Genomic DNA, 115,343 nt, shown 5'->3' on the forward strand with positions numbered 1-115,343 from the left:
CCAGGAACAGCACGTACGCCATCGACGCCGCCACGGCCAGCGACATCGGGAAGTTGGCGTGGAAGTACACCGCACCCGGAATGAGCAGCACGAGCGCGAGGACCGCCAGCGTACGGGCCGGCGCACCGTCGCGCCCGGAGCCGGGCCCGGCGACCCCCTGCCCCTCCTCGGCGGGCAGCGCCTGCGACAGCGCCCACCACGCCAGGAGCACCAGCGACAGGGTGGCCAGCTCGGTCACCACGAAGCCGGCCCCGTCCAGGCTCAGCCCCGTCACCCGACGCAGCAGCGCCACCAGCCCGCTGTACAGCGGGAACCAGCCGGCGTTGCCGCACCACGAGTCCGCACCGTAGTTCGCCGCCAGCCGCGCGTTCACCCCGCAGCTGAACATCTCGTACCCCCGGTCGGCGATCCCCAGGTACTGGACCGAGTCGAACCGGGTGTGCACCGAGGCGTCCAGGTAGTGGTAGCCGCCCCGCGCGGCCGCCACCGCGTACATCAGGTTGCTGGCCAGGAACGCGACGAGCGGTGGGCCCCACCGCCACAGCAGGCGGCGGCCGGTCGGTCGGGGCGCGTCCGGCGGGCCCGCCTCCGGTGCCGGCGCCCGCACCGCTGTCCGCGTCGAATCCTCCACGACCACCCTCTCCTGGCAGAAAGACGCCCGCCCGAGGCCCTGGGCGGGCACCGGACGGCTTGGCGCAGACTACTCTCGACGGCAGGGGCGAGCGGATCGAAGGTGGCGGTGTGAGCGTACGACGGATCATGGGCACCGAGGTCGAGTACGGCATCTCCGTGCCCGGCCAGGCCGGAGCCAACCCGATGGTCACCTCCTCCCAGGTGGTCAACGCCTACGGGGCGCGGCCCGAACTCAACCGGGGCGGACGCGCCCGCTGGGACTACGAGGAGGAGTCGCCACTGCGCGACGCCCGCGGCTTCACCTACTCCGGGGCGGCGTACGACCCGGCCGAGGCGCTCGCCGACGAGGACCTGGGGCTCGCCAACGTCATACTCACCAACGGCGCCCGGCTCTACGTCGACCACGCGCACCCCGAATACTCCACGCCCGAGGTGACCAACCCCCTCGACATCGTGCGCTGGGACAAGGCGGGGGAGCGGGTGATGGCCGAGGCGGCCCGGCGCGCCGCCACGATCCCCGGCACCCACCCGATCCACCTGTACAAGAACAACACCGACAACAAGGGCGCCAGCTACGGCGCCCACGAGAACTACCTGATGCGGCGGCAGACGCCGTTCGCCGACATCGTGGCGTACCTGACGCCGTTCTTCGTCACCCGGCAGATCGTCTGCGGCGCCGGCCGGGTCGGCATCGGCCAGGACGGCGGCCAGAGCGGCTTCCAGATCTCCCAGCGTGCCGACTTCTTCGAGGTCGAGGTGGGGCTGGAGACCACCCTCAAGCGGCCCATCATCAACACCCGCGACGAGCCGCACGCCGACGCCGACAAGTACCGCCGGCTGCACGTCATCATCGGCGACGCGAACCTGTCGGAGATCTCCACCTACCTGAAGGTCGGCACCACCGCGCTGATCCTCACCATGATCGAGGAGAAGGCGCTCGGCGCCGACCTGGGCATCGCCGACCCGGTCAGCGAGCTGCGCGCGGTCAGCCACGACCCGTCGCTCAAGCACCTGATGCGGCTGCGCGACGGCCGGCGGCTGACCGCCCTGGACGTCCAGTGGGCCTACCTGGAGCGGGTGCGGTCCTTCGTGGACGACCGCTACGGCAGCGACGTCGACGCGCAGACCGCCGACGTGCTGAACCGTTGGGAGAGCGTGCTGGACCGGCTCGGCCGCGACGCGTTCGAGTGCGCCGACGAGCTGGACTGGGTGGCCAAGCTGCGGCTGCTGGAGGGCTACCGGGAGCGGGAGAAGCTCGGCTGGGGCTCGCACAAGCTCCAACTGGTCGACCTGCAGTACTCCGATGTCCGGCCGGAGAAGGGCCTGTATCACCGGCTGGTGTCGCGCGGCTCGATGAAGACCCTGCTGACCGACGAGCAGACCCGCACCGCGATGACCGAGCCGCCGGAGGACACCCGCGCCTACTTCCGCGGTCGCTGCCTCGCCCAGTACGCCTCCGAGGTGGTCGCCGCGAGCTGGGACTCCGTCATTTTCGACGTGGGCCGGGAATCGCTGGTCCGGGTGCCGATGATGGAGCCGGAGCGGGGCACCCGGGCGCACGTCGGCGCGCTCTTCGACCGGTGCGTCAGCGCCAAGGACCTGCTGGAGACCCTGACCGGCGGCTGACCCCTGCCATACGCGGGCCCGTCGCGCGCCGGAACCCGGCGCGCGACGGGCTTTTCGTCGCTCCCGCGAGGTAAGTTCATCGCAGGCGATCGTGGAGGAGGCACCGAGATGGCGACGCAAGAAGGCGGCCAGACCCAGTCCGGCAAGTCGACCCAGGGCGAGGAGATCGAGGACGTCACCGCGCAGGCCAACCCCGAGGTTGCCGAGCGGCACGCGGAGATCACCGAGGACGTCGACGACCTCCTCGACGAGATCGACTCCGTCCTCGAGGAGAACGCCGAGGAATTCGTGAGGGGCTATGTGCAGAAAGGGGGCCAATAGGGCATAGTCAGGCAAACCGGACATGCCCAGAGCGTTAGATGATCGAGACGGACATCGTCGTTGCCGAGACTGCGATGAGTGGAAGCCGCTCGATGAGTTCTGTGCGAACACCCGTCGGCCGGATGGTCGCGGCAGCTATTGCAAGCCTTGCTTCAACGTGCGCTCCAAGGCGAGCTACGCCAAGCGTCTGAAGGAGAAGCAGGGTCGGGAGGTTCGCGAGCTGCCGGTGGTTCCGGATGGTCACCGCCGCTGCCCGACATGTGGTGAGACGAAAGCGCTCGATGACTTTCCCCGTAACCGGTCGGGGAGAGGTGGCTACGGCCGATACTGCAAGCCTTGCCACAACGAGAAGGGCAAGGAGAGCAAGATCCGGTTGCACGGCGGGTCTCGGGAATACCATCTGCGCCGCCGCTACGGGGTGGGGGAGAAGGAGTTCCAGGAGCTCCTCGCCGAGCAGGGCGGCGTGTGCGCGATCTGCGGCGGTGAAGATCCGCAACATCTGGACCACGATCATCGCACCGGCTGGGTGCGCGGGATACTCTGCTTCAACTGCAACGGTGGTCTTGGCCAGTTCCGTGACAGTCCCGCGAGGCTGGCCAGGGCGATCACGTACCTGAGAGGAACCACGTGGCAGCGGGTTTTGATCCATCCGGGCGTCTTCCAGATGTGTTCACCAACGCGGGGACGTCCTCCTTCACAGCGTTCCTGAGCAAGGCGGCCCCCGAGATGCTGCCCGGCCGACGGCCGCTGCCGCCCGGCATGGCCGCCGACCTGGCGCCGCACGCGACCACCATCGTGGCCATCTCGGCCGCCGGTGGCGTGGTGATGGCCGGCGACCGGCGGGCCACGATGGGCAACCTGATCGCCCAGCGCGACATCGAGAAGGTGCACCCCGCCGACGCGTACTCGCTGGTGGGCATCGCGGGCACCGCCGGCATCGGCATCGAGCTGATGCGACTGTTCCAGGTGGAGCTGGAGCACTACGAGAAGATCGAGGGCGCGATGCTCTCCCTCGACGGCAAGGCCAACCGGCTGGCCTCGATGATCCGGGGCAACCTGGGCGCGGCGATGCAGGGCCTCGCGGTGATCCCGCTCTTCGCCGGGTTCGACCTGGCCGCGAGCGACCCGGCGCGGGCCGGTCGGATCTTCAGCTTCGACGTCACCGGCGGCCCCTACGAGGAGACCGGCTACGACGCGATCGGCTCCGGCTCGCTGTTCGCGAAGTCGGCGCTGAAGAAGCGGTTCCGGACCGGCCTGTCGATCGACGACGCGGTGCTGCTCGCGGTCGAGGCGCTCTACGACGCGGCCGACGACGACACGGCGACCGGCGGCCCGGACCTGACCCGGCGGATCTACCCGGTGGTGATGACCGCGACGGCCGAGGGCACGCACCGGCTCACCGACGCCGAGACGGCGGCGGTCGCCGAGGGCGTCGTGTCCCGCCGGATGGAGAACCCGGGCGGCTGATCCCGCTCCCGCACCACACTCAGCAGTCGCCCGCACAGCTTGAAGGAGAACCGCCGCCGTGGCCATGCAGTTCTACGCCTCGCCCGAGCAGATCATGCGCGACCGCTCCGAGCTGGCCCGCAAGGGCATCGCCCGGGGTCGCAGCGCCGTGGTGCTGAGCTACTCCGGTGGGGTGCTCTTCGTCGCGGAGAACCTCTCCAGCACCCTGCACAAGGTCAGTGAGATCTACGACCGGATCGGCTTCGCCGCCGTGGGCCGGTACAACGAGTTCGAGAACCTGCGCCGCGCCGGCGTGCGGATGGCCGACCTGAACGGCCTGAGCTACGACCGCCGCGACGTGAACGGGCTGGCCCTGGCGAACGCGTACGCGCAGACGCTGGGCGCGATCTTCACCGAGCAGTCGAAGCCGTTCGAGGTGGAGATCTGCGTGGCGGAGGTGGGTGCCACGCCGGAGGACGACGCGCTCTACCGGCTCACGTACGACGGCTCGGTGAACGACGAGCCGGGCCGGATGGCGATGGGCGGCCAGGCGGAGGCGATCTCCGGGGTGCTCAAGGCGGAGCACCGGCCGGACATGTCGATCGGTGAGGCGGTCCGGGTGGCGGTGCAGGCGCTCGGCAGCGTCGGCGGTGAGGGCGGGGCGGCCCGGTCGATCGCCGCCCACCAGCTGGAGGTGGCGGTCCTGGACCGGCGCCGGGTGGGGCGGACGTTCCGCCGGATCACCGGGGCGGCGTTGACCGCGCTGCTGGACGGTGACGCCGACGCGGACGGTGCGCCGGCTCCGGGGCGGGCGAAGACGCCGACCGTGCCGACGGAGGAGGCGCACAAGCCGACCACGTCGGCCGCCTCCGCCGACCTGGAGGGTCAGCAGACGGAGACGGAGCAGCCGGAGGCCTAGCCGAGGGGGGAGCCCGTCAGCGGCGCGGCGTGAGGGGCTCCCACCAGGCGCGGTGGGTGCGGTACCAGTCGACGGTGTCGGTCAGCCCGCGGTCGATGTCGACGGTGGGGGACCAGCCGAGTTCCCGCCGGCTGGTGCCGGTGTCGAGCGAGTAGCGCCGGTCGTGGCCCTTGCGGTCGGCGACCGGCCGGACCCGGTCCCAGCCGGCCCCGCAGGCGGCCAGCAGCCGGCCGGTGAGGTCCCGGTTGGTCAGTTCGGCGCCGCCACCGAGGTGGTAGACGCCGCCGGGACGTCCCCGGGACAGGGCCAGGGCGATGCCGTGGCAGTGGTCGTCGACGTGCAGCCAGTCCCGGATGTTGCCGCCGTCGCCGTAGAGCGGCACGTCGTGCCCGTCGAGCAGGTTCGTGACGAAGAGCGGCACGATCTTCTCCGGGTACTGCCAGGGCCCGTACGTGTTGGCGCCGCGGGTGACCACGACGTCGAGGCCGTGGGTGCGGTGCTGGGCGAGGGCGAGCAGGTCCGCGCCGGCCTTCGACGCCGAGTAGGGCGAGCTGGGGTCCAGCGGCGCGTGCTCGGTCCAGGAGCCGGTGTCGATGGAGCCGTAGACCTCGTCGGTGGAGACGTGCACGAAGCGGTGGGTGCCGTGCCGCCGGGCGGCGTCCAGCAGGTTCTGGGTGCCGACCACGTTGGTGGTGACGAAGGCGGCGGCACCGGTGATGGAGCGGTCCACGTGGGACTCGGCGGCGAGGTGGACGACGACGTCGTGGCCGGCGACGGTGGCGTCGACCAGCGGCGCGTCGCGGATGTCGCCGCGGACGACGCGCAGCCGGGGGTCGGCGCGGACGGGGTCCAGGCTGCCCTCGGTGCCGGCGTAGGTGAACGCGTCGAGCACGGTGACGGCGTCGACGTCGAGGTCGGGTTCGGCGCCGGTGAGCAGCCGCCGGACGTACGCCGAGCCGATGAAGCCGGCACCGCCGGTGACCAGGATCCGCACGGCTCGCACCGTACCGGCTCGCCGGTCGTGGCGGGGCGGGACGGGGCGGTGCGGGACGCCACCGGGTGACGTACGCCGATGAGACGCTGCCCATCGGGGGCCTCGGGCGGCTAATGTCACATCATGGAGCGGCGAATCTTCGGCCTCGAGACCGAGTACGGCGTCACCTGCACCTACCGCGGGCAGCGCCGGCTTTCCCCCGACGAGGTCGCGCGGTACCTGTTCCGGCGGGTGGTGTCGTGGGGCCGGTCGAGCAACGTGTTCCTGCGCAACGGTGCCCGCCTCTATCTGGATGTGGGTTCGCACCCCGAGTACGCGACCCCCGAGTGCGACTCGGTCACCGACCTGGTGGCCCACGACCGGGCCGGCGAGCGGATCCTGGAGGGTCTGCTGGTCGACGCGGAGAAGCGGCTGCACGACGAGGGCATCGCCGGTGAGATCTACCTGTTCAAGAACAACACCGACTCGGCCGGCAACTCGTACGGCTGCCACGAGAACTACCTGGTGTCCCGGCACGGCGAGTTCGGCCGGCTCGCGGACGTGCTGATCCCGTTCCTGGTGACCCGGCAGTTGATCTGCGGGGCGGGCAAGGTGCTGCAGACCCCGCGGGGCGCGGTCTACTGCCTGTCGCAGCGGGCCGAGCACATCTGGGAGGGGGTGTCGTCGGCGACCACCCGGAGCCGGCCGATCATCAACACCCGGGACGAGCCGCACGCGGACGCGGAGCGCTACCGCCGGCTGCACGTGATCGTCGGCGACTCGAACATGAACGAGGTCACCACGCTGCTGAAGGTCGGCACGGCCGACATCGTGCTGCGGATGATCGAGGCCGGGGTGGTGCTGCGGGACCTGACGCTGGAGAACCCGATCCGGGCGATCCGGGAGGTGTCGCACGACATCACCGGCCGGCGCAAGGTGCGGCTGACCTCAGGCAAGGAGGTCAGCGCGCTGGAGATCCAGCAGGAATACCTGGCCAAGGCGACCGAGTTCGTGGAGCGGCGGGGCGGCGACCAGACCGCGAAGCGGGTGGTGGAGCTCTGGGGTCGGGTGCTGCGGGCGGTGGAGACGGGCGACCTGGACCCGGTGGCCCGGGAGATCGACTGGGTGACGAAGCTGCGGTTGATCGAGCGGTACCAGCGCAAGCACGACCTGCCCTTGTCGCATCCGCGGGTGGCGCAGATGGACCTGGCGTACCACGACCTGCGGCGCGGGCGCGGCCTGTACGGGCTGCTGGAACGGCGCGGTGAGGTGGACCGGGTGGCGACCGACCCGGAGATCTTCGAGGCGAAGGAGACGCCGCCGCAGACGACCCGGGCGCGGCTGCGCGGTGAGTTCATCCGGCACGCGCAGGAGAAGCGGCGGGACTTCACCGTCGACTGGGTGCACCTGAAGCTGAACGACCAGGCGCAGCGCACGGTGCTGTGCAAGGACCCGTTCCGGGCGTACGACGAGCGGGTGGAGCGGCTGATCGCGAGCATGTGACGCGGTGGCGGCCGGTGCTGTGGGCACCGGCCGCACCCGCACCGGTACGCTGGCGACGCGATGAACACTTCCGAACCCTCCGACCGCGGTCGCGGCGCCGAGAAGCCGACCGGTGCCGAGAAGCTGAACTGGATGGACCGCCGCCGGGAGAAGATCCGCGTCGAGGTCGAGCGCAACCGCCGGGGCGAGTACACGGTGCCGACCTGGGTGCTGGCGGCGGCGCTGATCCTGATCGTGGGCGCCTGGCTGGCGCTCATCTTCCTCGTCGGCTGAGCGCTGCGGGCGCGGCACGCCCTTGGCCGGCACGCTCTTGGCCGGCACGCTCTCGGCCGGCACGCCCTCGGCCGGCACGCCCTCGGCCGGCACGCCCTCGGCCGGCACGGCGGGCGGATTGCGCACGATCGGAGTTGCCGCGCGGGCGACACCGCTGGAAAGGTCTCCGCATCGACTGGAATCGACGCCGCCGGTGGGCGGTGGTCGATACGAGCGGAGTGGAGAGTCATGGCGCACATCGACCTCGGTCTCGACGAGAAGACGCATCCCGGGATCAACGGGCCGATGTTGTACCGGCCGGAGACCGCGAAGCCGCTCAACGAGCTGGCCGAGGTGCTGCTGCGGACCCCGCATCCCACGCTGACCCCCGGCGAGCGGGAACTCATCGCCGCCTACGTCTCCGGTCTCAACGAGTGCGCGTTCTGCTGTTCGTCGCACTCGGCGTTCGCCGCCGCCCAGCTGCCGACCGGCATGGAGCTGGTGGACCAGGTCCGCCGGGACGTGTCGACCGCGCCGGTGAGCGACAAGCTGCGCGCCCTGCTGCGGATCGCGGCGGCGGTGCAGCGCAGCGGCCGGGAGGTCACCGCCGACCTGGTCGGCGCGGCCCGGGCCGAGGGGGCGACCGACCTGGAGATCCACGACACGGTGCTGATCGCCGCCGCGTTCTGCATGTACAACCGGTACGTCGACGGGCTGGGCACGTGGGCGCCGCAGGACCCCGAGATGTACGCGCGTTCGGCCGAGCAGATCGTCGCGCACGGCTACCACGCCAGCTGAGCGCTCCCGTCGGCGCAGCCGGGTCGAGCACCGACGCCGACCCCGCGACGTGGCGGTGTCCGCGGCCGGACCGACTCGATCAGGGACCTGGCTCCGGATCCCGCCACGTCGCGGAGATGAACCGAGGGTCAGTGGGTGAGGGTGGCGGCGTACCGGCCGGCGGCGGCGGCCGCCAGGAAGTAGGCGTGGTCGGCGTCGAGGCCGCGTCCCATCGTCGACAGGCCGACCGGGCTGGCCCGCAGCGCCGCGTCGAGGCCGTCGGTCGGCACGGTGACGATCCGGTGCCGGTGGGCGAGGGGGGCCAGCGCCGTGTCCACCTCGGCGGCGAGGGCCGGGTCGAGGCCGTCCGGCACGACCAGCTCCGCCGGGGCGAGGGCGACCCGGCCGTACGCGGTGAGGCTGTGGTGGGAGACGCCGCGGTGCCGGGGGCGGGGGTCGGCGGCGGAGATCCGCAGCGAGCCGACCGGTCGGCCGCCCAGCGTGGCGACGGCGTTGACCGCCTCGCCGACGGCGACCCCGGAGAAGCCCCAGCGGGTGCCGGTGCCGAGGTTGCCGGGCCCCTGGGCGACGATCGCGACGTCGGCGTGGAGCACGTGCCGGGCGGCGAGCAGCCCGCTGTGCAGGGTGCTGGCCTCCAGGTCGCCGCCGAAGGCCTGGCCGACGCTGACCGTGCCGGCGAGCCGACCGGCGAGCCCGGCGAGGGTGCGGGAGAACCAGGCCGGCAGCGCACCGCCGTCGGTGAGCAGGTACGCCACCCGGGCGTCGGGGGCGTCGGCGTGGAGGCCGGCGAGGACGGCCGGCAGGGCGGAGTGCAGGTCGGCGGTGACCACCGGCATGCCGTCGAGGCTCTCGGCGGCGGCCAGCAGCTCGTGGTGCGGGGAGGCCTCCTCGTCGACGCCGAGCAGGATGGGTTGCAGCGGGGTGTAGCGGGCCTTCACCAGGTGGCCGGCGTCGCGGGTGTCGAGCGCCTGCGGCGGGTCCGGGGGCAGCCGGTCGGGGAGCGCGACGACCAGGGCGTAACCGCCGGTGCCGAGGCCCATCAGCAGGGCGCCGGCGTTGAGCAGCACCCGGTCGCCGGGCTCCGGGTCACCGACCAGGGCGGGATAGGCCAGGGCGCGTAGCCGGGTGCCGTCGGGCAGGTCGACGTCGAGTTCCGTCGCGCCGGCCCACCGTCGCCGTACCGCCGTGACCGTGCCGGATCGCCATCGCACCATGCCGGGCACGCTATCGGCGTCCGTGCCGGCGGTGGTGCCCGGGTCAGGTCTGGCGGGCCTCCTGGTCCACCGGCCGGTCGTCCTCGTCCTGGGTGCGTCGGGCCCGGCCGCCGGTGCCGGGCATCGACCGGGTGGGGTCGAGGAAGACGTACCCGATCTCGGGGTAGCGCTCGGTGAGGCGGCGTTCGGCCTCGTCGGCGGCGGCCTCGATGTCGGCGCCGGTGGCGTCGTCCAGGAAGTCGACCTTGGCGGCGACGAGGATGTCGTCCGGGCCGAGCTGCATGGTCAGCAGGGTGTCGATCCGGTCGACGGTCGGCAGCCCGGCCAGGTCGTGCTCGATCTCCCGGTGCAGCCGCTCGGGGACGGCCCGGCCGACCAGCAGCGAGATGTTGCTCTTGGCCAGGACGACGGCGACCACCAGCAGCAGCAGGCCGATCAGGATGGAGGCGATGCCGTCGTAGAGCTCGTCGCCGGTGAGCTGGGACAGGCCGAGGCCGACGCCGGCGATGAGCAGGCCGGTCAGCGCGGCGCTGTCCTCGAGGAAGACGGCCTTGACGGCGGTGTCGGCGGTCAGCCGCAGGAACCGGCGCGGGGTGGTCCGCCAGCGGCGGGACTCGCCGCGGACCTGCTTGACCGCCCGGGCCAGGGAGATCGACTCGATCGCGAAGGAGATGCCCAGCACGATGTACGACACCAGGTAGTTGCCGCTGTGTTCGTGCACGAGGATCGTGGTGACGCCGTGGGTGATGGCGAAGCCCGCCCCGGCCACGAAGGTGAACAGTGCGGCGAGGAACGCCCAGACGTAGCTCTCCTTGCCGTACCCGAAGGGGTGGCGGGTGTCGGCGGGCTTGGCGCCGCGGCGCAGCGCCAGGTAGAGCAGCACCTCGGTGGTGGTGTCGGCGACGGAGTGGGCGGCCTCGGAGAGCATCGCCGCGGAGCCGGAGATGAGCCCGGCGACCAGCTTGGCGACCGCGATGGCGAGGTTCGCCGCGCCGGCCACGACGACGGTGCCGACGCTCTCGGTCTTGACTTCCGCTTCCGACATGCGCTCACCATATGGCCGTGACCGGCGGGCCGCGCGGCGAGCGGGGCCCGGCCGTGCCGGTGTGGCGCAGCTCGCCCCGGGTGCGGACGTCAGGCGCGCCGCGCGGCGCGGGTGCACGCCCACGCGGCGCGGGCTGCTAGCGTTCACCCGTGTCGCGGACCCGCACCGAACGCCTGGTCAACCTGGTGATCTGCCTGCTGTCCACGCGACGGTTCCTGACCGCCGCGCAGATCGCCGCGACCGTGCCCGGTTACGAGCACGATCCGGACGACGCGAAGGACCACGAGGCCTTCCAGCGCAAGTTCGAACGCGACAAGGCCGAGCTGCGCGAGCTCGGGGTGCCGCTGGAGACCGGGACGGCGAGCGTCTTCGACGCCGAGCCGGGCTACCGGATCGCCCACCGGGAGTACGCGTTGCCCGACATCCCCCTCGAACCGGACGAGGCCGCCGCCGTGGGCATCGCCGCCCGGCTCTGGCAGCACGCCGGCCTGGCCGCCGCCGCCTCGTCCGGGCTGGCGAAGCTGCGTGCCGCCGGGGTCGACGTGGACCCGCAGGCCACCCTGGGGCTGGAGCCGATGGTGACGGTCGACCCGGCGTTCGCCCCGCTGACTGCCGCCGCCCGGGACCGGCGTGAGGTCAACTTCGACTACCGCGTGCCGGACCGCGACGCGCCGACCCGCCGGCGGCTCCAGCCGTGGGGCGTGGTCTGCTGGCGCGGCCGGTGGTATGTGGTCGGCCACGACCTGGACCGGGCGGCGACCCGCTGCTTCCGGCTGTCCCGGGTGGTCGGCACGGTCCGGGTGACCGGCCGACCGGGCGCGTACGAGCCACCCGTCGGCGTCGACCTGATCAGCCATGTCGCCCGCTGGTCGGGGCCGGTGGAGCGGTCCGGGCGGGCCACCGTCCTGGTGGCTGCGGGGCGCGCGGCCGGGCTGCGCCGCTGGGCGGTGGAGACGACGTCGGGCCCGGAGGACGACCGGCTCGTCCTGCCCTACGCCGACGCCGACTACCTGGCCGGTCAGCTCGTGGGCTACGGCCCGGACGTGCGGGTGGTGGAGCCGCCGGAGGTGCGGGACGCGGTGATCCAGCGGTTGAAGGAGATCGCCGCCCGGCACGACGACCTCGCGGTGGCCGGGGGTGCCCGGTGACCCGCCCGGCGGCCCGGGGCGGTCGCGCGTCGGCGGACCGGTTGGCCCGGCTGCTCAACCTGGTGCCCTACCTGCTGGCCCGCCCCGGCATCGAGATCGCCGAGGCGGCCGTCGACCTGGGCGTGACCGAGCGGCAGTTGCGCGAGGACCTGGAGCTGCTCTGGGTGTGCGGGTTGCCCGGTTACGGCCCGGGTGACCTGATCGACATGGCGTTCGACGGCGACCGGGTGACCATCACCTACGACGCGGGCATCGACCGGCCGCTGCGGCTCACCCCGGACGAGGCGCTGGCGCTGGTGGTGGCGCTGCGGATGCTCGCCGAGACGCCCGGGGTGGCGAACCGGGAGGCCGTCGAGCGGGCCCTCGCCAAGATCGAGGACGCGGCGGGTGACCTGGTGGGCGCCCCGGTGGCGGTGCGCCTGCCCGGGGACACCGAGCGGGTGCGTCAGCTGCGCGCGGCCGTGGAGCGTGGCCGGGCCCTGCGGATCACCTACTACACGGCCGCCCGCGACGAGACGACCGACCGGACCATCGACCCGATGCGGATGCTGATGGTCGGCGGCCGGGCGTACGTGGAGGCGTGGTGCCGCCGCGCGGAGGGGATGCGGCTGTTCCGGGCCGACCGGATCGACGCGGTCACCGAGCTGGACGAGCCGGCGGCGGTGCCGCCGCAGGCCCGGCCGCACGACCTCTCCGACGGGGTGTTCCGCCCGTCGGCGGAACTGCCGCTGATCACGCTGCGGATCGGTCGGGGGGAGCGGTGGATCACCGAGTACTACCCCTGTGAGCGGGTCGAGGCCGACGGCGAGCAGTGGCTGGTGTCGCTGCGGGTGACCGACCTGGGCTGGGCCCGCCGGTTCGTGCTCGGGCTGGGGTCGGAGGTCACCGTGGTGGCCCCGGTCGAGCTGGCCGAGCAGGTGCGGGCCCAGGCCGTCGCCGCGCTGGAGGCGTACGCGACGCCGGTGGCCCCCGCCGACCCGGCGCTGCCGGCGGGCTCCCGGTAGGCTCTCGGCCGTGGTGACGTGGATCGTGGTCGCGGTGGTGCTGTTCGCGCTCGTCGTGCTGGGCCTGGCGGTCCGGCCGGTGCTGGCGCGGTTGCCCCGGCTGCGCCGGGCGGCGGTGGCGTTGCAGCGCCGTCAGGCCGAGGCGGAGGCGTTGCGGTCCACCGCCGAGGCGCTCCAGGAGCGGGCCGAGGCGTTGCAGGCGCAGGCCGCCACCACCCAGCAGCGGGTCGCCTTGATCAAGGCCAAGCGGGGCGGTTGATCGATCCCGATCGGTCCGACGCGCGGTAGCTGCGCGTTCGGTGGCCGTTACGCGCACGAACGCGCTGCGGCAGAGTGTTGACGGGACACTCGGGGTTGGTCGAGACTTCACCGGCCGGGCCGCACGAGCAGGCCCGGCGGGGTGGCAACGGCTCCGGGCGCACGTACGATGGGCTGCGACCACCCCCTCACCGACACAGAGCGACTGGAGCTTCCCATGGGTGCCCTCAAGCCGTGGCACATCGCCGTACTCGTGGTCGTGCTGATCCTGCTGTTCGGCGCGAAGCGGCTCCCCGACGCGGCCCGCTCGCTGGGCCGCTCGCTGCGGATCATCAAGGCCGAGACGAAGAGCCTGCACGACGACGACCGTGACCTGGCCGAGAAGGCCGACGCGCAGGCCGGCTACCAGCCGCTGCCGCCGTACGCCGGTCAGCAGCCGCAGCAGGGTTACGCGCCGCAGCAGCCTCCGCAGCAGCAGTACGCCCAGCCGCAGCAGCAGTACGCTCAGCCGCAGCAGCCGGTCGCCCCGCCGGTGGACCCGGTGCAGCGCGTCCGCGAGAACTGACGCGAAGGGCCCAGCACCGTGGCCTTCGCGCTGAAGAAGCGCGGCCCGAGCACCTTCGAGCGGGCCGCCGACGGCTCGATGACGCTCATGGAACACATCCGTGAGCTGCGTACCCGCCTGTTCCGCGCCTCCCTGGCGGTCGTGGCCGGTCTGATGGCCGGTTTCTGGCTGGCCGACCCGGCCTTCCTGGTGTTGAAGCGGCCGTACTGCCGGCTGCCCGGCACGACGGATGCGTTGGGGCACTGTCAGGACCTGCTGGCCCTGGCACCGACGACCGGTTTCGTCCTGAAGCTGAAGCTGGCGCTCTGGCTCGGCCTGATCATCGGTGGCCCGATCTGGCTCTACCAGCTCTGGGCGTTCGTCGCCCCGGGTCTGCACCGGCACGAACGCAAGTGGGCGTACGCCTTCGTGTCGATCGCCGCACCGCTGTTCGCGGCCGGCGCGATGTTGGCCTACTTCGTGGTCGACAAGGGCCTCGGGTTCCTGATGGACTCCGGGGTAGGCGGGCTGTCCAAGCAGTTCGAGGTCACCGCCTACATCGGCTTCGTCACCAACATGATCCTGCTGTTCGGTGTGGCGTTCGAGTTCCCGTTGATCCTGCTCATGCTCAACTTCGCGGGGGTGGCCAGCGGGAAGCGCCTGCTGAGCTGGTGGCGGGCAGTGATCTTCATTTCGTTCGCGTTCGCCGCGATCGCCACCCCCGACCCGGGGCCGTTCGGCATGACGCTGCTGGCCGCCGCGCTCTCCCTGCTCTACTTCGTCGCGGTAGGGGTGGCCTTGCTCAACGACAAGCGACGCGGCCGGGGCCGGGAGATCTATTCGGACTTCAGCGACGACGAGGTGTCGCCGCTGGACCTGACCCCCGAGCCGGTCGAGGCCGGTGCGCGGGTGGAGACGGTGGCGCCGATCGGGGTGCCGGAGCCGGTCGCCGCGCCCGCGCCGATCGAGCGCCGCTACGACGACATGACCTGACCGGTCGTCCGAGACGGAAGAACGCCGCCCCCCCCCCGGGGCGGCGTTCTTCGTTCCCGGTCGGGTGAGGGCCGACCGGTTCACGGCAGGGGCGGCATGAGCCCGGTCCGGTAGGCGGCGGCGACGGCCTGCGCCCGGTCGCGCAGGCCGAGCTTCATCAGCACCCGGCCCAGGTGGGTCTTCACGGTCGCCTCGCCGATGTGCAGCCGCCCGGCGATCTCGGTGTTCGACAGTCCGTGCGCCACCTGCACCAGCACCTCCCGCTCGCGGTCGGTGAGTCGGGCCAGGTCGGCGCTGCCCGGCCCGGCGGGCGCGCCGAGGGTGGCGAAGTCGGTCAGCAGTGACCGGGCGACCGCCGGGTCGAGCCACGCCTCGCCCGCCGCCACCGCGCGGACCGCCATGGTCAGCTCGGCGGGGGCGGCGTCCTTGAGCACGAACCCGGAGGCGCCGGCTCGCAGGGCGGCCCGGACCGCGTCGTCCACGTGGTAGGTGGTCAGGATCAGCACCCGGACGACGGGACCGGGTCCGCTGTCGTCGGCGGTGATCACCCGGGTGGCCGCCACCCCGTCGGTGCCGGGCATCCGGACGTCCATCAGCAGCACGTCGGGGCGGACCGCGCGGGCCAGCTCGACGGCGGCGGCGCCGTCGGCGCACTCGCCGACCACCGTGATGTCCGGTTCGGCGGCGAGCAGCATGGCGATGCCGGAGCGGACCAGCGGCTGGTCGTCGGCGAGCACGACCCGGATCACGGGGTCGCCCCCACCGGGACGGGCGTGGCCAGGGGCAGCCGGGCGACGACCTGGAAACCGCCGTCGGGCAGTGCAGCGGTGGTCAGCTCACCCCCGACGACGGTGAGCCGTTCCCGCAGGCCGAGCAGGCCGTGCCCGGTGGAGAGGGCGGCGGCCGGCTCCGGGGCGGCGCCCTCCGGGCCGGCGTCGCGGACCTCGACGGTCAGCTCGTCGCCCCAGCGCAGCAGCACCGTGGCCCGGGCCTCGCCACCGGCGTGGCGGGAGACGTTGGTCAGCGCCTCCTGCACCGTCCGGTACGCGGCCAACCCGACGCTCGGGTCCACCGGGCGGGGCGTACCGGAGACGGTCAGCGTGACGCGCAGGCCGCCGGCGCGCATCCGGTCCACCAAATCGGCGACGTCGGCGGCACCGGGGTGGGTGGGCGTGGCGTCGGCCGGCCCGGCGGCGTGGGCGCCCAGCGCGGTGAGCATCCGGCGCAGCTCCTCGACGGCCTGCTGGCCGGCCCGCACGATGTGGTCCAGCGCCTCGGCGGCCCGTGACGGGTCGGTCGGCAGCACCCGCCGGGCCCCGCCGGCCTGGAGCACCATCACCGTCACCGAGTGCGCCACGATGTCGTGCAGTTCCCGGGAGACGCGGGCCCGTTCGGCGGCGACGGCCCGGGTCGCCGCCTCCGCCCGGCGGCGTTCCGCCGTGGCGAGCCGCCGCCGGCTGGCGCCCGCCCACCGGCCCACCGCCCAGACCCCGGTGACGACGACGGCGTACGTCAGGGCCAGGCCGACGAAGACGGCCGTCCGCCGGCCGGGGTCGGTCTGTCCGGCGAGCCACGCCTCGTTCGCGGCGATCACCAGGTACGGGGCGAGGGCGGGCGCGATCAACCATGACCACCGGGCCGGCGCGTACGCCCCGACCGCGTAGAGCGCGGCGAGCGCGCCCAGCACCGGCTGGTAGCCGGACACGAGGGCGGCGCCGACGACCGCGTGCACCCACACCAGGGCGAAGACGAGCGCGGGCGCCCTGCGGCGCCACAGCAGGGCCACCGGCCCGAGCAGGGCGTACCCGAGCAGGAGCAGCAGCCCCGACGAGGCGGCGCCGGCGTGCGCGAGGTCGCTGCCGGCGGTGGAGAAGAGGGCGAGGTCGAGCAGCCAGACCGCCGCCGCGACGAGCACGTCGGCGCGGGCCGGGCGGCCGGGCCGGGCCCGGGTCGGCGCGGTCACGGTGCTCATCGCGGGCCGTGCGGCTCGCAGAAGCAGAACAGGATGCAGAGCCCGTCGGTCAACGCCCCGACGGACTCGAAGCGGTGGTCGGCGCGGCGGGGCTCCCGCTGGGCTCGTTCCAGCTCCCCGGCCCGGATGAGCAGGTCGGGCTCGACCGCCCAGAGTTCCGCGGTGATGATCCGCTGCTCCTTCAGCGCCGCCCAGCAGCCGCCGTCGGTGGCCTCGATCGCGGCGGCGAGCGCGGACGCGTCGGCGCGTCCGATCTGGGCGCTGTAGACCGACGTGCGGCCGAGCTTGGCGGTGGCGGCGAGGGGTGCCCGGTCGCCGACGGCGAACCGGCCCCACTTCCACACCGGTGGCGTCTCCACCGGCAGCCGTTCCGCCAGGTCGGTCGGGAAGATCAGCACCTCCAGGTCGAGCGCGGGGTCGAAGAGCCGCTCCGGCGGATCGGGCACCAGCACCAGGTCCCCGTCGACCAGCACCCCGGCGGCGACGTGGCCGGCGGCGCGGTCCGGCGCGGCGCGGTCCTGAATGGACACCCGGATGTCGGCGCGGATCGCGGTCTCGATGCACATGGTTCGCCTCCGGCAAGTGACGGTGCCCGCAGGCTAGCCGCCATCGATCGACCCGACAGTCAGGTAACCGGCTCGGCGGGTCCCCCCGGACGGCGGATCCGGGCCGCCGCGTACGCCCCGGGGTGGACCTTCGGGGTCGGCTCCCGGGTGGACGACCGCAGCCCGGGACTACCCGACTCTGGGGTCACCGCCGTCGCGGCGGTACGGGACCCGAGTCCCGCCGTTTCGTCTCCGGAGGATCCGATGACATCCCTGCTCACCCGCCGGCTGGCGGCGGCCGGCGTGGCCCTGGTGGCGCTGACCGGCCTGCTCGCCGTGCAGCCGGTCCCGGCCGGCGCGGCCGACAAGCCGCAATGGACCAGTGACCAGCCCGAGGACGGCTCGAACACCGCCGCCGAGGTGATGGCGGCGCAGGAGCCGCTGGTGGACCTCGCCACCCGGATCACCGCGCTCGACCCGGACGGCAAGGGGCTCGGCGGGATCCGGCTGCGGGTCGCCGACCGGGCGGTCGACCTGTGGTGGAAGGGCGACGTGCCGCCCGAGGTGAAGGAGGAGATCAACCGGGCGGTCGACGCCGGGATCGGCGTGGAGCTGGGCGAGTCGGCGTACACCCAGCGGGAGCTGGTCGACGTGACGGAGGCGCTGCCGGACCGGTGGAAGGAGTTCCCCGGCATGGTCGACGTCAGCCCGGCGGTGGACGGCAGCGGCCTGCTGGTCGGGGTGGCGAAGGACGTCGACACCAAGGGCTGGGACTTCGGGGTGCCGGCGACCGTGGTGCCGAGCGAGCAGGTCCAGCAGACGAGCCGGCAGAACGACAACGCACCCTGGTGGGGCGGTGCGGCGCTGCGTACCCCGTCGGGGTCGTGCAGCACCGGCTTCGCCGTGGTGCGCCGCACCCTGTGGTGGGAGTCCAGCCGGGGCATCCTCACCGCCGAGCACTGCGCGCCCGGCGGCGGCGTGGCGATCACCGACCCGACGGGAGAGCTGGTCGGCAGGGCCGAGCCGGCACCGGCCCGCCGGCTGTCGGACTCGCTCTACGTGCCCACCCGGTCGGGCAACCGGATCTATGACGGCGGCGTCGGGGTCGGGGAGTTCTCCAAGCCGGTGGTCGGCGCGGTCGGCAACTTCCCCGGCCAGTTCGTCTGCACCTCGGGCGCCTTCACCGGGGTGCACTGCAACATCGTGACCACCCGGATCAACGCGCTCTTCCTGCTCTCCGGTGGGTCGTTCGTCAGCAGCGGCGCCCTCGGCACCCAGATCGACGGGCGGGCCGCCGCGGGATCGGGCGACAGCGGGGGGCCGGTCTTCACGCTGACCGGCGGGTTCAGCCAGACCCGGGCCGCCGGGCTGATCGTGGGTGGGATCGCCCCGGTGGGCTGCGGTCAGTTCGGCAGCGGCTGCTTCAACCAGGTCGCCTTCGTCGACATCGGCTTCGTGCTGCTGGCCACGGAGTCGAGCATCCTCACCTCGTGACACCCGTCGCGGGCCGGCCGTCCGGGTCGGCCCGCGACCGCGTCCGTCGGGCGGGCCTCAGGCCACCCGGCGGACGCTGCCGTCCGGCGCGGCGGGCACCGCGTCCGGGTGCAGGATCGCGGCGATCGCCGCGACGCCGTCGACCAGCCGGGGACCGGCCCGCACGATCAGCGCGTCCGCGTCGAGGGCCCACACCTGCGCGCCGGGGAAGTGCGGGACCACCGTGGCGGCCTGCTCCGCCGCCCCGTCGAGGCCGAAGCCGCACGGGGCGACCAGCACGACCTGCGGCGCGGCGGCCCGCAGCGCTTCCCAGGTGGTCGGCGCGGACCGGGCGCCCGGGTGGCCGGCCACCGGTTCGCCGCCGGCGGCCTCGACCAGGTCGGGGATCCAGTGCCCGCCGCCGAACGGCGGGTCCACCCACTCCACCACCGCGACCCGGGCGCGGGGCCGCCCGGCGACCGCCGCCGACACCGCGGCCAGCCGGGCCCGCAGCCCGTCCACCAGGGCCGCCGCCCGCGCCGGCACGCCGGCCGCCGCGCCGACCGCGAGGATCGTGCCCAGAACCTCCTCCAGGGTGTACGGATCCAGCGACAGCACCTCGGCGCGGCAGCCCAGGTGCGTCACCGCCTCGTCGACCCGGTCGGCGGGGAGCGCGCAGACCCGGCACAGGTCCTGGGTGAGGATGAGGTCCGGGTCGAGGCCCGCGAGCGCCCCGGCGTGCAGCGTGTAGAGGTCCGCGCCGGCCGCGAGCTGCCCCTTGACGTACGCGTCGATCTCGCCGGGGCTCATGCCCCGGGTGTCCCGCCCGCCGACGACGACGGTCGGGCCGGCCCGGTCGGCGACCGGCACCTGGCACTCGAAGGTGACGCCGACCAGCTCGTCGCCGAGGCCGAGGGCGTAGACGATCTCCGTGGCGGAGGGCAGCAGGGACACCAGACGCATGCCGCCATCCTTCCCGCTCCCGCCGCGGGGACGACGACCGGGCCGGTGCGCCGATCGGAGGAGCGCCACCCGCCGCCGACGGCAGGTAAGGCTTACCTTATTCTCTGGGCGTCGACGGGGCGTCTCGTCGATGCCCACACCCGAGCCCCTCAACCGGAGAGCCCATGAGCCGCCGTACCGCTGTCGTCGCCGTCGCCCTCTGCGCCGCGGCCGCCCTCACCGCCTGCGGTGACGACTCCGCCAAGGCCGAGGCGGTGGCGGTCACCGCCACCGACAGCAGCTGCGCGGTCGCCAAGACCAGCTTCACGCCCGGCGAGGCGACCTTCGCGGTCACCAACAAGGGCAAGCAGACCACCGAGGTGTACGTCTACGGCCGGCAGGGCGACGCGTACACCCAGGTGATCGCCGAGGTGGAGAACGTGGCACCCGGACTGACCCGGAACGTGACCGCGAGCCTCGCCAACGGCACGTACGAGGTGGCCTGCAAGCCGGGGCAGACCGGCGACGGCATCCGGACCCGGATCACCGTCTCCGGCGGCTCGGCCCCCGCCGAGGAGCCGGAGGCCGCGTACGACCGGGAGGTCGAGGTGGCGGTCACCGCGACCGGCGTGACCGGCGCCGACGGCCTGATCGCCGAGTCCGGCGACAAGATCGAGTTCAAGCTGGAGAACAAGGCGGGAGCGGCCCGTTCGCTGGAGATCGTCGACCCGTCCGGCAAGGTCGTCGCCGAGATCGAGGCCAAGCCGAACGCCACCGCCGAGAAGATCGTGCCGCTGAAGACCCCCGGCGCGTGGACCCTGAAGATCGAGGGCGACGGCACGGCCGACGTCGTCAAGCCGCTCCGCGTCGCCTGAGGGGTGAGCACGGGCCCCTTCTCCCCGCCGCCGCCGCAGGAGGGGCCCATGCTGGAACCGGTGAGGCGGGCCACGTCGGCGGCGCGGCGGGCGAGCGGCGGCGACACCGGGGTCTAGCGTTCGCCCCGGCACCCGACCAGCTCGACGTCATCACCTTCGGAGGAGACCGCCATGCGCGCCACCGTGATCCACGGCCCGAACGACATCCGGGTCGAGGAGGTGCCGGACGCCACCGTCCGGACCCCCACCGACGCCGTCGTACGGGTGGTGCTCGCCTGCATCTGCGGCAGCGACCTGTGGGCGTACCGGGGGGTGGCGAAGCGGCAGCCCGGCCAGCGGATCGGCCACGAGTTCCTCGGCGTGGTCGAGGCGGTCGGCGCCGAGGTCGGCTCGGTCGCGGTGGGCGACCTGGTGGTGGCGCCCTTCGTCTGGTCCGACGGGGTCTGCGACTTCTGCCGGGAAGGCCTCCAGACGTCCTGCCCGCACGGCGGGTTCTGGGGCGAGCCCGGCTCCGACGGCGGCCAGGGCGAGGCCGTCCGCGTCCCGTACGCCGACGGCACGCTGGTGCGGCTGCCCGCCGAGGCGGCCGGCGACGAGCGGCTGCTGACCGCCCTGCTCGCCCTCTCCGACGTCATGGCCACCGGTCACCACGCCGCGCTGGCCGCCCGGGTGCGTCCCGGTGCCACCGTCGCCGTGGTCGGTGACGGCGCGGTCGGCCTCTGCGGGGTGCTCGCCGCGAAGCGGCTCGGCGCCGAGCAGATCATCGCGCTGGGCCGGCACACCGCCCGCACCGACATCGCCCGCTCCTTCGGCGCGACCGACGTGGTGGCCGAGCGCGGCGAGGCGGCGATCGCGGCGGTGCGGGAGCTGACCGGCGGCCAGGGCGCGCACGCCGTGCTGGAGGCCGTCGGCACCGAGGAGTCGATGCGGACGGCGATCTCCATCGCCCGCGACGGCGGGGCGGTCGGCTACGTCGGGGTGCCGCACGGCGGCAGCGCGGGTGTCGACATCGGCCAGATGTTCGGCCGCAACATCGCCGTCGGCGGTGGCGTCGCGCCGGCCCGCGCGTACATCCCGGAGCTGCTGGCCGACGTCCTCGCCGGCACCATCGACCCGTCGCCGGTCTTCGACCGCAGCGTGACCCTGGACCAGGTGCCGGACGGCTACCGGGCGATGGACGAGCGCACCGCCCTGAAGGTCCGCATCACCTTCTGACGGGTGGTTCCCGGCTCCCGAAGGCGGGGCTCGGGCTCACGGCTTCAGTGCTCGCGCACCAGCTCCTCCAGCCCGTCCAGCGACTCCTCCATGCCGACCTCGGGGGCGATCGCGACGAGCCGTTCGTAGAAGGAGCGGCTGATCGGAAGATCGTCCTCATGGATCGACGAACACAACGTGTCGAAGGCCAGGCCCTCCTCGCCGACGTGGACGAACTCCCGGACGAGCTCGATGACGTCGGGTGAGGCGATGGGCGAGTCCGCGAGCAGGCGCAGCAGTTCCGCCTTCACCTCGCTGATGTACATCGGTGCCTCCCGGCCTGCCGTGGCCGTCGCCGCAGGCCACGATGATCATATCGGTGTGGCGGGCGGCACCGGGGCGGCCGGTCCGGTGGATCCGGAAAACAGTGCACTGAGGATGCATCCACCCGGTGAGGTGCGGGCGAAGCAATGGTCGTGACGACAGTCACGGATTCTTCGCCCCGACGAAAGGTCCACCGATGAAGATCACCCGACTCGCCGCCCGCCTGGCCGTGGGGGCCATGGCCACCGCCGTGGCCACCGCCGCCGTCGCCGTCCCGGCGCAGGCCTCCGGCACCGGCAGCCGGTCGCTCGCCGCGGTGCTGACGAAGGACACCAGCGGCTTCGACCGCAACTCGCGGGACTTCGACGTGCTCACCGCCGCCGTGCTGGCCGTGCTGGAGGCCAAGCCGAACTCCCCGGTGAAGGTCCTCACCGACGGCTCGGTCGCGCTGACCGCGTTCATCCCCACCGACGGCGCGTTCCGGGAGCTGGTCCGCGACATCACCCACGCCCGTACGCTGCCCAGCGAGCAGGCCGCCTTCACCGCCGTCGCCGGCCTCGGCATCGACACCGTGGAGAACGTGCTGCTCTACCACGTGGTGCCGGGTGCCACGATCGACCGGAAGGCGGCGCTGAAGGCCGACGGGGCGGACCTCACCACCGCCCTCGGCAGCACCGTCGAGGTGGACGTGCGGCACTGCTGGTACGGCCGGCAGGTCCGCCTGATCGACGCCGACACCAACGACCGCAACGCCCGCGTGGTGGTCTTCGACATCAACAAGGGCAACAAGCAGATCGCGCACGCCGTCGACCGGGTGCTCCGCCCGATCGACCTGCCCTGATCCGACCGACGGCACGGACGGCACCCGGGTTTCCGGGTGCCGTCCGCGTCCGTACGGGGACTCAGGTGACCCGGGGCGCCTCGCGCGGCAGGCGCTCGTACGAGCGGCGTTCGGCGATGTCCCGCAGCCGGTCCATGGCGTCCCAGACGTCGACGAAGCGGGTGTACAGCGGGGCCGGCCCGAGCCGCAGCCGGTCCGGGGTGCGGTAGTCACCGACGACCCGTCCCTGCTCGGCCAGCGCCCGGCTGATCCGCAGCGCCTCCGGGTGGTGCAGCGAGACGTGGCTGCCCCGGCGGGCCGGGTCGCGGGGCGAGGCGAGCGTGAAGCCGTACGGGGTCAGCCACGCGTCGGCGAGGGAGACCATCAGCTCGGTGAGGCGGACGCCCTTCTCGCGTACCCGCTCGATGCCGGCGTCGGCCAGGACGTCCAGCGCCGGGTCGAGGGCGGCCATGCCGAGGACGGGTGGCGTGCCGACCTGGAACCGGTCGAGGTCCGGTGCGGGATCGTAGTCGGCGCCCATCCGGAACTGGTCCCGCTGGCCGAACCAGCCCTGGATCGGCTGGCGCAGCCGGGACTGGAGTTCCCGGCGTACGTAGAGGAAGGCCGGCGCGCCCGGTCCGCCGTTGAGGTACTTGTAGGTGCAGCCGACGGCGAGGTCCGCGCCGGAGGCGGTCAGCTCGACCGGCACCGACCCGACCGCGTGCGACAGGTCCCACAGCACGTACGCGCCGACCCGCCGGGCGGCGTCGTTGACCGCCGCCATGTCCAGCAGCGCCCCGGACCGGTAGGAGACCGCGGAGAGCACCACCAGCGCCACGTCCTCGCTCAGCGCCGCCCGCAGGTCCGCCGGGTCCAGCCCCTGGTCGAGGTCGCTGGGCAGCACCCGGAGGGTGAGCCCCCGGGCCTCGGCCAGCCCCTGGAGGATGTACCGGTCGGTGGGGAAGTCCCCGCCGTCGACCAGCACGGTCCGCCGGTCCCCGGCGGCGTCGAGCGCGGCGGCGGCGAGCTTGTAGAGGTTCACCGAGGTCGAGTCGGAGACGGCCACCTCACCGGGGCGGGCCCCGAGCGCGTGGGTGGCGAGCCGGTCCCCGATCCGCCGGGACCACTCGATCCAGGTCGGCCAGCCGCGCACCAGTTGCTCACCCCAGCCCTCGCGGACCAGCCGGGCCAGGTGGTCCGGGGTGGCCGCCGGCAGCCGGCCCAGCGAGTTGCCGTCGAGGTAGATGAGGTCGTCGTCGACGAAGACGAACCGGTCGCGCAGGTCGGCGAGCGGGTCGGCGGCGTCCATCTCCTTGCACAGATAGCGGGGGATCTCGTCGGGCACGCGGGCACTCCAATCACCGGGTCACGGCCGGGCGGGCGGCCGGGACCAGCCTAGGTGGGCGTGATCGCGCGCCGGTCGGCCGGACCCGGTGATCTCCCCTGGTGGGCGGCGCGGCCGTCGGCGTACGGTGCTCGCCGTGACCGCGCACGATCATGTCCCGACCGGCCCCGTCGCCGTGCTCGCCAACCCGACCGCCGGGCGGGGGCGGCACCGGGGACTGCTGCCCGAGCTGCTGGCGCGCCTGGGCACCGCGGGTCACCCCGTTCGGCTGCTGGAGGCCCGTACGCCGGACGAGGCGGAGGCGGCCTGCCACGCGGCGGTCGCCGACGGCGCCGGCGCGCTGGTCGCCGTGGGCGGCGACGGCACCATCCACCGGGCGTTGCAGGCGGTCGCCGGGACGGACGTGCCGTTCGGTCCGGTGCCCGCCGGCACCGGCAACGACTTCGCCGTCGACACCGGCTTCCCGGCCGACCCCCTGGCCGCCGCCGAGGTGATCGCCGCCGCGCTGCGCGAGGGTCGTCGGCACCCGGTCGACCTGGCCCGGCTGACCGCCGCCGACGGTGGCCCCGACCGCTGGTACGGGGCGGTCCTGGCGGCCGGCTTCGACGCGATCGTCAACGAGCGGGCCAACCGGATGCGCCGGCCGCGCGGCCCGCGCCGCTACGACCTGGCGATCCTGGTGGAGCTGGCCCGGCTGCGCCCGCGCCGCTACCGGTTGCGCCTCGACGGCGTGCCGCACGAGGTCGACGCCGTGCTGGTCGCGGTGGGCAACTGCGCCAGCTACGGCGGCGGGATGCGGATCTGCCCCGACGCCGACCCCACCGACGGGCTGCTGGACGTGGTGGTCGGCGGGCGGTTCGACCGGCGCACCCTGATGCGGGTGAAGCCGCAGATCTATCGGGGCACCCACGTCACGCACCCGCTGGTGCGCAGCTACCGGGCGCGGACGGTGGAGCTGTGGGCCGAGGGCATCACCAGCTACGCCGACGGGGAGCGGGCGCTGGAGCTGCCGGTACGGATCACCGCCGAGCCGCAGGCGGTGCGGCTGCTGCGCTGAGCTGCCCGTCCGGCCCCTCGGCCACCGGCCCGGCCGGCTCACCGGGCTCGTCCGTCCGGGGCGCGGCGGCCCGTACGGCGCCGACGCTGGCCACGATCACCAGGCCGATCGCCAGCAGCTCCACCGCCCGCAGGTCCTGGTGCAGCACCAGCCAGCCGGCGAGCGTCGCGAGCGCCGGGCCGAGACTCATCAGCACCGCGAAGGTCGAGGTCGGCAGCCGGCGCAGCGCCAGCAGCTCCAGGGTGTACGGCAGCACCGACGCGAGCAGCGCCAGCCCGGCGCCGAGCGCCAGCGTGCCCGGGTGCCACAGCCGCGTCCCCGCGTCCAGCAGGCCGAACGGCAGCGTGATCACGGCCGCCACCGCGAGGGCGAGGGCCAGCCCGTCCGCGCGGGGGAAGCGGCCCCCGACCCGGGCCGAGCAGACGATGTACGCCGCCCAGAGCGCCCCGGCGGTCAGCGCGAGGCCGGCGCCCACCGGGTTCAGCCGGTCGAAGCCCCCCTGACCGAGCAGGGCCACCCCGGCCAGTGCCAGGCCGGCCCAGCACCAGGCGGTCCAGCGGTGCGCGGTCAACACCGACAGGGTGAGCGGTCCCAGCACCTCCAGGGTGACGGCCGGGCCCAGCGGAATGCGGTCGATGGCCTGGTAGAAGACCGAGTTCATGCCGGCCAGGGCCAGCCCGAACGCGACGACGGAGAGCCAGGCGGCCCGGTCGTGCCCGCGCAGCCGGGGCCGGCACGCCAGCAGCATCAGCAGCGCGCCCAGGGTCAGCCGCAGCGTCACCGTGCCGGCCACCCCGGCCCGGGGGAAGAGCAGTGCGGCGACCGCCGAGCCGAAGTGCACCGACAGCGCGCCGCCCAGCACCAGCCCGACCGCACCGAGCCGGCCGCCGCAGCGGCGGGGAGCGCGTACGGGGATCGGTGCGGTGCTGGTCATGGCCCTGACGCTAGCCCGTGGCCCGGGACGCGCCGCACCGGCGGTGGCGGGTGGTTCAGGCCGCCCCGGCGGCGCGGGAGGGGTGGACGCCGACCAGGCGGTCCAGCCACTCGGCGAGCAGCGCCCGCTCGGCGGGGGACAGGTCGGCGGCCACCTCCGGCAGCGCGGCGCGCAGCGCCACCGCGTGGCGTACCGGTCGGTCGGGTGGGCGCAGGGTGCGGGCGGCGGGACTGTCTGCGCAGACGGCGGTGAGCAGGGCCTCCCGGACGGCGGTGGAGAGGGCGGGGTCGCCTCCCGCGATCAGGGTCAGGGTGACGCCGCAGTTCGCCGCGTGCACCATCTCGGCCGCCCGGTCCACGTCGACCCGGAGCCGGCCCGCCTCGGCCACCCGGTGGACGAGCTGACGGAGGATGTCGGCGGCCACCCGGGCGGCGGTGGGACGCTCCCCGGGACGCGGGTCGCCGTACATCAGGGTGTGGCAGGCGGGCTGCGCGACGCCGAACGCGACCAGCGTGTCCCAGCCGTGCCGCAGGTCGTCGACCGGATCGGCGGCCTCCGGGGCGGCCTGGTCGTGCAGCCAGGTGGCGAAGCGGAAGCTGGCCGCCGCGTCCAGCAGCCCGCGCAGGTCGCCGAACTGCCGGTAGAGGGTCGGCGCCTGCACCCCGGCGGCACGGCTGACCGCCCGGGTGGTGACCGCGTCCCGGCCGCCCTCGGCGAGCAGCGCGGCGGCGGCGCGGACGATCCGGTCCCGGGGCGACATCTCGATCATGACTGCGACGATAAGCCGGACCGGTTAGCGCCGCTACGTGACGCGCTCACCGGCCGGTGTTAGCGGCGGAAACCGCAGCTCAGGACGACAGGGCCAGATCCAGTACGGCGCCGAGCCCGCTGGCCCGACCCGGCTCAGCGGCGGGCAGCACCAGCACCGCGCACCCGGCCGCCGCCGCGCCCGCGTCGGCCGGCGTGTCACCCACCATCAGCGTGTGCTCCGGGTCGACGCCGAGCAGGCCGCAGGCGCGCAGGAAGATCCCCGGGTCGGGCTTGCAGCGCCCCACCTCGTACGACAGCGCGTACGCGTCGACCAGGTCGGCCAGCCCCCAGGCGGCGAACAGCGGCCGGATGTCGAAGCCGATGTTGCTGACCACCGCCACCTTCACCCCGCCCTGCCGCAGCGCCTTGAGCACCGCCTCGGTGTCCGGGTACGGCACCCAGCCGTCGGGGATCAGCAGCCGCTCGTAGAGGGCGTCGGCGAAGCCGTCGATGCCGGCGTCCACCGTCTCGGCCAGACCCGTGTAGGCCGCCCGGTGGGCGTGCTCGTAGAGATCACGGTCGGCCCACAGCTCGGCCAGCCGGGGCGGCACCCGGGCCGGCAGCGGCCCACCGGCCCGCCCGGCGGTGAGCAGCCGGTCGGCCAGCGAGGTGGCCTTCACCCGGTCCAGTTCCACCCCGCACGCCGCGGCGGCCTGGAGCACCCACTCGCGGGGCTCCTCCACCTGGGCGAGGGTGCCGTGGAAGTCGAAGAGCACCGCCTCCACGGGCCGACGGGACGGGCTCGGGCGGACGGCGTCGTCGGCGCCGCTCGAGGTGTGGGGCGGTTCGGCATGGTCCGGCACGTCGTGCACCCTACCGATCCCCTCCGACCTTCCTGCCGGATGGCCTTACCCGGTGGTCGTCGGACCCAGCGATTAATCTTGAGACATGTCGAGCCCCGCCGAGCGGTACGCCGCGGCACGCCGCCGGGCCGCGCAGGCCTCCGCCTTCCCGGCCCTGGACGAATTCGCCCGCGATCTCGGGTTCGACCTGGACGACTTCCAGCGGGAGGCGTGCGAGTCCCTGGAGCGGGGCAGCGGCGTGCTGGTCTGCGCCCCGACCGGCGCCGGCAAGACCGTGGTCGGCGAGTTCGCCGTACATCTGGCCCTGCGGGGCGCGCCGGGGCAGCCGGCGGCGGCCGACGCTGCGCCCGGGCCCACGACCCGGCGCAAGTGTTTCTACACCACGCCGATCAAGGCGCTCTCCAACCAGAAGTACCACGACCTCGTCGACCGGTACGGTGCCGAGCAGGTCGGCCTGCTCACCGGCGACAACGCGATCAACGGCGACGCGCCCGTGGTGGTGATGACCACCGAGGTGCTGCGCAACATGCTCTACGCCGGCTCCAGCACGTTGCAGGGCCTGGCCTACGTGGTGATGGACGAGGTGCACTATCTCGCCGACCGGTTCCGGGGCGGCGTCTGGGAAGAGGTGATCATCCACCTGCCCGCCTCGGTCACCCTGGTCTCCCTCTCGGCGACGGTCTCCAACGCCGAGGAGTTCGCCGACTGGCTGGTCACCGTCCGGGGCGAGACCGCGGTGGTGGTCAGCGAGCACCGGCCGGTGCCGCTGTGGCAGCACATGCTGGTCGGCAAGCGGATGTTCGACCTGTTCCACGACGCCGACGCCGCCCGCAAGCACGACGTCCACCCCGAGCTGCTGCGCTACACCCGGGACACGGTGCGTCGGCTGGAGCTGGGGGAGGGGCGCAGCGCCGGCCCCGGCGCCGGACGACGCGGCCCCCGCTGGCGCGGCCCGCTGCGCCCGGACATCGTCGAGCGGCTCGACCGGGAGAACCTGCTCCCGGCGATCCTGTTCATCTTCAGCCGCGCCGGCTGCCAGGCGGCGGTGCAGCAGTGCCTCGCCGCCGGCCTGCGCCTCACCTCCGCCGAGGAACGCGCGGAGATCCGCGAGGTGGTCGAGTCGAGGATCACCGCCATCCCCGGCGAGGACCTCACCGTGCTCGGCTACTGGGAGTGGCTCGACGGCCTGGAGCGCGGCCTCGCCGCCCACCACGCGGGCATGCTGCCGGCCTTCAAGGAGGTCGTCGAGGAGCTCTTCGTGCGCGGCCTGGTCAAGGCGGTCTTCGCCACCGAGACCCTGGCGCTCGGCATCAACATGCCGGCCCGCTGCGTGGTGCTGGAACGCCTGGTCAAGTTCAACGGGGAGGCGCACGTCGACCTGACCCCGGGGGAGTACACCCAGCTCACCGGGCGGGCCGGCCGGCGCGGCATCGACGTCGAGGGGCACGCCGTCGTGGTCTGGTCGCCGGAGACCGACCCCCGGCACGTGGCCGGCCTGGCCTCCACCCGCACCTATCCGCTGCGGTCCAGCTTCCGGCCGTCGTACAACATGGCGGTCAACCTGGTCGGCACGGTCGGCGCGGAGCCGGCCCGGGCGCTGCTGGAGTCCTCGTTCGCGCAGTTCCAGGCGGACCGGTCGGTGGTCGGCCTGGCCCGGCAGGTGCAGCGCAACACCGAGACGATCGAGGCGTACGGCGCGGAGGCGGCCTGCCACCAGGGCGACTTCGACGAGTACTTCGCGCTGCGGGTGGCCATCGCCGACCGGGAACGCGCGATCGCCCGGCAGGGGCAGACCCAGCGCAAGGCCGCCGCGGTGGCCTCCCTGGAGCGACTGCGGATCGGTGACGTGATCCGGGTGCCGTCGGGGCGGCGGGCCGGTCTCGCGGTGGTGCTCGACCCGGCCACCGGGGGCTTCGGTGAGCCCCGGCCGCTGGTGCTCACCCAGGACCGGTGGGCCGGGCGGGTCACCCCCGGCGACTTCACCACCCCGGCCGAGGTGCTGGCCCGGATCCGGGTGCCGAAGCACTTCAACCACCGCTCCCCGGCCGCCCGGAGGGACCTCGCCGCCGAGGTCAGCGGCACCGGGCTGGACCGGCACGGCGGGCGACGCGGCGGCCGGTCCCGACAGGCCGCCGGGGAGGACCACCGGCTCAGCCAGCTCCGCTCCGAGCTGCGCCGGCACCCCTGCCACGCCTGCGCCGAGCGGGAGGAGCACGCCCGCTGGGCGGAGCGCCGGCGTCGGCTGGAACGCGACACCGAGGAGCTGCGGGAGCGGGTGGCCGGCCGCACCGGCTCCCTGGCCCGGACCTTCGACCGGATCGTCGCGCTGCTCACCGCCCGGGGCTACCTCTCCGCCGACGGCGAGGTCACCGACGCCGGCCGGATGCTCGGCCGGATCTGGACCGAGGCGGACCTGCTGGTCGCCGAGTGCCTGCGCCGGGGGGTCTGGGACGGGCTCTCCCCGGCCGAGCTGGCCGCCGCCGTCTCCGTGGTGGTCTTCGAGGCCCGCCGGGACGTCGACGAGCGGGCGTCGCTGCCGCGCGGCCCGGTCTCCGAGGCGGTCGAGGCGACCCTCAAGCTCTGGGGGGAGATCGAGGCGGACGAGGCGGCCCGGGGCCTCACCGTCACCCGCGAGCCGGACCTCGGCTTCGCCTGGCCGATCTATCGCTGGGCGAAGGGCGAGACCCTGGCGAAGGTGCTCGCGAGCGGACACCAGATCGACGGGGAGATGCCGGCCGGGGACTTCGTCCGCTGGTCCCGGCAGGTCGTCGACCTGCTCGGTCAGCTCGCCGACTCCGGCGGCGCCTCGGCCGAGCTGCGCGCCACCGCGCGGCAGGCCATCGGGACCGTCAACCGGGGTGTGCTGGCCTACCACGCCACCGCCTGATCATCACTTTCGGTCACCTACCGCCGAGAATCGACGCATCGGAACGTCACCGCCACGGCACCCCCCGGATTTCCCGGGGGGTGCCGTCGTGCCTGTTCAGGGCCTCCACGATCATGGCGAGGGCGCACTTGTTACGCGCCGGTAGCTCTTTGGGGGAAAGGCCGTCATGGCGGAAATCAATCACTTTGAGTACGGGTGGATCACGCCCGCGCTCAGCTACGCGCTCTCGGTGCTCGGCTCGGCCCTCGGGCTGGTCTGCGCCGGCCGGATCCGGACCGCCACCACCGGCGGGCAGCGGGCCCGGTGGGGGCTGCTCGCCGCCTGGGCGCTCGGCGGCACGGCCATCTGGGCGATGCACTTCATGGCGATGCTCGGCTTCGCCGTCCAGGGCACCCGGATCCGCTACGACGTGCCGATCACCGCGGCCAGCACGGCGATCGCCGTCGCGGCCGTCGGCATCGGCCTGGCCATCGTCGGCACCGGCCGGCTCTCGGTGGTCCGGCTCCTCGCCGGTGGGCTCTTCACCGGCCTCGGCGTGGCCGCCATGCACTACACCGGCATGGCCGCGATGCGGCTGGACGGCACCCTCGCCTACGACCCCACCCGGGTGGCCCTGTCGGTGCTCATCGCGGTGGTCGCCGCGACGGTGGCGCTCTGGCTGTCGATGACCGTCCGGCGCGGCCTCGCCATCGCCGCCTCCGCGCTGGTCATGGGCATCGCCGTCAACGGGATGCACTTCACCGGCATGAGCGCGCTGTCGGTGCACGTGCACGACCGGCAGGGCGAGCTGGCCGGCACCGAGGTCAGCGGCCTGCTGGTGCCGATCGTGCTGGCCGTGGTCTTCGGTGTGGTCGGGCTGGTCTACGCGCTGCTCGCCGCGCCGACCGAGGACGACCTGGCCGGGGCGGCGTACCTCGACGCGCGGCGGAGCCCGGAGCACAGCCGTCCGACGCCGGAGCCGACGCCGGACCCGGTGGGCCTGCGCGGGCGGACCACCCTCGGCTCGCCGGGCACGCCCTTCCCGTCCCGGCGCGACACGTCGTCCCGCTGACGGCCGCGTCGCCGCGGCGCCGGCCCGACCGGGTCGGACGGTGCTGAACTCAGAGTCGCCGGCCCGACCGGGTCGGCCTGTTCTGAACTCAGAGTCGCCGGCCCGACCGGGTCGGCCGACTCCCACTCAGTCCCGGGTGGCGAGGGCGTCGACGAGGCGGCGGCAGGAGCCGGCCAGGTTCCACTGCTCGGCCAGCTCCAGCAACCGGTCCGGGTCCGCCGGCGCCGTCGGCAGCGCGGTGGGCAGCGGCGGCAGCGGCACGTCGGTGGCGACCCGGACCACCTTCGGCGCGACGGCCAGATAGTCCCGGGCCGCGTCCAGCTTGGCCCGCAGCCCGGGGGCGAACCCGGACGTCGGGTCGTCGAGCGCGTCGAGGATGCCGGCGAGGCCGCCGTACCGGTCGATCAGCCGGGCGGCGGTCTTCTCGCCCACCCCGGGCACCCCGGGCAGCCCGTCGCTCGGGTCGCCGCGCAGCGCCGCGAAGTCGGCGTACCGGTCGGCGGGGACGCCGTACCGGGCCCGGACCGCGGCGTCGTCGCAGTCGTCCAGCTTCGCCACGCCCCGGCCGACGTAGAGCAGCCGCACCCGGCGGGTGTCGTCGATCAGCTGGAACAGGTCGCGGTCGCCGGAGACCACCTCGACCGGGCCGGGCTGGGTCACCGAGAGCGTGCCGAGCACGTCGTCGGCCTCGTAGCCGGTGGCGCCGACGGCGGTGACGCCGATCGCGGCGAGGACCTCCAGGATCATCGGCACCTGGGGGGAGAGCGTGTCGGGCACCACCTCGCCGCCCTCCGGCGCGACCCGGTGCGCCTTGTACGACGGCAGCAGCTCCACCCGCCAGGCCGGCCGCCAGTCGTGGTCGAGCGCGCAGACCATCCGGTCCGGCCGACGGGTGCGGACGAGCTGGGCCAGCATGTCGAGGAAGCCGCGGACGGCGTTGACGGGCTGGCCCGCCGCCGTCCGCGCGGCCGACTCGGGAATGCCGAAGTAGGCCCGGAAATAGAGGCTGGGGGCGTCGATCAGCAGGATCGGGGGTTGCTCTGCCACGCCGACAGCCTGGCACAGCGGTACGACGTCGTGGGGGACCGGCACGGCCCGGTCCAGGCTGGTGGCGGGGCGGCGGTCCCCCGTCCGGCGGGTGACCCGGGCAGACTGCGGGGATGACGTTCGTACCCGGGTTGGTCCTCGCCCGGCGCTTCCACGACGAGGTGCTGGCCCCGCTGCTGGCCCGGCGCCGGCCCGGGCTGCGGTACGCGGCCGGCCTGCTCGACGGCGGCTCGGAGCTGCTCGGCCTGGACACCGCGCGTTCCACCGACCACGACTGGGGTCCCCGGGCGCTGCTCCTGGTCGACGACCCGGCCGAGGTGGCCCCGCTGCTCAGGCTGCTGGACGCGGAGCTGCCGGCCCGGTTCCTCGACTGGCCGACCCGGTTCCGGGGTGGGCCGGAGGTCCGCCTCGGTGTCGCCGACCCGGCCGGTGAGCGGCACGGGGTGCAGGTGGCCGAGCTGGGCGGTTGGCTGCGCGACCGGCTCGGCTTCGACCCGCGTGGCGGGGTGGGGACGGCGGACTGGCTGGCCACGCCCACCCAGCGGCTGGCCGAGCTGACCGGGGGCGCGGTCTTCCACGACGGTCTCGGCGGGGCGCTGCACACCGTCCGGGCCCGCCTGGCCTGGTATCCGGACGACGTGTGGCGGCACGTGCTGGCCGCCGCGTGGGCCCGCGTCGCGCAGGCCGAGCACCTGGTCGGACGTTGCGCGGAGGTGGGTGACGAGCTGGGCAGCCGGGTGGTCGCCGCCGGGGTCGCCCGGGACCTGATGCGGCTGGGGCTGCTGCTGCACCGCCGCTGGCCCCCGTACGCCAAGTGGCTCGGCACGGTCTTCGCCGGCCTGCCCGCGGCCGGGCCGGTGGTCGCGGCGCTGGTCGACGCCCTCGGCCCCGCCGGCTGGGCGGACCGGCAGGCCGGCCTGGTCCGGGCCCTGGAGACGGTCGCCGGCTGGACCAACGACACCGGCCTGGCCGAGGCGGTCGACCCGACGGCCCGCCCCTTCCACCAGCGGCCCTTCCTGGTGCTCGACGCCGGCCGGTTCGCCGCCGCGCTGCGGGCCGGGATCACCGACCCGGTGCTGCGGGCCCGGCCGCCGCTCGGGGCGGTCGACCAGTACGTCGACAGCGTCGACGTGCTCACCCACCCCGAGCGGGTCCGTCGGGTGGCCGGGGCCCTGCCGCCCGGGTGAGGGCGGTCCGCGGGGTCGGTCAGCCGACCGGCGCGGGCACCGGGGGCGGCCCGTCGACCCGCAGGTCGGTGAGGTCGCGCAGGCGCCGCACGGGGGACAGCAGCAGGGCCAGCGGGGCGAGCGCCGCCGCGCCGGCGAAGAGCAGCAGGGTGACCCGGGTGCCGACGACCCCGGCGAGGGCACCGGCGACCAGGCCGCCGACCGGGATCGCGCCCCAGGAGACGAACCGGACGGTGGCCATCACCCGGGAGAGCAGCTCGGGCGGGCTGGCGGTCTGCCGGTAGGTGCGGGTGGTGACGCTCAGCACCACCACCCCGCCGGCGAAGGCCACGTTGCCGGCGGCGAACGCCAGGTAGGCCGGCCAGCCCACCCCGAGCGGGACGACGGCCGCGCCGAGGACGGCGACCGCGCAGGCGACCAGCAGCGAGCGTGCGGTGCCCCACCGGCCGGTGATCCACGGCGTCAGCGCCGCGCCGAGCACGGAACCGACGCCCTCGACCGCGAGCAGCACGCCGACCAGGGCGGCCGGGGCGTGCAGCTCCCGGACCAGGTGGAGCGGATAGACGGCGAGCTGCGCCCCGCAGACGACGTTGACCGCCGTGGCGGCCCACATCGTCGGGCCCAGCACCGGATGGCGGGTGACGTAGCGCCAGCCCTCCCCGATCAGCTCCCGGACCGGGGGCCACCGGTCGGGGGCGTCGACCCGGCGGGCGGGCAGCGAGCGCAGCAGCGCCGCCGAGACGAGGTAGCCGGCCGCGTCGACCAGCACCGTCGGGACCGCGCCGAGGGCCTGCGCCGCCAGCCCGCCCAGGGACGGCCCGCTGAGCTGGGTGGCGGCATGCGTGGCGGAGGTGAGGCTGTTGCGGGCGTGCAGCTGCTCGCGGGCGACGATCTCCGGGAGGAAAGTGGCGTTGGCGACGTCGAAGAGCACGGTGGCGAAGCCCACCACCAGCGCCACGACCACGAGCTGGGCGACGCTCAACCAACCCCACCACCAGGCCAGCGGAACGGACGCGATCGCCCCGGCGCGGGCCAGGTCGGCGCCGACCTGCGCGCCGCGCAGCGGCAGCCGCTGCACGATCACCCCGGCGGGCAGCCCGATCACCAGCCAGGCGGCGAAGCTCGCCGCGGTGATCAGGCCCATCTCGAAGGCGCTCGCGTCGAGCACGGTCAGTGCGGTCAGCGGCAGCGCCACGGCGCCGACCGCCGACCCGACCGAGCTGGTCGTGCCGGCGGCCCACCATCGCCAGAACACCCCGGCTCCCTGAACGACGGCCATGCCGCCCACCCCCGTACGCGCGAGCCAGTGAGTTCCAATCTGGAACGGACTATAGTCGGCGGGACGGGTCGAGCGGGAGGTGGGACGTGCGACGGGCCGACCTCGGCGACGCGGACTGTGGCATCGCGCAGGCACTCGGCGTGCTCGGCGACTGGTGGACCGTGCTGATCGTCCGCGAGGTCGCCGGAGGCACCACCCGGTTCGACGCCCTCCAGCGGGAGCTGGGCGTGAGCCGGCGCGCCCTGACCGAGCGGCTCGGCGCGCTGGTGGCGAACGGGGTGCTGCGCCGTGAGCCGTACTCGCGGCATCCGCCGCGCCACGACTACCTGCTCACCGCGAAGGGCGAGGGGCTGCTGCCGGTGCTGGTCGCGCTCCAGGACTGGGGCACCCGGCACGTGCTGGGCCAGGGTGACCTCACCGCCACCGCCGAACCCGGCTCCGCCGAGGCGCGCCGGGTGCACGGTCTCGTCGGGCGCCGGCTCCCCCCGGTGCTGCTGCCCCGGCACGACGGCGGCGCGGAGCCACCGGCCGGGACCGGCCGATGGACCGTGCTGTACCTCTTCCCGGGGGCGTTCGCCCCCGCCGCCCAGGGCCTCCCACCGGGCTGGGCGGACATTCCCGGCGCCGTCGGGTGCACGCTGGAATCCCGGACGTACGCCGACCGGCACGCCCGCTTCAGGGACGCCGGTGCGGAGGTACGCGGGGTGAGCACCCAGCGCCCCGACCAGCTCGCCGCCTTCGCCGCGCACGCCCGACTGCCCTACCCGCTCCTGTCCGACCAGGACGGCCGGCTCGCCGCCGGGCTGCTCCTGCCGACCTTCCGGGCCGGCGGGGTGGACCGGTTCAAGCGGCTCACCCTGCTGGTGGACCCGGAGACGGTGATCCGGGAGGTGCAGTTCCCGGTCACCGACCCGGCCGGCTCGGTGGACGAGATGCTCGACCTGGTCCGGCGCCGGTCCCGCCCTCAGGCGGGCGCGACGAAGTAGAAGCGCCGGTAGCCCAGCAGCATCCCCTCGTCGGTCAGCGTGAACACGTCGACGAAGTCCAGGTCGGTCCGGCTCGACGAGCCGGTGTAGCGGCCCGTCACCGCCACCCCGTCGCCGTCCGCGATGACCTTGAAGATCTGGTGCCGGGTCGGCGGGCCGGCGACCTGGGCGTGGATCCGGAGCACCTCGGCCCGGCCCCGGCCCTGCGCCAGGTCCGGCCGCCGCACCTGCACGTGCTCGTCGAGCAGCGAGGCGTAGCCGTCGATGTCGCCCGTGTCGAGATAGTGGTACGACAGTCGCACGTGGTCGACTCCGGCCGCGGTGGCGACAGCGCTGCGCGTCCGTGAACCCCGGTGGCTGATCATCCGGCGGTCTCCTCTGCCTGGTTCCCCGTTGTCCACACTGGGTGGCTGTGCAGACAACTGTCGACCGACCAGGCAACTCCGGCCTATCACGGCGCTTTCCCCGTTGGTCGCCTGCCATTCACCGCCCGAACGGCAGCCGCCTCGGACCGGGTGCCGGCCGGGCTGCGACGCTCCACTTGACCATCCCGGAACGGGATTGCGCAACCTACGGACGGGTCGACAAGGTTGGTCGCGCGCGGCTGGACAACGGGCACCCCGATGAAGTGAAGTTGTTTTCAGAAACGCCATTCCTGAATAGCTGTCGGCCCTGGAGACTCATGCCCGACTTGACCCTCGCCCGCCCGGTCGCACCGCCCGGAATCGTCTTCCGGGTCCTGGGCCCCCTGCAGGTGGAAGGGGCCACCGGGACGGTTCGGATCCCGCCGGGACGCCAGGAGATCATTCTCGCCTGCCTGCTGATGGAGGCGGGACGGGTGGTCGGCACCGACCGGCTGCTCGACCTGATCTGGCACGAGGAACCACCGGACACCGCCCGTACCCAGATCCAGATCTGCGTGTCCCGGTTGCGCAAGAGCTTCGTCGCGGCGGGCGTCGCCGCGTCCGTGGTGTCCCGTGCTCCCGGCTACCTGCTGCGTACCGACGACGACGCGGTCGACCTGCACGTGTTCAACCGGCAGGTGATGGCCTCCCGGGTGCTGGTCAAGGAGGGCCGGGTCGCCGAGGCGGCGGAGACCCTGCGGGCCGCCGTGGCGCTGTGGCGGGGGCCGTGCCTCAGCGGCATCCCCAGCGAGGCGCTGCGTACCCGGGGGGTGCGGCTGGACGAGGACCGGCTGACCGCCGTCGAGACCTATCTGGAGCTGGAGCTGAGCCTCGGGCGCAGCCACGAGCTGGTCGGCGAGATCAGCCGGCTGGTGCACGAGCATCCGCTGCGGGAGCGGCTGCGCGGGCAGCTGATGCTGGCCCTGCACCGCTCCGGCCGGCAGGCCGAGGCGCTGGACGTCTACCGGGCGGGCCGGCAGCTGCTCGCCGACGAGCTGGGTCTGGAGCCGGGGGAGGAGCTGCGCCAGCTGGAGGCCGCCATCCTCGCCGGGGATCCGGCGCTGCACGCCGCCGGCCCGGCGCCGCACCGACCGGAGGCCGCCCGCCCGGCGCCGGCCGTCGCGCCGGCACCGGCGTACGGCGAGGAGAAGCCGCACCAGCTCCCGGCCGACACGGCGGACTTCGTCGCCAGCGAGCCGGTGCTGCGGACGGTGGAGGCCGCGCTGCTCGGCGGCGACGGGCAGCGGGCGCTCGGTCTGGTGGTGATCGCCGGCAAGCCCGGCATCGGCAAGAGCGCGATGGCCACCCACGTCGCGCACCGGCTGGGCGGCAGCCGCTTCCCCGACGGTCAGCTCTACTGCGACCTGCGGGGCGCCGGCACCGAGCCGGTCAGCGCGCGGGACGCCCTCGGCCGGTTCCTGCGGGCGCTCGGCATCCCCGGCCCGGTGATCCCCGACGGCACCGACGAACGCGCCGAGATGTACCGGACCCTGCTGGCCTCGCGCCGGATGCTGGTGGTCCTCGACGACGCGGCGAACGAGCGCCAGATCAGCCCGCTGCTGCCGGGCAGCAGCAGCTGCGCCGTCGTGGTCACCAGCCGCTCCCGGCTGACCGCGCTGCCCGGCGCGCAGCGGGTCGAGCTGGACGTGCTGGACCAGGCGCAGGCCTTGGAGCTGCTGGGCCGGGTGATCGGCGTGGAGCGGGTCGCCCGGGAACCGGAGGCGGCGGGCGCGCTGGTGCGTACGGTGGGGGGACTGCCGCTGGCGCTGCGGATCGTGGCCGCCCGGCTGGCCGCCCGCCCGCACTGGACGCTGGCGTCGATGGTGCACCGGCTGGCCAACGAGCGGCACCGCCTCGACGAGCTGGCGCACGGCGAGATGACGATGCGGGCCAGCCTCTCGCTCACCCACGACGGGCTCAACCGCGCCGACCGGCGGCTGCTGCGCCTGTTCAGCCTGGCGGAGGGGCCGACGGTGCCGGGCTGGATCGCCGGCGCGCTGCTCGACGACCACCGCCCGTTCCCGTCCGACCTGGTCGAGCCGCTGGTCGACGTGCAGATGCTGGACGCGGTGGCGGTGGAGCGCACCGGCGAGTTCCGCTACCGGTTCCACGAGGTGATCCGGCTGTTCGCCCGCGAGCAGCTCACCCTGCACGACAGCCCCGCCGTCCAGCTCGCCGCGACCGAGCGGATGGTCGGCGGCTGGCTGGCGATCGCCGAGCAGGCCCACGCCCGGATCTACGGCGGCGACTACACCGTGCTGCGCGGCGACGGACCGCGCTGGCAGCCGCCGGCCTCCTACGTGGAGAGCCTGCTGGCCGAGCCGATGGAGTGGCTGGACAGCGAACATCCCAGCCTCTGCCTCGCCGTCGAGCAGGCCGCCCAGGCCGGGCTGCACGAACTCTGCTGGGACCTGGCCACCACGCTGGTGACCCTCTTCGAGGCGCGCGGCTATTTCGACCACTGGGAGCGGACCCACCGGCGGGCGCTGGAGGCGACCCGCGCGGCCGACAACCGCCGCGGCACCGCGGCCGTGCTCAGCTCGCTGGGCACCATGCACCTGAGCCGGCAGCAGCCGGAGGAGGCGCGGCGGGCGCTCGGCGCGGCGCTGGAGATCTTCGACGACCTGGGCGACCCGCACGGGCTGGCCCTGTGCCGCCGCGACCTCGCCCTGCTCGACCGGCAGATCGGCGAGGACGACCGGGCCCTGCTCCTCTACGAGCAGGCCGCGCGGGACTTCGAACGGGTCGACGACGTGGTCGGCCGGGCGACCGTGCTGACCCAGAGCGCGTACATCTGGATGCGGCGGGGGCACACCGCCGTCGCGCACGACCAGCTCGAGGAGGCGCTGACCATCTTTCGCTCGGTGGGGTACGCCCACGGCGAGGCGCACGCCCTCCGCCGGGCCGGTCAGGTGCTGCTGCGACGCGGCGAGCACGTCCAGGCGGAACGGACGTTGACCGGCGTGCTGGAGATGGTGCGCCGGGGTCGCGACATCATCGGCGAGGGGCACCTGCTGCGCAACCTCGGTGAGGTGCACGAGGCCAGCGGACGTTACGAGCAGGCCCGGGACGCCTTCGCGCAGGCCCTCTCGGTGCGGGAACAGATCATGGACCACGGCGGCGCGGCGGTGGTCCGTCTGGACCTGGCCCGGGTGCTGTCCCGCTGCGGTGAGACCACCGCCGCCGGCGCGCTGCTGGAGCAGGCGGCGGCGAGCTTCCGGTCCCGGGGGATGCGGCACGAACTGCGGGAGGCGGAGCGGCTGTCGGAGGAGCTGGCCACCCGACGTCCGTCCGCCTCCTGACCCGCTGCGGGGTCAGTCCCAGGGGTTGTTGCTGCTCGGGCTGGGGGTCGGGGTCGGGCTGATGGTCACCGTGACCGACGCGTCCGGGGCCGGGGCGTCCGCGGCCTGCGCCGCCGTGGCGCCGAGGGCGACCAGACCGGCGGTGGCGGCGGCGAGAGCGAACATCTTGACAGCGGTGCTGCGGCCCATTGTCGACTCCTTGTCGGCGTTTCCCTGCGGTGTTGGGCTGAACGCTAACGACGGGCGGAATCTCGGCCTTATCCCAGCATGTATCTCGGCGCTATCACCATTGTCGACGGCCGGTGATAGCGCGGCCGTGCGGCGCCGCCGGAGATTTAGCGACGCACCGCCGGAGGGCGGGAGAACTGTTCTGAACTGCGGTTATCCGATGCTTGGCCGGGTGATGCCCGGCCGATAGCGGAGTCCGGACGATAGCGGTGACGAGGAAATCCCGGCGACGGGATCGACGGCGGACACGAGCCGCCCGCGCTGAATTTCCCCGCGCCGTGACACCGGAGAAGTGGAGACCGCAACATGAGCATCGACGTACGGAGCGGCGAGGACGTGCCGCGGTTCGGCCTACTGGTCCGCCAGCACCGGACCCGCATCGGATTGACCCAGCGGGAACTGGCGGACTTCTCCACGGTCAGCGTCCGGGCGATCCGGGACCTGGAGCAGGGGCGGGCGCGCCGGCCGCGGCAGGACACCGTACGACTGATCGCCGACGGCCTGCGGCTCGGGCTGCGGGCCCGCGCGGACCTGGAGTCCGCGGCCAACGAGGGCCGGACCAGCTGGGCGGTGAAGGCCGGCTACGAGGCCGACCCGCCGGCCCCGCCCTTCGCCACCGACGTGCAGCTCGGCCGGGAGGCCGAGACCGGCGTCATCCTCGACGAGCTGACCGGCGGCGCGGAACGGCTGCTGACCATCGTCGGCATCGACGGCGTCGGTCGGACCCGGCTCGCCCTAGAGGTCGCCACCCGGCTGCACACCGCCGAGCGGACCCCGGTGCTCTGGTGCCCGGTGACCACCGTCGGCCCGCGCCCCGGCGGCGACCGGCTCGCCGCCCTGGTCCGCGCCGCCGTCGACCAGCTCCTCGACAGCGGCGACGGCGGGACGGACGACGTCGCCGCGTTCGTGGAGACCGTCGCCGACCGTCCGCCGCTGCTGGTGCTGGACGGGGTGACCGGGACCGGCGTACGTGGGGACCGCCTCGCCGAGCTGCTGCGCGACTGCCCCGGCCTGCGGATCCTGGTCACCGCCGCGCAGCCGCTGCGGGTGCCGGGGGAGCGGACCTTCCTGCTCACCCCGCTGGCCGTCCCGGAGGCGGGTGAACCGGTCGACCCGCAGTCGCCGGCCGTGCGGCTCTTCGTCGAGCGGGCCCGCCGGGCCCGCCCCGACTTCCATCTCACCGCGGCCGACGCCGGCCTCGTCGGCGACATCTGCCGCCGGCTCGACGGGGTGCCGCAGGCGCTGCACGCGGCGGCGTCCTGGCTCGTCGTGTACGACATCCCGACGCTGCACCGGTGCCTGCACGACGACCCGGCGGGGCTGCTGCACCACCTCGCCGGCGCCGAGGGCGGCGGCGGCCTGCGGGAGGCGCTGGCGCGCCGGCTGGCCGACCTGCCCACCGCCGCGCGGGACCTGCTGGCCGCGCTCTGCGTCCGGGGCGACGACTTCGGCCTGCCCGAGGTGATGACGCTGACCGGCGGCAGCCTGCCCGACAGCGGCCGGGCCGTCCGCGACCTGGTGCTGCACGGTCTGGTCCGGCCCAGCTACGCGGCCGGGCAGTCCCGGTTCCGGATCCTGCACCTGGTCCGGGCCGCCCAGCTCTGCGCCCTGGCCGCCCGGGTCTGACCACCCCCGCAACTGCTGCGTGGGTGCCGGAACAACTGCCGCTCGGCGCGTACGGGCGCCGGTTGAATGACTGCACACCGAGCAGGAAGCGGTCCGGCGGAGAGCCCGTCGGACCGCCGGACGACGGTACGAGGAGGGACGACCTTTGTCGGCGAATGTCGAGCACACGAGGAACACCAGGACGGCCGTCATCGCCGGCCTCGGCGCGTACGTGCCGGAGCAGGTGGTGAAGAACGACGAGATCGCCGCGCGGCTCGGCGTCACCACGGACTGGATCCGGGACCGGACCGGCATCGAGCAGCGGTTCGTCCTCGAACCCACGGGGGCCACCTCCGACCTGGCCGTGGAGGCCGGTCGGCGGGCCCTCGACTCCTGCGGGAACCCGGAGATCGATTTCCTGATCCTGGCGACCTGCACCCCGGACCACCCCTTCCCGGCCACCGCGCCGGCGGTCGCCGCCCGGCTGGGCCTGAAGGGCATCGCCGCCTTCGACCTCAACGCGGCCTGCTCCGGGTTCGTCTACGCGCTGTCGGTCAGCGCCGGCATGCTCGCCTCCGGGGCGTACCGCACCGGGCTGGTGATCGGCGCCGACGCGATCTCCACCATCCTCGACAACGACGACCAGATCACCGCGCCGATCTTCGGTGACGGCGCCGGTGCCGTGGTCGTCCGGGCCGGCGGCACCGACGAGCCGGGCAGTGTCACCGCGCACGTCCTAGGCAGCGACGGCGACCTGCTGGACATCATGAAGACGCCGGCCGGCGGCTCCCGGCAGCGCTCCGCCGGCGTCGGCACCGACGTCGCGCAGAGCTACTTCACGATGGCCGGCCGATCCGTCTACAAGCACGCCATCAACCGGATGACGCTGGCCTCGACGTCGGTGCTGGAGCGGATGGGCTGGGGCGTCGACGACGTCGACTGGCTCGTCGCCCATCAGGCCAACCGGCGCATCCTCACCGCCACCGCCGAGGCGATCGGCATCCCGGCCGAGAAGGCGGTGATCAACGTGGACAAGGTGGCCAACACCTCCGCCGCGTCCATCCCGCTGGCCTTCGTCGACGCGGTGGAGTCCGGCGCGTTCACCGCCGGCGACAAGGTGCTCCTGGCCGCGTTCGGCGGGGGCGCCACCTGGGCCGCCGCGGCCCTGACCTGGCCCGACCTGACGCTCGCGGCCCCGCACGTCACCCGCTGACCGTTCCACCCGCCGCGACCGCACCACCGCACCACCGATCACACAGGCGAGGCACTCACCCGAGGGCCCGACGATGGGAGACACCGTGCTGAACACCCTGGAGAAGGTCAACGAGATCGTCCTGGAACAGGTGCCGGACCTGGAGGTCCGCATCGGCCCGGCACACCGGCTCAGCCAGGACCTGGGCATCGACTCGCTCACCTTCGTCGACATCCTGGTGAAGGTCGAGAAGAGCTTCGACATCGAGATCACCGACGACGAGCTGGCCGCCGTCCAGAGCGTCCAGGACATCCTGGACCTCATCGAGCGGAAGCAGTGACCCGTACCCCGGTCCGTCCCACCGCCGTCCGTCATCACGTCGTCGGCCCACCGCGCACACGTACCTGAAGGGTGCCGCGGTGGGTCGGTGACGCCTGTCCCACCGCTCCGCCTTCCGTGTGCACAGATGGGGGTCCACCATGTCCGATCCGTCGACCGACACCCGCCCGCTCAACGCGGCACAGCTCGGTGTCTGGTACGCCCAGCGGATCGACCCGGGCAATCCGGTCCACAACATGGGCGGCTACCTGGAGATCCTCGGCCCGCTCGACGGGGGAGCGCTCATCGCCACGGTGCGCGCCCTGGTCGCCGAGGACGAGACGCTGCGGCTGCGCTTCACCGAGGTCGACGGCGTCCCCGTGCAGTACGTCGGGCCGGCGCCGGACTTCGCCCCCCGGGTGCGGGACCTCAGCGGCGAGGCGGACCCGCTCGGGGTGGCGCTGGCGTGCATGCGCGACGACATGGAGACCGCACCGGACCTGGAACACGACCGGCTGTTCCATCACGAGATCTTCCGGCTCGGGCCGGAGCACCATCTCTGGTACAACCGGGCCCACCACCTGATCCACGACGGCTACACCTCCACCGTGGTGCGCCGCCGGGGCGCCGAGCTGTACACCGCCCTGGTGGCGGGCCGCCCGGCCGCCGGGGCGCCGCTCGGCTCGTTCACCGCCATGCTCGACGAGCAGGCCCGGTACGCGGGCTCCCGCGCCCAGCAGCGGGACGGCGCGTACTGGCGGAAGCTGATGGCCGACGTGACCTACCCGCCGCCGCCCGTCGCGGCGGGGAAGGCCGCCAACCGGGTCACCCGGCAGGTGTCCCGGCTGGACGCCGCAGGGCTGGCCGGGCTGCGCCGCTTCGCCGAGCGGGCCGGGGTCACCTGGCAGCAGGCCCTGATCGCCGCCGCCGTCCTGCACCGGCAGGTGTGGACCGGCGACAGCGACGTGCTGCTCAGCCTGCCGGTGCCGGGCCGACTGGATCCGCGTTCGGTCGGCGCGCCCGGCATGATGGCGAACGTCCTGCCGCTGCGCTGCCGGATCGACCCGGCGGAGTCGGTCGAGGACCTCGCCGGTCGGGTCGCCCGGCAGACCCTGCGTGCCCAGTGGCACCAGCGCTACGACTCCGCCGACCTGCGGCGGGACCTGGACTGGCCGACCGACGGCCGGCGCGAGTTCGGCCCGGTGGTGAACCTCGTCGCCGGTGACGAGCACGACGACTTCGCCGGGCTGCCGGCCCGGCACCACCTGATCTCCACCGGCGGCACGGTCGAGGATCTCGCCCTCACCGTCACCCACCATCCCGACGGCGGCCTGCGGATCGACGTCAGTGTCGACACCGCCCACCGGGACGCGGTGGACCTCGACGCCTACCAGCGCACCCTGCACCAGGTCCTCGCGGCGATGACCGGCCGGCCGGGCCGACCGGTGGGGGAGCTGGACCTGCTCGACCCGACCGAACGCCACCGGGTGCTGCACGACTGGAACGCCACCGCCGTGGAGGTGCCGGACGAGTCGTTGGCGGGGTTGTTCGCCGCGCGGGTGGCGGTGGACCCGGAGGCGGTGGCGCTGGTGTGTGACGGCGTCGCGGTGTCGTACGGGGAGTTGGGGGCGCGGGCGAACCGGTTGGCGGCGCATCTGCGGTCGCTCGGGGTGCGGCGGGGCGACATGGTGGGGGTGTTGCTGGAGCGGGGGATCGACTTCGCGGTCGCGTTGTTGGCGACGGTGAAGGTCGGTGCGGGGTATTCGGTGCTGGACCCGGAGTTCCCCGACGAGCGGCTGGGCTGGGTGCTCACCGAGACCGGCGCGGCGGTGGTCGTCACCCGCGCCGCCCTGGCCGCGCGGCTCGACGCCGCCGGTCGGCACGTCGTCCGGGTCGACACCGACGCCGCCGCGGTCGCCGCGCTGCCGGACGCCGATCCGGGCGTACGGGTCGATCCGGGTGACGTGGCGTGCGTGATGTTCACGTCCGGGTCCACCGGGGTGCCGAAGGGGGTGGTGTCGTCGCACCGGGCCCTGGTGGGTTCGGTGGCGGGGCAGTCGTACGCGCAGTTCGGGCCGGGTGAGGTGTTCCTCCAGTGCTCCCCGGTGTCCTGGGACGCGTTCTCGTTGGAGTTCTGGGGGGCGCTGCTGTTCGGCGGGACCTGCGTGCTCCAGCCCGGTCAACGGCCCGAACCGGCGCTGATCGCGGCCCTCGTGGCCGAGCACGGGGTGACGATGCTGCAACTGTCGTCGGGGCTGTTCAACCTGCTGGTCGACGAGTACCCGGAGGCGTTCGACGGGGTGCGGGTCGCGTTCACCGGTGGTGAGCCGGCGTCGGGGCCGCACGTGGCGCGGATCCTCACCCGCTGCCCCGACCTGCGGGTCGCCAACGGCTACGGCCCGGCCGAGTCGATGGGCTTCACCACCACCTACGACGTGCCCGCCGACATCGGTGGGGTGAGCGTGCCGGTGGGTCGGGCGGTGGCCAACAAGCGGGCGTACCTCCTCGATGCGCGCATGCGCCCGGTCCCCGTCGGCGTGGTCGGGGAGGTGTACCTGGCCGGGGTAGGTCTGGCGCACGGGTATCTGAACCGGCCCGGTCTGACCGCGCAGCGGTTCGTGGCAGATCCGTTCGGTGGTCCGGGGGAGCGGTTGTACCGGACGGGGGACCTGGCCCGTTGGACGTCCGACGGGGTCCTGGACTTCGTGGGGCGGGTCGACGGGCAGGTCAAGGTGCGCGGGTTCCGGGTGGAGCCCGGCGAGATCGAGACCGTGCTGCTCGGCCACCCGCAGGTCGCCCAGGCCGCGGTGATCGCCGCACCGGACCCGACCGGCACGCTGCGGCTGATCGCCTACCTGGTCCCCGACACCACCGGGACCGTCGACGGTGGACAGGTGCGGGGGTGGCTGCGGGAGCGGCTGCCGGAGCACATGGTCCCCACCGCCGTGCTGGTCCTCGACCGGATGCCGCTGACCGCCAACGGCAAACTCGACCGCCGCGCCCTGCCCGCCCCCGACTTCGGCACCACCACCGCCACGGGTGGCGGACGCGCACCCCGGGACGCCCGCGAGGAGATCCTCGCCGGCCTCTACGCCGAGGTGCTGGGCGTGTCGACGGTCAGCGTCGACGACAACTTCTTCGACCTGGGCGGGCACTCGCTGCTCGCCGCGCGGCTGGCCGCCCGGGCCCGCGCCGTCCTCGGCGTGGAACTGACCATCCGGGACATCTTCCAGGCCCCCACCATCGCCGCGCTCACCGACCACCTGGCCGACACCGGCCGCGCCCGACCGCGCCCCGCCGTCACCGCCGGGCCGCGCGGGGAGCGCATCCCGCTGTCGTACGCGCAGCGCCGGCTCTGGCTGATCGACTCCCTCCAGGGACAGGGCAGCAGCTACCATGTACCGCTCGCCGTCCGGCTCACCGGCGATCTCGACGTCGACGCCCTCGGGCGGGCGCTGACCGACCTGGTGGACCGGCACGAGGTGCTGCGCACCGTCATCGCCGCCGTCGACGGCGAGCCCTACCAGCGGATCCTCGACCCGGCACCGGTCGCCGTGGCCCGCCGACGGGCCACCCCGGACACCCTCGACCGGCTGCTGGCCGAGGCGGCCACCGAGGGCTTCGACCTCGCCGCCGCGCCGCCGCTCCGGGTCACCCTCTTCGACCTCGCCGACGACGACCACGTGCTGCTGATCCTGCTGCACCACATCGCCACCGACGGGCAGTCGCTCCGCCCGCTCTTCGCCGACCTGACCACCGCGTACGCGGCCCGGCGCGCCGGCCACGCCCCCGACTGGCCGCCGCTGCCCGTCCAGTACGCCGACTACGCCCGCTGGCAGCGCGACATGCTCGGCGACCCCGCCGACCCGACCAGCGTGCACGCCACCGAACTCGACCACTGGCGTACCGCGCTCGCCGGGCTGCCCGAGGAGATCGCGCTGCCCCGGGACCGGCCCCGGCCGGCGGAGGCCGACCACTCCGGCGGCGCCGTGGCCGTCCGGATCGACCCGGAGCTGACCCGCCGCATCCGGGAACTGGCCCGGGAACAGCGCTGCACCCCGTTCATGGTGCTCCAGGCCGCGCTCGCACTGACCCTCACCCGGTACGGCGCCGGCACCGACGTACCCCTCGGCACGCCCGTCGCGGGCCGCTCCGACCCGGCGCTGGACGACCTGGTCGGGTTCTTCGTCAACACCGTCGTGCTGCGCACCGACACCTCCGGGAACCCGTCCTTCGCCGAGCTGCTGGCCCGGGTACGCGCCGCCGACCTGGACGCCCTCGCCCACCAGGAACTCCCCTTCGACCTGCTCCTGGAGGCGCTCAACCCGGTCCGCTCGCTCGCCCGGCACCCGCTGTTCCAGGTCTGCCTGGCCCTCGACAGCGCCGCCGACGCGGAGCTGCGGCTGCCCGGGCTGCGCTGCGGCCGGGGCGGCGTGGTCGACACCGGCACCGCCAAGTTCGACCTGGAGTTCCTGCTCCGCGACGAGGGGGACGCCGGTATCGGCGGCGCCCTGCTCTACCGCGCCGCCCTCTTCGACCCGGCCACCGTGCAACGCCTCGTCGCCGCCCTGCTGCGGGTGCTCGGCCAGGTGCTCGCCGACCCGGCCCGACCCGTCGACGCGGTCGAGGTCCTCGACCCGGCCGAACGCGCCGCGGTCCTGCACGACTGGAACGCCACCGCCGTGGACGTCCCCGACGAGTCGTTGGCCGGGTTGTTCGCCGCGCGGGTGGCGGCCGATCCGGACGCGGTTGCCCTGGTGAGTGACGGGGTGGCGGTGTCCTACGGGGAGTTGGACGGGCGCGCCAACCGGTTGGCCGTGCACCTGCGGTCGCTGGGGGTGCGGCGCGGGAACATGGTGGGCGTCCTGCTGGAGCGAGGGGTCGACTTCGCGGTCGCGTTGCTGGCGACGGTGAAACTCGGTGCCGGCTATTCGGTGCTGGACCCCGAGTTCCCCGACGAGCGCCTGGCGTGGGTGCTGACGGAGACCCGCGCCTCCGCGCTGGTGACCCGCGCCCCGCTCGCCTCCCGCGTCGCCGCCACCTGCCCGGTCGTCCGGGTGGACACGGACGCCGCCGCGATCGCCGCGCTGCCAGCCACCGATCCGGGTGTCCACGTCGATCCGGGTGACGTGGCGTGCGTGATGTTCACGTCGGGGTCCACCGGGGTGCCGAAGGGGGTGGTGTCGTCGCACCGGGCCCTGGTGGGTTCGGTGGCGGGGCAGTCGTACGCGCAGTTCGGGCCGGGTGAGGTGTTCCTGCAGTGCTCGCCGGTGTCGTGGGACGCGTTCTCGTTGGAGTTCTGGGGTGCGCTGCTGTTCGGCGGGACCTGCGTGCTGCAACCCGGTCAACGGCCCGAACCCGGCCTGATCACGGAGCTGGTCCGCGCGCACCGCGTGTCGATGCTCCAGTTGTCGTCGGGACTGTTCAACCTGCTGGTCGACGAGTACCCGGAGGCGTTCGACGGAGTCCGGGTCGCGTTCACCGGCGGTGAGGCCGCCTCCGCCGCCCACGTGGCACGGATCCTCACCCGGTGTCCCCAGCTGCGGGTCGCCAACGGCTACGGCCCGGCCGAGTCGATGGGCTTCACCACCACCCACGACGTGCCGGCCGACATCAGCGGTGCCTCGGTGCCCGTCGGCCGGGCGGTGGCGAACAAGCGGGCGTACCTGCTGGACGACCGGCTGCGGCCGGTGCCGGTGGGTGTGGTGGGTGAGGTCTACCTGGCCGGAGTGGGTCTGGCGCACGGGTATCTGAACCGGCCCGGTCTGACCGCGCAGCGGTTCGTCGCGGATCCGTTCGGTGGTCCGGGGGAGCGGCTGTACCGGACCGGGGACCTGGCCCGCTGGACGTCCGACGGGGTCCTCGACTTCGTGGGGCGGGTCGACGGGCAGGTCAAGGTGCGCGGGTTCCGGGTGGAGCCCGGCGAGATCGAGACCGTGCTGCTCGGCCACCCGCAGGTCGCCCAGGCCGCGGTGGTCGCCGCACCCGACCCGACCGGCACCCTGCGGCTGATCGCCTACCTGGTCCCCGACGCCGACGTGACCGTCGACGGTGGGCAGGTGCGGGGGTGGCTGCGGGAGCGGCTGCCCGAGCACATGGTCCCCACCGCCGTGCTGGTCCTCGACCGGATGCCGCTGACCGCCAACGGCAAACTCGACCGGCGCGCCCTGCCCGAGCCGGAGTTCACCCCCACCGCCGGCACCGGCCGGCCCGCCCGCGACGCCCGCGACGAAATCCTCTGCGGCCTCTACGCGGAAATACTCGGGGTGCCGACGGTGAGCATCGACGACAATTTCTTCGACCTCGGCGGGCATTCGCTGCTCGCCGCCCGGCTGGCCGCCCGGGCCCGCGCCGTCCTCGGCGTGGAACTGAGCATCCGGGACATCTTCCAGGCCCCCAGCATCGCCGTCCTCACCGAGCGGCTGCCCGCCGCCAAGCCGGCCCGTACCCGGCCGGTGCTGCGGCGACGCACCGAGGCGGGGGCGCCACTGCCCACCGGACAGCCCGGCCCGTGAGGCGGGGAAACCTGCCCCGCGTACTGCCGCTCCGGCCGGAAAACCGTCGATAGCCTCCAATGAACGGGGTGTCAGATCCGTGGCCGGGTCGGCCGTCGGCTCCCCTTTCCCCCTTTTTTCTGATCCGACCTGACGCGCGTCGAAGAATGGAGCGCACCGTGGACTCTGCCCGACCGTTCGACCCCACCGGCGCAATGCCGGCCCCCGACGACGTGGTCTGGGTGCTGCCCGGCGGCGACGGGACCGCCCCGCACCGCACCTCGCTGCTGGTGCTGCCGCACTCCGGCGGCAACGCCCACGCGTACGCGCCGTGGCGGGCCCTGCTGCCCGACGACGTACGCCTGCTCATCGGCCAGTACCCCGGCCGGGGCGCCCGGTTCAGCGAGCCGCTGCCCGAGCGGATGGCCGACCTGGTCGACCCGATCCTGGCCAGCCTGCCCGCCGACACCGACGACCTGGTGGTGCTCGGGCACAGCATGGGCTCGCTGGTGGCGTACGAGGTCACCCGCGCCCTGACCGACGCCGGCCGCGCGCCGCGCGCCCTGGTCGTCTCCGCCTGCCGGGCGCCGTTCCTGGCCAACCCCAGCCCGGTGCACCCGGAGGCGCTGGACGACGACGCGCTGGTCGCCGCCATCAAGGCGCGCGGCGGCACCGACGACGGCATCCTCGACGAGCCGGAACTGCGGGAGCTGGTGCTGCCCTCGATCCGGGCCGACTTCGCCCTCGACGACGCCTACCGCTCGGCCGTGGCCGCGCCGCTGGCCTGCCCGGTCACCGTCGTCGGCGGCAGCACCGACCCGGTGGTGCCGGCCGAGGCGCTCGACCGCTGGGCCGAGGTCACCGCCGGCCCCGTCGCCACCCACGTCCTGCCGGGCGGCCACTTCTATTTCCAGCAGCAGCTCGAGGAGTTCCTGTCCCTCGTCACCGGGGTCCTCGACGGCGACACCGTCCGGCCCGAATTCGCCTGACCCACCCGACCCTCCAGGAGGACCCTGATGTCACCCACCGCCCAGGCGGTCCCCGCCGCCGCCCTCGACGTGCGGTACGAGCCCGGCAAGCCGGCCGTCCTCGTCGTCCCGCCGGTCGACGACCTCGACGCGGGCGTCGCGTGGGTCACCGCGCACCGCGCGGCGATCCGCGCCGAGCTGCTCCGCTCCGGCAGCCTGATGATCCGTGGCCTGCCGGTGACCGACACCGCCGACTTCGCCCGGGTCCGGGACGTGCTGATGCCGCAGCGCACCGGCTACCGGGAGAAGGCCACCCCGCGCACCGACTTCGGCGAGGGCGTCTTCTCCTCCACCGACCTGCCGGCCGCCCAGCCGATCCGGCTGCACAACGAGAACAGCTACACCCTGGACTTCCCCGGCACCCTCCTCTTCGGCTGCGTCACCGCCCCGGAGACCGGCGGCGCCACCACCGTCGGCGACATGCGCGAGGCGCTGCGGCAGATCCCCGCCGAGCTGCGCGAGCGGTTCGCCACGTACGGCTGGCTGCTGGTCCGTAACTTCTCCGAGCTGGCCGGGCTGCCCTGGCACAAGAGCTTCGGCACCGAGGACCCGGCCGGGGTGGAGGAGTACTGCCGGGAGAACGTGATCGGCCACGAGTGGCTGCCCGACGGGGAGCTGCGCACCCGGCAGCGCCGCTCGGCGATCGTCACCCACCCGCTGACCGGCGAGGAGTCCTGGTTCAACCACTACGCCTTCTGGAACCGGCACACCCTCGACCCGGACGTGCGCGAGGTGCTCCAGGAGACGTACGGCGAGGACGGGCTGCCGTTCGACACGTACCTGGGGGACGGGTCGGCACTGACCGCCGACGAGGTCGCCGCGATCAACGCGGTCTACGACCGGGTGACGGTCCGGGAGACCTGGCAGGAGGGGGACCTGCTGATGGTCGACAACATCTCCTGCGCGCACGGGCGGGAGGCGTTCACCGGCGCCCGCAAGATCCTGGTGGCGATGGGCGACCCGGTGGCGCTCGCCGACTGCGCCCCGCGGACCGCCCCGGCGGCCACGCCGTACGGGAAGTGAGCCGGCCATGACCAGCGTCCTCGTCGACCCCACGCTCACCGTCCCGCCGGCCGCCGCCCGGGACCTGCTCGACCGGCTGGCCGACGCGCCCGCCGACCGGATCGCCGTGGTCAGCGGCGACACCCGGCTCACCTTCGCCGAGCTGCGCGAGCGGGCCGGCCGGATCGCCCGCCGGCTCGCCGCGCACGGCGTCGGACCGGAGACCGTGGTGGCGCTCTGCCTGCCCCGCGGCGTCGACCTGGTCGCTGCGCTGTTCGGCACGCTGACCGCCGGGGCGGCGTACCTGCCGGTGGACCCGCGGCTGCCCGTCGAGCGGCGTCGCTACCTGGTCGACGACGCCCGCGCCGACCTGGTGGTCGTCGCCGACGCGACGACCGGGCCGCTGGTGGAGGACGTACCCCAGGTGCCGGTGGCGGCGCTGGCCGCGCCGGACGGCACCCCGGCCGGCGGGTACCGGCCGGTGCCGGTCACCCCCGACACCCTCGCGTACGTCATCTACACCTCCGGCTCCACCGGCCGGCCGAAGGGCGTCGAGGTCAGCCGGGGCGCGGTCGCCGCGTTCCTGGCCGAGCTGGAGTCCACCGGCATCGTCCGCGGGGACGCGGGCACGGTCGGCTGGAACGCCTCGCCCTCCTTCGACGCCTCCGTCCAGCAGTGGGTACGGATGTGCCGCGGCGACACCGTCGTGCTGCTGGACGAGCAGACCCGCACCGACCCGGCGCTGCTCGGCGCGCTGGTCGAGCAGGCCGCGCTGACCGACCTGGACATCACCCCGTCGCACGCCGACCCGCTGCTGGAACACCTCGCCGCGTCACCCCGGGGCGCCGAGGGACGGCCGCTGACCCTGCTCGTCGGCGGCGAGGCGATCAGCCCGTCGCTGTGGGAGCGGCTCGCCGCCCTGGTGGAGTCGGGCGTGCTCCGCGCGGTCAACGTCTACGGCCCCACCGAGTGCACCGTGGACGCCACCGCCGGCTGGATCACCGCCGACCGGGCCCCGCACATCGGCACCGTCCTGCCCGGCCTGGGCCTGCGGCTGCTCGACGACGCGCTGCGCCCGGTCGCCGCCGGGGAGGCGGGTGAGCTCTACCTGGCCGGTACGCGCGTCGCCCGGGGCTACCGCCGCCGCCCCGGCCTGACCGCCGAACGCTTCGTCGCCGACCCGGAGTCCGCCGACGGGGCGCGGATGTACCGCACCGGCGACCGCTGCCGGCAGCTGCCCGACGGCCGGCTGGAGTTCCTCGGCCGGGTCGACGGCCAGGTGAAGGTGCGCGGCCACCGGATCGAACTGGGCGAGATCGAGGCCCTCCTGGCGGGCCACCCGGCGGTCGCCGAGACGGCCGTGGTGGTCCGCGAGGACCAGGGCGAGCCGATGCTCGTGGCCTACTACCGGGCGACCGGACCGGTGGAGCCGGCCGAGCTGCGGGACCGGGCGGCGGAGAGCCTGCCGGCGTACATGGTGCCCGCCGCGTTCGTCGCGCTGGAGCGCTTCCCGCTGACCAACAGCGGCAAGCTCGACCGGGCGGCGCTGCCCGCCCCCACCGTCGCCCCGACGCCGGCCACGCCGGCGGGGGAGCGGCCGACCGGCCGGGTCGAGGAGTTGATCGCCACGGTCTGGTCGCAGGTGCTCGGCGCGCCGTCGATCAGCGCCGACGACAACTTCTTCAAGCTGGGCGGCCACTCGCTGCTGGCGATCAAGCTGGTCTCCCGGGTCCGCGCCGAGCTGGGGCTGAGCCTGCCCGTCAGGACGGTGTACGAGAACCCGAAGCTGCGGGACCTCGCCCGGGCCATCGAGGCCCGACTGACGTCGGCCTGACCTGCCCGTACCGCCGGCGTGCGGGCCGCCCCGACGGCGGCCCGCACGCCGACCCGCACCCCGATTTCGTGGATTCCACGGCGCCGACCGACGGTCAGTCGTGGTCGAGCAGGAGGAGTTTCCGTGATCCCGCTGTCGTACGCGCAACGCCGGTTGTGGTTCCTGAACCGGCTGGAGGGGCCCTCGTCGACGTACAACGCGCCGGTGGTGCTGGCCCTGGCCGGGGTGCCGGACCTGGCGGCGCTGGGCGGGGCCCTCGCCGACGTGGTGGCGCGGCACGAGGTGCTGCGGACGGTCTTCCCGTCGGTGGACGGCGAGCCGGTGCAGCACGTCCTGCCCGGGACCGCTGTAGAGGTGTCGGTGCGGGACTGCGTGCCCGACCAGGTGGACGAGCTGGTGGCCGAGTTCACCGCCGGCACCTTCGACATCGCCGTGCAGCCGCCGCTGCGGGCCCGGCTGCTGGTCACCGGGCCGGACCGGTCGGTGCTGGTGCTGCTGCTGCACCACGTCGCCACCGACGGCGCGTCCACCGGGCCGCTGCTGCGGGACCTCTCCGAGGCGTACGCGGCCCGGCGGGCCGGGGCGGCGCCGCAGTGGGAGCCGCTGCCGGTGCAGTACGCCGACTACACGCTCTGGCAGCGGGAGCTGCTGGGGGAGGAGTCCGACCCGGAGAGCGTGCTGAGCACCCAGCTCGCCTGGTGGCGGGAAGCCCTCGCCGACCTGCCGCCGGTGCTGGACCTGCCGCTGGACCGGCCGCGCGCCGTCGAGGCCACCCGGCGCGGCGGCACCGTCACCGGCTGGCTCGACGCCGGCACCCACCGCCGCCTCGCCGACCTGGGCCGCACCCGTCGGGCCAGCATGTTCATGACGCTCCAGGCGGGGCTGGCGGCCACCCTCACCCGGCTCGGCGCCGGGACGGACGTGCCGATCGGTGCGCCGGTCGCCGGCCGGCCCGACGAGGCGCTGCACGACCTGGTGGGCTTCTTCGTCAACACGGTGGTGCTGCGGACCGACGTCTCCGGGGATCCGGCCTTCGCCGACCTGGTGGAGCGGGTGCGGGACGCCGACCTCGCCGCGTACGCCCACGAGGAGGTGCCGTTCGACCTCGTGGTGGAGCGGCTGAACCCCGACCGGTCGCTGGGCCACCACCCGTTCTTCCAGGTGATGCTGACCGTCGACACCGCGCCACCGGCCGGGCTGCGCCTCGGTGACCTGGCCGCCACCGTCCGGCCGGCCACCCTCGACTCCGCGAAGTTCGACCTGACCGTCTTCTGCACCGAGGTCCGCGACGACGACGGCGCGCCCGCCGGGGTGGAGGTGTGGTTCCAGTACGCGACCGACCTCTTCGACGAGGCCACCGCGCGGCTGCTGCTGGAGGTGTACCTGCGGCTGCTGCGGGCCGTCGCCGCCGACCCGGCCACCCCGATCGACGCCCTCGACGTGCTCACCGCCGCCGAGCACAGCGGCCTGGCCGAGCGCCGCGCCCGGCTGGTGGCCGCCCCGACCGTCGACGCGGCGGCTCCGACCGGCGACGGACCGCTCAGCGCGCGGGAGGAGATCCTCGCCGGCCTCTTCGCCGCCGCGCTCGGCACCGACCGGATCGGCCGGCACGACAACTTCTTCCGCTCCGGCGGGCACTCCCTGCTCGCCACCAAGCTGGTCAACCGGGTGCGGGCGGTGCTCGGCGTGGAGGTGGGCCTGCGGGACTTCTTCGTCGACCCGACCGTCGCCGGGCTGGACCGCCGGATCGGCGAGCTGACCGGGCTCGGGGTGCGTCCGCCGCTCACCCCGGCCCGCCGACCGGACCTGGTGCCGCTGTCGTACGCCCAGCGGCGGCTGTGGTTCCTCACCGAGATGGACGGGTCCCACCGGATCTACAACATCCCGGTGGTGCTGCGACTGGACCGGCCTCTCGACCCGGCGGCACTGACCGCCGCCGCGCGGGACGTGACCGACCGGCACGAGGTGCTGCGGACCGTCTACGCCGCCGTCGACGGCGAACCGTTCCAGGTGGTCCTGGACGAGGCGACGCCGACCGTGACGGTGCGGGACGTGCCGGCCGCCGAGCTGTCCCGGGCGGTCGACGCGGCCACCGGGCACGTCTTCGACCTGGCCGGGGAGATCCCGTTCCGGGTGTGGCTGCTGCGGGTGGACGACGGCTCCCAGGTGCTGGTGGTGCTGGTGCACCACATCGCCGGGGACGGCTGGTCCACCGGCCCGCTGCTGCGCGACCTCGGCACCGCCTACCAGGCCCGGCTGGCCGGCACCGCCCCCGACTGGGCGCCGCTGCCGGTGCAGTACGCCGACTACACGCTCTGGCAGCGCGAGTCCCTCGGCGAGCCCGACGACCCGGCCAGCCCGCTGGGCCGGCAGCTCGCCCACTGGCGGACGACCCTCGACGGCGCACCGGAGGTGCTGGAACTCCCGGTCGACCGGCCCCGCCCGGCGGTCGCCAGCCACCGGGGCGACCTGGTGCCCTTCGCGCTGGACGCCCGGACGCACGAGGCGGTGCTGCGGGTGGCCCGGGACACCGGGGCGACGGTGTTCATGGTGCTCCAGGCGGCCCTCGCCGCGTTGCTGTCCCGACTCGGTGCGGGCACCGACATTCCGATCGGGACGGTCATCGCCGGTCGGGGGGACGAGGCCCTGGACGACCTGGTCGGGTTCTTCGTCAACACCCTCGTGCTGCGTACCGACGTCTCCGGTGACCCGACCTTCGCCGAGTTGGTGACCCGGGTCCGGGACGCGGACCTGGCCGCGTACGACCACCAGGACCTGCCCTTCGAACGGCTGGTGGAGGAGCTGAACCCGACCCGCTCCACCGCCCACCACCCGTTGATCCAGGTCACCCTGGTGCTCCAGAACACCGGCGGGGCACAGCCCACCCGCAACGCGCTGGCCGGCGTCGACGTGCCCTTCGACACCGGCACCGCGAAGTTCGACCTGACCCTGGCGGTCCGCGAGGAGCACGACGGCACCACCCCGCGCGGCATCCGCGGCGTCCTGGAGTACGCCACCGACCTCTTCGACCCGGCCAGCGCCGACCTGATCGCCGACCGGCTCGGCCGGCTGCTGCGGGCCGTCACCGCCGACCCCGACACCACCGTCGGCGATGTCGACCTCTTCACCCCCGCCGAGCAGCGGCGGAACACCGGCGGGCATCCGCAGGCCCCGGCGGCCGGGATCGCCGACCTCGTCGCCGCCCACGCCGCCACCACCCCGACCGCCGTCGCCGTGGTCGCCGGGCAGCGGCGGATGACGTACGCCGAACTGGACGCCGACGCGAACCGCCTGGCCCGGCAGCTGGCCGCGGCCGGCGTGCGCCGGGGCGACGTGGTGGGGGTGCTGCTGCCGCCCGGCCCGGCACTGCCGGTGGCCGCGCTCGCCGCGCTGCGGGCCGGCGCCGCGTACCTGCCGCTCGACCCGGCGCTGCCGGACGGGCCGCTGGCGGCCCGGGCCGCCACCGTCACCCTCGCCGCCCTGCTCACCGAGACCGCGCACTCCGGCCGGCTGGTCGGGCTGCCCCGCACCGTGCTGGTCGACGCCGACGGCTGGCGTGACCGGCCCGCCGACCCGCCGGCCGTACCGGGCCACCCCGGCGACGCGGCGGTGGTGCTGGTGGACGACACCGGGCGTACGCCCCGGGCGGTGCTGCACCCGCACCGGGCGCTCGTCGACGCCGTGGCCCGGCTGGGCACCGCCGCCGACCAGGTGTGGCTGCCGTGGGCGCCGCCGTCGACCGGCGACTTCGTGGCGCCGTTCTGGGCCGCGCTGACCACCGGGGCCCGCTGCGTGCTGCCGGACCGACTCCCACCGACCCCCGACGCGCTGGCCGCCCTCGTCGCCAGGCACGGCGTCACCGCCGTCGCGCTGCCCGCCGCGCTCCTCGCGCTCCTCGCCGACGAGCACCCCACCGTCCTGACCGGACTGCGTCACCTGGTCACCGGCGGCGAGCCGCCGTCCGTCGCGCACCTGGCCGAGCTGCGCCGCCGGCATCCCGGGCTGCGGCTGGTGCACGCGTACGGGGGCGCGGAGGCGGGGCCGTGGGCGCTCAGCCACCCGGTCGACGCCCCGCCCACCGGGCCGGCCGTGCCGGTCGCCGGGGACGGCCACCGCTGCCACGTCCTCGACGAGCGGCTGCGGCCGGTGCCCACCGGCGTCCCCGGCGAGCTGTACCTGTGCGGCCCCGGCCTGGCCGAGGGCTGGCCGAACCGGCCCGGCGCCACCGCCGCCCGGTTCGTCGCCGACCCGTGCGACCCGACCGGCGGGCGGATGCTGCGCACCGGAGAGCGGGCGAGCTGGGCCGCCGACGGCACGCTGCGGCTGCACGGGCCCGTCGACCGGCCGACCCTCGGGGGCGTACCCGTGGAACCGGAGCGGGTGGCGGCGACGCTCACCGCGCACCCGGCGGTCCGGCGGGCCGCGGTGGTCGTGCGGGACGGCACCCAGCTGGTCGGGTACGTGGTTCCGGCACCCGGCGCGGCGCCCGCCGTCGCCGAGCTGCGTCGGCACGCCGCGCGGACCCTGCCGGAGCACCTGGTGCCGGCGGAGCTGGTGGTGCTGGCGACGCTGCCGCTCACCCCGGACGGCCGGCTCGACCGCGCCGCCCTGCCCGCCCCGGCGGACCCGACCGCCACCACCCGCGACCCGCGCGAGGCGCGACTGCGCGAACTCTTCGCCGAGGTGCTCGACGGGCGGCCGGTCGACGTGCACGACAACTTCTTCCGGATCGGCGGGCACTCGCTGCTCGCCGTGCGGCTGGTGAACCGGATCCGCGCCGCGCTGTCGGTGGAGGTCACCATCCGGGACGTGTTCCAGGCCCCGTCGGTGGCCGCGCTCGCCGAGCGCCTCGCCGCCGCCACGAGCGCCGCGCCGGCCCGACCCACCCTGCGCCGCCGCGCCGGCGCCGGCACCCGGTAACACCGCCGCGAGGCGGGACCATCCTGCCTCGCCGACTGCCGCTGCCCCGGCGGCGCGCTGACTAACCTGAGGTCAGCGCGTCGCCGGGGCAGTTGTCATCCGGCGACCACCCCGCCACCGCCCGCCGACGGCCCGGCGCCCCGGCACCAGCACCGTCCACAAGGGACGGTTTTGGTACCCACCCGAACCCCGCAGGAGGAAGTTCGATGCCATCGATCGACCACGCCGGGTCAGCGACCGACCCCCGGTCGGACCGGGACGGCCACCGGCCCAGCGCGATCCTCGACGGCGAGCCGCTCGCCGGGCCGGTCGTCCCGGTGGTGGCGGCGTTCGCCGCGCGGGTCGTCGCCGCCCCGGAGCACCCCGCCCTCACCGCCGGGTCGACGAGTCTCAGCTACGCCGCGCTCGACGCCGCTGTCGCGGAACGGGCCGCCCGGCTGACCGCCGAGGGCGCCGGCCCGGGCCGGCTGGTGACGGTCTGCCGGCCGCGCGGGGTGGACGCGATCGTGGCGATCCTGGCGGTGCTGCGCACCGGGGCCGCGTACCTGCCGCTCGATCCGGGGGCGCCGGTCGCCCGCAACGAGGCGATCCTCGCCGACGCCGGGGCCGGCGCGCCGCCCGCCCTGGCCGAGGTGGTCGACCGGGGCGAGGTGGTGCTGACCGCCGCGACCGTGCCGGTCGACACCGCGTACGTCATCTACACCTCCGGCTCCACCGGCACCCCCAACGGCGTGCTGGTCGGCCGGGCCGCCCTCGCGCACTTCGTGGCCGGGGCCACCCGCCGCTACGGCGTCGGCGCCGACGACCGGGTCCTCCAGTTCGCCCCGCTGCACTTCGACGCCAGCGTCGAGGAGATCTTCGTGACGCTCTGCGCGGGCGGCACGCTGGTGCTGCGCGGCGACGACATGCTCGACGTGCCGGCGCTGCTGGCCGGCTGCGCCCGGTACGGCATCACCGTGCTGGACCTGCCCACCGCCTACTGGCACGAGCTGGCGTACGCGCTCTCCACCGGGGTGGTCACGCTGCCGCCGACGCTGCGCACCGTGGTCATCGGCGGGGAGGCGGCGCTGCCCGAGCGGGTGGCCCGCTGGTGCTCGGCCGTCGGTGCCACCGTCCGGCTGCTCAACACGTACGGGCCGACCGAGGCCACGGTCGTGGCCACCGTCGCCGACCTGTCCACCCACGACGGTGGGGAGGTGCCGATCGGGCTGCCGCTGCCCGGGGTGCGGGCCGCCATCGTCGACGGTGAGCTGTGGCTGCTCGGCGGGGGACTCGCCGACGGCTACCTGGGTCGTGCCGAGCTGACCGCCCGCCGGTTCACCACCCTCGACGGGGCACCGGCGTACCGCACCGGCGACCGGGTGCGGGTCCGTCCCGACGGGCAGCTCGGCTACCTCGGCCGGTTCGACGACGAAGTCAAGATCAACGGGCACCGGATCGACCCGGCGGCGGTGGAGTCGGTGCTGCTGGGCCACCCGGAGGTGCGCGAGACCGCCGTCGTCGCCCAGGAACTCGCCGACGGGGTCAAGCGGCTCGTCGCGTACGTCGTCGGCCCGGTCACCGCCGAGGACGTCCGGGCGTACCTGTCGCAGCGGCTGCCCGCCGCGGCCGTGCCCGGCGTGGTCAGCCCGGTACGCGCGCTGCCGCGCAGCAGCACCGGCAAGATCGACCGGTCGTTGCTGCGCACCATGTCCCCGACCCGGGCCGCCACCACGGCCGAGCCGGAGCTGCCCGACTACCGCCCCGAGCCCGGCGAGGAGCTGATCCCGCTCTCCTACGCGCAGCGCCGGCTCTGGTTCCTCAACCGCCTCGAAGGACCGTCGGCCACCTACAACGTGCCGGTGGTGCTCGACCTGGCCGGCGTGCCGGACCGGACGGCGCTGGCCGCCGCCGTCGCCGACGTGGTGCAGCGGCACGAGGTGCTGCGCACCGTCTGTCCCTCCGTCGACGGCGAACCCGTGCAGCGGGTCCTCGCCACCGCCGGGGACGGCCTCTCCGTGGTGGAGTGCCCGGCCGACCAGGTCGACGCCCGGGTGGCCGAGTTCGCCGCCGGCACCTTCGACATCGCGGTCCAGCCACCGCTGCGGGTCCGTCTCGTCGTGGCCGGCCCGGACCGCTCGGTGCTGGTGCTGCTGCTGCACCACGTCGCCACCGACGGCTGGTCGATGGCGCCGCTGCTGCGCGACCTGGCCACCGCCTACCAGGCCCGGCTCGGCGGCGCGGCCCCCGACTGGGAGCCGCTGCCCGTCCAGTACGCCGACTACACCCTCTGGCAGCAGGAGCTGCTCGGCGACGTCGACGACCCGGCGAGCCTGCTCGCTCGGCAGCTCGCCTGGTGGCGGGACACCCTCGCCGACGCCCCGGCCGTGCTCGACCTGCCGCTGGACCGGCCCCGCCCCACCGAACCCAGCCACCGGGGTACCTCGATCCGGGCACTGCTCGACGCCGACACCCACCGGCGGCTGCGCCGGCTCGGCGACCAGCGGCAGGCCAGCCCGTTCATGCTCTTCCACGCCGCGCTCGCGGCCACCCTCACCCGGCTCGGCGCCGGCACCGACGTGCCGATCGGCACGCCCGTCGCCGGCCGCTCCGACGAGGCGCTGCACGACCTGGTGGGCTTCTTCGTCAACACCGTCGTGCTGCGGACCGACCTGTCGGACGACCCGGCCTTCGCCGACCTGGTGGAGCGGGTGCGGGACGCCGACCTGGCCGCGTACGCCCACGAGGAGGTGCCGTTCGACCTGGTGGTGGAGCGGCTCAACCCGGCCCGGTCGCTGGGGCACCACCCGTTCTTCCAGGTGATGCTGACCGTCGACACCGCCGTGCCGGACGAGCTGCGGATCTTCGACCTGGACGGGCGGATCGCCCCCGCCGGCCTGGACACCGCCAAGTTCGACCTCAGCGTCTCCTGCGTCGCCGCCCCCGACGGCGGGGACGTCGAGATCTGGCTCCAGTACGCGGCCGACCTCTTCGACGAGGAAACCGCGCAGCTGCTGCTGGAGGTGTACCTGCGGCTGCTGCGGGCCGTCGCCGCCGACCCGGCCCGCCCGGTCGGCGCCCTGGACGTGCTCAGCGACGCCGAACGGGAGAGCCTCGACGGGCGGCGCGCCGCCGCCCGTACCCGGACCGGCGCCGCCGTCGCGGTGACCGGCGGGCGCGCCGGCTCGCCCCGGACCGAGATCCTGCGCGGGCTCTTCGCCGAGGTGCTGAGCCTCCCCGCGGTGGCCGCCGCCGACGACTTCTTCGCCCTCGGCGGGCACTCCATGCTCGCCGTCCGGCTGGTCAACCGGATCCGCTCGGTGCTCGGCGCCGAGGTCGGCATCCGGGACCTCTTCCTCGCCCCCACCCCCGCCGCGCTGGACCGGCGGATCGGTGAGCTGACCGCCGCCGCCCGACCCGCCCTCGTACCGGCCGCCACCGCCGAACGGGTGCCGCTCTCCTACGCGCAGCGCCGGCTGTGGTTCCTCAACGAACTCGGCGGGCCGAGCGCCGTCTACAACCTGCCCGTCGCGCTGCGGCTGGACCGGCACCTCGACCCGGCCGTGCTGGCCGGGGCGCTCGCCGACGTGGCCGACCGGCACGAGGTGCTGCGCACCGTCCACCGGGTGGTCGACGGCGAGCCCTGCCAGGTCGTCCTGGCGGGCGTACGCCCCGAACTGACCGTGCGGGACGTCCCCGCCGACGGTCTCGGCGCGGCGGTCGACGCGGCGGCCGGGCACGTCTTCGACCTGGCCGGGGAGATCCCGTTCCGGGGGTGGCTGCTGCGGGTGGACGACGGCTCCCAGGTGCTGGTGGTGCTGGTGCACCACATCGCCGGGGACGGCTGGTCCACCGGCCCGCTCCTGCGCGACCTGGCGATCGCGTACGCCGCCCGCGACGCGGGCCACGCTCCCGACTGGGCGCCGCTGCCCGTGCAGTACGCCGACTACACCCTCTGGCAGCAGGACCTGCTCGGCGACCCGGCCGACCCGGCCAGCCTGTTGGCCCGGCAGCTCGACTTCTGGCGGACCGCCCTGGCCGGCGCGCCGCAGGTGCTGGAGCTGCCCGCCGACCGGCCCCGCCCCGCCGAGGCCACCCACCGGGGCGACCTGGTGCCCTTCACGCTGGACGCCCGGACGCACGAGGCGGTGCTGCGGGTGGCCCGGGACACCGGGGCGACGGTGTTCATGGTGCTCCAGGCGGCCCTGGCGGCGTTGCTGTCCCGACTCGGTGCGGGCACCGACATCCCGATCGGGACCGTCATCGCCGGTCGCGGTGACGAGGCCCTGGACGACCTGGTCGGGTTCTTCGTCAACACCCTGGTGCTGCGTACCGACGTCTCCGGCGACCCGACGTTCGCCGACCTGGTGGCGCGGGTGCGGGACGCCGACCTGGCCGCGTACGACCATCAGGACCTGCCCTTCGAGCGGCTGGTGGAGGAGCTGAACCCGACCCGCTCCACCGCCCACCACCCGCTCGTGCAGGTCATGCTGGTGCTCCAGAACGCCACCGGCGGCGACACCGAGCCCGACACGGTGCTGGCCGGCGAGGAGCTGTCCTTCCGGGCCGGGGTGGCGAAGTTCGACCTGACCCTCGCCGTGCAGGAACAGCACGACCCGACCGGCGCGCCCGTCGGCATCGTCGGCGCCGTCGAGTACGCCACCGACCTCTTCGACCCGCCCACCGTCACCCGGCTCGCCGCCACCCTCGCCCGGCTGCTCGCCGCCGTCACCGCCCACCCCGACACCCCGGTCCGCGACGTCGACCTGCTCACCGCCGACGAGCGGCACGAGGTGCTGCACACCTTCAACGACACCACCGGACCCGCGCCGGACCTGCGGGTCACCGAGGTCTTCGCCCGGCAGGTCGCCGCCCACCCCGACCGGGACGCGCTGGTCTGCGGCGCCGAACGGATGACGTACGCCCAGCTCGACGCGGCCGCCAACCGGCTCGCCCGGCACCTGGTCGACCTCGGCGTCCGGCGCGGCGACACCGTCGGCGTCCTGCTGGACCGCGGCCTCACCATGGCCGTCGCCGTGCTCGCCGCCCTCCAGTCCGGCGCCGCGTACGCCCTGCTCGACCCCGAGTTCCCGGACGCCCGGCTGGCCGACCTCATCGGCGACGCGGCGGTCGCCGCGCTGGTCAGCGACGGCACGCTGGTCGACCGGCTCGGCGCCGCCCGACCCGCCCGCACCGTGCTGCTCGACGAGGCCGCCGCCGGCCTGGACCGGCTGCCCGCCGGACCCCTCGACCTGCCCGGCGACCCCGGCGACCCGGCCTGCGTCATGTTCACCTCCGGCTCCACCGGCCGACCCAAGGGGGCGCTGTCGGCCCACCGGGCCATCGTCGGCACCCTCACCGGGCAGCACTTCGTCGACTTCGGACCGGACCAGGTGTGGGTGCAGGCGGCGCCGGTCTCCTGGGACGCGTTCGCGCTGGAGTTCTGGGGGGCGCTGCTGAACGGGGCCACCTGCGTGCTCCAGCCCGGCCAGCGCCCCGAACCGGCCCGGATCGCCGAGCTGGTCACCGCGCACCAGGTCACCACCCTCTGGCTCTCGGCCGGCCTGTTCAACCTGATGCTCGACGAGCACCCCGACACCCTCGCCGCCGTCCGGCAGGTGGTCACCGGCGGCGAGGCGCCGTCGGTGGAACACCTGGCCCGGGCCCGCCGCCGCTTCCCCGAGCTGCGCCTGGTGCACGGGTACGGCCCGGTGGAGAGCATGATCTTCACGAACTGCCACCCGGTCGACGCCCCGCCCCGGACCGCCCCCGTCCCGGTCGGCGCCCCGCTGGCCAACCGCCGCTGCTACGTCCTCGACGACCGGTTGCGGCCGGTCCCGGTCGGCGTCACCGGGGAGCTGTACGTCGCCGGCACCGGCCTGGCCGACGGCTACCTGCACCGGGCCGGGCTGACCGCCGCCGCGTTCGTCGCCGACCCGTTCGGCCCCACCGGCGCCCGGATGTACCGCACCGGTGACCTCGCCCGGTGGACCCGCGCCGGCACCGTGGAGATCGTCGGCCGCGCCGACGACCAGGTGAAGATCCGCGGCTTCCGGATCGAGCCGGGGGAGGTCGCCGCCGTGCTGGCCCGCCGGCCCGGCGTCGGCGGGGTCACCGTCGTCGTCCGTGAGGACCGGCCGGGGGACAAGCGGCTGGTGGCGTACCTGACGCCGGCCGACCCGGACGACCACCTCGACGTGGTCGAGCTGCGCCGCGACGCCGCCGCCGCGCTCCCCGCGCACCTGGTGCCGGCCGCGTTCGTGGTGCTGGACCGGCTGCCGCTGACCGCCAACGGCAAGGTCGACCGGGCCGCGCTGCCCGCCCCCGAGTACGGCCCGACCAGCGCGTACCGGGCCCCGCGCACCCCGGCCGAACAGCTGATGTGCGACCTGTTCGGCGCGGTGCTCGGCGTGCCGAAGGTCGGGGTGGACGACGACTTCTTCGCCCTCGGCGGGCACTCCCTGCTCGCCGCCAAGCTGGTCAACCGGATCCGCGCGGTCCAGGGGACCCAGGTCGGCGTCCGGGACCTGTTCCAGGCGCCCACCCCGGCCGGGCTGACCCGCCGGGTCGGCGAGCTGGGCGGCGGCACCGTCCGGCCCGCGCTGACGCCGACCGCGCCGACCGGCCGGGTGCCGCTGTCGTACGCCCAGCACCGGCTCTGGTTCCTCGGCGAGCTGGACGGGCCCGGCGCGGTCTACAACATCCCGGTCGCGCTGCGGCTGGACCGGGACCTCGACCCGGACGTGCTGGCCGCCGCGCTGGCCGACGTCGCCGGCCGGCACGACGTGCTGCGCACCGTCTACCGGGCGGTCGACGGCGAGCCGTACCAGGTGGTCCTCGCCGACGGTCGGCCGGAGCTGACGGTGCGCGACCTGCCCGCCGACGAGCTGACCCCGGCGATCGAGGCCGCCGCCGGGCACGTGTTCGACCTGGCCGCCGAGGTCCCGCTGCGGGCCTGGCTGCTGCGGCCGGCGGGCGAGCGTCAGGTGCTGGTGGTGCTGGTGCACCACATCGCCGGTGACGGCTGGTCGATGGGGCCGCTGCTGCGTGACCTGTCGACCGCGTACCGGGCGCGGGCGGCGGGCCGGGCACCGCAGTGGACGCCGCTGCCCGTCCAGTACGTCGACTACACCCTCTGGCAGCGCCGGCTGCTCGGCGACGCCGCCGACCCGACCAGCCTGCTCGCCCGGCAGCTCGACTTCTGGCGTACCGCCCTGGCCGGCGCGCCGCAGGTGCTGGAGCTGCCCGCCGACCGGCCCCGGCCGGCGGTGGCCAGCCATCGGGGCGACGTGGTGCCGTTCGGCCTCGACGCGGAGACCCACGCCGCCGTGCTGCGGCTCGCCCGCGGCAGCGGCGCGACCCTGTTCATGGTGCTCCAGGCCGCCTTCGCGGTGCTGCTGTCCCGGCTCGGCGCCGGCCCCGACATCCCGATCGGCACCGTGGTGGCGGGCCGGGGCGACGAGGCCCTCGACGACCTGGTCGGGTTCTTCGTCAACACCCTGGTGCTGCGCACCGACGTGTCGGGCGACCCCACCTTCGCCGACCTGGTGGCCCGGGTGCGGGACGCCGACCTGGCCGCGTACGACCACCAGGACCTGCCCTTCGAACGCCTGGTCGAGGAGCTGAACCCGGCCCGCTCCACCGCCCACCACCCGCTGTTCCAGGTGATGCTGCTGGTGCGCAACACCGCCGAGGTGGACCCGACCGGCTCGCCGTTCGCCGGCACCGAGGTCCCCTTCGACCTCGGCACGGTCAAGTTCGACCTGACCCTCTCGGTCGGCGAACGGCAGGACGACGCGGGTGCCCCAACCGGCCTGGACGGGGTGCTGGAGTACGCCGCCGACCTGTTCGACCCGGGCACCGCCGCGCTGCTGGCCGACCGGCTGGCCCGGCTGCTCACCGCCGTCGCCACCGACCCGGACCAGCGGGTCGGCGACGTGGACCTGCTCGGCGCCGACGAGCGGCGGCGGTTGCTGGTCGACTACAACGACACGACCGTGCCGGCGACCCGGGGTGGGGTGCACGAGGCGTTCCAGGAGCAGGCCCGGCTCACCCCGGACGCGATCGCGGTCACCTTCGGCGACCGGCGACTGAGCTACGCCGAGCTGAACCGGCGGGCCAACGCGCTGGCCCGGCGACTCGTCGCGGCGGGCGTCAGGCCACAGTCGACGGTCGGGGTGCTGATGCGGCGCGGCGCCGACCTGATCGTGGCGAGCCTCGCGGTGCTCAAGTGCGGGGCCGCGTACGTCCCCGTCGGCACCACCCTGCCGCCCGCCCGGGTCCGGATGGTCATGGCGGACTCGGCGGCCACCGTCCTGCTCGTCGACGCCGACGCGGCGGCCCACCCGGCGCTGCCCGACGAGCGGGCGCACGGCACCCGGGTCGTACCCTTCGACGGGCCGGCCGGCGACCGCGACGACGACCTGGACCTGCCGCTGGACGACCGGTCCCTGATGTACGTCATGTTCACCTCCGGCTCCACCGGCCGGCCCAAGGGCGTCGGCGTCACCCACCGCAACGTGCGGGAACTCGTCGCCGACCGGTGCTGGAACGCCGAGCACCACCGCCGGATGCTGGTGCACTCGAACTACGGCTTCGACTCCTCCACCTATGAGATCTGGGTGCCGCTGCTCACCGGCGGGGAACTGGTGATCGCCGAGGGGGAGGGCGCCGACCTCGGCGAGCTGGCCCGGACCATCACCCGCCACGACGTGACCGCCGCCTACTTCACCATGGGCCTGTTCCACGTCATGGCCGACGAGGGCCTGGACACCCTGGCCCGGCTGAAGGAGGTGTGGACCGGCGGCGACGTCGCCTCCCCGGCGGCGGTACGCCGGGTGCTGGAGCACTGCCCCGACACGGTGCTGGTGCACAGCTACGGGCCCACCGAGGTCACCTTCGCCTCGCACCACCAACGGTTCGACACCGACCGCCGGGAGTTCACCGGCGTCCACCTGGGCCGGCCGCTGGACAACACGCGGACGTACGTGCTCGACGAGCGGCTGCACCCGGTGCCGCTGGGTGCCACCGGCGAGCTGTACCTGGCCGGCGACCAGGTCGCCCGCGGCTACCTGGGCCGGCCGGCGCTGACCGCCGAACGGTTCGTCGCCGACCCGTTCGACCCGGCCGGCGGCCGGATGTACCGCACCGGTGACCTGGTCGCCTGGACCGGCCGGGGTGAGCTGCGCTTCGTCGGCCGGGCCGACGGGCAGGTCAAGATCCGGGGCTTCCGGATCGAACCGGTCGAGGTGGAGGCGACCGTCGCCGCTCATCCCGGCGTCGGCCAGGTCGCCGTGGTCGTCCGCGAGGACCGGCCCGCGGACAAGCGCCTCGTGGCGTACGTGGTGCCGGCCGACGGCGCGACGGTGGACGAGGCGGCGCTGCGGGCGGACGCCGCCCGGACCCTGCCCGGCTACATGGTGCCCTCGGCGGTGGTGCTGCTCGACCGGTTGCCGGTCACCGTCAACGGCAAGCTGGACCGTCGGGCCCTGCCCGCCCCCGCGCACGCCGGACCCGGCGGCCGGGCCCCGCGCACCCCGGACGAGCAGCGGATGTGCCAGCTCTTCGCCGACGTCCTCGGCGTCGACACGGTGGGCGTCGACGACAACTTCTTCGACCTCGGCGGCCACTCCCTGCTGGCCACCCGCCTGGTCAGCCGGATCCGCACCACCTTCGGCCGGGACCTCGGGGTCCGCGACCTGTTCCAGCACCCGACCGTCGCCGGGCTGCTCGGCGAGCCCACCGGTGGCGACGCGCTGGGCGTGCTGCTGCCGCTGCACCCCGAGGGCACCCGCCGGCCGCTGTTCTGCGTCCACCCCGGCGCCGGGATGAGCTGGTCGTACGCGGGCCTCGCCGCGCACCTCGGCCCCGACCAGCCGCTCTACGGCCTGCAGACCCGCGCGTTGAGCACCCCCGGCTACCGGGCGACCGGCGTCGCGGAGCTGGCCGACGAATACCTGACCGAGATCCGGCGGGTGCAGCCGCACGGGCCGTACCGGCTGCTCGGCTGGTCCTTCGGCGGGGTGGTGGCGCACGCCATGGCCGTCGCCCTGCAACGGGCCGGGGAGCAGGTGGAGCTGCTGGCCATGATGGACGCCTACCCGGTGTCGGCGGAGGACGCCGCCCGGCCCCGCGACGACCGGGAGACCATGCGGATGCTGGTCGGCGACGACGACGGCGAGGCCGACGACCTGCCGCCCGGCTTCCTCGACCGGTACGACCCGCACGCCGTCGTCGAGGTGCTGCGCCGCCGGGACCCGGTGCTCGCCGGCTTCACCGCCGACGAGGTGCACGCATTGGTCCTGGCCGCGGTCAACCACGCCGAGATCATGGCGGCGTACCGGCCGGAGGTCTTCGCCGGTGACCTGCTCTTCTTCTCCGCCGGTCGGGCCGACTCCGCCGGCGTCACCTCGCCGAAACTGTGGGAGGAGCACATCGCCGGCGCGGTGGAATGCCACGACATCGACACCACTCATCTGCGGATGACCGAAAGGGAACCCCTCGCGGAAATCGGCGGCATCCTCGCCGGAAAGCTCGCCGACACCGCGTGAGAAACACGTCCGGAAACATCGAGAGAGGAAACTGACATGGCGAATCCGTTCGACGACGCCGACGGCACCTTCCTGGTCCTGACCAACGACGAGGGACAGCACTCCCTGTGGCCCGTCTTCGCGGCGGTGCCGGGTGGCTGGCAGACCGCCTTCGGGCCCGCCGGCCGGCAGGAGTGCCTCGACCACATCGAGGGCGCCTGGACCGACATCCGCCCGAGGAGCCTGGTCGCCCAGTACGCGTGAGCCCAGCTCAGGACGGCCCCCCGCGACACCGCGGGGGGCCGTCGTCGTGTGTGGACAGGGTCGCCCGGCGGCTTTCGACTGCCCGCCTTCCTGCCTCTGCAACTACCGTTCGGCGCCTCCGACCGCCCCTAGATTCGTCCTTGTGCAAAACGGAACCGCCGGATGCGTCGACCGCATCCGGAACGGGCGTCCCCCTGTCTGTTCGGAGAGCCTCGATGGCGCTGTCGCAAGGCACAGGCACAGTCCTGTTGGCCGGTACCGTCTCTGATTCCCACACCTGGAACCTGGTGTTTCTCGAACTGTTTCTCCAGGAGCAGGGCCGGCGCGTGGTGAACCTCGGCCCGTGCGTACCGGAGGAGCTGCTGGTGCGGCACTGCCGCACCGACGCCCCCGACCTGGTGGTGATCAGCAGCGTCAACGGCCACGGCTGGACCGACGGCCTCGCCGCGATCACCCGGCTGCGGGCGGAGCCCGACCTGGCCGGCCTGCCGGTGGTCATCGGCGGCAAACTCGGCCTCGACGGGCGCGACGACGCCGACGGGGTGGCGCGGCTGCGCGACGCCGGCTTCGACGCCGTCTTCGACGACGGCGACCTGGTCGCCTTCGAACGGTTCCTGACCGCGCTGACGGTGGCACCGTCGGCCGCTGCGGGGCGGCCGGCATGACCGCGCCGACCGGGCGGCCGGCGAGCCCCTTCGGCCGGTTCGTCGCCGACGCCGCCGCCGCCGGGCGGCTGGTCGTGCAGCCCCGGATGGGCTTCAGCGACCTGCGCCGGATGCGCGCCGGGCTGGAACGGACCAGGTTCGCCGCGGCCACCACGGTCGGCACCGTCACCATCGACAGCTACACCCGGGTCGGCGCCCACGCCGCCGCCCACCGGGCCCTCACCGAGGGCGTCCCGCTCAACGGCTACCCGATCGTGGCGTATCCGGTGGCGACCACCCGCGCGCTGCTGGACGGGGTGCACGACGACTCCTTCCCGGTGCAGGTGCGCCACGGGTCGTCCCGGCCGGAACCGATCATCCGGGCGCTGGTCGCCGCCGGCCTGCACGCCACCGAGGGCGGCCCGGTCTCCTACTGCCTGCCGTACGGGCGCACCCCGCTGGGCGAGTCGGTCCGCAACTGGGCGCACGCCTGCGAGCTGCTGGCCGAGCTGGCCCCGGGCACCGCACACCTGGAGAGCTTCGGTGGCTGCCTGCTCGGCCAGCTCTGCCCACCCGGGCTGCTGGTCGCGATCAGCCTCCTGGAGGGGATCTTCTTCGCCCGGCACGGGATCACCAGCGTCTCGCTGAGCTACGCCCAGCAGACCGACCCCGGCCAGGACCTGGAGGCCGTCCGCGCGCTGCGCCGGCTGGCCGCCGAGTTCCTGCCGGCGCAGGTGGACCGGCACGTCGTGCTCTACACCTACATGGGCGCCTTCCCCACCTCGCCGCGCGGCGCGCGCCGACTGCTGGCGGCCTCCGCCGAAATGGCGGTCCGCGCCGGGGCGGAACGGCTGATCGTCAAGACGGTCGCCGAGGCGCACCGGATCCCTACCGTGGAGGAGAACGTCCGGGCCCTGGAGACGGCCGCCGCGACGGCGGGCGTCACCGAGCCGTACGCGGGCGAGCCCGTCGACACCGGCGTGTACGCGGAGGCGCGGGCCCTCGTCGAGGCGGTGCTCGACCTGCACGACGACCCGGGCGAGGCGCTGCACGCGGCGTTCCGCCGGGGCCACCTCGACGTGCCGTACTGCCTGCATCCGGACAACGCCGGCCGGTCCCGAAGCTGGATCGACGACGCCGGCCGGCTGCGCTGGTCGGCGGTGGGCCGGATGCCCATCCCCACGCCCCCGCCGGGCCCCGACCGACCGGCGATGACTTCGACGCGACTGCTGTCCGCCCTGCACACCGTGGCGCGCAGGTACGACCAATGAGACCGGGAGGCGAGATGCACCAGACCGACCACCAGCCGGCGGTGACCGGGGCCGGACCCCGACCTGGACCGCTCGGCGAGCACCTGGTCGCTCCGGCGACCCGGGCCGCCATGGCGGTGCAGCAGGAGGCGCTGTACGCGGCGCGGGAGTTCCTGCGCGGCCGTGGCTTCACCGAACTCCTGCCGCCGCTGATCGGCCCGGTGACCGACCCGGGCGGGCGGGGCGCCAAGGCCCTCGACGTCGACTACTACGGCCACCCGTACAAGCTGATGACCAGCGCGATCCTCTACAAGCAGGCGTCGCTGCGCGGCTTCGGCAAGCTCTTCTACATCGCCCCGAACGTGCGGGTCGAGCCGCCGGAGACCGCCGGCACCGGCCGGCACCTGGTGGAGTTCCACCAGATCGACGTGGAGTGCGCCGGGGCCACCCGGGACGACGCCATGGAGATCGCCGCCGGGCTGCTCACCCACGTCGTGCGGCACGTGCTGGACGCCGTGCCGGACGTCCTCGGCGGGCTGGGCCGCGACCCGCTGGCCTTCACCGAGCTGCTCACCGGCAAGTTCGACACCTGCACCCACGCCGAGGCGGTCGACCGGCTGCGCGGCGGCGGCCACCCGCAGAGCGCCGACGCCGAGATCGACTGGGTGGGGGAGGAGACCCTGTCCCGGGAGGCGGACCGGCCGTTCTTCGTCACCGACTACCCGAAGGGCTCGCGCGGCTTCTACGACCGGGAGGACCCGGCCCGCCCCGGCGTGCTGCGCAACTTCGACCTGATTGCGCACGGCGGCTACGGCGAGCTGGTCAGCGGCAGCGAACGCGAGTCCGACTACGCCACCATCGTCACCCGGATGCGGGAGAGCGGCGAGAACCCGGCCAAGTACGACTGGTACCTGAAGCTGGCCCGCGACGGCATCCCGGCCAGCGCCGGGTTCGGCATGGGGGTGCAGCGGCTGGTCCGCTTCCTCACCGGCCTGGACGCGTTGTGGCAGGTCAGCGCGTACCCGAAGCTGCCCGGGGTGGTGGCCCCGTGACCGGCGTGCACGCCCCGGGCTATCCCGAGGCGGCGGTCCGCGACCGGGCCCGGCAGGGCACCGCCGCGGTCTTCCCCCCGGTCGACGGCTACGGCCGGCAGCTCTACGGGGCCGCCGACGCCCCCGCCGGTGACCCGTCGGTCGCCGACGACCTGGACGCCGCCCGCCTCGTCCCCCCGATCTTCATGCCGCAGCGGCTGGAGAAGCTGATCGACCTCGGCCGCGAACCCACCTACGACGACGTGGAGCTGGCCACCACCATCGGCGGGTTCCGCTCGCCGCTGCCGGTCTACGTCTCGGCGTTCGGTTCGACCCGGATCGCCCAGGGCGACGCCGGGCTGGCCGCCAGCCGACAGGCCGGCCGCCTCGGCATCCCGATGGTGATCGGCGAGAACCTGGTGCCGGTCGGCGGCTACCGCCGCGCCGCCGGTGCCGAGTCGCCGATCCTGGCCCGCCTGCGGGCGTACGCCGCGCAGTGCCCGCCCGACCTCGGTGGGGTGGTGGTGCAGCAGAGCACCGAGGACGCCGACTCGGAGGTGTGGAACCTGGTCTACAGCGACCCGTCCGTGCGTGACCTCGTGGACTCCGGCCGGCTGGCGTTCGAGCTGAAGACCGGCCAGGGCGCCAAGCCCGGCCTCGGCGGGATGACCGTGGTCGACGCCGCCGACGCCCGGCGCCTGGCCGACCGGTTCGCCGTCCGGGACGTGCTCGGCGCGGACGCCTGGCTGCGCTGCGCCACCCCCGGCACCTTCACCGAGGAGATCCTGCGCCAGCAGGTGCGCTTCATGCGCAACAACTTCCCGCGTGCCCGGGTGTGGGTGAAGTTCCACCCCGGTCGGGACGTCGCGCACGCCGCCGCCACCGCCTGGCGGGCCGGCGCGGACGCGGTCACCGTCGACGGCGCGCAGGCCGGCACCGGTTGGGCGCCCCGGGCGTTCCTCGGCCAGGTCGGGCTGCCGCTCGGCGAGTGCCTGCGCCGCATCGGCCGCCCCGACGGGTGTCTGCTGGCGTCGGGCCGGATCTGGGAGGGCGGTCGGGCCGTCCGCGCCCTCGCGGCCGGCGCCACCGCCGTCGGGCTGGGCCGTGCCGCGCTGCTGGCCGTCGACACCGACGCCGACGCCGGCCTGGTCCGGCTGGTCGAGGCCCTGGCGCTGGAGGCCCGCCTGCTGATCAGCGCGCTCGGCCGCTACACCGCCGACGCGCTCACCCCCGACGACCTGTGGTGGCCCGGCGCCGACGCCGTGGCCGTACCGGAGAACCACCCCGCACCGATCGGAGGCCGGGCATGACCGCGCTGCTGGACGTCGGGTGCCACCTGCCCGACCTGAGCGTCGACGTCGGTGACGTCTGCGCCGCCGTCGACGCCGATCCCCGGCTGCTGTGGACCTTCCGCCGCTTCTACGGCCTGGAGTCGGTGCGCCGCGCCCCCGACCAGGATCTGCGCGACCTGATGAGCGCGGCGGTGGCGGGCCTGACGGCGCTGCGCGGCAACGAGCACCGGGTCCGCTACGTGATCCTCGCCCGCACCGTCACCACCGCCAGCCGCGCCGGGGAGACGCCGGTGGAGGACGTCTGCGCCGCGCTCGGCCTGCCGAACGCGGTGGCGTTCACCCTCACCCAGCACGCCTGCGCCACCGGGCTGCTCGCCGTGGACCTGGCCGGGCAGCTCCTCGCCGGGGACGGCGACCCGGACGCGCTGGCGCTGGTGCTCACCGGGGAGAAGGTCTTCAACCCGATCCTGGAGATCATTCCGGAGAGCACCGTGATGGGGGAGTCCACCGCCGCCTGCCTGGTCTCCACGACCGGCGAGCGGGACCGGCTGCTCGGCTACGCCACCCGCACCCTCGGCGCGTACGCCGAGCAGTTCCCGCCGTACCCGCTGGACCCGCGGTTCCTCAAGGACCACAACGAGGTGCTCGCCGAGGTGATCCGGGACGCCACCCGGGCCGCCGGGGTGGGCGTCGACGACCTGGCGCTGATCCTGCCGCACAACGTCAACCGGCTCTCCTGGTCCTGGACGTGCCGCCTGCTGGAGGTGCCGCTGGACCGGGTTCTCCTGGACAACGTCCCGGTCACCGGGCACTGCTTCACCGCCGACCCGTTCATCAACTACGTGCACGCCCGCGACTCCGGGCGGCTGCGCCCGGGCGACCTCTATCTGATGGCGTCCGTCGGGCTCGGCGCGACCTTCTCCGCCGCCGTCCTGCGTCACTGACCCCGCCCCGACCCACCGGGTCGACCAGAAAGGGAAGAACTGATGTCACCCCCGAGCTTCCTCGCCGGCGTCAAGAGCGCCTGCACCGGCGACGCCACCACCCCGTTCGTGCTGCTCGGCAACTTCGAGGTCGAGGACGAGTGGGCCCGGGACGAGGTGGGCCTGCCGAGCGTCGGCGGTCGCGCCTCCACCGCGATCGTCAACCGGATGGACGAGTTCGCCGTGCTGCTCGCCGGTGCGGACGACCACGTCGTGCTGAAGTCCGCCCCCGATCCCGACTACCTGGCCTGGCTCGACGCCCTGGGCGTGCCGCTGCCGCGGATCCTGGTCACCGACACCGCCGACCCGGCCGCCACGGTCACCGTGGACGCGCTGCGCTCGCCGCGGCTGCTGACCGCGCTGCGGGCGCTCGCCGACCAGGGCGCGCACCTGCTGCCGCACGGCATGTCCACGCTGGAGGCCCAGCTCTGCGAGCGGACCGGGCTCACCCCGGCGCTGCCGGCGGTGCCGCTGGTCAAGGCGGTCAACAGCAAGATCTACAGCCGGCGGGTCGCCGCCGGACTGGGGCTGCCGCAGGCCGTCGGTTGGGAGTGCGAGACCGTCGCCGAGTTCGCCGCCGCGGCGGCCGAGGCCGCCCGGTCCGTCGCCGCCGGGCGCCGGGTGGGGGTCAAGGACGCGTACGGGGTCTCCGGCAAGGGCATCGTCGTGGTCGACGACCCGCGCCGGCTCGACCAGCTCGTCCGGATGGTCACCCGCCGGGCCGAGAAGACCGGCGACCAGCGGATCGCCCTGGTCATCGAGGAGTGGGCGGACAAGGCCCTCGACCTGAACTACCACTTCACCGTCGGCCGGGACGGCGCCGTCCGGTTCGACTTCGTCAAGGAGGCGCTGACCGAGCACGGGGTGCACAAGGGACACCGCATCCCGGCCCGGATCTCCGCCGCGCACACCGCCCAGCTCGTCGACACCGCCGACCGGCTCGGCGCCCGGCTCGCCGCCGACGGCTTTCACGGCGTGGTCGGCGTGGACGCCATCACCACCACCGACGGCGGCCTGCTGCCGGTGCTGGAGATCAACGCCCGGAACAACATGTCGACCTACCAGACCGCGCTCCAGGAACGCTTCATGGGCCCCGGCAGCGTCGCCCTGGCCCGCCAGTACGACCTGACCCTCACCGGCCCGGTCAGCTTCGCCGCCCTGGCCGACCAGCTCGGTGACCTGCTCTTCGACGCCGGGCGCGGCACCGGCCTGCTGGTGAACAACTTCGCCACCGTCAACGCCGCGGCACCCCCGCCCGACGACCCCCGCCCGTACGCCGGGCGCCTCTACGGCCTGCTACTGGCCACCGGTGAGCAGGAGCTGGCCGACCTCGACCGCGCCATCGTGGCGACCGTCCGGAAGGAGACCGTCCATGTCTGAGTCGACCGAGGTGGGCGGCGTTCCGGTCACCGAGCTGGTGGAGCGCTTCGGCACCCCGCTGTACGTCTACGACGGCGGCACGATCGCCGCCCAGTACCGGGGCCTGCGCGACCGGCTGCACCCGGCGGTGGAGATGTTCTACTCGCTGAAGGCCAACCCGAACATCAGCGTCTGCGCCCTGCTGCACTCGCTGGGCGCCCGCGCCGAGGTCTCCTCGCTGACCGAGCTGGTCACCGCGCAGCGCGCCGGCGTACCGGCCGACCAGATCATGTTCCTCGGCCCCGGCAAGAGCCACTACGAGATCACCGCCTGCCTCAAGGAGGAGATCACCCTCATCTGCGAGTCCCTCGGCGAGCTGGCGCTCATCGACGAGCTGGCCGAGGGCCTGGCCACCACCGCCCGGGTGGTGCTGCGGGTCAACCCGAGCTTCGCGGTGAAGGGCAGCGGCCTCACCATGGGCGGCAAGCCCCGCCAGTTCGGCATCGACGAGGCGACCCTGTGGGACAGCCCCGACCTCGCCGACCGGCACCGCAACGTCCGGCTCTGCGGCTTCCAGGCGTACATGGGCACCCGGTTCCTCACCGAGGACATGATCGTCGAGAACACCACCCGGATCCTGGAGCTGGCCGAGCGGCTCGGCGACCGACTGGGCGTGCCGCTGGACGTGGTCGACGTCGGCGGTGGCCTCGGGGTGGCGTACTTCCCGGGCGAGCGGGACCTGGACGTGGCCGTCCTGGCCGACCAGCTCAACCCGGTCTTCGCCGGCTTCCACGAGCGGCACCCGGACACCCGCCTGGTGATGGAGCTGGGCCGCTACCTGGTCGGCCACAGCGGCACCTACGCCGTCCAGGTCCGCTACGTCAAGGAGTCGATGGGCGAGCGGTTCGCCGTCGCCGACGGCGGCACCAACCACCACATGGCCGCGGTGGGCATCGGCTCCTTCGTCAAGCGCAACTTCCCGATGCGGCTGCTCAACCGGGACAGCGCCGCCGCGCCGGCGAAGTGGAACGTCACCGGCCCGCTCTGCACCCCCAACGACACCATCGGCAAGGGCGTCGAACTCCCCGCCGACCTGCGCCCCGGCGACGTCGTCGGGGTCGAGCGCTCCGGCGCGTACGGGCCGACCGCCTCGCCGGTGCACTTCCTCAGCCACGGCTACCCGGCCGAGGTGCTGGTCCACGAGGGCCAGCCGCGCCTGATCCGGACCCGCGACGACGTCGACAGCATGCTCGCCGCCCAGATCCTGCACGACTTCCGCTGACCGTTCACCCATCCGAGAGGCAGGACCTTCCCATGACCGTCACCGCCCACGACACCGGCCGCCAGCAGATCGTCTCCGCGATCGTCACCGCCCTCGAGGAGGTGCTGGGCCAGGAGCTCACCGACGTCACCGAGCAGACCCGGCTCTTCGACGACCTGAGCCTCGACTCGACCAGCGTGCTCGGCCTGCTGATGGCCCTGGAGGACGCGCTGGACATGCAGGTCGACCCGGAGGGGCTGGAGCAGTCCCACCTGGAGACCGTCGGCTCGCTCGCCGCCTTCATCGCCGAGAGCCGCTGACCGTGCCGGTCCTGCGGCGGCTCGGGGAGCCCACCGGTCCGGCCGCGCCAGGTGACGCGGCCGGACCGGCCCTCGAACGCATCGTCCCGTTCACCTTCACCGACCCGGCGCCCCCGCCGGACCCGGCCGACATGACGCCCTTCATCGACCACATGGAGTCGCTCTACGGCCGGTTCACCGACCTGTCCTGGCTGACCGGCGGCACCGTGGTCAGCTACCACGACATGGTCCGCGCCGTGGTCCGGGAACTCGGGCCGGCGCTCACCGACGTCGACCTGGTGATCACGGTCGACGCCAGCCCGGACTGCCGGCACCAGAGCTTCCCTGGTGCGCTGCTGGCCGAGCTGCTGCCCGGCGAACCGCTCATGATGGGCATCTCCGAGCAGGGCGTGGCCGGCCCGTTCACCGCGCTGCGGGTGGCCCACCACCAGCTGCGTACCGGCGGTGCCCGGCGGGCCCTGGTCCTGGTCATGGAGCAGTCCACACTGCCCCCGGACGACGCCGCGGTCCGCCCGACCCGGGACGTCGCGGTGGCGCTGCTGCTCGGCGGGTCCGGCGGGGTCGCCGTCGACGCGCCGACCCTGACGGTGACCCGGACCGACGCCGTCGCCGGGCCGGCGGTCGACGCGGACCTGCTCGTCGCCGGCGCGCACGTCGACGACCTGCCGGCCGGGGTGCCGGTGCGGCGGGCCGAACCCGGACACCCCTGCGCGGGGGTGTGGCTCGCCCTGGCGGAGCTGCTCGCCACCGCACCGGCGGGCGGCCGGGTGCTGGTCGTCGACCGGGACCCGGTGCTGCCGTACCGGTGCGCGGTCACGCTCACCGTGCCGGCCACCGGCCAGCCCGGCGCGTCGGCGCACACCGCCGCGCGCGGCCGGCCCACCGTCGCCCGCCCCGGCGGCCACCACCCCACCCCCGCGTCGCCGGGCGCCGAGGGCGGGGGCCGACCCCGTCGTACGAGGGAGCTGGTCCGATGACCGTCACCGTGGAGGCGCCGGCCCGCACGGTCGACCCGCGGCGGCACCGGCTGCTGGCGTACACCGACGGGCCGGTCGCGGCGCTCACCGCGCTGCACGCCGCGACGAGCCCCGACCTGCTGCCGGTCGGGGCCGGCGGGCACAGCCTGCTGCCGGCCGCGGTGGACGCCCGCTGTGACCGGCACGCCACCCCCGCCGGGCCCCGCGAGTGCCACGGCGAGACCCACCCGGTGCTGGACCGGATCGTGGTCGGCGCCGACGAGCTGGTCGCCCGCCGGGTCACCGGCGGCGGGCCCGACCCGGCCACCGGGCCGGCCTGGACGACGGGGATCGCCTGGATCCGGTTGGGCCTCGCCGAGCGGCTGCTCACCGCGGCCGTCACGCACCTGCGCGGCCGGGCCGTCGGCGGCGTGACCACCCTCAACCTGCCGATGGTGCGGGCGATGGTCGCCGACACCGCCGCCGGGATCGCCGAGGCCCGGGCGCTGCTGGACACCGTCGACGACGGGACCGGGCTGCGCCGGGCGCACCTGGCTCTGGACGAGGCGGGCCGGTGCTGCCTGCACCTGTTCGGCGCGTCCGGGTTCCTGGCCGGCGGGCCGGGCGGCGAGGTGCGCGTCTCGGAGCTGCTCGCCGACACCTATCCGCCCCCGACCGAGCTGGAGGCGCCATGACCACCGAGTTCCTCACCGAGCTGCGCGCGCTGGCCCGCACGTACGCCGAACCGCTGCGCGCCACCGCCGTGGCGCTCGACCGCGACCCCGGTCTGTTCCGGACCGTGCTCGACGGCGCGCTGCCGTGGCGGCAGCTCGTCGGCCTGCCCGCCGAGCACAACCCCGACCCGGTACGCGTCCAGGGCCGACCCGTCCTGTTGGACACCTGCGTCGAGCAGGTGGTGGTGCTGGAGGAGTTGGCCAGGGCCGACGCCGGTGCCGTGCTGGCCCTGCCGGGCCCGTCGATGTCCGGCTTCGTCATCGCCGAACTCGCCGACGACGCGCAGCGCGAGCGCTACTGGTCGACCGTCGCCGCCGGTCCCACCTGGACGTTCTTCGGCATGACGGAGCCGACGCACGGCTCCGACCCGGGCAGCATGGGCACCACCCTGCGACCCGACGGCGACGGCCTGCGCCTCACCGGCACGAAGCGGTACGTCGGCAACGCCGCCCGCGCCCGGATCGGTGTCGTCTTCGCCCGCCGCAACGCCGGCCCGCTCGGCGTGGTGGCGGTGCTCGTCGACACCGACCGGCCCGGCTTCGTCGCCGAGCCGCTGCCCACCCTCGGGCTGCGCGGGCTGCAACTGAGTGAGATCCGGATGACCGACGTGCCGGTCGACGCCGCCGACGTGCTCGGCCGGCACCGCTCCGCCACCCGGCAGGGCATGTGGGCGGCCACCCGCACCTTCAACCGCTACCGCCCGGTGGTGTCCTGCTTCGCCCTCGGCGTCGCCCAGGCCGCGTACGACCTCGTGGTCACCGAGCGTCGCCGGTACCGGGCCGACGAGCGGCACCTGCTCGCCGACTGGGCGCAGCGGCTCGTCGGCACCCGCGCCCTGGTGCTGGCCGCCGCCCGGGCCGCCGACCGGGACCCGGGCGACGGCACCCTCGCCTCGGCCGCGAAGATCCGGGCCACCCGGCTCGCCGAGGAGATCACCACCACCGCGGTACGGCTGCTCGGGCCGGGCGCGCGCTGGGAGCACCCGCTGCTGGACAAGCTGGTCCGCGACGCGCGGGCCTTCGAGTTCATGGAGGGCACCGGCAACATCCAGCGGCTCACCCTGGCCCAGGGCTATCTGCAGGGACGGCTCGGCGATGCCCGGGCGGCGTGAACCGGCGCGGGTCGGCAGCCGGGCCGGCCCGGGGGTGCTGGGGGATCCCGGCCCGTGGCCCGGGTTCGGGCCGACCGCCGACCCGGGACCGCCACCGGGGGCCGACATCTGGCACATCGTGCTCGACGTCGACCCGGAGACCGCCGGTCCGGTCGCCGCGCTGCTCGACGCCGACGAGCGGCGTCGGGCGCACAGCCTGCGCGACGAGCGGGCCGCGCAGCGGTTCGTGGTGGCGCACGGTGCGGTCCGGACGGTGCTCGGCCGCTACCTCGGCACCGCCGGCTACGCGCTGCGCTGGGCGCGCGGTCCCAACGGCAAGCCCTGCTTCGACGGGGCGTGGCGGGACTGGCAGTGGAGCCTGAGCCGCTCCGGCGGGCACGCCCTGCTCGCGGTCTGCCTGACCGACCCGGTCGGGGTGGACCTGGAGGAGATCCGCGCCGGCACCCCGGCGTTGGCGCTGGCCACCCGCTTCCTCCCGGCCGACGAGGCGGCCGCGGTGGCCGGGCAAGCCGACCCGGTCAGCCGCAGCGCCGCGTACCACCGGTTGCTGTCCCGGAAGGAGGCGTGCGTGAAGGCCAGCGGCGGGCGGTTCCTGGAGGGGCTGCGGCTGCGGGTGCTGGTGCCCGGCGGCGTCGAGGGGGCCGGCGCCTTCGCCGGACAGCGCTGGACGCTGCGCGACCTGCCCGCGCCGCCCGGTTTCGTCGCCACCCTGGCCACCACGGGCGACCGGGCCGGGCGGCTGCGGATGTTCGAGTGGGACTGGCGGCCGTACCGGGGTGGTGAAGGTGCCGGTGGGCTGCCCGGTCAACCGCCGGGGGAGCGCCCCTGGGCCACCTACCGTTCGGCACAGGGCAGTCCGGTGCCGCCCAGCGAGCCGAGGGGGAGCCGATGAGGCGCAACCCGCACCACACCGGCCGGCGGTGCGAGCCGGCCGGTGGGGTCGGGCGGGTCCGGGCCCGCCCGACCCGCCGTACCCCGGTCCCGGACCACCCGTCCGGGTGCGGGCCGGGGGAGGGGACCGACCCGGCGTACGGCGGGGTGCGGGTCCGGTTCACCCCGTCGGACGTACCCGTGCTGACCTGCTTCCCGGCGGACCGGGCGGCGGCGCTGCGCGGGGCCGCCGAGGCGCTGGCCCGACTGGGCCGGGCCGACCTCGGCGGCTGCGTCGAGGTGAGCCCGGCCGGCCCGCCCGACCCACGGTCGGCGGCCGTCGAGCACCTCGCCGCCGCGCGCGCGGTCGAGAACGCCCTGCGCGGCGGCTGCGGCACCGTGCGGCTGCCACCGCGCTGGCCGCGACCGACCAGCACCTGACCGACCAGCACGCGACGACACCACCCGGGACCCGGCCAGGGTCTCCCACGACAGTGAGGCATCTCGATGACAACTGCTGACACGGCCGAGGCCACCCGGGCCGACACCCGGGCGGCGATCCAGTGGCGCAAGGTCATGATCCTGACCGCCAGCCAGGGGCTCTCGCTGACCGGGGACTACGTCCTCCTGGTGGCGCTCGGGTGGACCGCCGTGCAACTGGGCGGCGCGGGCGCGATCACCACCCTGATGCTCGCCGGCACCATCCCGCGCGCCCTCACGCTGATCTTCTCCGGCGCCGTCACCGACATCTTCGGCCCCCGGTTCGTGCTGCTGCGGACCACGTCCGCCCGGGTGCTGCTGCTCGCCACCGGCGCGGCGGTCACGCTGACCACGCACTGGTTCTGGCCGCTGGTGCTGATCGCCGCCGTCGAGGGGGTGCTGCTGGGGCTCGCCAGCCCGTCCAGCAGCACCCTGATGCCCCGCCTGGCCGACGGCGACCAGCTGGCCCGGGCCAACTCGCTCTCGGCCATGATCACCCGCGTCGCCCCGATCGTCGGCTCGCCGATCGGCGCCTGGATGATCGCCACCGGTGAACTCTGGGAGGCGATGGCCGCCGTCGCGGTCACCTGCGCGGTCTCGCTGGTCGGCGTCCTCGTGGTGACCCGGGGCATGCCCGGCGGCAGCCGCACCCCCGGGGAGAACATGCTCCGCCGCTCCGGCGACGGCCTGCGCCTGCTGCGCGCGTACGCCCGGCTGCGCTGGCTCTTCGTCTGCGCCTTCCTGCTCGACCTGGCCTTCGGTTGGCCGATCGACGTGGCCCTGCCGCTGCTGGTCGCCGGCCGGGGCTGGGGGGTCGGCTCGGTGGCCGTGGTGGTGGTCGCGTTCAGCGGCGGCGCGCTCGTCGCCGGCGCCACCGGCGCCCTGCTCGCCCACCGCATTCCCCTGGTGGTCCGCCTGGTCGTCACCGGTGTCGGCATCGGCGCCGGCATCCTGGCGATGGCGCTGATGCCCTCGGTGACCGCGCTGGCCGCGGTCGGTGCCGGGGTCGGCCTGATGGCCGGTCTCAACGGGCCCGCCATCGTCACCGTCTACCAGCAGGCGTCGCCCCGGGCCCGGCTCGGCACCGCGATGTCGATGCTCACCCTGGCCAGCATCGGCACCACCCCGGTCTCCATCGTGGCCTTCGGCGGGCTCTCCGCCGCGATCGGCGTCCGCGCCACCTGGCTGGTCTGCGGGGTCGTCGCCCTGGCCGCCCCGGTGGCCGCGTTGCTGGCCCTGCGTCAGCCGCAGCCCGGTGCCGAGCCCGAGCAGCCGACCGCCGAGCAGCCGACCGCCGAGCAGCCGACGGACGAGCCCGAGCAGCCGACTGCCGAGCAGCCGACTGCCGGAGCGGAGCAGCCCGACGGGCAGCCCGTCGCGGCGGAGACCCGGGCGGCGGACACCGACGGCCGCGCCGGGACCGGGTTCCCGGCCGAGCCGACCCTGGCCGGCGCGGGCCGTTCCGCCTGAGGTTTCCGCCGCCGTGCCGACCGGTCACGACCCGCCCCGCGTCGCCGCCCGCACCGGGTGACTGCGCGGGGCGGTGGGCGCGACGACCCGGCGGGTGACGCGGGCAGCCGATGCTGCCCGCGTCGCCCGGGCTCGGCCCGCTGGTCCCGTCAGGCCCCCTCGGGGCCCTGTCGGCGCAGGTCGTCCACCGCGGCCATGGCCTGCCGCAGTTGGGTCAGCCAGTCGTCGGTGTGCCGGCCGACGAGCCGGACGCACCAGGCGAGCGCGTCGGAGCGGGAGCGGGCGACACCCGCGTCGACGAGGGTGTCGAGGATCTGCCGCTCGGGCTGCCGGAGTCGGGTCATCACCGGTGCGGCGAGGTGGGAGAAGAGCTGTTCGGTGTCGCCGCAGCGGATTCCCCAGCTCACCTTGCGCTGGTAGCGGTGCTCGACCTGTCGGGCGACGCGGATGCGGTCGTCGCGGGTGTCCTCCCGGAACTGGTGGATCCGCCCGGCCCGGGCGGCGGTGCGGTCGGCGTCGGTGGCGTCGTCCGCCAGGTGGGGCTCGGTGAGCCGTCCCCAGATGACGATCTCGTCGCGGTCGATCACGACCTGCGGTGGCCCGGTGAACCATCCGCCCGGCGTGGCGCCGGTGATCCAGCCGGCGGCGTCGTCGGCGGGGGGCGGGTCCTGTCGGGTGCCGTGCGGTGCGGTACGAGGGGACATGGCAACCTCCTGTTCGAGGATTACATGATTACACCATTACCTCGAAGCAGGGAGCGTCTTCGCTCAGCGCGAAATCCCGACGGCTCAGACCCGGGCGGTGTCCCGCCGGAACAACCTGATCGCGCCGGCCATGAAGATCATCGTCCAGGCCGCCACGGCGAGCGCCGCGACGCCGACCGGTCCACCCGTGAGCGGTGCCCGGGCGAGCACCCCGACCCCGTAGGCGGGCGTCCAGGCGGCCACCACCTGAACGGCGTGCGGCAGCAGGTCCAGCGGCAGGAACAGGCCACCGCCGAGAGCGAGCAGCGCCAGCAGCGGGCCGAGGATCTGCATGACGTTCTCGGCCGGCAACAGGAACCCGACGAAGAGCCCGAAGGCGGCGAACACCAGCGAGCACAACCAGGCCGCGAGACCCGACTCCAGCCAGGTGAGCAGCGGCATCCGCACCCCGACCGCGGCGCCCAGGGCGTACTCGACCAGGACCGCGACCAACCCGAGCACCATCGCCGTCGCCACCTTCACCGCGACGTACGCGGCCGGCCGCAGCGGCGTGAGCCGCAGCTGCCGGCTCCAGCCCTGCCCGCGCTCGACCGCCACCGCCGCACCGCAGGCGGTGGTGGCCACCATCGCGCCGTAGACCGCCATGCCGATCATGATGACGGCGAACGTCCTCGCGCCGGCCGGCTTGTCCCGCCAGGGCAGGCCGAACGCCAGGAAGAACAGCGCCGGCATGGCGACGACGAACACCAGGGTCCGTCGGTTACGCAGGATCCGCCGGATCTCGATCGCGAGGATCGTACGGTTGACGCCGACCGTCGCCGGTGCGCTCATCGCCCCGCCTCCTGTTCGTCGAGGTCGGAGGTGAGCGCCAGGAACGCCTCCTCCATGCTGGTGGAGGTGACCTCCAGGTCCCGCGCCGGGGTGTGGTGCAGCAGATGCCGCGCGGCGGCGTCGGAGTCCTCGGTACGGATCCACACGGTCACCCCGCGGGCCTCCACCGAGCGGACCCCGGGCAGCCGCTGCAGCTCCGCCAGCAGGTCGGCAGTGGCATTCGGCCAGGTGACCCGCACCAGCCGGCCGAGGGCCAGCCGGCGTATCTCGGACGCCTCGCCGTCGGCGACCACCCGGCCCCGCCGCATGAGCACCACCCGGTCGGCGTAGGCGTCGGCCTCCTCGAGCTGGTGGGTCGAGAAGAGCACGGTGCGCCCACCCGCCCCGTCACGGCGGATCGCCGACCAGAAGTCACGCCGCCCGGACACGTCCATCCCGGCCGTCGGTTCGTCCAGCACCAGCAGTTGCGGATCCGGCAGCACGGCCAGGGCGAACCGGAGACGCTGCTGCTGCCCGCCCGAGCAGCGGCCGACCCGACGCCGGGCGATGCCGGTGAGGTCGGCGCGCTCCATCACCTCCGCGATCGCTGACCGGCTGTGCCGGCCGTACAGGGAGCCGACGTAGCGGACGGTCTCCTCGACGGTCAGGTCCTTGAGCAGCCCCCCGGTCTGGAGCACGGCCGCGACGTCGCCGGCGGCGACCGCGTCGGCGGGCGGGCGCCCGAACACCCGGACCGTGCCGCGGTCGGGTCGGGCCAGGCCCAGCAGCAGGTCCAGGGTGGTGGTCTTGCCCGCCCCGTTGGGCCCGAGCAGGGCCACCACCTCGCCCGGCTCGGCCCGCAGGTGCAGGCCGTCGACGGCGACGACCGCGCCGAACCGCTTGGCCAGTCCGGTCAGTTCGATCGCGGGCGGGGTGCTCATCGGGCCCCCGCCAGGCGGTTGCGGCCGAGCCGGTACCCGGCCTGGAAGCGGCTGACCGCTCCCACGTCGGTCAGGATCTCGGCGATGTACCGGCGGCAGGTGCGCAGCGAGATGCCCAGCGACCGGGAGATCGCCTCGTCCTTGCCGCCGTCGGCGAGCTGACGCATGATCTGCCGCTTGAGTTCGGCGTCGGTGGTCCGACAGGTCGGGTCCGCCAACAGCTCCGGCGCCCCCGGCCAGGCCAGGTCGAACATCGCCTGGACCAGTTCGGCCAGCCCGTTCTGGCTGAGGATCAGCGCGTGCGGCTCCGGGTCGGCGGGCCGGGGGACGACGGCCACCGTCGAGCCGTCCAGGACGACGGCGTCCGGGCCCTCCGGCAGGGACGCCGCCGTGAGCCGGGCGTCGACGGTGTGCAGCCAGGGCATCCGGTCCGGGTCCGCGGCCCGGGCGTTGACCAGCACCCGCAGCGACGGTACGGACGGCAGCCGGTTGAGGCCGGTGAACATTCCCGTCGTGGAGTGGATCCAGATGGTGGCCTCCTGGGCCTTCCGGAGCCGGTCGAGGAGCACGCCGGTGGTGGTCCCGGCGCCGCGTACGGTGTCGAAGCCGGGCAGCGAGTCGACCTCCGCCACCTCCCGGGAGAGCGCCCGGTAGGCGGACAACAGGGCCTGTCGCCAGCGTTTCGCGTCCCCGGCCAGCGCGAGCTGCTGCTCGGTGGCGCGGAACTCCGGCCCTGGCACGATCTCGGTGTTGACGGTCACGTGGTGCCTCCCCCATCCGGCCGGTGCGGCCGTGCCCCGCCTGCGCAGCGGATCGGGTGGAATCCGCCGGCACCCAGCATGCGGGCTCCTGCCGGACCGGACATCGGTACGACGCACGCATATTCTCGGTCGGGGCGCGGCGGTCACGCGGCACCGTCGAGCAGGACCAACAGGATCGCGGCGAGACGCCCCTCGCGCGCGGCGCCGACGCCCAGGCGGTTCTGGGTCATGTGCAGGTGGGAGCCGAGGATCTGCCGGGCCCGGGCGGCCCCGAGCCGGTCGGTCCACTCCTTCGCCGCGACGCCGAGCCGGGCCGTCCAGGGTGTCCACCGGGACGTGGCGCCGTCGGCGAGGTCCCGCAGGGCCGGTGCGAGATGCGCGAGAATCCGGGCCTGTTCCGGGGCGTCGGGGAAGTCGCTGCCCAGCCACTGCGCCCACCCGTCCCGGACGCCACGCAGCAGCGCGAGCCGGTCGCCCGGCCAGGCGGAGAGCGTCGCGGCCATGGCCTCCAACCCGTCCGCGGCGATCCGGGAGCCGCCCGCACGGTCCCGGCACGCCCGCAGGCACACCACGCTGGACGCGTGGAACAGGGCTTCGCTGGCGGCGATCAGCGCGGTGCCGCCGTAGCGGTCGACCTCCGGCTCGTACCGGGCGGGATGCGCGCCGGGCGGCAGCAGCGAGGTCAGCGGCAGCGGGGTGCCGGCCTCACCCCGGTCCGCGATCGGCGCGGCCGACCGCTGGTAGTCCTCGACGGTCAGGCGCGATCCGGCCGGCAGGGCCACGTTGACGGCCGCCGTCCGTCGGGCCAGCGCCGCCTGGACGGCGGCGGCGTCCGGGCCGGCGTCGGCCAACCGCAAACGTACGTGTGGTCCACCCTGCCAGTAGCGGATGAAGAACCACGGCCGGGGCCGGTCCGCGTGCTGCCCGAACTCGGCCACGGTGGGTCCGACGACCTCGACGACCGCCGCCTCGACCGCCCGGGGATCGAGACTGTCCACGTGCAGGTGCCAGCTCTGCCAGTCGGTCATGAGCGCAGGTCCAGCATCGGTTCGGTGAAGCGGGACGTGCCGCAGACCGTCATGAACACGGGCACCTCCCGCCGGTCCAGACCGGCCAGCGGCTGGACGTGGTGCTCGTCGAAGGAGCGGGCCGGACGGGCGACCAGCCCGTGCGCGGCGGCGGCCAGGCAGAGGCCGTGGGTCGCCCATCCGCACCACAGTTGCAGCAGGCTCCAGGCGGCCGGACCCAGGTCGTCGAGGAGCGCGTCCACGTCGGTGGAGAAGATCCACACCAGGGAGGCGTGCCGGAACCCGGAGTCGGTGTCGGCGGACGGTGGACGGCCGAACCCGGGCTGCATCCGGCGCAGCAGGTGCGGGTCGAGGCGGTGCGGTTCGGGTCTGCCGGACACCACCCGGTAGGCGCCCGTGGGGCGGTCGCCGACGCGCTGGAGCGCCACCGTGACGCGTACCCGGGCGGCGACCTCACGCAGCGGACCACCCGGCGGCGGCACGGCGAGCCACGCCAGCATGGCCCGCAGCGCGTCCTCACCGACCGGGGCGGGGGTCAGGGCGAACCCGTACGTGCCGGCCGGGACCCGGCCGGCGCTGCGCCGCCAGAACAGGTCGGCCCAGCTCAGGTCGGCCGCGGGTGGCTCGACCGGCAGCCCGCGCGCCGGGGCCGGGGGCGTCGGCGGCAGGGCCGAGCGGTGCGCGGCGACGGCCACCGCCTCGTCCAGCGAACCCCCGGTCGGGCTGAGCAGCCGGTCGCCGGGACCGGCGGCGCCGCCCGCGCTGGGCAGCGGTGTGCCGGGGTCGGGTGACTCCACCCCGTCCAGCTCCACCACCAGCGGCGGCGACCAGACGCCCGGCCCGGTGGCGGCGACCGCCGCGGCGGCCCCGGTCACCGACGCGCCGTCCAGGCGCAGCGTCGCCGCGACCCCGAACAGGTCCGCGGCGACGGCCAGAGCGCGCAGATAGACGCCGAGTTCGACCTCGCCGATCGCGCAACGGAGCCGACCGTACGGGTCGGGTAGGTCGGTGTAGCGGGCGGCCAGCAGGACGGTCGCCGGCCCGTCGGTGGGCCCGGCCGCCGCGGTGTCCACCAGCGCGTGGCGGTACACGTCGAGATAGCGCAACCGCCCGTGCCGGCTGACGAAGGCGTGCACCGGGAAGCGGGCGCGCCCGGACGGCACCGTCCGGTGGTCGTTGTACTGGTTGGACGGTTCCCGCCGCTGGAGCCCGAAGGCGGTCAGCAGCAGGTGCCCCAGCCGCTGCCCCGGGTCGGTGACCGGGGGGCACGGGTCGGGATAGGCCGTGCCGGCGAGCCGGTCATGGGTGCCGGTGGGCAGCAGCCACCCGGTGTCCGTACGGGCCGCGGGGGGCGGGAGCAGGCTGGTGGTGGTGGCCGCGTCGTCCACCAGGCGCTGCTGCCCCAGATAGCGTTTGCCCGGCCCCTGCTGAAAGGCGAAGCGGCGTACGTCGAGGGTCATCGGTCCTCCGGGTCAGGGGAACGGGTGCGGGTCCAGGGGCCGGTCGTCGGCCTCCGGCCCGAGCGCGGCGCGCAGCCGGGGCAGGCCGGAGAGTCGCTGGTGAGCCTGGCCGAAGCACATCGGCACGATCCCCGGTACGACGCACTTGGCCACGGTGAGCCCGGCGGCGGTGTGGTCGGGGGTGGACTGGTCGACGACGAGGATGTCGCCGAGCCCGGCGGCGGCGAACCGGCCGGCGACGAACTCGAGCGCGCCGGTGACGTCGCCGCCGGCCGCCCGGCTCAGCTGCTGCGGCCAGTCGGGGAAGGCGTCCGTCAGGGTGCCGACCGGGCCCCCCAGGACGGTCTCCACCCGGGGCAGCAGTTGCGGGAACGTGTACCGCCGCCAGTGGTGGGCGATCTCCTCGACCAGCCACGGGTCGCCGACCATGGGTTCCACCTCGGCCGGGTCCCACGCCAGCCCCGCGGCGACCAGCTGGCACAGCTCCCACAGCGCGGACCGGGCGGCGGTCACCGGATCGGGGTGGCAGCCGGCCGTGCTGAAGCTGGCCGGCAACGCCCGGTCCCGGTGGACCGCCAACGCCCACACCACCGGGACGTCGATGTCCGCGGTGGCCGCCAGCAGGTGCACGTCGTAGCCCCGGGCGCGGGCCAGGCGCAGCATCATCCGGCAGTCCGGATCGGTCAGCGAGTCCGGGTCGACCGCCGGCAGCGGCCGTCGCCGGTGCCAGGCCAACAGGAAGGCGTCCCGTTCGGCCAGTTCGAGCAGCGAGTGCAGGGCGGCCTCGGGCAGGTTGTTGCCCAACGCGCTGCCGCTGGACGACTCCAGGAAGTACGGTCGGGGGTCGGATCCGCGCAGGCCGTAACCGTAGCGGTAGAACCCGACCTCGGCCGGGACCAGCCGGGGCGCCGAGCCGTCCAGCGGGCGGCCCCAGACCCAGTCCAGCGGGGCGTCCTCGTGGTAGGGGCGGATCCGGCAGGTGGGCGCGGTGAGTTGCCGCTCGGTGTAACCCCCCAGCCGGGCCGGATCGATGGCCAGGTCACCGAGTTCCCGCCGGGTGCGCTGCGGCACGACCGGCGCGGCGTGCGGGTAACCGCCGAGGCGTTCGTACGCCTCCAGCACGGCGATCGCCTCGGCCTCGCGGAACCGGACCGCCCGCCCGGCGCCGGCCGGGGTGCCGGCCAGCAGCTCCGCCTCGACCAGCGGGAAGGCGCCGGCCGCGTTGCGGGCCACCCGGACCAGCGGACCGAACCGGCCGTCACCGAGGGCGGCCCGCATCCGGTCCGGGTCGAGCCCGAACGGGGCACCCGACCGGGTCGGCACCGGGTCGGGTGACGGGTGCGGGTGGCGGACCAGGGGCGCGGGTGGCGTGTCCGGCCCGGTCAGCAGCGGCCGGTAGGGCCCGCCGCACAGCCGGCAGCGGAAAGTGCGCGCCACCCGGTGGCGGGTCACCGTGCCGGCGGCGGAGACGGCGATCAGTTCGCCCGGGCCGACCGGTGCGTGTGGCCGGCGGCCGGTCAGCACCGCGCCGACGACCTCGGCCAACCAGGGCGGGAAGGACGCCGCGCCGCCGGCCGCCCCGGGCGGGTCGGCCTGTCCGGGGGTACGGCCCTCCCGGGCCGACCGGTCGCGTTCGGGTCGCTTGGCGGTCTCCCACCGGCGGTACTCGCTGTGCGCCTGCACGCAGCCGGGGCAGGCGGCGTCGTCCCCACCGGTCGGCGGCCCGATCAGCACCTCCGCCGCGGTCACCCGCACCGAGAGCAGGCAGCGGCCCTGGGCGGCGGCGGCCGTCCGCGCGGCCCTCTCCCACCCGAGGTCCAGGCCGCCCGTGGCGGCGACCAGGTGGCCGGGCAGCGCGGCGGCCCAGGTCGACCAGTCCCAGGAGGCCGGTGCCTCCGGGCCGAGCCGGGCCGTTCCGGCCGGCGTCACGGTCATCGCAGCACCACCGGGCCGGAGACCAGCGGCGCGTCGCCGACGACCGGGTCCGGCGCGTCGGGTTCGCCGGCGATCCGCTCGCCACGCGCGGCCAGCAGGGCGTCGAGCTGGTCGGTCAGCCGGCGCAGACGGTCACCGGCGGTCTGCGCGAGACGGTGGGTGCCGACGCGGTCGGCGGCCAGCAGGGCGTGCACCTCCGGCGTGGCCTGGGCCTGCGCCACGGCCGCCGACAGCGCCGCCCAGGCGGCCAGCTCCAACGTCTCGCCCCACTCGGCGGCCCGGACCGTCCCGTCCGCGCTGGTCACCTCGACGAGCACCCAGTCCAGGCCGGGCAGCGGGTGACTGCGGACCCGCACGGCCCGCTCGTAGTGCTCGTCGAGCAGGCTCCACAGGGTGCGGGCGGCGGCCGGCAGGTCCTCCCAGCTGGTCGCCGTGCCGGTGGAGGTGGCCAGCAGGGCGGCGCCGAGCAGCCGCAGGGCGCCGTCGGCCCGCCAGTGGCCGAGGGTCGGCCCGGCCGCGGCGATGCCGGTGGCGGCCGGACCGACGGCCGCGCGGGCGGCCGCCAGGCAGACCGACAGGACAGCCTGGGCGCGGTCGTCACCCCAGCCGGCCACCCGGCCCCGCCCGGCCACCAGCTCCGCGGTGGCCAGCGACATCGGCATCTGGGCCAGGTCGAGGTCCCGGTCCCGGCGGTACGGCCCGGTCCAGCGGGCGAGGAGCGGGCCGAGCCGGTCGAGCATCGCCTCGGGGGTGTCCCCGGCGGCCGGGACGGGCGACCGGGGCAGGCGCTGCACCTGCACGTCGTGGCCGTGCACCAGGCTCGGCGCGGGTTCGGCGGGCAGCGTGCCGGTCAGCGCGCCGAGCACGGCGTGCGTCGCCAGCGACCCGGCCAGCACGGCGCTCAGCGGGCGGGGCGCCGCGCCGTCCGGCTCGGCGGCGGCCCAGTCGCCGGCCCGGCGGGCCAGCGCGACGAACTCCGCCAGGCCGCCGGTCTCCGGCGACCCGACCAGGGCGATCCGCCGCCCCGCGTGCACCGGCACGACCCGGGTCCCGGCCGGCAGGGACGCCGCGGCGGCCACCAGGTCGAGCGGCCGGTCGGCGTCGTCGACCAGCACGACCAGGTCCGCCCCGGGCGGCACGGTCGCGGTGGCGGCCGCGCCGTACCCGGTGATGGTTCTCCTCGCCACCGCCGCGGCCGGGCCGTCGCCGAGCACCGGGACCACCGTGGCGCGCAGCCGGGCGAAGACCCGGTACGGGTCGGCGCAGTGCGCCTCCAGATAGCTCAGCACCTCGGCGTACCGGTCCGCCTCGCCGGGCGCGGGCGGGGCGCCCGCCCGGTCCAGGTCGAGCAGCATGTCCCGGTCCAGCAGGGTGTCCAGGATCCGCTGGACGGCCGGGCGGGCGGATTCGCCCAGCGCGGTGGCCAGTTCGTCCACGTCGGTGCCGCGGGTCAGCAGGTCCAGCTGGCTGTCGAGCGCCAGATAGAGCCCCGCCGGGGCGGTGAGCAGGAACGATCGGCCCGCCCGGGTCCAGTAGATGCCCTGCGGCACCGGCGCGAAGTGGGTGCCGGGACGCAGTTTCACCCTCATCGGTCCACCTCGTGGGCCAGGTCCAGTTCGAGCGTCCACTCCGTGGCACGGGCCCCCGACCGGACGCCGGGCAGCGCCTCCTCGAGATAGCCGGGCAGCCGCCGTTCCAGCGACTGGGGCAGGACCCGCACCATCAGCGCGCTGGCCAGGTCGACGTACTGCGGCTTCTCCCGCCGGCGGGCGGTCAGGTAGCGGCTCAGCCGGGCGGTCGCCCCGCCGGGCGCGTCGGCGTCGTCCGGCACGGCGGCCGATCCGGTCCACAACGGCGTCTTCAGCACCACCTCGTCTGGTACGCCGTGGGCGGCCCGCCACGCGGTGAGCGCCACCAGGTGGCCGGCCGGGTCGGTCGGGTCCGCGGTGGCGGGCAGGTCCGCGCCCGGATACCAGCGTCGGCGTTGCAGCACCACGTCACCGGCGCGCAGGCGGGGGTAGGCGACGGTGGGCTGCCCCGCCGGGTCGCCGTCGCGGCCCCGTACCGCCTCGGCGTGCCGGACCGCCACCGGGTCCACCGCCACCCGACCGGTGTCGTGCAGCCACACGGCCAGGGTCAGCGGGGCCGGCTGAAGCTCGATCCACTTCATACCGAGCCCCATGACCAGCACGGTGACACCGTCCGGGTCGAGCACCGACAACTGGTCGGTGGCCGGGTCGTGGGCCAGCCGCAGCCCCAGCCAGGCTGCCGGGTCGAGGGTGTCGTCGAGCACCCGGACCCGATGGTTGATGTTGGAGCGGTGCAGGCCCCGGTCCTCGCGGACGGCGACGCCGGGGCGCGCGTACCGCTGCCGGATCCGGTCGCGCAGCCGCTGGGTGGCGTCGCTGCCCATCTCCTCCTGGAGGCCGAGGAAACGGCTCACCACCTGGCCGTGGCCGGTGTAGCAGGCGTTGACCACCAGCAGGCCGCGGTGCGGCTGCACGATCATCGAGTACGACGCCGCCGCCGGCCGGTAGCGCTCGGGCAGTCCGTCGGCCAGCCCCGCCAGCCACCGCGGCGCCAGGACCACCTCGGGCGCGTCACCGGCGGCCTCGATCGCCGCGGTGACCTGCCGCAGCGCCGCGGCGCGCTGGTCGAGCAGCGCCACCAGCGACCCGTCCGCCGGTCCGAACCGTTCCGCCGCGGACCGGTCGCCGCCGCTCGCGCCGGCCGCACCGAGCACACCTTCCCGGCGGCGGACCAGCTCGACCAGCTCCTCCGCGTGGTCGACGAGGTTCACCCGGGCACCGGCGCCGAACCGGTCGACGAAGGCCCGTACCAGCAGCGCGCGGATCTCGTGGTGTCGATCGAACATGGCGTGGAAGCCGGTGACCGTCCGGAGGTCGGCCAGCGCCGACTCGTAGCCGGCGGGGGAGACCGTCCCGGGTGGCAGCAGGTAGTCCTCGTTGACGTGCAGCCGGGCCGGGAACGCGCTGCGCTCGTTGAGGCGGCCCTCGACGGCCCGGATCCGGGACAGCGCGGCGATCCGTTCCCCGACCGACCCGCGCCGCGCGAGCTTCAGGGCCTCGCCGAGGGCGGCGACCTCCTCGGCGGCCGTCGGATCCCGGTCGAGCAGCAGACCCAGCGCCGCCGGGACGGGGTCGACCGCCTGCTCGTCGAGCACCGGGGCGGCCACCAGGATCTGGGCCTCGACGGCGGCCGCGACCAGCCGGGCGGCCTCGCTCACCGGGACCCGGAGCCGGGCGGCCAGTTCGGTGGCCAGCGTGCCGCTCGGCACCGGCCCCAGCTGGGTGAGCCGCAGCAGCGCCGCCACCTGGTCGGTCAGCGCGGCGGCGAGCGCCCGCCGTCGGCCCGCCGCCCAGTGGTGGAACCGTACGTGCTTGTCGACCCGGAGGGTGGGGTTGCGCTGCACGACGGCCGGGACGCCATCGGCGCCGGGTGCGGAGACGATGCCGGTGACGAGACTGGACAGCAGCGCGCGGTCGGGCGTCAGCACCGACCGCGTCCGCTGCCGGTCGAACCGTGCCCGGTCCATCGGTTCGCCCTCCGGCGACCACCGTGCGAAGCCGACCGCGGTCAGCCGGGACAGCGGGCTGACCCGTAGCACCGCGCGGGCGTAGTGCTGGAGGATGCCGCGCTCGGACTTGCGGTCCCGGGCCGACGGCTCGCCCGGGGCGCGCCGATAGCGTTGCACGGCGTCCAGCACCTGCGGGGAGTTCAGCGCCAGCGACAGCTGGAACGGCTCGCCGCCGATCGCGTCGGCCAGGGCGCGGCGCTCCTCGGCGAGCAGGGTGTCGTACGCGGCCTTGAGGGTGTTGCGGGCCAACAGGGACCGTTCGGTGGCGCGCCACCACGCGGCGACCGCGGGTGGCGGGGCGGCCTCCGGCCAGAGCGCGGCGAGCTGCTCCGGCTGCGGGTCGCGGCCGTTGTGGACGGCCCGCTTGAGCTGGAGCAGCCGGTGCCGTCGCGCGCCGGTCGCCGCCGCGGTCAGCTCGTACAGCTCGGCGCAGGCCGGCTCGCGCCACTGGTGCTGCTCGCGGCCGGCGAGATAGAGCGCCTGGAGGGCGATCCGCAGGGTCGGGCCGCCCAGCCGGCGCCCGGGGGTCGGGTTGAGGCGCAGCAACGCGGTGTCGGCCAGGTCCCAGCCGGTGGTCACGTCGGCGTCGGTGGGGTGCAGCAGATCGGTCACGACTGGCCCTTCAGTTCGCGGGCGAACCGGTGCAACCGCTGCGTCGCCGTCTCACCGGTGATCTGGTCGGTGGCCTCGCTCAGCCCGTAGCACAGGTAGTAGCGCTGCAGCGGGGTGATGCCGAAGCAGGTCAGCGACCAGTAGAGGACGTTGAGCACGACCCGGTGCGCGACGTGCCGGTAGGACGGGTCCGCGACCAGGCCGGTCTGCAGGATCTCGCCGATGAAGTCGCTGCGGACCGGGGTGCCGAGGGGGAGCGGGGTCGGTCCGATCGCCTCCTGGATGGCCCGGTCGGTGACCGAGCCGGCGCAGGTCAGCCCTTCGGCGACCCCCCAGGCGTACAGGAAGGCGGCTTCCCAGGCGCGCAGCGCGGGGCTCGGCTCGCCGGTGAGCGCGGTCCGGAAGACGTCCTCGTCGTGCGGATAGCGCTGGGCGTAGCGGGCCCGCAGGTCGGTGTGGTTGCCGGTGGCGGAGGAGACCCCCTCCACGTGCGAGCGGTACGGCAGCACCCCGGCGCTGATCCCCCGCGGATGGGTACGGGCGAGCATGGCCAGCACGGCCGCCAGGTGCGGCAGGATCTCGTCGTCCCGCAGGGCGGCGCTGGCCAGCATCGGCTCCAGGAACCGGCCGAGGATCTGGTCGGCGGCCAGGGCGAGGGCGGGCGCGTTGGCGGGGCGCGGCTGGTGCGGGACGACCTCGACGTGGCCGTGCGGGTGCACCGGTGACAGCTCCTGCCGGACGTTCTCCCAGCGCGCCAGGTCCGACGCCCGGCGCAGGTAGCTCGCCTCGTCGGGGGTGGGTGTGGGGCGGGCCGCGGCGAGGGCGCCGGCCTCGGCGGCGAGCGTCGTCAGGTCGGCCTCGCGGTCGGCGTACGGCCGGGCCGTGACCAGCAGGTGGGAGCCGTGCAGCCAGCCCCGTCGTACGTGCACCACGGGAAGCTGCTGCGAGGACTTCAGTCGCCGGATCGGTTCGGCGAGTTCCCGCAGCAGCTCCCGCGGCTGTGCACTGTGATCCGTGATGCGGACGGCCGTACCTGGGCCGAGATTCAACATGGTGACTCCAGGGAATACGCGGCGTGCTCGTCCGGAATGAGTTCCGGAAAAGGCACCCGCCGAATGGCCGGTAAATGGGTTGGTCACCGATGGAGCGAGGCGGTCAGATCAGAGGTCGGCCGCCCGGGTCGTGCCTGTTACGGGTAATTCGTTCAGCAGCAGGACGACGAGGTCGACGCGGAGCCCGAGGCGTTCAGCGGGTCCTCGCTGAGGATCTCCTCGCCGTCCGGGGTGTCGGCGATGATGATGATGACGGAGGCGCCCATGTCGGGCAGCGCCACGGCGTCGGTGGCGTCCAGGACGGCGAGCTCGCTGACGTCGAACGAGCCGAAGTCGAGGGTAGCGTTCATTGTCTTTCTCCTTCGTTGATTGACTGCGATCGGTGTTTCCGGTGGTGACCTGAAAACACGATGAGCCCTCACTGAGTCGTCGCACAAGATTTTCCGGCGGCATCAACATGCCGATTTGCCGGGCGTTCGGCAACAAGCTGCCAGGGCGTTGCGGAAGCATTGGCAGACCTCTCCGGAGGGCCCATGGTGGGGGCACACGGAAGAAGGGAGTCAACGTGATCAGCGCGGAGGGACTGTCCCGCACATACACGTCACGAGCCGGAAAAGTCGACGCGGTGCACGAGGTGAACCTGACCGTCGACGCCGGCCAGGTGGTCGGCTTCCTCGGGCCCAACGGCGCCGGCAAGACCACCACGGTCCGGATGCTCACCACCCTGCTGGACCCGACCGCGGGCCGGGCCACCGTCGCCGGCTTCGACGTCGTACGGCAGCGCGCCGAGGTCCGGCGGCGGATCGGCTACGTGAGCCAGGCCAGCTCCTTCGTCCCGCAGCGCATCGGCGACGAGCTGCGGACCCAGGCCCGCCTGCACGGTCTGAGCGCCCGCCAGGCCGCGGCGCGGACCGCCGAGCTGGCTGAGCGGTTCGACCTCACCGGCGTGCTCGACCGGTCGGCGCTGCGCGTCTCCGGTGGGCAGCGCCGCCGCTTCGACCTGGCGCTCGGCCTGGTGCACCGGCCCGAGGTGCTCTTCCTCGACGAGCCGACCGCCGGCCTGGACCCGCACAGCCGTGCCGAGTTGTGGCAGCTGCTGCGCGAGCTGCGCGCCACGCAGGGCACCAGCGTCTTCCTGACCACGCACTACCTGGACGAGGCGGACGCGCTGTGTGACCGCGTCGTGGTGATCAACGCGGGGCGCATCGTCGCCGACGACACCAGCGACGCCCTCAAGGAGCAGCTCGGCGGGGACGTCGTGGTGCTCGAGACCGACCAGCTCGGCGCCGCCTCGGCCGTCGTCGCCGCGGAGCTGCCCGGCTGCGCGGTCGACACCGCCCCCGGTCGGGTGCGGTTCCAGATCGACCACGCCCAGCGCCGCCTGCCCGGGCTGCTGCGCGAGCTGGACCGGGCCGGGGTGGCGCTCACCTCGGTGTCGGTCAAGCGGCCCACCCTCGACGACGTCTTCCTGCGGCTCACCGGGCACGTCACGGGCAGCCCGCTGCGGACGGAGGTGGCAGCCTGATGAGCACCGCCTGGGTGGTCTTCCAACGGTCCATGCGCTACACCGTCAGCAACCCCGCGTGGGTCGTCACCGGGCTGCTCCAGCCCGTGCTCTACCTGGTCCTGTTCGGTCCGCTGCTCAGTGGGCTCAACGACGTGCAGGGCTACGGCGGCGGCAACTCCTGGCGCTTCTTCGTGCCCGGCCTGCTGGTGCAGCAGTGCGTCTTCGCCGCGGTGTTCGTCGGCTTCGGCGTGCTCGCCGAGGCCCGCTCCGGGGTGCTGGACCGGATGCGCGTGAGTGGGGCGAGTCAGCTCGGTCTGCTGCTCGGCCGGATCAGCCGGGACGTGCTGGTGGTGCTCGGGCAGGCCGCGGTCCTGGTGCTCGGCGCGGTCGCGTTCGGCCTGCGGGCCCCGGCCGGCGGGATCCTGCTCACCTTCGTCCTGCTGGCGGTCTTCGCCGTGGCGATGTCCGCGCTGTCCTACGCGCTGGCGCTGCGGGTCCGCTCCGAGGGCGCGTACGGCCAGGTCGTCAACGCGTTCACTTTGCCGTCGCTGCTGCTGTCCGGGGTCCTGCTGCCGCTCACCCTGGCCCCGGCCTGGCTGGCCGCGGTCGCCCGGGTCAACCCCCTGTCGCACGTGGTCGACGCGGCCCGCGGTCTCTTCGCCGGTCAGACCACCGGCCGGCCGGTCCTGGTCGGGTCGTCGGTGGCGCTCACCGCGGCGGTGCTGGCGCTCTGGTTCGGCGTCCGCTCGGTACGGGGCATCTCGAAATGAGCCTCACCCTGGCCGCGCCCGCCCTCGCCCGGCACCGGCTCGCCAACGGCCTGCGGGTGGTGGCGCTGGACGAGCCACGGCTGAGCGCGGTCGGCATCGCGGTGGTCTACGACGTCGGCTACCGCACCGAGACGCGGCCGGGGTTCGCCCATCTCTTCGAGCACCTGATGTTCCAGGGCGGCGGCGGGCCGGGCCGGGCCACGTTCGCGCGGCAGGTGCAGGCGTCCGGCGGTGTCTTCAACGGCACCACCCACCGTGACCACACCAGCTACTTCCAGGCCCTGCCCGGTGCGGCGCTGGAGGAGGGGCTGCGCCTGGAAGCCGACCGGATGCGGGCGCTGAACGTCACCGCCGCCGACGTAGCCAACCAGGTGGCGGTGGTGACCGAGGAGATCCGCCGCAACGTGCTCAGCCGCCCGTACGGCGGTTTCCCGACCTTCCACCTCCCGCCGGTGCTGTTCACCCGGCAGGCCAACACCCACGACGGGTACGGCGACGTGGCCGCGCTGGCCTACGCCACCGTCGCGGAGTGCGAGGCCTTCCACCGGCGCTACTACCACCCGGGCAACGCCGTGCTGGCGATCGGCGGCCAGATCCCGACGGAGCACGCCTTCGCCCTGGCCGAGCGGCACTTCGGGACCATCCCGGCGGGCGTCGCGCCGGCGCCGCTCGACCTCACCGAGCAGCCACCTCAGCAGGTCCGCCGCACCGAGCGGCCCGACCCGCTCGCCCCGGCCCCCGCGCTCGCCCTCGGTTGGCAGGTGCCTGCCCCCTCGTCGCGGGAGTACCTGGCGACCCTGGTGGTCGCCGGGATCCTCGGCGGTGGACCGGCCGGTCGGCTCTCCCGCGCCGCCGTCCGCGACTACGGGCCGGCCACCCGGGTCACCGCGCACCTCGGCCTGACCGGCGGGCCGTTCGAGAGCCGCGACCCCGACGCCCTGGTCGTGTCGGCCGTGTTCGGGCCGCGGACCCCCGCCGAGGCGGTCGAGGAGACCGTCCTCGGCGAGCTGTCCGCGCTGGCCCAGGACGGCCCGACCGAGGCGGAGCTGCTGCGGGCGGCCGCCCGGCTGCGGGCCGACTGGTACCGCGACATCGACCCGATCGGCGCCCGGACCCGGCGGGTGGCCACCTTCGAACTGCTGCACGACAGCGCCGAACTGGCCCTGTCCGCGCTGGCCGAGCTGACCACGATCAGTGCAGCCGAGGTCCGCGCGGCCGCCGCCGAGCTGGCCGGCCGTCGCCACGCCGCCGTGCACCTCGTTCCCTCCGGAGGCGGAAGGTGACCACCGTGAACCCGTCCCTCGACGACCGGGAGGTCACCGACCTCACCCTCGCCGGCGGCCTGCGCGTGCTGGTCGCCCGCCGCCCGGCCGTGCCGCTGGTCCAGGTGCGGCTCGCGGTGCCCTTCGGTGCCGCCCCCGGCGACGACACCCACGTCGCCGTCGCCGAACTGCTGGCGGCCAGCCTGCTGTCCGGTACCGCGGGACGGGACCGGGCCGCGATCGACGACGACCTGGCCGCCGCCGGCGCGGCGCTGACCGCGTCGGTCCGACCGCAGCGGCTGAGGGTCTCCGGCCACGGGCTCGCCGAGGACCTCGACACCCTCGCCGAGGTGCTGGCCGACTGCCTGACCGGGGCGGCGTACCGACCGGACGCCGTGGAGTTCGAGCGGGCCCGGCTGCTGCAACGGGTCCGGCTGGCCGGCACGCTGCCGGAGTGGGTCGCCCGGGCGGCTCTGCTGCGGCACTGCTTCGGCGATCATCCGGCCGCCGTCGAGACCCCCGACGCCGAGCAGGTCGCCGCGGTCACCGCCGAGCAGGTCGCCGCGCTGCACGCGACCCGGCTCGTGCCGGCCGGGTCGGTGCTCGTCCTGGTCGGCGACGTCGACCCGGACGCCGCGGTCGCCCTCTTCGCCGACCGACTGGCCGGCTGGACCGCACCGCATCCCGCCGTCGCGCTCGGGCCGCCACCGATGCCCACCGGCGGCGCCGTGCTGCCCCGCCTCCGGCCCGGTGCCCAGCAGGCCGACGTCCGCCTGGCCGCGCCCTCGCTCGCCCGGATCGACCCCGGCTTCACCGCCCTGCGCCTGGCCGACCACGTGTACGGCGGCTATTTCAGCTCCCGCCTGGTGCACCGGCTGCGCGAGGAGCGCGGCTACGTCTACACCGCGTCGTCGGGCATCGAGGAGCAGGCCGGGCAGGCGCTCAGCGTCATCCAGTTCGGCTGCGCCCCGGAGCACGCCTGGTCGGCGGTCGACGAGGCCCGGACGCTGCTGGCGCGGATCAGCGACGGCGTACCCCCCACCGCCGCGGAGATCGAGGCGGCCCGCGGCCACCTGGCTGGCATCACCGCCATCTCCGAGTCCACCCAGATCGGCCTCGTCGAGGCGCTCTGCGGTGTCGCCGTCGCCGGGCTGGACCCCGGTTGGCTGACCCGTTTCCCCACCGCGCTGCACGAGACGTCGGACGACGAGGTCCGCGCCGCCGCCCAGCGTTACCTGCGGCCCGAGGCGTACACCGGGGTGCTGCTGGGCCCCGAGAAGGTGATGTCCCGATGAAGGTGAAACTCCGCCCCGGCACCCAGTTCGTGCCGGCGCCGCGCGGGGTGCGCTGCACCCGCGCCGACGACTCCTTCCTGCTCACCGGCCCGCCCGCGCTCTTCCCGCTGATCGACGGCTGCCTCGGCGACCTCTACGACGGGACGACCGTCGAGGAGCTGCTGGCCACCGTGGCGGCGCCCGCCCGGCCGGCGCTGGACCGGGTGGTCGCGGTGCTGCTGGAGCGCGACGCCCTCTTCACCGTCGACCCGACGGTCGCCCCGCCACCGGACCGGGAGACCGCCGCCCGGTACGCCGACGTGCTGGCCTATCTGGAGGAGCACTGCGCCCAGCCGTACGCCGCCTTCGCGACCCTGCGACAGACCACGGTGACGGTGCTCGGGGACGGACCGGCGGCGAGCAGCGCCCGCAGCGGGCTCGCCGCCGCCGGCATCGGCACCGGCGGCGCGGACGCGGACCTGGTCGTCGCCGTCGACGTGGCACCGCCGGCCGGTGTGCCGGTGCTGCCGGTGCGGGCCCGGCCCGACGGGGTACTGGTCGGCCCGGTGCTGCCCGACCGGGGCGCGCTGCCCCGGCTGACCGCCGCGATGGACCGGGCGCAGCAGTGGCAACGCACCCTGGCCAGCGGTGCGGCGCCGCTGCCGGTCGGCGCGGTCCTGGCCGGCTCGCTCGCCGCGCGTCGGGTGCTCGACCACCTGCTGGGGCGGGCGGCGCGGACCCTGACCGTGGTGCACGGGCCGGCCGCGGACACCGTCGAGGTCCCGCTGGCCAGCGAGTCGCCCGTGGACCTGACCGAGCCGTGGCGCGGCTGGGCCGTACCGCTGCCCGAGCCGGCCCCGGTGCCGCCGCTGCGCCGGGTCGCCCGGCAACCGGTGGACGGCTCCCCGGCGGTGCACGGCTGGGGCGTCACCACGGCCGCCGCCGAGGCCGACGCCCTGCTGGCCCTGGCCCGGGCCCGCTGCGGGACGGGCCTCGACGCCGGGCGGGTGGCCGCCGCCGGGTTCGACGAGCCGCGCCGACTGCTCGACGGCGGACTGCGCCTGATCGGCGCCGACCTGCTCCGGCGGGAGCCCGGCACGCCGGCCGGCACCGATGGGCTCAGCCCCGCCGCGCGGGCCGTCGCGGCGGCGCTGCGCGACTACCACGAGCGGCCGGTCACGCTGCGGCTGCGCCGCCTCCCCGCCGGGGACTGGGTGCTGGCCGGCGCGTACGACCGGGCCGGCGGCCTGCTCGCGGCCGAGTGGGCGCCGGGTGCCGCCGCCGCGCTGTACGCCACGCTGATGGCCGCGCTGGCCACGGTGGACGCCGGTGCCGCCGCCGGGCCGGTCGTCCTGCCCGGGACGTGGACCATCGCGCAGAGCGGCGACGAGGCCGTCAGCGCCGCGCTCACGCACCTGCACACCCTCCTCGGCGGCCGCCGGCTCGCCGGTGACCCGCTGGTATCCGACCCGGTCATCGGCGACCTGCCGCTGGCGTACGGACCGATGTGGCTGGAGTGACCATGACCGACGCGACCGAGACCCTCCGCTTCGCGCTGCGTCAGGGCCCCCTGCGCGGCATCCTGCACGACCCGATCGTCATCGACGAGTCGGTGCCGACGACGGCGTTGATCCCGCCCGCGGCGGCGCGTGGCGAGTCCGGCCGGCCGTTGCCGCTGGGCACGACGGCTGCGCTCGCGGCGACGACCTACCCGGCCGGACGCCTCCCGGCCGGGCCGGCCTGCTGGCAGCGGCTGGGCGCCGTGCTGCTCGCCGCGTTCGGCCTGCAGCGGCGGGAACCCTCCAATCCGGCCAACGACCATCGGGTGACGGCGTCGGTACGCAGCAAGTTCCCCGTGCACGTGTTCGTCGTGCCGCCCGCCGGCCCGGCCGCCTACCTGGACGTCTACCGGCACGCGCTGGTCGACGTGGGCGGGGTGCCCGTCCCGCCGCCGCTGCGGCCCGATCCGGGCGAGGTGACCGTGGTGCTGGCCGCCCGGCACACCGACCTCCCGGCGCCGTACGGCGCGCTGCGCTGCGCGCTGACCGACCTGGAGACCGGGATCAACCTGCGGAGCCTGCTGGTGGCCGCCGAGCTGGCCGGGCTCGGGGCGGTGGTGGCGAGCGACGGCCCGACGGTCACGGCCGCCGCCGACCTGGCCGCCGCCACCGGACCGGGCAGTTGGGCGGCGCCGGTCACCGTGGTGCTGCGCGGTGCGGGAGCGCTGCCGGAGCCCGTCGACCTGCCCGCCACCACGGTCCCCGACGACCGGCTGCCGGCCGCGTCGGCCGACCGTACCCTGGCCGACCTGGTGCCGATCGTCCGGCACCGCGTGGCGCGGGCCGCGGCCACCGGCCCGGCCGTGTCCGCCGGAGCCGGCGCGCCCGGCATCCCCGACCTGCCGGCAGGGACCGGGCCGAGCTGGGAGCAGGTGCTGTGGCGTCGCTCCGCGGGTCGGGTCCGGGCACCGTTGACCGGCTTCTCCGCCCGGCCGGCGCGCGCGGACCGCGCGTTCCTCGACGACCTGCTGGGCTGGGCGGCCGTGCCCGCCCCGACCGACCGGCTCCGCGCGGTCGGCGAGCGGGTCGGCCTCGGTGTCGTGCTGCACCACGTCGCCGACCTGCCGACCGGCTGGTACACGATCGACGGCACCACCGCGCGACCCGGGACGCTCGACGACCGGCTGCCGGCCCGCATCGAGCAGAGCTTCGGCTACCCGCTCTCCACCGCCAACGACTGCGGCGTACGGCACGCGCTGGCGATCTGCGTGCTCACCGTGGACCTGCGCGCGCTCGTCACCGACCTGGGCGACGACGCCTGGGGGCTGCTGCAGGTGTGGTGCGGGTGGGTGGCGCACGGCTTCAGCATGGCCGCCGCCGCGCACGGGCTCTTCGCCCGACCCGCCCGGTCCTTCGACGAGCACCATCTCGGCGCGCTGCTGGACCTCCCGGCCGGGCAGGCGCCGGTGCTGATGACGGTGTGCGGCCGGTCCGCGTACGCCGAACCCCTGCTCGACCTGCGCGCCTGAGCACGGGGGAGCGCACCGGAAAAGATACGTGCAACGTACCCATGCCAGCCGATCGGCGGGCGTGGGAGGGTTCCGTCTGCAGGACCGCACCGGCCACGACGGCGGACCCGGGATCCGCCACCGGAGGCCGCGGGACCTGCGACGTAGCACGCCGGGGACATCACCGGGCTCCGCCCGTGGAAGGAACGACGATGATCACCACTGGGAACAACCGCCGCAACCGGATCCGCCTCATGATCGCCACCGTTCTGGCAGCGGCCGCCGCCACCCTGGGCCTCGCCCTCGCCGGACCGGCAGCGGTCACCGCCAGTGCCGACTCCGGCACCGGCTGCTGCATCCACCAGCCGTAGCGGTATCCACCGGGGTCCATCCATCGGCGGGCGGCCTGCCGTTCGGTGGATGGACCCCGGTCTCGGCCGATCATTACGATCGGCCGCAATGGTCACCCGGACAGCATCACTACACGGGCGTGAGAACGCGCTTCACCAGGTGAAAGACCTTCTGGGCGATGCGCGCGCAGGCAACGGCGGCAGCATCTTCGTGCACGGCGAGAGCGGTGTCGGCCGGTCCCGTCTGCTCGCCGAGGCCGGCCGGATCGGCCAGTCCGCCGGCATGGTGGTCCTGCGGGGTCGCTGCGGCGGCCTGGCACCCGCGACGCCGTTCCGCCCGCTCACCGAGGCGCTGCTCGCCTTCACCCGCACCGCCGGCACCCTCACCGAGGCGCTCGGCCCGTACCGGCTCCTGCTCGGCCCGCTCATCCCCGAGTGGCGTGACCTCGGGTCGACCCCCGCCGACCAGTCGTTGATCGTGCTCGCCGAGGGCGTGCTGCGGCTGCTCAGCCTGGCCGGTCGACAGAGCGGCTGCCTGCTCGTCCTCGACGACCTGCACAACGCCGACACCGAGACCCTGGCGATCGTCGAGTATCTCACCGACAACCTGGCCGACCAGCCGGTCGCGCTGATCGCCGCCACCCGGGACCGGGACTGCGCGGCGATGGACCTGGCCCGCACCGCCGACCGGCACCGCGTCGCGAGTCTGCTCGGACTACCCCGCCTCACCCGTGACGAGCTGCGTCAGACCGTCGCCGACTGGCTGGACGGCCAGCCCACGCGGTTGCCGGACGACGTGCTGGAGCCGCTGTGGCGCACCAGCGCCGGCAACCCGGCGCTGGCCGAGGAACTGCTCACCGAGATGATCGACAGCGGTTGGCTGAGCGACACCCCGCAGGGGTGGCGGCTGACCGGTCCACCGCGGGCGTACGTCCCCGGCTCCGTCGCCCGCCGCCTGGCCCGCCGACTGGAGGCCTGCGAGCCGCCCGAGCGCGAGCTGCTGCTCTCCGCCGCGATCTTCGGGGAGCGGTTCCCGTTCACCGCGCTGCACCGCATCACCGGTCTCGACGAGCCGGACCTCGTCCGTGAACTGCACCGTGGGGTCGCCGCCGACCTGGTCCGCCCGGACGGCCCGGACTGGTACGTGTTCCGGCATCCCCTGATCGCCGAAGCCCTGCTCGACACCTGCTCCTCGGCACGCCGGACGCAGCTGGCGACCCGGGCGGTCGAGACCGTCGAGGCACTCCACCCCGACCTCCCCGGCATCTTCTGCCAGCTCGCGGCCACGCTCCGGCTACGGGCGGGAGATCCCGTCGGCGCCGGCCGGCACCTGGCCGAGGCGGCCCGCCGGGCCCTGGCCGACGGTGCCGCCGCGTCGGCCGTCGACCTGTTGGAGCAGGCCGAGCCGCTGGTCACCGCCGACCCCGCGCTGCACGCCGACGTCCAGGAGTCCCGGGTGCAGGCCCTGGTCGAGGCCGGCCAGATCGACCGTTCCCTGCAGATGATCGCCGAGCTGGACGGTGTCGGCGGTGGATGGAACCCGGCCCGGCTGGCCGCCCTGCACACCCATCTGGCCTGGGCCGCGGTCGTCGCCGCCCGGGCCGCCGACGGCATGGATCAGATCGCCGCCGCCCGGCGCCTGCTCGGCGACGGCGCGTCACCGCAGCAGAGCGCCGCCATCGACGTCGTCTCCGCGCACCTGGTCTTCGAACTGCCCGGCCCCGGTCAGTTCCAGCTGGCCGAGCAGATGGCCCGGCAGGCCGCCGCCGTCGCCGAGCAGCACGACATGCCGGTGGTGGCCTGCCAGGCGTGGCAGCTGCTCGGCATGCTGACCCGCCGCCGGGACGTCGACGAGGCGACCCTCTATCTGGAGCGGTCCCGTCAACTGGCCGTGAAGCACGGGCTGCGCATCTGGGAGATCCACGCCCTGGTCCGGCTGGGCAACGACGACGCGGCCCGCGACGGCAACCTGCGTCGACTCCGCCACGTGGCCCGGGACGCCTGGACGGCCGGCGCGGTCACGGCGGCGTACCAGGCGGAGTCCAGCATCGCCCTCCAGGTCGCCCTCCAGGGCGGGTTCGCCGAGGCGACCGAGATCATCGACCGGGCGCTCCCGGCCACCACCCGCCTCCAGCTGGGGGAGACCGCCGGACACCTGTGGCAGACCCGGGCGGTCGTCGCGGCCCACCAGGGCCACCGGCGCGAGATGGAACGCGTCATCGGCGAGCTGCGTCGGCAGCAGCAGGACGCCCACTGGGCCGACGCGAAGGTGTTCGGGCTGGCCCGGGCGTTCTGCTCCCTGCTGGAGGAGAACCGTCCCCGGGCGCTGGCCGAGCTGGCCAGCACCCTCCAGGCCGACGGCGGCAACCCGGCGCTCTCCCCGATCAGCGGTCGGGTCGGGCTGCACCCGCTGCTGCGCGCGCTGGCCGGGGAGAACGACGCCGGGGCGTACGAGAACGGCGCGGACGGGGTGCAGCGGCTGCGGTGGAACTGGCAGTTCGTGGAGGCGACCCGGGCGGTGCTGGCCGGTCGGGCGGGGGAGCGGGAGGTCGCCGAGGCCGCTGCGGCCTCGGCCCTGCAGGCGGCCGAGCGCTACCCGTTGGCCCGGCACCTGATCCTCCGGTTGATCGCCGAGCCGGCGCTCGCGGACGGCTGGGGCGATCCGGTGTCCTGGCTGCGCGAGGCCGAGGCGTTCTTCCACGACGCCGGGGCGGAGCGGGTGGCGGGCGCGTGCCGGGCGCTGCTGCGGCGCGCCGGGGTCGCGACGGGACAGCGCCGCGAGGGGGTCGACAACATCCCGCGGTCGCTGCGGGAGTTGGGCGTCACCGTGCGCGAATACCAGATCCTCGACATGATCACCGCGCGACTGGGCAACCGCGAGATCGCCGAACGGCTGCACCTGTCCCCGCGCACCGTGGAGAAGCACGTCGCGAGTCTGATGGCCAAGGCCGGCCACGCCGACCGGGCGGCCCTGCGGGACCTCGTCCTCGACCTGCGGGCGTCCTGACCTGACCTCGTGGTGCCGGCCGGCACGCCGTCCGCGTCGGGACCGCCAGGCGCTACGCTTCCGGCCATGCACGTGACCGACGACGGTGAGCGGCTCGCCGCGTCACTTCTCCGTCGGCTGGACGCGCTGACCTTCCGGGACGCCACGACCGGCGAGGTGGACGCGCTGATCATCGACTCGGTGGTCGACTGGGCCCGTGCCGCGGGCTGGCGGGTCTATCGACGGGCATCCAGCGTCGTGCCGCTGCCCCCACCGCTGTCCGGGCGGTACTCCGTGCTCGACGTCGCCTGTGCCCGACCGGCCGGTCCGCCCGTCGTCGTCGAGGTGGACCACACCGACCGGCGTCGCACCGTGGAGAAGTTGCTGGCGGAGGGGGCGGCGGGGCGCATCCCCGTCTGGGTGCGCTGGGGTCCGGGTCCGTTCGCCCCGCCCCCCTCGCCGGTCCGTCTGGTCACCTGCGTGGTGAGCCGGCGACCGGGCCCGGCGGGCCAGGGGCGCCGCTATTCCCGGGTACCGGCCGACGACCGGCCGCCACCGGCACACTCCGCCGCGACGATCGGCGGTGCGGACCAGGTGACGCTGCCGATCGCGGTGGATCACGTTCCGCCACGCTGAACGCCGGTACGGCAACGCGCCGCAGTCGGCCGGTGCCGCCGCGAGGCGGTCACGTAATCAGCGGCGGCGGGCCCACCACCACCGCAGCAGGTACACCGCGCCGCTCGTCGCGAAGAGCACGGCGACGGCGACCAGCCACCGGCCGAGGAACGGCTGCTGGTCCTGCCCGGTCGCGGCGAGGTACGTGTCCCGTCCCTGCCGCAGGACGTCCGGCAGGTACACCAGGAACAGCAGCGCCGCGGCCAGCGCCGGCACCCGCAGGTGGTTCAGCGGGGACGGCCCCGTCCGGGGGCTGCCGACCGCCGCCCGCAGCGCCCGATCCACCGCGGCGTAGAGCGGGAACAGGACGACATCGTGGACCACCGCCGCGCCGACGAACCAGAGCAGCATCCGGCCGGCGGTCGGCTCCCCGGCGAGCCGCAGCGCCACCCAGCCGGTGACCGTGAAACAGCCGACGAGCAGCAGCAGGTGCCGCGGTGCCGCCCCGTACGCCGCGCGGAAGCGGGCCGCCCGGTCAGTCATCGGTCCGGAAGTCGATCTCGGCGACCCACTTGGTGCAGTGCACCCCGGGCAGGGCGGGGACGATGATCCGCGCCGGATAGCCGTGGTCGGGGGTCAGCTCCACCCCGTTGACGGCCAGCGCGAGCAGCGCGTCGGGGTCGCGTACCTGGTTGGCCTGGAGGGTGGCCTGGGCGAAGAGGCCGCCGCGCTGCAACGAGCGGACGTGGGCGGAGCGCGGCCGGTCGGCGCCGACGAGCGCGGCGAGGTCCCGCAGCCGTACCCCGGTCCAGGTCTGGAGCGTCGACCAGCCCTCCACGCAGGCGATCGGCAGCCGCGCCGTGTGCGGGGTCATCGCCAGCAGCGCCGCCCGGTCCAGGGTGACCCGCCGCTCGCCAGCGCGCAGCGTCAGCCGCCAGTCCGGGCCGGTGTCGGCGGCCGTGATGCCGGCGGCGACCGCCGTACGGTTCACCGGGAACCCGGTCGGGCCGGTGCCCGGCTGTCGACCGCGCGGCAGCAGCAGCGCGGTACGCCGCCACGGCCCGTCCAGGCTCTGCCCGACGGTGAGCGCCCCGAGCAGCAGCGACAGGCCGCCCACCAGGGCGAGCGCGTCGCGTCGGCTCACCGTGGCCGGTCCGGGGGCCGGGGCGACCAGCCCGTCCGGGTCCGGTGGTTCGGGGTGGGTGGCGGCACGCGGGACGGTCAGTTCCCCGCGCAGTGGCCGGGACCGCACCGCGGCCCGCGTCCGCCCCCACCGCAGCGCCACGTGGACGACCAGCGCGGCGACGAAGACCCACCCGCCGAAGTAGTGCGCGGTGTAGAAGTCGAACCCGAACAGGTAGGCGTACTGGATGTTCAGCAGGCCGGTGGCCAGCTCGAAGAGGATCCCGCCGACCAGCAGGAGCAGCGAGAGCCGTTCCAGCACCTGCGCCACCGAGCGGGCCGGCGGCCACCCGAACAGCTTCGGCACGACCGACCAGAGCTTGCCCAGCACCACCGGGACCAGCACGATCCCGAGGGTCACGTGCAGGCCCTGGGTGACCCGGAACAGCCAGGACGGGCGGGTCGGCCAGTCGACCGGGGGCAGCCGCAGCCAGCCGACGTCGCGCGGGAACGCCTGGCCGAACCGCGGGCCGTAGGCGAGGTGGTCGAGCAGCCCGGTCAGGAAGACGACCGGCAGGCCGACCAGCAGGACCAGCCCGAGGACGGCGGTGAGCCAGGGACCGCGCAGCGGGCTGCGCCACCGCCGCGGCACGCCCCGCACGCCGGGTGGGGGATGCGCCGCCAGCAGCGCCCAGCCGCGCGCCGGGAAGCCGTACGCCGGTCGGTCCGGCGGGGTGGCCGGGTGGTCCCCGCCGGGGGGCGTGCTGTCGGCGCTCACCGGTCCTCCTCGTCACGGTCGGTGGGGTGCCGGGAGCCGGCGTCCGGCCGGCACGACACCCACACCGGCAGGCTATGGGCGGGATCGGCCACGGGGCCGCGTTCCGCGGCTTACGGAAGCCTTACCGGGGCGACCGATGTTGCGAGGTCCTTACGGGTACGCCGACCCGGCCCGCCACCGCCGCCCGCCGACCTACCCTGACCGGCATGCGGATACTGGTCACCGGCGCGGCCGGGTTCATCGGATCGCACGTCGCCGACCTGCTCGTGGCCGAGGGGCACGAGGTCGTCGCCCTCGACGCGCTGCTGCCCCAGGCACACGGGGGAGAGCTGCCCGAGTGGTCGCGGCGGCACGACCCGGTGCACGGCGACGTCCGCGACCCGGAGCTGCTCGACCGGCTCCTGCCCGGGGTGGACGCGGTGTGCCACCAGGCCGCGATGGTCGGGCACGGGCTCGATCCGTCGGACGCGCCGGAGTACGCCGGCCACAACGACTACGGCACGGCGGTGCTGCTGGCCGCCATGCACCGGGCCGGCGTGGCCCGGCTGGTGCTGGCCAGTTCGATGGTCGTCTACGGCGAGGGCCGCTACGAGTGCGCCCGGCACGGCACCGTCCGCCCCGCCCCGCGCCGCCCCGACGACCTGGCCGCCGGCCGCTACGACCCGACGTGTCCGCACTGCGCCAGCACCCTCACCCCGGCGCTGGTGCCCGAGGACGCCCCGCTGGAGCCGCGCAGCACGTACGCGGCCACGAAGCTGGCCCAGGAGCACCTGGCCGGCGCCTGGGCGCGGCAGACCGGCGGCGCGGTCTGGGCGTTGCGCTACCACAACGTCTACGGCCCGCGGATGCCCCGCGACACCCCGTACGCGGGGGTGGCGTCGCTGTTCCGGTCGGCGCTGGCAGCCGGGCGGCCACCGCGGGTGCTGGAGGACGGCCGGCAGCGGCGCGACTTCGTGCACGTCACCGACGTGGCGCGGGCCAACCTGCTGGCGCTGACGGCGTCACCGCCGGAGCCCCTGGCGCCGGTCAACGTCTGCTCCGGCGAGCCGCACACCGTCGGGGAGCTGGCCACCGCCCTGGCCGCCGCGATGGCCGGGCCGGCGCCACTGGTGGTCGCCGGGGCCCGCGCCGCCGACGTGCGGCACGTGGTGGCCGACCCGCGCCGGGCGACGGAGCTGCTCGGCTACACCGCCCGGGTCGGCTTCGCCGACGGCGTCGCCGCCTTCGCCACCGACCCGCTGCGCGAGCCGGCCGCCGTCACCGTCTGACCGCTACGCCCCGGCCCGTCCCAGACGACCACGTGGACCACGCAGGCCCGGTCGTCGCGGACCTTGGGTGATGGTGGCGAACCCGAGACGTCCTCGGACGACCGGAAGCGGAAGTCGCCGCCGGGTGACGCGGCGGCCCGCGCCCGGCCGGCGGCTGGGCAGGAGTTTTCCGGGCCGGAGTCCGGGGTAGCGCGGTGGGTGGTGGCCCACCGGCCTCCGCCGCACCCTTCGGAGGTTCACCGTGTCGACACCCCTGGCCGTGCAGGCCGCCGGACCCGGCTTCCTCAACCCCGAGTGGCTGATCTCCACCTTCGGCCTGATCGGCATCCTCGGCATCGTCTTCGCCGAGTCCGGCCTGCTCATCGGCCTCTTCCTGCCCGGTGACTCGCTGCTGTTCACCGCCGGGCTGCTGGTCGCCGACGGCCGCTACCTGCACCAGCCGCTCTGGCTGGTGTGCGCGCTGGCGGCCGTGGCCGCGATCGTCGGCGACCAGGTGGGTTACCTGTTCGGCAAGCGGGTGGGCCCGAGCCTGTTCCGGCGGCCCAACTCGCGCTTCTTCAAGCAGGAGAACGTGCGCCGGGCCAACGACTTCTTCGCCCGGTACGGGGCCCGGTCGGTGGTCCTGGCCCGGTTCGTGCCGATCGTCCGGACCTTCACGCCGGTCATCGCCGGGGTGAGTCGGATGCGCTACCGGTCGTTCCTGACCTACAACGTCCTCGGCGGGACCCTCTGGGCCGTCGGCGTCACCGTGCTGGGGTACTTCCTCGGGCAGATCGCCGTGATCAAGTCGAACATCGAGTTCATCCTGCCCGGCATCGTGCTGGTCTCGGTGGTGCCGATCGGCATCCAGCTGCTCCGCTCCCGGCGGCGCCACCACCGGACCGCGGACGCCTCGCCGGAGTCCCCGGAGCCGGTGGCCGGTCACTGACCCGCGCGCCGACGCGACCGCGGACAGCCACAGCTCAAGGCTTAAATTCGAGACTTTTCACAAGACGCGAATTAAGGCGGCGACAGGCCGCCGAATCATTGACATCTCTCACTGCCGGATGAACCCTCCACGCAGGACGGTGGCACGCCGCGACAGACGCCGTCCTCCCGCACCCCACCATGAGGGAGAGGTTCATGTCACCGGTACCACGGAACACGGCGCCACCCCGCCGCCGGGCCGCCCGACTGCTCGCCGCGGCGGTCGTCCTGCTCGGCGCCGCCGTCCTGGTCGTCCCGCCCACGGCGGCCGGCGCCGCCGGCACCCTGCTCTCCCAGGGCAGACCGACCACCGCCTCGTCGGTGGAGAACGCCGGCACCCCGGCCGGCAACGCCACCGACGGCAGCGCCACCACCCGCTGGTCGAGCGCCTTCGCCGACCCCCAGTGGCTCCAGGTGGACCTCGGCGCCACCGCCACCATCGACCACGTGACGCTCAGCTGGGAGGCGGCGTACGCGCGGGCGTACCAGATCCAGACCTCGCCCGACGGCGTCACCTGGACCACCGTGTTCAGCACCGCCGCCGGTGACGGCGGCACCGACGACCTCACCGTCGCCGGTACCGGCCGCTACCTGCGGATGTACGGGACGCAGCGGGCCACCGCCTACGGCTACTCGCTCTGGGAGTTCCAGGTCTTCGGCACGACCGGCGGCACGGGCTGCGACACCGCCACCAACGCGGCCCAGGGCCGGCCCGCCACCGCCTCCAGCACCGAGAACGCCGGCACCCCGGCCGGCGCCGCCGTCGACGGGAGCCTCACCACCCGCTGGTCCAGCGCCGCCGCCGACCCGCAGTGGCTGCGCGTCGACCTCGGCAGCAGCCGGACCATCTGCCGGGTCACCCTGAGCTGGGAGGCGGCGTACGCGCGGGCGTACCAGATCCAGACCTCGACCGACGGGACCAGCTGGACCACTCTCGCCGCCACCACCAGCGGCGACGGCGGCACCGACGACCTCACCGTCGCGGGCACCGGCCGCTACCTGCGGATGTACGGGACGCAGCGGGCCACCGCCTACGGCTACTCGCTCTGGGAGCTCGCCGTGTACACCACCGGCGGCGGCACCATCCCCGGCGGCGGGTCGCTCGGCCCGAACGTGCTCACCTTCGACCCGTCGATGTCCAGCGCCAGCATCCAGGGCCAGCTCGACACCGTCTTCCGCACCCAGGAGTCGAACCAGTTCGGCACCCAGCGGTACGCGCTGATGTTCAAACCCGGCGACTACAGCGGGATCAACGCCCAGATCGGCTTCTACACCTCGATCATGGGGCTCGGCCGGAACCCCGACGACGTACGCATCCACGGCGACGTCACGGTCGACGCCGGCTGGTTCAACGGCAACGCCACCCAGAACTTCTGGCGCTCGGCGACCAACATGCAGATCTTCCCCTCCGCCGGCTTCACCCGCTGGGCGGTCTCCCAGGCCGCGCCGTTCCGCCGGATGGACATCCAGGGCGACCTGAACCTCGCCCCGGCCGGCTACGGCTGGGCCAGCGGCGGCTACCTCGCCGACAGCCGGGTCACCGGCCGCGTCCAGCCGTACTCCCAGCAGCAGTGGTACGCCCGCGACAGCAACGTCGGCGGCTACCAGAACGCCGTCTGGAACATGGTCAACTCCGGCGTCGTCGGGGCACCCGCCACCAGCTTCCCCAACCCGCCCTACACCACCCTCGCGCAGACCCCGGTCAGCCGCGACGTGCCCTACCTCTGGCTCGACGCCGCCGGCGCCTACCAGGTCTTCGTGCCGTCGACCAGGACGAACGCCGTCGGCGCCTCCTGGCTGGGCGGCGCCACCCCCGGGACCTCGATCCCGCTGAGCCAGTTCTACGTCGCCCACCCGGGCGACTCCGCCGCCACCATCAACGCCGCCCTCGCCCAGGGGCTGAATCTGCTCTTCACCCCCGGCGTCTACCCGCTCACCGGGACGATCACCGTCAACCGGCCGGACACCGTGGTCCTCGGCATCGGCTTCCCGACCCTGATCCCGCAGAACGGCGCCGCCGCGATGTCCGTCGCCGACGTGGACGGGGTCCGGCTGGCCGGCCTGCTCTTCGACGCCGGTCCGACCAACTCGCCGGTGCTGCTCCAGGTCGGCCCCACCGGCACCGGCGCCGGCCACGCCGCCGACCCCACCTCGATCCAGGACGTCTTCTTCCGGATCGGCGGCGCCGGGGCCGGCAAGGCCACCACCAGCCTGGTCGTCAACTCCGCCAACGTCCTGATCGACCACATCTGGGCCTGGCGGGCCGACCACGGCACCGGCGTCGGCTGGACCGTCAACACCGCCGACACCGGCCTGATCGTCAACGGCGACAACGTCACCGCCCTCGGCCTCTTCGTCGAGCACTACCAGAAGCACGACGTGATCTGGAACGGCGCCAACGGCCGGGTGGTCTTCTTCCAGAACGAGATGCCGTACGACCCGCCCAACGCGGCCGCCTGGACGAACGGCTCACGGGTCGGCTACGCCGCGTTCAAGGTCGCCGACCCGGTCACCTCGTTCGAGGGCTGGGGGATGGGCAGCTACTGCTACTTCAACGTCGACCCGACGATCGCCGCGTACCACGCCTTCGAGGCGCCGACCGCGCCCGGCGTGCGCTTCCACGACCTGCTCACCGTCTCGCTCGGCGGCAACGGCGCGATCACCCACGTCATCAACGACACCGGGGCCACCGCCCAGGGCACCGACACCGTGCCGGTGAACCTGGTCAGCTACCCCTGACCCCGCCCCGGGCGGCGGTGGGCGTACGCCTGCCGCCGCCCGACGGGTCGCCGGGCCGGGGACCCGCGTGGTCGCCGGGGTCGGACGGCGACCCGGGCGTAGGCTGAGCTGCGTGGATCAAGAAGAACGGATCGCCCTGTTCCTCGACTACGAGAACCTGGCCCTGGGTGCCCGCGACCATCACGGCGGCATGCCGTTCGACTTCCGCCCGGTCGCCGACGCCCTCGCCGAGCGGGGCCGGGTCGTGGTGCGCCGCGCGTACGCCGACTGGTCGTACTTCGACGAGGATCGCCGGATGCTCACCCGGTCGCACGTCGAACTGATCGAGATCCCGCAGCGGATGGGCGCCTCCCGCAAGAACGCCGCCGACATCAAGATGGCCGTCGACGCCATCGAGCTGGCTTTCGAGCGCGACTACATCTCCACCTTCGTCATCTGCACCGGCGACAGTGACTTCACCCCGCTGGTGCACAAGCTGCGGGAGCTGAACAAGCGGGTCATCGGCGTCGGGGTGGAGAACTCCACGTCGGCGCTGCTCCCGCCGGCCTGCGACGAGTTTCTCTACTACGACCGCCTCGAGGGCGTCGAGATCCCGGCGCCGGCGGCCCGGCGCGGCCGGGGCGGCCGACCCGCCGCCCCGCAGGTGGAGCAGGAGCCCGAGGCTCCGCCGACGGCGGAGGAGGAGCCCGGCCGCGACGTCGACACCCTCGCCGTCCTGGTGGCGCAGAC

General features: G+C 74.8%; 91 protein-coding genes (2 of these 91 running past the window's edge). 60 read left to right on the plus strand and 31 right to left on the minus strand.

The window, feature by feature from the left end; all coding sequences use genetic code 11:
• On the minus strand, positions 1–631 hold the start of the coding sequence (locus ABUL08_RS06590; protein WP_350935491.1) for a hypothetical protein. The gene continues 677 nt to the left of window position 1, outside the view; only the first 631 of its 1,308 coding nucleotides appear in the window; the start codon lies at positions 629–631; its stop codon lies off the left edge, out of view.
• A 110-nt stretch (positions 632–741) separates the two neighbouring features.
• Between ABUL08_RS06590 and dop the strand changes: the two genes are divergently transcribed.
• Complete coding sequence (dop, locus tag ABUL08_RS06595) at positions 742–2,259, plus strand: depupylase/deamidase Dop (RefSeq protein WP_350935492.1); 1,518 nt, start codon at positions 742–744, stop codon at positions 2,257–2,259.
• Between the two features lie 108 nt (positions 2,260–2,367).
• Positions 2,368–2,580: a ubiquitin-like protein Pup gene (locus tag ABUL08_RS06600; RefSeq protein ID WP_109803889.1), complete on the plus strand. Its 213-nt coding sequence runs from the start codon at positions 2,368–2,370 to the stop codon at positions 2,578–2,580.
• A 34-nt stretch (positions 2,581–2,614) separates the two neighbouring features.
• On the opposite strand, the gene ABUL08_RS06605 is transcribed toward ABUL08_RS06600, so the two are convergent.
• The gene (locus ABUL08_RS06605) at positions 2,615–3,079 is read right to left on the minus strand and encodes a hypothetical protein (RefSeq protein ID WP_350938944.1); all 465 of its coding nucleotides are present in this window, start codon (positions 3,077–3,079) and stop codon (positions 2,615–2,617) included.
• Between ABUL08_RS06605 and ABUL08_RS06610 the strand changes: the two genes are divergently transcribed.
• From ABUL08_RS06610 to prcA, 3 genes are read left to right on the plus strand one after another with little or no spacing between them, the layout of a single operon-like run.
• On the plus strand, positions 2,999–3,289 hold the full coding sequence (locus tag ABUL08_RS06610; RefSeq protein ID WP_350938534.1) for an endonuclease VII domain-containing protein: 291 nt from the start codon (positions 2,999–3,001) through the stop codon (positions 3,287–3,289). The two genes, ABUL08_RS06605 and ABUL08_RS06610, sit on opposite strands and share 81 nt — an antisense overlap.
• A complete protein-coding gene (gene prcB, locus ABUL08_RS06615; RefSeq protein WP_350935494.1) occupies positions 3,208–4,047 on the plus strand; it encodes a proteasome subunit beta in 840 nt (279 codons plus the stop codon). Before ABUL08_RS06610 ends, prcB begins: the two co-directional genes overlap by 82 nt.
• 58 nt (positions 4,048–4,105) lie before the next feature.
• Complete coding sequence (gene prcA / locus ABUL08_RS06620; RefSeq protein WP_350935496.1) at positions 4,106–4,945, plus strand: proteasome subunit alpha; 840 nt, start codon at positions 4,106–4,108, stop codon at positions 4,943–4,945.
• Positions 4,946–4,961: 16 nt separating this feature from the next.
• On the opposite strand, the gene rfbB is transcribed toward prcA, so the two are convergent.
• The gene (rfbB, locus tag ABUL08_RS06625; protein ID WP_350935498.1) at positions 4,962–5,939 is read right to left on the minus strand and encodes a dTDP-glucose 4,6-dehydratase; all 978 of its coding nucleotides are present in this window, start codon (positions 5,937–5,939) and stop codon (positions 4,962–4,964) included.
• 123 nt (positions 5,940–6,062) lie between these two features.
• Here rfbB and pafA point away from each other — a divergent pair, with 123 nt between their 5' ends.
• From pafA to ABUL08_RS06640, 3 genes are all read left to right on the plus strand, one after another.
• Positions 6,063–7,421, plus strand: a complete 1,359-nt coding sequence (pafA, locus tag ABUL08_RS06630) for a Pup--protein ligase (protein WP_350935499.1) — start codon at positions 6,063–6,065, stop codon at positions 7,419–7,421.
• A gap of 60 nt (positions 7,422–7,481) precedes the next feature.
• Positions 7,482–7,694: a hypothetical protein gene (locus ABUL08_RS06635; RefSeq protein ID WP_350935501.1), complete on the plus strand. Its 213-nt coding sequence runs from the start codon at positions 7,482–7,484 to the stop codon at positions 7,692–7,694.
• Between the two features lie 228 nt (positions 7,695–7,922).
• Positions 7,923–8,471 (plus strand): carboxymuconolactone decarboxylase family protein, encoded by a 549-nt coding sequence (locus ABUL08_RS06640; protein ID WP_350935504.1) that lies wholly within the window; start codon positions 7,923–7,925, stop codon positions 8,469–8,471.
• Between the two features lie 128 nt (positions 8,472–8,599).
• Here the strand turns inward: ABUL08_RS06640 and ABUL08_RS06645 are convergent, their stop codons facing one another.
• Positions 8,600–9,685, minus strand: a complete 1,086-nt coding sequence (locus ABUL08_RS06645) for a DUF3866 family protein (RefSeq protein WP_350935506.1) — start codon at positions 9,683–9,685, stop codon at positions 8,600–8,602.
• A gap of 43 nt (positions 9,686–9,728) precedes the next feature.
• A complete protein-coding gene (locus ABUL08_RS06650) occupies positions 9,729–10,730 on the minus strand; it encodes a cation diffusion facilitator family transporter (RefSeq protein WP_350935508.1) in 1,002 nt (333 codons plus the stop codon).
• A gap of 149 nt (positions 10,731–10,879) precedes the next feature.
• On the opposite strand from ABUL08_RS06650, the gene ABUL08_RS06655 reads away from it, so the two are divergent.
• The 5 genes from ABUL08_RS06655 to tatC all read left to right on the plus strand — a co-directional run bounded on the left by ABUL08_RS06655 (position 10,880) and on the right by tatC (position 14,677).
• Positions 10,880–11,878, plus strand: coding sequence for a helix-turn-helix transcriptional regulator (locus tag ABUL08_RS06655; protein ID WP_350935510.1), 999 nt, complete (start codon positions 10,880–10,882; stop codon positions 11,876–11,878).
• The gene (locus ABUL08_RS06660; protein WP_350935512.1) at positions 11,875–12,882 is read left to right on the plus strand and encodes a helix-turn-helix transcriptional regulator; all 1,008 of its coding nucleotides are present in this window, start codon (positions 11,875–11,877) and stop codon (positions 12,880–12,882) included. Before ABUL08_RS06655 ends, ABUL08_RS06660 begins: the two co-directional genes overlap by 4 nt.
• Positions 12,883–12,892: 10 nt before the next feature.
• Complete coding sequence (locus tag ABUL08_RS06665) at positions 12,893–13,141, plus strand: hypothetical protein (RefSeq protein ID WP_242800632.1); 249 nt, start codon at positions 12,893–12,895, stop codon at positions 13,139–13,141.
• A 216-nt stretch (positions 13,142–13,357) separates the two neighbouring features.
• Positions 13,358–13,705 (plus strand): Sec-independent protein translocase subunit TatA, encoded by a 348-nt coding sequence (gene tatA, locus ABUL08_RS06670; protein WP_350935513.1) that lies wholly within the window; start codon positions 13,358–13,360, stop codon positions 13,703–13,705.
• Between the two features lie 18 nt (positions 13,706–13,723).
• Positions 13,724–14,677, plus strand: coding sequence for a twin-arginine translocase subunit TatC (gene tatC, locus ABUL08_RS06675; protein ID WP_350935515.1), 954 nt, complete (start codon positions 13,724–13,726; stop codon positions 14,675–14,677).
• Between the two features lie 80 nt (positions 14,678–14,757).
• Here the strand turns inward: tatC and ABUL08_RS06680 are convergent, their stop codons facing one another.
• Genes ABUL08_RS06680 through ABUL08_RS06690 form a run of 3 tightly spaced genes read right to left on the minus strand, consistent with a single transcriptional unit; the run spans position 14,758 to position 17,215 of the window.
• Positions 14,758–15,426: a response regulator transcription factor gene (locus ABUL08_RS06680; RefSeq protein ID WP_350935517.1), complete on the minus strand. Its 669-nt coding sequence runs from the start codon at positions 15,424–15,426 to the stop codon at positions 14,758–14,760.
• Complete coding sequence (locus ABUL08_RS06685; protein ID WP_350935519.1) at positions 15,423–16,649, minus strand: sensor histidine kinase; 1,227 nt, start codon at positions 16,647–16,649, stop codon at positions 15,423–15,425. Before ABUL08_RS06685 ends, ABUL08_RS06680 begins: the two co-directional genes overlap by 4 nt.
• Positions 16,646–17,215 (minus strand): hypothetical protein, encoded by a 570-nt coding sequence (locus ABUL08_RS06690; protein ID WP_350935522.1) that lies wholly within the window; start codon positions 17,213–17,215, stop codon positions 16,646–16,648. Before ABUL08_RS06690 ends, ABUL08_RS06685 begins: the two co-directional genes overlap by 4 nt.
• 243 nt (positions 17,216–17,458) lie before the next feature.
• Here ABUL08_RS06690 and ABUL08_RS06695 point away from each other — a divergent pair, with 243 nt between their 5' ends.
• Complete coding sequence (locus ABUL08_RS06695) at positions 17,459–18,688, plus strand: chymotrypsin family serine protease (RefSeq protein WP_350935523.1); 1,230 nt, start codon at positions 17,459–17,461, stop codon at positions 18,686–18,688.
• Positions 18,689–18,745: 57 nt separating this feature from the next.
• On the opposite strand, the gene ABUL08_RS06700 is transcribed toward ABUL08_RS06695, so the two are convergent.
• Positions 18,746–19,630, minus strand: a complete 885-nt coding sequence (locus tag ABUL08_RS06700) for an ABC transporter substrate-binding protein (RefSeq protein ID WP_350935526.1) — start codon at positions 19,628–19,630, stop codon at positions 18,746–18,748.
• A 164-nt stretch (positions 19,631–19,794) separates the two neighbouring features.
• Here ABUL08_RS06700 and ABUL08_RS06705 point away from each other — a divergent pair, with 164 nt between their 5' ends.
• Positions 19,795–20,484: a cupredoxin domain-containing protein gene (locus ABUL08_RS06705; RefSeq protein WP_350935527.1), complete on the plus strand. Its 690-nt coding sequence runs from the start codon at positions 19,795–19,797 to the stop codon at positions 20,482–20,484.
• 171 nt (positions 20,485–20,655) lie between these two features.
• Positions 20,656–21,699, plus strand: a complete 1,044-nt coding sequence (locus ABUL08_RS06710) for a zinc-dependent alcohol dehydrogenase family protein (protein WP_350935529.1) — start codon at positions 20,656–20,658, stop codon at positions 21,697–21,699.
• Between the two features lie 44 nt (positions 21,700–21,743).
• Here the strand turns inward: ABUL08_RS06710 and ABUL08_RS06715 are convergent, their stop codons facing one another.
• The gene (locus tag ABUL08_RS06715) at positions 21,744–22,004 is read right to left on the minus strand and encodes a MafI family immunity protein (RefSeq protein ID WP_350935530.1); all 261 of its coding nucleotides are present in this window, start codon (positions 22,002–22,004) and stop codon (positions 21,744–21,746) included.
• Positions 22,005–22,198: 194 nt separating this feature from the next.
• Between ABUL08_RS06715 and ABUL08_RS06720 the strand changes: the two genes are divergently transcribed.
• Positions 22,199–22,843: a fasciclin domain-containing protein gene (locus ABUL08_RS06720; RefSeq protein ID WP_350935532.1), complete on the plus strand. Its 645-nt coding sequence runs from the start codon at positions 22,199–22,201 to the stop codon at positions 22,841–22,843.
• Between the two features lie 61 nt (positions 22,844–22,904).
• Here the strand turns inward: ABUL08_RS06720 and kynU are convergent, their stop codons facing one another.
• Complete coding sequence (gene kynU, locus ABUL08_RS06725; RefSeq protein WP_350935535.1) at positions 22,905–24,167, minus strand: kynureninase; 1,263 nt, start codon at positions 24,165–24,167, stop codon at positions 22,905–22,907.
• A 127-nt stretch (positions 24,168–24,294) separates the two neighbouring features.
• Between kynU and ABUL08_RS06730 the strand changes: the two genes are divergently transcribed.
• Positions 24,295–25,224 (plus strand): diacylglycerol/lipid kinase family protein, encoded by a 930-nt coding sequence (locus ABUL08_RS06730; RefSeq protein ID WP_350938536.1) that lies wholly within the window; start codon positions 24,295–24,297, stop codon positions 25,222–25,224.
• Here ABUL08_RS06730 and ABUL08_RS06735 read toward each other — a convergent pair.
• The 3 genes from ABUL08_RS06735 to ABUL08_RS06745 form a co-directional block, all read right to left on the minus strand.
• On the minus strand, positions 25,187–26,158 hold the full coding sequence (locus ABUL08_RS06735; protein WP_350935536.1) for an EamA family transporter: 972 nt from the start codon (positions 26,156–26,158) through the stop codon (positions 25,187–25,189). The two genes, ABUL08_RS06730 and ABUL08_RS06735, sit on opposite strands and share 38 nt — an antisense overlap.
• Positions 26,159–26,213: 55 nt before the next feature.
• Positions 26,214–26,927, minus strand: a complete 714-nt coding sequence (locus ABUL08_RS06740; RefSeq protein ID WP_350935538.1) for a TetR/AcrR family transcriptional regulator — start codon at positions 26,925–26,927, stop codon at positions 26,214–26,216.
• Between the two features lie 79 nt (positions 26,928–27,006).
• On the minus strand, positions 27,007–27,771 hold the full coding sequence (locus ABUL08_RS06745; RefSeq protein WP_377522176.1) for an HAD family hydrolase: 765 nt from the start codon (positions 27,769–27,771) through the stop codon (positions 27,007–27,009).
• An 85-nt stretch (positions 27,772–27,856) separates the two neighbouring features.
• Between ABUL08_RS06745 and ABUL08_RS06750 the strand changes: the two genes are divergently transcribed.
• Together ABUL08_RS06750 and ABUL08_RS06755 are read left to right on the plus strand one after the other, a co-directional pair.
• Entirely contained in the window at positions 27,857–30,658 is a 2,802-nt protein-coding gene (locus ABUL08_RS06750; RefSeq protein WP_350935542.1) for a DEAD/DEAH box helicase, read from the plus strand.
• 166 nt (positions 30,659–30,824) lie between these two features.
• The gene (locus ABUL08_RS06755; protein WP_350935544.1) at positions 30,825–31,709 is read left to right on the plus strand and encodes an MHYT domain-containing protein; all 885 of its coding nucleotides are present in this window, start codon (positions 30,825–30,827) and stop codon (positions 31,707–31,709) included.
• A 126-nt stretch (positions 31,710–31,835) separates the two neighbouring features.
• Here ABUL08_RS06755 and ABUL08_RS06760 read toward each other — a convergent pair whose 3' ends face one another.
• A complete protein-coding gene (locus ABUL08_RS06760) occupies positions 31,836–32,756 on the minus strand; it encodes a 5'-3' exonuclease (protein WP_350935547.1) in 921 nt (306 codons plus the stop codon).
• 113 nt (positions 32,757–32,869) lie between these two features.
• Between ABUL08_RS06760 and ABUL08_RS06765 the strand changes: the two genes are divergently transcribed.
• Complete coding sequence (locus ABUL08_RS06765) at positions 32,870–33,943, plus strand: DUF4037 domain-containing protein (RefSeq protein ID WP_350935549.1); 1,074 nt, start codon at positions 32,870–32,872, stop codon at positions 33,941–33,943.
• A gap of 19 nt (positions 33,944–33,962) precedes the next feature.
• Here ABUL08_RS06765 and ABUL08_RS06770 read toward each other — a convergent pair whose 3' ends face one another.
• Positions 33,963–35,222: an MFS transporter gene (locus ABUL08_RS06770; RefSeq protein WP_350935551.1), complete on the minus strand. Its 1,260-nt coding sequence runs from the start codon at positions 35,220–35,222 to the stop codon at positions 33,963–33,965.
• A gap of 86 nt (positions 35,223–35,308) precedes the next feature.
• On the opposite strand from ABUL08_RS06770, the gene ABUL08_RS06775 reads away from it, so the two are divergent.
• The gene (locus tag ABUL08_RS06775; protein ID WP_350935553.1) at positions 35,309–36,208 is read left to right on the plus strand and encodes a winged helix-turn-helix transcriptional regulator; all 900 of its coding nucleotides are present in this window, start codon (positions 35,309–35,311) and stop codon (positions 36,206–36,208) included.
• Here ABUL08_RS06775 and ABUL08_RS06780 read toward each other — a convergent pair.
• Positions 36,187–36,573 (minus strand): nuclear transport factor 2 family protein, encoded by a 387-nt coding sequence (locus tag ABUL08_RS06780; protein WP_350935555.1) that lies wholly within the window; start codon positions 36,571–36,573, stop codon positions 36,187–36,189. The genes ABUL08_RS06775 and ABUL08_RS06780 overlap by 22 nt on opposite strands.
• Positions 36,574–36,890: 317 nt before the next feature.
• On the opposite strand from ABUL08_RS06780, the gene ABUL08_RS06785 reads away from it, so the two are divergent.
• Positions 36,891–39,914 (plus strand): AfsR/SARP family transcriptional regulator, encoded by a 3,024-nt coding sequence (locus ABUL08_RS06785; RefSeq protein ID WP_350935557.1) that lies wholly within the window; start codon positions 36,891–36,893, stop codon positions 39,912–39,914.
• A gap of 12 nt (positions 39,915–39,926) precedes the next feature.
• On the opposite strand, the gene ABUL08_RS06790 is transcribed toward ABUL08_RS06785, so the two are convergent.
• Positions 39,927–40,103, minus strand: a complete 177-nt coding sequence (locus ABUL08_RS06790; protein WP_350935559.1) for a hypothetical protein — start codon at positions 40,101–40,103, stop codon at positions 39,927–39,929.
• A gap of 345 nt (positions 40,104–40,448) precedes the next feature.
• Here ABUL08_RS06790 and ABUL08_RS06795 point away from each other — a divergent pair, with 345 nt between their 5' ends.
• The 24 genes from ABUL08_RS06795 (at position 40,449) to ABUL08_RS06910 (ending at position 83,069) form a co-directional block, all read left to right on the plus strand.
• Positions 40,449–41,768, plus strand: coding sequence for an ATP-binding protein (locus ABUL08_RS06795; protein WP_350935561.1), 1,320 nt, complete (start codon positions 40,449–40,451; stop codon positions 41,766–41,768).
• Positions 41,769–41,913: 145 nt separating this feature from the next.
• Entirely contained in the window at positions 41,914–42,960 is a 1,047-nt protein-coding gene (locus ABUL08_RS06800) for a beta-ketoacyl-ACP synthase III (RefSeq protein ID WP_350935563.1), read from the plus strand.
• A gap of 73 nt (positions 42,961–43,033) precedes the next feature.
• Positions 43,034–43,279 (plus strand): acyl carrier protein, encoded by a 246-nt coding sequence (locus ABUL08_RS06805; protein ID WP_350935565.1) that lies wholly within the window; start codon positions 43,034–43,036, stop codon positions 43,277–43,279.
• Between the two features lie 139 nt (positions 43,280–43,418).
• On the plus strand, positions 43,419–49,772 hold the full coding sequence (locus ABUL08_RS06810) for an amino acid adenylation domain-containing protein (protein ID WP_350935568.1): 6,354 nt from the start codon (positions 43,419–43,421) through the stop codon (positions 49,770–49,772).
• A gap of 158 nt (positions 49,773–49,930) precedes the next feature.
• Positions 49,931–50,740 carry a thioesterase II family protein gene (locus ABUL08_RS06815; protein WP_350935569.1) on the plus strand — a complete coding sequence of 270 codons (810 nt, stop codon included), beginning with the start codon at positions 49,931–49,933 and terminating at the stop codon, positions 50,738–50,740.
• Between the two features lie 27 nt (positions 50,741–50,767).
• On the plus strand, positions 50,768–51,802 hold the full coding sequence (locus ABUL08_RS06820) for a TauD/TfdA family dioxygenase (protein ID WP_350935572.1): 1,035 nt from the start codon (positions 50,768–50,770) through the stop codon (positions 51,800–51,802).
• Between the two features lie 7 nt (positions 51,803–51,809).
• A complete protein-coding gene (locus tag ABUL08_RS06825; RefSeq protein ID WP_350935573.1) occupies positions 51,810–53,615 on the plus strand; it encodes a non-ribosomal peptide synthetase in 1,806 nt (601 codons plus the stop codon).
• A gap of 123 nt (positions 53,616–53,738) precedes the next feature.
• Complete coding sequence (locus tag ABUL08_RS06830; protein WP_350935575.1) at positions 53,739–58,535, plus strand: condensation domain-containing protein; 4,797 nt, start codon at positions 53,739–53,741, stop codon at positions 58,533–58,535.
• Positions 58,536–58,741: 206 nt separating this feature from the next.
• Entirely contained in the window at positions 58,742–69,064 is a 10,323-nt protein-coding gene (locus tag ABUL08_RS06835) for an amino acid adenylation domain-containing protein (protein ID WP_350935577.1), read from the plus strand.
• Between the two features lie 36 nt (positions 69,065–69,100).
• A complete protein-coding gene (locus ABUL08_RS06840) occupies positions 69,101–69,307 on the plus strand; it encodes an MbtH family protein (RefSeq protein ID WP_242800568.1) in 207 nt (68 codons plus the stop codon).
• A gap of 215 nt (positions 69,308–69,522) precedes the next feature.
• Positions 69,523–69,972: a cobalamin B12-binding domain-containing protein gene (locus tag ABUL08_RS06845; RefSeq protein WP_377522163.1), complete on the plus strand. Its 450-nt coding sequence runs from the start codon at positions 69,523–69,525 to the stop codon at positions 69,970–69,972.
• The gene (locus ABUL08_RS06850; RefSeq protein WP_350935582.1) at positions 69,969–71,222 is read left to right on the plus strand and encodes a methylaspartate mutase; all 1,254 of its coding nucleotides are present in this window, start codon (positions 69,969–69,971) and stop codon (positions 71,220–71,222) included. The genes ABUL08_RS06845 and ABUL08_RS06850 overlap by 4 nt, the downstream gene beginning before the upstream one ends.
• A gap of 14 nt (positions 71,223–71,236) precedes the next feature.
• Positions 71,237–72,253 carry an asparagine synthetase A gene (locus tag ABUL08_RS06855; RefSeq protein ID WP_350935584.1) on the plus strand — a complete coding sequence of 339 codons (1,017 nt, stop codon included), beginning with the start codon at positions 71,237–71,239 and terminating at the stop codon, positions 72,251–72,253.
• Complete coding sequence (locus ABUL08_RS06860; protein ID WP_350935586.1) at positions 72,250–73,542, plus strand: glutamate synthase-related protein; 1,293 nt, start codon at positions 72,250–72,252, stop codon at positions 73,540–73,542. The genes ABUL08_RS06855 and ABUL08_RS06860 overlap by 4 nt, the downstream gene beginning before the upstream one ends.
• Positions 73,539–74,468 carry a 3-oxoacyl-[acyl-carrier-protein] synthase III C-terminal domain-containing protein gene (locus ABUL08_RS06865; RefSeq protein WP_350935587.1) on the plus strand — a complete coding sequence of 310 codons (930 nt, stop codon included), beginning with the start codon at positions 73,539–73,541 and terminating at the stop codon, positions 74,466–74,468. Before ABUL08_RS06860 ends, ABUL08_RS06865 begins: the two co-directional genes overlap by 4 nt.
• A 42-nt stretch (positions 74,469–74,510) precedes the next feature.
• On the plus strand, positions 74,511–75,887 hold the full coding sequence (locus tag ABUL08_RS06870) for a preATP grasp domain-containing protein (protein ID WP_350935590.1): 1,377 nt from the start codon (positions 74,511–74,513) through the stop codon (positions 75,885–75,887).
• Complete coding sequence (locus ABUL08_RS06875; RefSeq protein WP_350935591.1) at positions 75,880–77,148, plus strand: alanine racemase; 1,269 nt, start codon at positions 75,880–75,882, stop codon at positions 77,146–77,148. The genes ABUL08_RS06870 and ABUL08_RS06875 overlap by 8 nt, the downstream gene beginning before the upstream one ends.
• Positions 77,149–77,180: 32 nt before the next feature.
• Positions 77,181–77,447: an acyl carrier protein gene (locus ABUL08_RS06880; protein ID WP_350935593.1), complete on the plus strand. Its 267-nt coding sequence runs from the start codon at positions 77,181–77,183 to the stop codon at positions 77,445–77,447.
• 2 nt (positions 77,448–77,449) lie between these two features.
• Positions 77,450–78,424, plus strand: a complete 975-nt coding sequence (locus ABUL08_RS06885) for a beta-ketoacyl-[acyl-carrier-protein] synthase family protein (protein ID WP_350935595.1) — start codon at positions 77,450–77,452, stop codon at positions 78,422–78,424.
• The gene (locus ABUL08_RS06890) at positions 78,421–79,098 is read left to right on the plus strand and encodes a hypothetical protein (RefSeq protein WP_350935597.1); all 678 of its coding nucleotides are present in this window, start codon (positions 78,421–78,423) and stop codon (positions 79,096–79,098) included. The genes ABUL08_RS06885 and ABUL08_RS06890 overlap by 4 nt, the downstream gene beginning before the upstream one ends.
• Positions 79,095–80,249 carry an acyl-CoA dehydrogenase family protein gene (locus ABUL08_RS06895; RefSeq protein WP_350935600.1) on the plus strand — a complete coding sequence of 385 codons (1,155 nt, stop codon included), beginning with the start codon at positions 79,095–79,097 and terminating at the stop codon, positions 80,247–80,249. The genes ABUL08_RS06890 and ABUL08_RS06895 overlap by 4 nt, the downstream gene beginning before the upstream one ends.
• Entirely contained in the window at positions 80,233–81,141 is a 909-nt protein-coding gene (locus ABUL08_RS06900; RefSeq protein ID WP_350935602.1) for a 4'-phosphopantetheinyl transferase family protein, read from the plus strand. Before ABUL08_RS06895 ends, ABUL08_RS06900 begins: the two co-directional genes overlap by 17 nt.
• On the plus strand, positions 81,138–81,560 hold the full coding sequence (locus ABUL08_RS06905; protein WP_350935604.1) for a hypothetical protein: 423 nt from the start codon (positions 81,138–81,140) through the stop codon (positions 81,558–81,560). The genes ABUL08_RS06900 and ABUL08_RS06905 overlap by 4 nt, the downstream gene beginning before the upstream one ends.
• A gap of 66 nt (positions 81,561–81,626) precedes the next feature.
• A complete protein-coding gene (locus ABUL08_RS06910) occupies positions 81,627–83,069 on the plus strand; it encodes an MFS transporter (protein WP_350935606.1) in 1,443 nt (480 codons plus the stop codon).
• A gap of 149 nt (positions 83,070–83,218) precedes the next feature.
• Here ABUL08_RS06910 and ABUL08_RS06915 read toward each other — a convergent pair whose 3' ends face one another.
• The 11 genes from ABUL08_RS06915 to ABUL08_RS06965 all read right to left on the minus strand — a co-directional run bounded on the left by ABUL08_RS06915 (position 83,219) and on the right by ABUL08_RS06965 (position 96,320).
• A complete protein-coding gene (locus ABUL08_RS06915) occupies positions 83,219–83,773 on the minus strand; it encodes a hypothetical protein (RefSeq protein WP_350935608.1) in 555 nt (184 codons plus the stop codon).
• Positions 83,774–83,857: 84 nt separating this feature from the next.
• Complete coding sequence (locus tag ABUL08_RS06920) at positions 83,858–84,604, minus strand: ABC transporter permease (protein ID WP_350935611.1); 747 nt, start codon at positions 84,602–84,604, stop codon at positions 83,858–83,860.
• Positions 84,601–85,524: an ABC transporter ATP-binding protein gene (locus tag ABUL08_RS06925; RefSeq protein WP_350935613.1), complete on the minus strand. Its 924-nt coding sequence runs from the start codon at positions 85,522–85,524 to the stop codon at positions 84,601–84,603. The genes ABUL08_RS06920 and ABUL08_RS06925 overlap by 4 nt, the downstream gene beginning before the upstream one ends.
• Positions 85,521–86,285, minus strand: a complete 765-nt coding sequence (locus ABUL08_RS06930; protein WP_350935615.1) for a hypothetical protein — start codon at positions 86,283–86,285, stop codon at positions 85,521–85,523. Before ABUL08_RS06930 ends, ABUL08_RS06925 begins: the two co-directional genes overlap by 4 nt.
• A gap of 143 nt (positions 86,286–86,428) precedes the next feature.
• Positions 86,429–87,313, minus strand: coding sequence for a thiopeptide-type bacteriocin biosynthesis protein (locus ABUL08_RS06935; protein WP_350935616.1), 885 nt, complete (start codon positions 87,311–87,313; stop codon positions 86,429–86,431).
• Positions 87,310–88,773: a nitroreductase family protein gene (locus ABUL08_RS06940; RefSeq protein ID WP_350935618.1), complete on the minus strand. Its 1,464-nt coding sequence runs from the start codon at positions 88,771–88,773 to the stop codon at positions 87,310–87,312. The genes ABUL08_RS06935 and ABUL08_RS06940 overlap by 4 nt, the downstream gene beginning before the upstream one ends.
• A 12-nt stretch (positions 88,774–88,785) precedes the next feature.
• On the minus strand, positions 88,786–90,708 hold the full coding sequence (locus ABUL08_RS06945) for a TOMM precursor leader peptide-binding protein (protein ID WP_350935620.1): 1,923 nt from the start codon (positions 90,706–90,708) through the stop codon (positions 88,786–88,788).
• Positions 90,705–92,297: a hypothetical protein gene (locus ABUL08_RS06950; RefSeq protein ID WP_350935622.1), complete on the minus strand. Its 1,593-nt coding sequence runs from the start codon at positions 92,295–92,297 to the stop codon at positions 90,705–90,707. The genes ABUL08_RS06945 and ABUL08_RS06950 overlap by 4 nt, the downstream gene beginning before the upstream one ends.
• The gene (locus ABUL08_RS06955; protein WP_350935624.1) at positions 92,294–94,918 is read right to left on the minus strand and encodes a lantibiotic dehydratase; all 2,625 of its coding nucleotides are present in this window, start codon (positions 94,916–94,918) and stop codon (positions 92,294–92,296) included. Before ABUL08_RS06955 ends, ABUL08_RS06950 begins: the two co-directional genes overlap by 4 nt.
• Complete coding sequence (locus tag ABUL08_RS06960; protein WP_350935626.1) at positions 94,915–95,970, minus strand: hypothetical protein; 1,056 nt, start codon at positions 95,968–95,970, stop codon at positions 94,915–94,917. The genes ABUL08_RS06955 and ABUL08_RS06960 overlap by 4 nt, the downstream gene beginning before the upstream one ends.
• Positions 95,971–96,122: 152 nt before the next feature.
• On the minus strand, positions 96,123–96,320 hold the full coding sequence (locus tag ABUL08_RS06965) for a hypothetical protein (protein ID WP_242791909.1): 198 nt from the start codon (positions 96,318–96,320) through the stop codon (positions 96,123–96,125).
• A gap of 215 nt (positions 96,321–96,535) precedes the next feature.
• Here ABUL08_RS06965 and ABUL08_RS06970 point away from each other — a divergent pair, with 215 nt between their 5' ends.
• From ABUL08_RS06970 to ABUL08_RS07010, 9 genes are all read left to right on the plus strand, one after another.
• Positions 96,536–97,495, plus strand: coding sequence for an ABC transporter ATP-binding protein (locus ABUL08_RS06970; RefSeq protein ID WP_350935628.1), 960 nt, complete (start codon positions 96,536–96,538; stop codon positions 97,493–97,495).
• The gene (locus ABUL08_RS06975; protein WP_350935630.1) at positions 97,495–98,247 is read left to right on the plus strand and encodes an ABC transporter permease; all 753 of its coding nucleotides are present in this window, start codon (positions 97,495–97,497) and stop codon (positions 98,245–98,247) included. Before ABUL08_RS06970 ends, ABUL08_RS06975 begins: the two co-directional genes overlap by 1 nt.
• Positions 98,244–99,530 (plus strand): M16 family metallopeptidase, encoded by a 1,287-nt coding sequence (locus ABUL08_RS06980; protein ID WP_350935631.1) that lies wholly within the window; start codon positions 98,244–98,246, stop codon positions 99,528–99,530. The genes ABUL08_RS06975 and ABUL08_RS06980 overlap by 4 nt, the downstream gene beginning before the upstream one ends.
• Positions 99,531–99,535: 5 nt before the next feature.
• Positions 99,536–100,804, plus strand: a complete 1,269-nt coding sequence (locus tag ABUL08_RS06985) for a M16 family metallopeptidase (RefSeq protein WP_350935632.1) — start codon at positions 99,536–99,538, stop codon at positions 100,802–100,804.
• On the plus strand, positions 100,801–102,303 hold the full coding sequence (locus ABUL08_RS06990) for a hypothetical protein (RefSeq protein WP_350935634.1): 1,503 nt from the start codon (positions 100,801–100,803) through the stop codon (positions 102,301–102,303). Before ABUL08_RS06985 ends, ABUL08_RS06990 begins: the two co-directional genes overlap by 4 nt.
• A gap of 2 nt (positions 102,304–102,305) precedes the next feature.
• Positions 102,306–103,811 (plus strand): hypothetical protein, encoded by a 1,506-nt coding sequence (locus tag ABUL08_RS06995; RefSeq protein ID WP_350935636.1) that lies wholly within the window; start codon positions 102,306–102,308, stop codon positions 103,809–103,811.
• Positions 103,812–104,002: 191 nt separating this feature from the next.
• Complete coding sequence (locus tag ABUL08_RS07000; RefSeq protein WP_350935638.1) at positions 104,003–104,161, plus strand: hypothetical protein; 159 nt, start codon at positions 104,003–104,005, stop codon at positions 104,159–104,161.
• An 88-nt stretch (positions 104,162–104,249) separates the two neighbouring features.
• Entirely contained in the window at positions 104,250–107,147 is a 2,898-nt protein-coding gene (locus ABUL08_RS07005) for an ATP-binding protein (protein ID WP_350935639.1), read from the plus strand.
• 66 nt (positions 107,148–107,213) lie between these two features.
• Positions 107,214–107,762, plus strand: coding sequence for a hypothetical protein (locus ABUL08_RS07010; protein ID WP_350935641.1), 549 nt, complete (start codon positions 107,214–107,216; stop codon positions 107,760–107,762).
• 57 nt (positions 107,763–107,819) lie between these two features.
• Here ABUL08_RS07010 and ABUL08_RS07015 read toward each other — a convergent pair whose 3' ends face one another.
• Both ABUL08_RS07015 and ABUL08_RS07020 read right to left on the minus strand, forming a co-directional pair.
• Positions 107,820–108,284, minus strand: coding sequence for a hypothetical protein (locus ABUL08_RS07015; RefSeq protein WP_350935642.1), 465 nt, complete (start codon positions 108,282–108,284; stop codon positions 107,820–107,822).
• Positions 108,277–109,641, minus strand: coding sequence for a molybdopterin-dependent oxidoreductase (locus ABUL08_RS07020; RefSeq protein WP_377522153.1), 1,365 nt, complete (start codon positions 109,639–109,641; stop codon positions 108,277–108,279). The genes ABUL08_RS07015 and ABUL08_RS07020 overlap by 8 nt, the downstream gene beginning before the upstream one ends.
• A 206-nt stretch (positions 109,642–109,847) precedes the next feature.
• Here ABUL08_RS07020 and ABUL08_RS07025 point away from each other — a divergent pair, with 206 nt between their 5' ends.
• From ABUL08_RS07025 to ABUL08_RS07040, 4 genes are all read left to right on the plus strand, one after another.
• On the plus strand, positions 109,848–110,909 hold the full coding sequence (locus ABUL08_RS07025; protein ID WP_350935643.1) for an NAD-dependent epimerase/dehydratase family protein: 1,062 nt from the start codon (positions 109,848–109,850) through the stop codon (positions 110,907–110,909).
• Positions 110,910–111,150: 241 nt separating this feature from the next.
• On the plus strand, positions 111,151–111,837 hold the full coding sequence (locus ABUL08_RS07030) for a DedA family protein (RefSeq protein WP_350935644.1): 687 nt from the start codon (positions 111,151–111,153) through the stop codon (positions 111,835–111,837).
• A 194-nt stretch (positions 111,838–112,031) separates the two neighbouring features.
• On the plus strand, positions 112,032–114,614 hold the full coding sequence (locus tag ABUL08_RS07035; protein ID WP_350935646.1) for a discoidin domain-containing protein: 2,583 nt from the start codon (positions 112,032–112,034) through the stop codon (positions 114,612–114,614).
• A 112-nt stretch (positions 114,615–114,726) separates the two neighbouring features.
• Positions 114,727–115,343 carry the 5' portion of a PIN domain-containing protein gene (locus tag ABUL08_RS07040; RefSeq protein ID WP_350935648.1) on the plus strand. 454 nt of this gene lie beyond the right edge of the window, so the window shows 617 of its 1,071 coding nt (coding positions 1–617); the start codon lies at positions 114,727–114,729; its stop codon lies off the right edge, out of view.

The sequence above is a fragment of the Micromonospora sp. CCTCC AA 2012012 genome (assembly GCF_040499845.1).
Lineage (GTDB): Bacteria > Actinomycetota > Actinomycetes > Mycobacteriales > Micromonosporaceae > Micromonospora > Micromonospora mangrovi.

Excerpts from the sequence above, each read along its gene's own strand:
- ABUL08_RS06935 (WP_350935616.1), bottom strand. The coding sequence starts at position 87,313 with ATGACCGACTGGCAGAGCTGGCACCTGCACGTGGACAGTCTCGATCCC.
- ABUL08_RS06805 (WP_350935565.1), top strand. The coding sequence starts at position 43,034 with ATGGGAGACACCGTGCTGAACACCCTGGAGAAGGTCAACGAGATCGTC.
- ABUL08_RS06710 (WP_350935529.1), top strand. The coding sequence starts at position 20,656 with ATGCGCGCCACCGTGATCCACGGCCCGAACGACATCCGGGTCGAGGAG.
- ABUL08_RS06960 (WP_350935626.1), bottom strand. The coding sequence starts at position 95,970 with ATGTTGAATCTCGGCCCAGGTACGGCCGTCCGCATCACGGATCACAGT.
- ABUL08_RS06845 (WP_377522163.1), top strand. The coding sequence starts at position 69,523 with ATGGCGCTGTCGCAAGGCACAGGCACAGTCCTGTTGGCCGGTACCGTC.
- ABUL08_RS06835 (WP_350935577.1), top strand. The coding sequence starts at position 58,742 with ATGCCATCGATCGACCACGCCGGGTCAGCGACCGACCCCCGGTCGGAC.
- ABUL08_RS06750 (WP_350935542.1), top strand. The coding sequence starts at position 27,857 with ATGTCGAGCCCCGCCGAGCGGTACGCCGCGGCACGCCGCCGGGCCGCG.
- ABUL08_RS06650 (WP_350935508.1), bottom strand. The coding sequence starts at position 10,730 with ATGTCGGAAGCGGAAGTCAAGACCGAGAGCGTCGGCACCGTCGTCGTG.
- ABUL08_RS06780 (WP_350935555.1), bottom strand. The coding sequence starts at position 36,573 with ATGATCAGCCACCGGGGTTCACGGACGCGCAGCGCTGTCGCCACCGCG.
- ABUL08_RS06865 (WP_350935587.1), top strand. The coding sequence starts at position 73,539 with ATGACCGCGCTGCTGGACGTCGGGTGCCACCTGCCCGACCTGAGCGTC.
- ABUL08_RS06795 (WP_350935561.1), top strand. The coding sequence starts at position 40,449 with ATGAGCATCGACGTACGGAGCGGCGAGGACGTGCCGCGGTTCGGCCTA.
- ABUL08_RS07035 (WP_350935646.1), top strand. The coding sequence starts at position 112,032 with ATGTCACCGGTACCACGGAACACGGCGCCACCCCGCCGCCGGGCCGCC.
- ABUL08_RS06690 (WP_350935522.1), bottom strand. The coding sequence starts at position 17,215 with ATGTGCATCGAGACCGCGATCCGCGCCGACATCCGGGTGTCCATTCAG.
- tatA (WP_350935513.1), top strand. The coding sequence starts at position 13,358 with ATGGGTGCCCTCAAGCCGTGGCACATCGCCGTACTCGTGGTCGTGCTG.
- ABUL08_RS06910 (WP_350935606.1), top strand. The coding sequence starts at position 81,627 with ATGACAACTGCTGACACGGCCGAGGCCACCCGGGCCGACACCCGGGCG.
- ABUL08_RS06605 (WP_350938944.1), bottom strand. The coding sequence starts at position 3,079 with ATGTTGCGGATCTTCACCGCCGCAGATCGCGCACACGCCGCCCTGCTC.
- ABUL08_RS06925 (WP_350935613.1), bottom strand. The coding sequence starts at position 85,524 with ATGAGCACCCCGCCCGCGATCGAACTGACCGGACTGGCCAAGCGGTTC.
- ABUL08_RS06635 (WP_350935501.1), top strand. The coding sequence starts at position 7,482 with ATGAACACTTCCGAACCCTCCGACCGCGGTCGCGGCGCCGAGAAGCCG.
- ABUL08_RS06900 (WP_350935602.1), top strand. The coding sequence starts at position 80,233 with ATGCCCGGGCGGCGTGAACCGGCGCGGGTCGGCAGCCGGGCCGGCCCG.
- ABUL08_RS06875 (WP_350935591.1), top strand. The coding sequence starts at position 75,880 with ATGTCTGAGTCGACCGAGGTGGGCGGCGTTCCGGTCACCGAGCTGGTG.
- ABUL08_RS06740 (WP_350935538.1), bottom strand. The coding sequence starts at position 26,927 with ATGATCGAGATGTCGCCCCGGGACCGGATCGTCCGCGCCGCCGCCGCG.
- ABUL08_RS06685 (WP_350935519.1), bottom strand. The coding sequence starts at position 16,649 with ATGAGCACCGTGACCGCGCCGACCCGGGCCCGGCCCGGCCGCCCGGCC.
- ABUL08_RS07000 (WP_350935638.1), top strand. The coding sequence starts at position 104,003 with ATGATCACCACTGGGAACAACCGCCGCAACCGGATCCGCCTCATGATC.
- ABUL08_RS06705 (WP_350935527.1), top strand. The coding sequence starts at position 19,795 with ATGAGCCGCCGTACCGCTGTCGTCGCCGTCGCCCTCTGCGCCGCGGCC.
- ABUL08_RS06715 (WP_350935530.1), bottom strand. The coding sequence starts at position 22,004 with ATGTACATCAGCGAGGTGAAGGCGGAACTGCTGCGCCTGCTCGCGGAC.
- ABUL08_RS06990 (WP_350935634.1), top strand. The coding sequence starts at position 100,801 with ATGAAGGTGAAACTCCGCCCCGGCACCCAGTTCGTGCCGGCGCCGCGC.
- ABUL08_RS06790 (WP_350935559.1), bottom strand. The coding sequence starts at position 40,103 with ATGGGCCGCAGCACCGCTGTCAAGATGTTCGCTCTCGCCGCCGCCACC.
- ABUL08_RS06640 (WP_350935504.1), top strand. The coding sequence starts at position 7,923 with ATGGCGCACATCGACCTCGGTCTCGACGAGAAGACGCATCCCGGGATC.
- ABUL08_RS06810 (WP_350935568.1), top strand. The coding sequence starts at position 43,419 with ATGTCCGATCCGTCGACCGACACCCGCCCGCTCAACGCGGCACAGCTC.
- ABUL08_RS06645 (WP_350935506.1), bottom strand. The coding sequence starts at position 9,685 with ATGGTGCGATGGCGATCCGGCACGGTCACGGCGGTACGGCGACGGTGG.
- ABUL08_RS06880 (WP_350935593.1), top strand. The coding sequence starts at position 77,181 with ATGACCGTCACCGCCCACGACACCGGCCGCCAGCAGATCGTCTCCGCG.
- ABUL08_RS06945 (WP_350935620.1), bottom strand. The coding sequence starts at position 90,708 with ATGACCGTGACGCCGGCCGGAACGGCCCGGCTCGGCCCGGAGGCACCG.
- ABUL08_RS06920 (WP_350935611.1), bottom strand. The coding sequence starts at position 84,604 with ATGAGCGCACCGGCGACGGTCGGCGTCAACCGTACGATCCTCGCGATC.
- ABUL08_RS06785 (WP_350935557.1), top strand. The coding sequence starts at position 36,891 with ATGCCCGACTTGACCCTCGCCCGCCCGGTCGCACCGCCCGGAATCGTC.
- ABUL08_RS07010 (WP_350935641.1), top strand. The coding sequence starts at position 107,214 with ATGCACGTGACCGACGACGGTGAGCGGCTCGCCGCGTCACTTCTCCGT.
- ABUL08_RS06850 (WP_350935582.1), top strand. The coding sequence starts at position 69,969 with ATGACCGCGCCGACCGGGCGGCCGGCGAGCCCCTTCGGCCGGTTCGTC.
- ABUL08_RS06820 (WP_350935572.1), top strand. The coding sequence starts at position 50,768 with ATGTCACCCACCGCCCAGGCGGTCCCCGCCGCCGCCCTCGACGTGCGG.
- ABUL08_RS06755 (WP_350935544.1), top strand. The coding sequence starts at position 30,825 with ATGGCGGAAATCAATCACTTTGAGTACGGGTGGATCACGCCCGCGCTC.
- ABUL08_RS06765 (WP_350935549.1), top strand. The coding sequence starts at position 32,870 with ATGACGTTCGTACCCGGGTTGGTCCTCGCCCGGCGCTTCCACGACGAG.
- ABUL08_RS07025 (WP_350935643.1), top strand. The coding sequence starts at position 109,848 with ATGCGGATACTGGTCACCGGCGCGGCCGGGTTCATCGGATCGCACGTC.
- ABUL08_RS06975 (WP_350935630.1), top strand. The coding sequence starts at position 97,495 with ATGAGCACCGCCTGGGTGGTCTTCCAACGGTCCATGCGCTACACCGTC.
- ABUL08_RS06600 (WP_109803889.1), top strand. The coding sequence starts at position 2,368 with ATGGCGACGCAAGAAGGCGGCCAGACCCAGTCCGGCAAGTCGACCCAG.
- ABUL08_RS06855 (WP_350935584.1), top strand. The coding sequence starts at position 71,237 with ATGCACCAGACCGACCACCAGCCGGCGGTGACCGGGGCCGGACCCCGA.
- ABUL08_RS06770 (WP_350935551.1), bottom strand. The coding sequence starts at position 35,222 with ATGGCCGTCGTTCAGGGAGCCGGGGTGTTCTGGCGATGGTGGGCCGCC.
- ABUL08_RS06890 (WP_350935597.1), top strand. The coding sequence starts at position 78,421 with ATGACCGTCACCGTGGAGGCGCCGGCCCGCACGGTCGACCCGCGGCGG.
- ABUL08_RS06895 (WP_350935600.1), top strand. The coding sequence starts at position 79,095 with ATGACCACCGAGTTCCTCACCGAGCTGCGCGCGCTGGCCCGCACGTAC.
- ABUL08_RS06700 (WP_350935526.1), bottom strand. The coding sequence starts at position 19,630 with ATGCGTCTGGTGTCCCTGCTGCCCTCCGCCACGGAGATCGTCTACGCC.
- ABUL08_RS06995 (WP_350935636.1), top strand. The coding sequence starts at position 102,306 with ATGACCGACGCGACCGAGACCCTCCGCTTCGCGCTGCGTCAGGGCCCC.
- ABUL08_RS06695 (WP_350935523.1), top strand. The coding sequence starts at position 17,459 with ATGACATCCCTGCTCACCCGCCGGCTGGCGGCGGCCGGCGTGGCCCTG.
- pafA (WP_350935499.1), top strand. The coding sequence starts at position 6,063 with ATGGAGCGGCGAATCTTCGGCCTCGAGACCGAGTACGGCGTCACCTGC.
- ABUL08_RS06905 (WP_350935604.1), top strand. The coding sequence starts at position 81,138 with ATGAGGCGCAACCCGCACCACACCGGCCGGCGGTGCGAGCCGGCCGGT.
- ABUL08_RS06980 (WP_350935631.1), top strand. The coding sequence starts at position 98,244 with ATGAGCCTCACCCTGGCCGCGCCCGCCCTCGCCCGGCACCGGCTCGCC.
- ABUL08_RS06840 (WP_242800568.1), top strand. The coding sequence starts at position 69,101 with ATGGCGAATCCGTTCGACGACGCCGACGGCACCTTCCTGGTCCTGACC.
- ABUL08_RS06940 (WP_350935618.1), bottom strand. The coding sequence starts at position 88,773 with ATGACCCTCGACGTACGCCGCTTCGCCTTTCAGCAGGGGCCGGGCAAA.
- ABUL08_RS06720 (WP_350935532.1), top strand. The coding sequence starts at position 22,199 with ATGAAGATCACCCGACTCGCCGCCCGCCTGGCCGTGGGGGCCATGGCC.
- ABUL08_RS06950 (WP_350935622.1), bottom strand. The coding sequence starts at position 92,297 with ATGAGGGTGAAACTGCGTCCCGGCACCCACTTCGCGCCGGTGCCGCAG.
- ABUL08_RS06965 (WP_242791909.1), bottom strand. The coding sequence starts at position 96,320 with ATGAACGCTACCCTCGACTTCGGCTCGTTCGACGTCAGCGAGCTCGCC.
- ABUL08_RS06825 (WP_350935573.1), top strand. The coding sequence starts at position 51,810 with ATGACCAGCGTCCTCGTCGACCCCACGCTCACCGTCCCGCCGGCCGCC.
- ABUL08_RS07015 (WP_350935642.1), bottom strand. The coding sequence starts at position 108,284 with ATGACTGACCGGGCGGCCCGCTTCCGCGCGGCGTACGGGGCGGCACCG.
- ABUL08_RS06870 (WP_350935590.1), top strand. The coding sequence starts at position 74,511 with ATGTCACCCCCGAGCTTCCTCGCCGGCGTCAAGAGCGCCTGCACCGGC.
- ABUL08_RS07005 (WP_350935639.1), top strand. The coding sequence starts at position 104,250 with ATGGTCACCCGGACAGCATCACTACACGGGCGTGAGAACGCGCTTCAC.
- ABUL08_RS06735 (WP_350935536.1), bottom strand. The coding sequence starts at position 26,158 with ATGACCAGCACCGCACCGATCCCCGTACGCGCTCCCCGCCGCTGCGGC.
- ABUL08_RS06915 (WP_350935608.1), bottom strand. The coding sequence starts at position 83,773 with ATGTCCCCTCGTACCGCACCGCACGGCACCCGACAGGACCCGCCCCCC.